Genomic DNA, 100,054 nt, shown 5'->3' on the forward strand with positions numbered 1-100,054 from the left:
CCGCCAGACCGGCCCGAGCGTCGACCCCGTCGCGTTCCGCCCCACCGCCTCCACCGGTAGTACGGTTCCTCTGCCCCTCCCGCCGCTGTCTCCCGATTCCACCGCCAGTCCCGACGACGACGATCACGAAGCGATGCATCGCTACCGCACGATCTGGCTGTCTGACATCCATCTGGGCACGAGCGGCTGTCAGGCGCCGTACCTGCTGGATTTTCTTCGGCACAACGAATCGGAGTACCTGTACCTCGTCGGCGACATCATCGACGGGTGGCAGCTGAAGAAGGGCTGGTACTGGCCGCAGGGGCACAACGACGTCGTGCAGAAGATCCTGCGTAAAGCGCGCAAGGGCACCCAGGTCGTCTACATCCCGGGCAATCACGACGAAGCGGCACGCCAGTTCTGCGACCTCGCGTTCGGCGACATCCATGTGCGCGGCGAAGCGTTCCACACGACGCTCACCGGCAAGCGCCTGTGGATCGTGCACGGCGATCTGTTCGACGGCGTGATCCAGCACGCGAAGTGGCTCGCGTACCTGGGCGATACGCTGTACACGATGATCCTCGTGCTGAACCGCTGGTTCAACCGGATCCGCAGCAGGCTCGGCTTCCAGTACTGGTCGCTGTCGCAGTACCTGAAGCATCAGGTGAAGAACGCGGTGAACTTCATCTCGTCGTTCGAACGCGTGATGACCGACGAAGCGCGCCGCCGCGGCTGCGACGGCGTGGTCTGCGGCCACATCCACAAAGCCGAGATCCGCGAGATCGACGGCGTGCTGTACTGCAACGACGGCGACTGGGTCGAAAGCCTGTCGGCGCTCGTCGAGACCTTCGAAGGCGAACTGAAGGTGATCTACTGGACCGTGATGCGCGCGCCCGGCGCGACCACACAGAAGGCGCGCGCCGCGACCGCCTGAACACCGAGACTCCATGACGACGCAATCCGCAATCACTTCCAGTTCGGAGCAGGCACCGATGAAGATCATGATCGTCACCGACGCGTGGGAACCGCAGGTCAACGGCGTCGTCCGCACGCTGAAGAACACGACCCGCGAATTGAGCGCGCTCGGCCACCAGGTCGAACTGCTGACGCCGCTCGAATTCCGCACGATCCCGTGTCCGACCTACCCCGAGATTCGCCTGTCGCTGTTTCCGAAGAAACGCCTGAACGCGCGCATCGACGCATTCGGCCCCGACGCGCTGCATATCGCGACCGAAGGTCCGCTGGGTCTCGCGGCGCGCGCGTACGCGATACGCCACAAGCTGCCGTTCACGACCGCGTATCACACGCGCTTCCCCGAGTATGTACAGGCGCGCTTCGGCATTCCGCTCTCCGCGACATACAAGTTCCTGCACTGGTTCCACAAGGCGTCGCTCGCGGTGATGGCGCCGACGCCCGTCGTCAAGCACGACCTCGAGAAGTTCGGCTTCACGAACGTCGTGCTGTGGACGCGCGGCGTCGATCTCGACATCTTCCGGCAGATGGAATCGAAAGTGCTCAACACCGCTCGGCCGATCTTCCTGTACGTGGGCCGCGTGGCCGTCGAGAAGAATGTCGAGGCGTTCCTCAAGCTTGACCTGCCCGGTTCGAAGTGGGTGGCGGGCGAAGGTCCGGCGCTCGCCGAGCTGAAGTCGCGCTATCCGCAGGTCAACTATCTCGGCGTGCTGACGCAGCCTGAACTCGCGAAGGTGTACGCGGCCGCGGACGTGTTCGTGTTCCCGAGCCGCACCGACACGTTCGGTCTCGTGCTGCTCGAAGCGCTCGCCTGCGGCACGCCGGTCGCAGCCTACCCGGTGACGGGCCCGATCGACGTGCTCGGCGACGGCGGCGCCGGCGCGATGAACGAAGACCTGCGCGAAGCCTGCCTCGAAGCGCTGAAGATCGATCGCGACCATGCGCGCGCATGGGCCGAACGCTTCTCGTGGGCCGCGGCGTCGCAGCAGTTCGCGTCGCATCTGAAACCGCTGCAACGCCCCTCGTTCAGCGAGGAAAGCGCGGCCGCATGACACGGCCCCAGCCGCGTTTCCTGCGCGAACGTATGCCCGACCAGCAGCATGCAGGCGGCGACGCCCGCGCATCGCATGCCAACGGCGATGACTCAGCGCACGTGGAGCCGTTCGACGACGCGATCGACACGCACGAGCGCGAGCTGCACACGGCCGGCGTGCAGCCGCTGCGTCCGCTTGCGCCACGGCCGGGCGCGACGCAGAATCGCGGCATGTCCGAACCCGCCACCGATGCACCCGCCGCGCCCGTCGATCGCACCGACGACGAGACCGCTCCGCAATCCGGCGAGCCGCTCAGTCCGGACGATCCGTTCGCACCGCTGCCGTTCAATCCGTACAAGGGCAATCGCGGCGTGACGCGCGCGTGGCACGCGATGAAAAATTCGTTCGCGGGCTTTCGCGTCGCAATCCGCGAAGAGAGCGCATTCCGCCAGGAGCTGACGCTCGCAGCGATTCTCGTGCCGTGCGGCGTGCTGGTGCCGGTCGATGCGGTCGCGCGCGTGCTGCTGCTCGGCTCGGTGCTGCTCGTGCTGATCGTCGAGCTGCTCAATTCGAGCGTCGAAGCGGCCATCGACCGCATCTCGCTCGAACGCCACGAACTGTCACGCCGCGCGAAAGACCTCGGCAGTGCCGCCGTGATGGTCGCGCTCGGCATGTGCGTGATGACGTGGGTGCTGATCGTCGGACCGCTCGTCGTGCACTGGATTCGCGGCTGGTTCCAGGCTTAGCCGCTCGCCTCTTCCTCCCAACGCCTCCGCCCTCGGCCCCGCCCAGGGCGGCTCGGCGCGCCCTTCCCGCTGTCTGACCGCATGAACGTCGGTTTATAATCAGACGCCAGTTTGATTTATACCAACCGCACCGGGCTCACGCAGCGGCCACTGTCGCCGCGCGTCAACCGCGCATATTTCAGGGCCGGACGACATGGAAGCGAAACCTCCCCGCCGCACCCGCGAACGGATTCTGGAACTCTCGTTGAAGCTCTTCAACGAGATCGGCGAGCCGAACGTCACCACTACGACGATCGCCGAGGAAATGGAAATCAGTCCAGGCAACCTGTACTACCACTTCCGCAACAAAGACGACATCATCAACAGCATCTTCAGCCAGTTCGAGCAGGACATCGAAAAGCGGCTGCGCTTCCCCGACGATCACCGCGCGACCATCGACGAAATGTGGTCGTACCTGCAGTACATGGTCGACTTCATGTGGCGCTACCGCTTCCTGTATCGCGACCTGAACGATCTGCTCGCGCGCAACCGCACGCTCGAGACGCACTTCAAGCAGATCATCAGCCACAAGGTGCGCTTCGCGAGCCAGTTCTGCGAACAGCTGGTGTCGGACGGCGAGATGGATGCAACGCCGGACGAACTCAACGTGATGGCCACCAACATCGGCCTGATCGGCACGTACTGGCTGTCGTATCAATTCGTGATGAATCCGCGCAAGTACAACGAGCAGGAAGCGATCCGCGCGGAGCTGCATCAGGTAAGCGTGCAGATCGTGTCGCTGATGGCGCCGTATCTGCGCGGCCGCTCGCGTCAGCTGTTCGACGACCTGGTCTCCGGCCGGATGCCGAAGCGCGAATTCCACGACTACCTGCCGCCGCGCGAAGGCGGCGCCGAATCCGAATCGAAGGAAGCGTGACGATGAAGTCCGTGTGTGTGTTCTGCGGCTCGTCGGACGGCGCGCGGCCGGTCTATGCTGACGCCGCGAAGGCGTTCGGACGCGCGCTCGTCGCGGCGGGTCTTACGCTCGTGTATGGCGGCGGCAAGGTCGGCCTGATGGGCGTGATCGCCGATACGGTGATGGCCGAGGGCGGACGCGCGGTCGGCGTGATCCCCGAGCTGCTCGTCGACAAGGAAGTCGGCCACAAGGGCTTGAGCGAGCTGCATGTCGTGCCCGACATGCACCAGCGCAAGAAGATGATGGCGGATCTCGCCGACGCGTTCGTCGCGATGCCCGGCGGCGCCGGCACGCTCGAAGAGCTGTTCGAGGTCTACACGTGGGCGCAGCTCGGTTATCACCACAAGGCGGTCGCGCTGTACAACATCGACGGCTTCTACGATCCGCTGATCGCGCTGCTGCGTCATACCGTGCATGAAGGTTTCATGCGGCAGACCTACTTCGACATCCTGCAGATCGATGCCGATCCCGCGGCGCTGATCGGCAGGCTGCGCGCATACCAGCCGCCTGTTCAGGACAAGTGGGCGCAGAAGCGCGACGAAGTTTGACGAGGTTTGAGGCAGCGCGCCGCATGCGCGATCCCGGCGCGATTTCAAGCGCAATTCCAGCCCGATTCCAACCGCGATTCCAAGCGAGGAGTCTGTGATGTCGAAAGTCGTCCTGATCACGGGAGCCAGCCGCGGCATCGGCCGCGCGACCGCGCTGCTGCTCGGCGCGAAAGGCTGGAGCATCGGCGTCAACTATGCGAGCAACGAAGCCGCCGCGCGCGAGACCGCGGCCGCGGTGGGTCGCGCCGGCGGTCACGCGCGCGTGATACAGGGCGACGTCGCGGATGAAGCATCGGTCGTCGCGATGTTCGATGCGCTCGTGAGCGCGTACGGGCGCATCGACGCACTCGTCAACAACGCAGGCATCGTCGCGGCGGGCATGCCGCTCGCCGATATGAGCTACGAGCGACTCAAGCGCATGTTCGACGTCAACGTGCTCGGCGCGTACCTGTGCGCGCGCGAAGCCGCGCGGCGCATGTCGAAGGACCGCGGAGGCGAAGGCGGCGCGATCGTCAACGTGTCGTCGGCGGCAGCGCGGCTCGGTTCGCCGAACGAATACGTCGACTACGCCGGCTCGAAAGGCGCGATCGATACGATGACGCTCGGCCTCGCGAAAGAGCTCGGACCGCAGGGCGTGCGCGTGAACGCGGTGCGCCCCGGCCTGATCGACACCGAGATTCACGCGAGCGGCGGCAAGCCCGAGCGCGCCGCCGTGCTCGGCGCGCAAACGCCGCTCGGCCGCCCCGGCACCGCGCAGGAAGTGGCGGAGGCGATCGTCTGGCTGCTCGGCGACGAAGCCAGCTACGTGACCGGCGCCCTCTTCGACGTCGCCGGCGGCCGCTAGCCGGTCCTCGAAGCTCCTTCGCCCGATTCCGTCGAAACTGACCGACCAATCCAGCGAAAGCGCTCAAATTTTGGTCGATTGTGCCGAAATTTACCCTTAATACGTAACCCACCGTAACATTCCGGTTTACAATCCGGGACGGTGACCCGCATTCGTCACGCCATCTGGCGTGAGGCGGAGCCAGCCGCAGGTGTCGGACACGCATCTTGCGACGCGCCTTCGGGTCTTTCGAACTCCGCCCCCATGCATTACCACCGCATCGACGCCTGGCATCCCCGCAAGCCTGCGATCACGTTCGCGCCGCGCCGGACCGCGCCCCGGCCATGCTCCGCGACGTCCGCGTCACTGCCCGGACCGCTTTTCAGCGGCAGTTCGCGTGACGGCGGTTGGGTCCCGACCGCCCGATGGCCGAACGCCAGCCTCACCGAACGCCCTACCGCTGCCGCATTTCCCTCCGGCGCCGCCCGCGATCCCGCGAAGCAGCCGTCTCTGCTGGCGCTGCTCGAACGGTCGCGCTGGGCCATGTGGATCGCGTGCATCGCGATCGTGCTCGCGTGGCTCCTGCCCGGCACGCTCGGCCACGACCCGTGGAAGCAGGACGAGACCTACACGTTCGGCATCATCCAGCACATGCTCGAGTCCGGCGACGTGGTCGTGCCGATGAACGCAGGGCAGCCGTTCGTCGAAAAGCCGCCGCTCTACGACTGGGTCGCGGCCGGGCTCGCATGGATGTTCAGCCGCTATCTGCCGCTACACGACGCCGCGCGGCTCGCGAGCGCGCTGTTCGCCGCGCTGACGCTCGCATGCGCCGTCCGCGTCACGCGTCGCGCGACCGGCGCCACAAGCTGGCTCGATCTGCGCGTGCTGGGCGCCGCAGCGCTATTCGCGGGCTCGCTCGTCGTCGTGAAGCACGCGCACGACATGATGACCGACGTCGCGCTGATGGCCGGCGCCGCGCTTGGCTTCTGCGGTCTGTACGAACTCGTCGATGCATCGCTGCGCGCCGATACGCGTGCCGATACGCGTCCGGCCGCGCGTGCAGGCGCGCATTCAGCCGATACCCGCGACGCCGACCTCGCCGCGTTGATGTTCGGCGCGGGCGTCGGCATCGCGCTGATGACGAAGGGGCTGTTCGTGCCGCTGGTGTTCGGCGCGACGACCTGCGCGGTGCTGATTGCCTACCCCGCCTGCCGCAGCCGCGCGTTCGGCCGCTCGCTTGCGCTGGCTGCGCTCGCGTGCGCGCCGTTCGCGCTGATCTGGCCGCTGTGCTTCTTCCTGCGCTCGGAGGCGCTCTTCAAGGTCTGGTTCTGGGACAACAACGTCGGACGCTTCTTCGGTTTCTCGGTGCCCGAACTCGGCTCCGGCAACGACAGCCATCTGTTCGCGGTGCGCTCGCTGATGACGGTCGGTTTTCCGGTGAGCCCGCTCGCGCTCGTCGCGTTGATCGCCGCGCTCGCACCGGCCCGGAGCCGCGCGGACTTCTGGCGCCGGCTCAGCGCGCCGCAGGTCCTGCTGCCCACGCTGTTCGCAGGCATCGGCGTTGCGGTGCTCGAGATGTCGGCGACCGTGCGCGAACTGTACGTACTGCCATTCATCGCGCCGCTCGCCGTGCTGGCGGTACTTGGCGTGCCGCGCCTGCCGCAGCGATTGCACACGGCGTGGGACCTCGTGAGCCGCGTGCTGTTCGGCGTGCTGGTCGTGCTCGCATGGGTAATCTGGGCGACCGTCACCCAGCCCGTGTCGAAACATGCGCCCTTGCATGTGCTCGGGCGCTGGCTGCCGCTCGACTGGGTGATGCCGATCCATCCGGTGCTGATCGTCGCCGCGCTCGCACTGACGATTGGCTGGCTGTGGTTGCTGCCCACGCTGCGTCACGCAGGCATCTGGCGCGGCGCGCTCAGCTGGTGTCTGGGCGCGATCGTCGCGTGGGGCCTTGTCAGCACGCTGCTGCTGCCGTGGCTCGACATCGCGAAGAGCTATCGCTCGGTGTTCGACGATCTCTCGCGCCATCTCGCCGTCGACTGGAACAACGGCGACTGCATGGCCAGCATCGATCTCGGCGAATCCGAAGCGCCGATGCTCTACTACTTCACCGGCGTGCTGCACCAGCCGATCCTGAATGCCGCCGACACCGCGTGCACGTGGCTCATCGTCGGCGGCCGCCGCGACGACGCGAAATCTCCCGGCGATGGCTGGCGGCTGTACTGGTCCGGCGCGCGCCCCGGCGATACGGACGAGCTGCTGCGTGTATTCGTGAGAACGCCTGACGGAACGCCGCCAATGCCGTGAAGGCAAACTGAACCTGAACCGGGCGAGCGCTCAGAATGACGACCACGGCTCCTTCAGAAACGCAATCTCTTCGTCCGTGGACGCGCGACCCAGTACCGCATTGCGATGCGGAAAACGCCCGAAGCGCTCGACGATTTCCGCGTGACGTTCCGCATGACGTGCGTACTCCTGATTGCCCGTTTCGCGCACGAATTCGCGCTGCAGCCGCAACGATTCGCGCTGGTCGTCGACCCGCTCGCTGTGCTCGAACGGCAGATACACGAACGCGCGATGTTGGGCCGTCGGTAGCCGCCGGTCCGCGCCGCTCGCCACCATCCGACGTGCGACCTGCACGGCCTTCCCGTCGCACGCGAACGCCTGTGGCGAGCCGCGGCGACAGTTGCGCGGCAACTGGTCGAGCACGATCACGAGTGCGAGCGCGCCTTCCGGCGTCGCCATCCAGTGATCGAGTTCTCCGCGCGCGGCTTCGTCGATCCACGCGCCGAAGCGCTCGCGCAGATGCGCATCGAACGCATCGTCGCGCTTGAACCAGCGCTTGCGGGCCGTGCCGAATTCCGCCGAACCCGGCACGCCGAACCATTCGTCGAGCACGGCCTGCGCGCGTGGATCGACGGCGCTCGCAGCGGGCGGCGCGTCGTGGCTCATACGAACTCCAGCACCAGGCGCCGCGTGCGCGCGCTCTTCTTCTCGAGCTTCGCGACACGCAGCGCACCGATCTCCCGCGTATTGCGCACATGCGTGCCGCCGCACGGCTGCAGATCGACGCCGTCGATCTTCAGGAGCCGCACGCGGCCCAGCCCCATCGGCGGCTTCACGCTCATCGTGCGGACGAGTTCGGGGCGCGCGCTCATCTCTTCGTCGGTGATCCACTCGGTTGCGACGCCGTGCGCGCCGCCGACGAGTTCCGCGAGTCGCGCCTCCACCCGCTCGCGCTCGATCGGCTCGACGGTTGCGAAATCCAGCCGCGCGTAGTCGACGGTGATGCTGCAGCCGTCGACCGGATACGGCAGCACCGCGCACATCAGATGGCTCGCGGTATGCAGACGCATGTGACGGTAGCGCCGCTCCCAGTCGATCTGCGCGTGCACGCGTTCGCCCACCGCGAGCCGCGCGACGAGCGCATCCTGCCCGGGCGCGGGCACATGCACCGCGTCGTCCGGCGTCGCGCCTTCGAATTTTGCTTTACGGGTGTCGGCGATCACGATGCGCGTGCCGTCGGCAAGCGTCAGCACGCCAGTGTCGCCGGCCTGCCCGCCACCGAGCGGATAGAACACGGTCTGGTCGAGCTGGATGCCGTGTTCGTCGAGCGCGACGATGGTCGCGTCGCAGTGCTGCAGATAAGCATCTTCCCGGAACAGTGCGCGAGTGGTCATCGGGGCTCCTGACGGTTCAGCGAAGGCCCATTATGCCCAGCGCCTGCACGCGCCGGAAGCTGGCCGGACGGCCAACGCGAAAGCGCGCGCACCGGACTGTACCGGCGCAGTTGCCGGGCCAGTGAAGCCCTGACATCGGTGCGGATCAATCAGCCCGGCCGGTTGCGCATCCAGTCCGCGGTATCGAAGAACGAATGCAGCAGCCGTTCGCGTAGCGGCTCGGCAAGGCTCACGTCTTCCATCGCCCATGCCATGCAGCGCAGCCACTGGTCGCGCTCGCTGGAAGCGATCGAAAACGGCAGATGGCGCGCCCGCAGCCGCGGATGTCCGAAGCGGCTGATGTAGTGATCGGGGCCGCCGAGCCAGCCGCACAGGAACCAGAACAGCTTGTCGCGCGAGCCGTCGAGCGTCGGCGGATGCAGCGCGCGGATGCCAGCGAAGTCCGGCTCGAGATCCATCAGATCGTAGAAACGGTCGACGATTTCGCGCACGCGCGCTTCGCCGCCCACCAGTTCGAACGCGGTGGGCTGTTGCGGCGACTCGCCGGTGGGGTCGTCGGAGGAGGAAACGGTTTCGGTTGAATCGGACATACGGATTGGCAGCTTCAGGTTCTACGATATCGGGTTCTACGATTTCGGCGCGCGCATGCTACGCGTCGCGTAACGACTGCAACGCGGGCCGCGCGAGCACATGGCGCAGGCTCAGCCAGCCGCTCACGCCCGCGCATGCAATGCCGGACGCGACGCCCGCCGGCAACAGCCACGGATTGAACGACAGATGGAACTGGAACACATGCACTGCGAGCTGCCAGCCGACCACCTGCGCGCCGATCGCGGCGAGCAGCCCTGACAGCGCGCCGACCGCGACGAACTCAGCGAACTGCACCGCCCGCACCTGCCGGTGCGACGCGCCGAGCGCGCGCAGCAGCGCGGATTCTCGCATACGCTCATCGCGCGTGCCGGCGAGCGCCGCGTACAGCACCAGCACGCCCGCCGCGAGCGTGAACAGGAACAGGAACTGCACCGCGCCGATCACCTGCGAGAGCACCCGCTGGATCTGCGCGAGGATCGGCGCGATATCGATCGCGGTGAGGTTCGGGTAGCGCGCGATCAGCGCGTCGGTGTCCGCATGCTGCGACGGAGAAACGTGGAAGCTCGTGACGAAGGTCGCCGGGAAATCGTGCAGCGCGGCGGGCGGCATCAGCACGAAGAAGTTGACCTTGAACGAGCCCCAGTCGAGCTTGCGCACGCTCGTCACCGGCGCGTCCACCTGCAGGCCCGTGACGTCGAAGCGCAGCGTATCGCCCACCTTCACGTTGATCAGCTTCGCGAGGCCCTGCTCGATCGAGATCTGCGGCTCGGTCGTTTCGCCGAACCACTTGCCTGAGGCGATGCGGTTGTCGTCGGGCAGCTCCGTCGTGTACGACAGGTTGAATTCGCGGTCCACCAGCCTCCGCGCGTCTTCGCTCTTGTAGTCGTCCGGATTGACCGGCTTGCCGTTGATCGCGATCAGGCGCCCACGCACCATCGGCTCCAGCGCGACGTCCGGCTGACCGTGCGTTTTCAGATACTGCATCACGGCATCGTGCTGATCCGGCTGGATGTCGATGATGAACTCGTTCGGCGCATCGGGCGGCGTGGAGCGGCGCCAGCCGTCGATCAGGTCGTTGCGCGTCATCGCGATCAGCAGCAGGCACATCAGCCCGATGCCAAGCGCCGTGATCTGCAATGCGCTCGATCCCGCGCGCCGCTCCAGCGACGCGAACGCGTAACGCCAGCCGATCGTCGCATTCACGCGCTCGCTGCGCGCGACCCCGGCGCCCACCCACAGGCCGAGCCGCGAGATCGCGGCGATCAGCAGCATGCCGCCGCCGAAGCCGCCCGCGACGATGCCGCCCAGCTTCAGCTCGCCCGCCGCCAGAATCAGCAAACCAGCAAACAGCACGATGCCGAGTGCGTACGCGGCCCACGCCGTGCGCCCCGCCTCGCCCCACTCGCGGCGCAGCACGCGCACCGGCGGCACCTGGGTCAGCGGCAACAACGGCGGCAGCGCGAAGCCCAGCAGCAGCACGAGCCCCGCGCCGATGCCCTGCAGCGCCGGCCACACCGTGGGCAGCGGCAATTCGACATCGACGAGACTGCCGAGCCAGCTCAGCAACACGAGATGGCCGCCGAAGCCGAGCACGATCCCGACGAGACCGCCGATCACGCCGAGCGCGACGAATTCCAGCGTGAATAGCGCGCGCAGCGTGCGTTGGCTGACGCCCAGGCACCGCATCGCCGCGCAGCCATCGAGATGTCGCCGCATGTAGCGGTGCGCGCCCATCGCGATCGCGACCGCGGCGAGGAGCGCCGTCAGCAGCGATACCAGCGTCAGGAAATGGTGCGCGCGCTGCAGCGTCTCGCGCACCTGCGGCTGGCCGTCCTGCAGCGACTCCAGCGCCACGCCGCGCATCTTGCCGCCATCCACCTGCGCGTGAGCGAACTGCGCGAACTGCGCGTCCGCCTGATCGGTGCCCGCCACCAGCAGGCGGTACGTGACGCGGCTGCCGTACGTGATGAGCCCGGTCGACGCCATCTCGTCCGCGCGCATCATCAGGCGCGGCGAGAAATTCACGAACGAGAAGCCGCGGTCCAGTTCGCGGGTGATCATCGCGGCGATCCGGAAGGTGCGCGAACCGACCCGCACCTCGTCGCCCACCTTGAGCTTCAGCGCGTCGAGCAGTTCGTCGTCCACCCAGACCGTGCCGGGCGCGGGGATCGCGTCCGCCTGACGATCGGGCGCATTCGGCGCCGACGTAATGCGCAGCGCGCCGCGTAGCGGATAGTCGGATGACACGGCCTTGATCGCCGCCAGCCGCGAGATCGACGGGCCGCCCGCCTGCGTCGCGACCGAGCCCACCATGCTCGGGAAGATCGCGGTGGTCGCCGTGCGCAGGCCAAGCGCTTTCGCCTTGTCGCCGAACACCGGGTCGACCGGATGATCCGCGCGCACGATGAAATCGGCGGCGATCATCTTGCGGCCGTCGCGGTCGAGCCCCTGGTTCATCCGGCTCGCAAGGAAACCCACGCTCGACAGCGCCGCGACCGCGAGCACCAGCGCGAGCAGCAGCATCGTCAGCTCGCCCGCGCGCCAGTCGCGCGCGGTCATCCGCAGCGCCTGGTGCAGCAGGTCATGCAGCGAGAAGTGATGGGTCGCGGTGGCAGCCGGCGCGCGCGTGACGGGCTGCGCCGGCGTGGCGGAGGAAGACGCCGGGCGGCGCGCACCGGCGGAATCGTTCAGACGGGAATCGCTCAATCGTGAGGGCCTCGCGTGAGTGCCTCGTGTCGGAGGGCGCGACGTGACGCAAGCGGCGCGCGGTACGGCGGCTGCGCGCCAGGGCTCGGTCAGTCAGTCGTGCCGGCCCCGCAGCGAACCGAAGCGGGTGACCATATGCGTCGCCATGCCGCGAAAGCCGCCCTGCACGCCGCGCCACAGACGCGGCAACGCCCAGCTCGCGAGCACGAGAAAGCCGACCAGCAGCAGCAGGAACAACACCGGCACAAACAGCGCGAGCAATAAACCGACCACGACGAGGCCATCTTCCGCCGTCGACGTGACCACGTTCGAAACGGGTTCCGGCGACAGGTTGATCAGCGCGCGCGTGCCCGCCTTCGCGAGATGCGCGGTGCCGGCGAGCGTGCCGCCCGCTAGCGCGGCGATCGTCATCAGCGCCGGGTCCGCATGGCCAAGCGCGCCGACGGCGAGCACGGCGCCGGCCGGAATGCGGATGAACGTATGAACGGCGTCCCACAGCGAATCGAACGCGGGGATCTTGTCGGCGAGAAATTCGGTGACGGTGAGGATCGCGGCCGCGCCGATGACCCACGGCGAAGCCAGCACGGACAGCGTATCCGGCAGATGGACGATACCGGCGCGATCGAGCACGCCCGCGAGCAGCACGGTCAGATACAGCCGCAGCCCGCTTCCCCAGGCCAGACCTGCCGCGAGTGAAAGGGGTTCAAGCATGGTCTCCTCCTGGCGCGGCACCTTTGGCGATGCCAGCGCTCGACTCAGCCGTTCCTTCGCAAACGGCTATGCCGCACTGCGAGGGATTCACCCCATTATAGCCACGAAGAATTCGGGGTCGCCGCGCCGCGTGCGCACGCGCCGTGGGCTGTACGCAACGGTTGCGTGCGATCGTTCACACGCGGCCGCGCGCCGGCGCGACGTTCAATGCCCGGACGACAGCTTGAGCCCGATCAGGCCGACGATGATCAGCGCCGCGCTCGCAACCCGCGCCACCGTCACCGCCTCGCCCAGCATCACGATGCCGAACACGAACGCGCCGACGGCGCCGATGCCCGTCCATACCGCGTACGCGGTGCCGAGCGGCAGCTGGCGCATCGCGAGCGCGAGCAGCACGAAACTGCCGAGCGCAGTCACGATGGTGAACGCGGACGGCCAGAAACGGGTGAAGCCTTCGGAAGTCTTGAGGCCCGCGGCCCACGCGACCTCGAGCAGACCAGCGATCAGAAGCAGAATCCAGGACATGACGGCCTCGGATAAGTGGGGTCGTCCCCGGTTCGACGGAATCCGTAAGGTCGTCCTTACAGATCCGTAAATCATATCAAACCGGCTGCTGTGTCCCTGCTTGCCTTGGGCCGCGTCGTGTCAGTGCCGTGTGCCCGCGTCCGCCGTCGGCATCAACCCGTGCCGATCAGCCGGTAGCCCACGCCCGTCTCGGTCAGGATGTGCTCGGGCTGCGCGGGGTCGCGCTCCAGTTTCTGCCGCAGATGCGCCATGTAGATGCGCAGATAGTGGTGACTCTCGACGTGCGACGGCCCCCACACATCGCGCAGCAGTTGCCGGTGCGTGAGCACCCGGCCGGCGTGGCGCACGAGCGTGGCGAGCAGCCGGTATTCGATCGGCGTCAGATGGACGGTCGCGCCTTCGCGCGTGACCTGGCGCAGGCCGAGGTCGACGGTCACCGCGCCGAAGCGCACCACCGCCGATTCGCTCGCGCCGCCCTGATTGCGGCGCCGCAGATGCGCGCGAATCCGCGCGAGCAGCTCCGACACGCCGAATGGCTTGGTCAGGTAGTCGTCCGCGCCGGCGTCGAGCGCGGCAACCTTCTCGCTTTCCTGGGTGCGCGCGGACAGCACGATCACCGGCAGCTCGCTCCAGCCGCGCAGCTCGCGGATCACGTCGAGACCATCGGTATCGGGCAGGCCGAGATCGACGATCACGAGATCGGGCTTGCGGGTGGCGGCTTCGACGAGCCCCTGCTTGCCGGTCTCCGCGTCGTGCACGGTGATGCCCTCGCTTTCCAGCGACGCCCGCACGAAACGCCGGATCTGCTTTTCGTCTTCGATCAGAACGACGGTGACGCCTGGATCACTCATGGCTCGGTTTGGATTCGCTGGTTTCAGGTTCGCCGGATGACGGTGCGGCGGGCACGGACGACGTGCCGGTGCCGGTGGCAATGACGCTCGCTGCCCCCGGCTGTGACGGCACAGGAGCATCGATGTCCGGAGCATCGTCTTCCACTGCCTCGAGCGTGTCGGGAATCGGCGGCGGCGACTCGACCGGTAACGTGAACCAGAAGCGCGCGCCTTCAGTACGGCCGTCCGCCGCAACGCGATTGACGGCGCCGATCGTACCACCATGCGCCTCGACGATCGCCCGGCAGATCGCGAGGCCGAGCCCGATGCCGGGCGTGTTCGACTCCTTCTCGCCGCGCGTGAATTTCTCGAACACGCGCGCCTCCATGCCCGCCGGCAGGCCTGGGCCGTTGTCGTCGACGGCGACGCGCACGAACTGGCCGCCGGCTTCGTCGACCACCTGCGCGCCGATAGTCAGCGCGGAGTCGGCCGGCGTGTACTTCGCCGCGTTTTCAAAAAGGTTCGTGAAGAGCCGCTCCATCAGCACCGCGTCGAGCTGCAGCAGCGGCAGGTCGGCGGGCAGCTTCACGTTGACCGGATGACGCGCCAGCACGCGGCGGCATGCGCGCAGCGAGGTCCCCACCGTCTCCTCGAGCAGCGACCACTGGCGGTTCAGCTGCAGCCCGCCCGCCTGCAGCCGCGCCATGTCGAGCAGGTTCGTGACGATGCCCGTCATGCGCAGCGCTTCCTCGTGGATCGCGTCGACGAGTTCGCCGCGCGCCTCCCGGGCGCCTTCTTCCGCGACGCCTGACGGTTCGAAGCCAGGTTCAGCTTCACGAGCCGCTTCATGAGACTGCGCGAGCATCGACGAGAAGCCGACAATCGCCGTGAGCGGCGTGCGCAGGTCGTGCGAGATCGCGGACAGGAGCGAGTTGCGCAACCGTTCGGACTCCATGTTGACGAGCGCATCGCGCGCGATGTCGACGTAGTGCACCCGCTCCAGCGCAAGCGCGATCTGCGCGGCGAACGCATCCAGCATGCGCTGCTGCTCGGGCACGTTCAGTTCGCGCATGCCGCGTTCGTTGCGCATCGCGACCGCGAGCACGCCGCGCGTACGCATCGGCGCCTTCAGCGGCAGGTACAGCGCGTGCGCCGCGGGCAAGGTATCCGTGCCGCGGCCGGCCGGCTTCTGCTGGTCGTAGACCCATTGCGCGACGTCGATGTCGAGCGCCTCGCCTGCGAGCGTCACGTTGACGTCCGGATCCTCGATCTTCTGCTTCACGCGGTCCGCGCTATCCGGCAGCAGCAGCGCGACGCGCGCGTCGAACACTTCGCTCACGTGCCGGCTGCCGGTGCCGACGATCTGCTCGGTGGTCAGCGCCGCGGCCAGCTCGCGCGCCATCGCGTACATCGCGCCAGTGCGCTGTTCGCGGCGCCGCGCGACGCGCGCTTCGCGGCGCAGCGTCGAGGTCAGATGGCTGATCACGAGCGACGTCAGCAGCATGCCGAGGAAGGTCAGCAGATACTGCGTGTCCGACACCGAGAACGACATGCGCGGCGGCACGAAGAAAAAATCGAACGCCGCGACGCTCAGGAACGACAGCAGCACGCCGGGCCCGCGCCCGAGGCGCGCCGCCGCGAAAATCACGCCAAGCAGATACAGCATCACGAGGTTGGTCAGATCAATACGATCGATCAGCTGGCTCGCGACCAGCGTCACGCCCGCGCAGATCGCGACCGCGACGCCATATGCACGAAGCGGCGAGCGATGCTCACGCACCACGGCGAGCGACGCGCGCCATGCCCGCGCGTTCTCGTCGGACCCGGCGCGGCCGGAAGGAGGCTCGTCGAACGCGCGGATCAGCGTGAGATCGAGATCGCCCGCGCGCTCGGCCAGCTGCTCGCCGAGCGGCCGCCGCAGCCGCCGCTGCCAGCCGGTACGCGGCGACCCGCCCGCGACGAGCTTCGACACGTTGCGCACCCGCGCATAGCCGATCAGTACGGACACCGCATCGTTGCCGGCGAGCGTCGCGGTCTCCGCGCCGAGATCGGCCGCGAGGCGCAGCGCATTCAGCGTGCGTTCGCGCGTCGCTTCGGGCAGCCGCTGGAGCTTCGGCGTCTCGACATACACCGCGAGCCAGTCCGCCTTGAGGCTGGCTGCGAGCCGCGCGGCCGCGCGCACCAGCGTCGGTGCTTCCGGGCCCGGACCGACACACACCAGCAGCCGCTCGCGCGCCTGCCAGATGCGCTGGATCGAGCGGTCCGCGCGGTACTCGCGCATCTGCGCGTCGACGCGATCGGCGGTGCGGCGCAGCGCCAGCTCGCGCAGCGCGATCAGGTTGCCCTTGCGAAAGAAATTGCGTACCGCGCGCTCGGCCTGCGCCGGCATGTAGACCTTGCCGTCGCGCATCCGCGCGAGCAGTTCCTCGGCCGGCAGATCGACGAGCGTGACTTCGTCCGCGCGATCGAACACGCGGTCCGGTACGGTCTCCCAGACGCGGATGCCGGTGATCTGGCCGACCACGTCGTTGAGACTTTCGAGGTGCTGCACGTTGACGGTGGTGTACACGTCGATGCCGGCATCGAGCAGCTCGTACACGTCCTGCCAGCGCTTCATGTGGCGCGCGCCCTGCACGTTCGAATGCGCGAGTTCGTCGACGAGGATCAGTTGCGGCTTGCGCGCGAGCGCCCCGTCCAGATCGAACTCGGCGAGCTTGCGGTTGCGGTACTCGATATGCGCGGGTGGCAACACCTCGAACCCTTCGAGGAGCGCCGCGGTTTCGCTGCGGCCATGCGTTTCCGCGATGCCGACAACGACGTCCACGCCTTCATCGCGGCGCCCTTTCGCCGCCTGCAGCATCGCATAGGTCTTGCCGACGCCCGCGGACGCGCCGAAGAAGATCTTCAGCGCGCCGCGCTGGCGTTTCTCTTCGTCACGCTGCAGACGATCGAGCAGTTCGTCGGGATTGGGTCGGTTCACGTTCGATGGCGCATGGCGTCGTTGACGCGAGAGTGTCTGGATGGTCGCACGTGACGGCCGCGGTCGCAATCCGGCCGAAAGGCCAGTGCCCGTGCCGCGCGTTCAGCCGCTTCAAAACGCGCATGGGCGGCATGCGGGCATGCCGCCCTTGTTGCGCACGATTTCGCTCCGGTGCTTTCCACTGACGCTCAGCGCTCAGCCATGCTGCGCGGCATCCAGCGCGAGATTCAGTTGCAGCACGTTGACGCGTGCCTCGCCGAGCACGCCGAACTGCCGGCCGTTCGTATAGCGGTCGACGAGCGCGGCGACGTCGCTCGGGTTCATCTTGCGCGCCTTCGCGACACGGTCGATCTGATACGCGGCCGCGGCCGGCGAGATCTCCGGATCGAGGCCGCTGCCCGACGACGTGACCAGATCGACCGGCACTGGCTTCGACATATCCGTGCCGGCAGCCTTCAGTGCGTCGAGACGGCCCTTCACCTCGTCGGTGAGCGCGCTGTTGATCGGGCCCAGGTTCGAGCCGCCCGAACCCTGCGCGTTGTACGGCATCGGCGAAGTGGCCGACAGACGGCCCCAGAAGTACTGCGGCGCGTCGAACTGCTGGCCGATCAGCTTCGAGCCGACGACCTTGCCGTTCGCCTCGATCAGGCTGCCGTTCGCCTGATCGTGAAACACCGCCTGGCCGAACGCCGTCAGCACAGCCGGATAGGCGAGCCCGGTGATCGCCGTCAGGACGACGAACAGCACGATCATCGGACGGAGCAAACGAGAAGTGGCTTGCATGATGGTTCCGTATTCCTTTGCTTTGAGTTAGCTGCTTCGTGCAGGCGTGGCAGGTCTGACCGTTGGAGATCAGACCCAGCCGAACGCCGCGAGCACCATGTCGATCAGCTTGATGCCGAAGAACGGCACGACGATGCCGCCGAGACCGTAGACCAGCAGATTGCGGCGCAGCAGGATCGCGGCGCCAAGCGGACGGTATTTCACGCCCTTCAGCGCGAGCGGGATCAGCAGCACGATGATCAGCGCGTTGAAGATCACCGCGGACATGATCGCGGACGCAGGCGTCGCGAGATGCATCACGTTCAGCGCGTTCAGCTGCGGATAGGTGGTTGCGAACGCCGCCGGGATGATCGCAAAGTACTTCGCGACGTCGTTGGCGATCGAGAACGTGGTGAGCGAGCCGCGCGTCATCAGCATCTGCTTGCCGATCTCGACGATCTCGATCAGCTTGGTCGGGTTCGAATCGAGGTCGACCATGTTGCCGGCTTCCTTCGCGGCCTGGGTGCCGGTGTTCATCGCCACCGCGACGTCGGCCTGCGCGAGCGCGGGCGCGTCGTTGGTGCCGTCGCCCGTCATCGCGACGAGCCGGCCTTCGGCCTGGTGCGAACGGATCGTCGCGAGCTTGGTTTCCGGCGTGGCTTCCGCGAGAAAGTCGTCGACGCCCGCTTCAGCCGCGATCGCGGCAGCCGTCAGCCGGTTGTCGCCCGTCACCATCACGGTCTTGATGCCCATCTTGCGCAGCTCGGCGAAGCGCTCCTTGATGCCGCCCTTCACCACGTCTTTCAGCTCGATCACGCCGAGCACGCGCGCCGCGCCCTCGCCGCGTTCCGCGACGACGAGCGGCGTACTGCCGCGCCGCGCGACGTCGTCCACCGCGGTCGACACTTCGTTCGGGAAACGGCCTCCGTTCTCTTCGACGTAGCGCTTCACCGCATCGGCCGCGCCTTTGCGGATTTCGCGACTGGAGAGGTCGACACCGCTCATACGGGTCTGCGCGCTGAACGCGAGGAACACCGGATGCAGCTGCGCCATGTCGCGCTGGCGGATGTTGAAACGCTGCTTTGCGAGCACGACGATGCTGCGGCCTTCCGGCGTCTCGTCGGACAGCGACGCGAGCTGCGCGGCATCCGCGAGCGCTTCTTCATTCACGCCGGGCGCCGGGATGAACGTCGATGCCTGGCGGTTGCCGAGCGTGATCGTGCCGGTCTTGTCGAGCAGCAGCACGTCGACGTCGCCCGCGGCTTCCACCGCACGGCCCGATGTCGCGATCACGTTCGCCTGCATCATGCGGCTCATGCCCGCCACACCGATCGCAGACAGCAAGCCGCCGATCGTCGTCGGAATCAGGCAGACGAGCAGTGCGACGAGCGCGGTGATCGTCACCACGTGCCCGGCTTTCGCGGCTTCTACCGAGAACATCGAGAACGGCAGCAGCGTTGCGGTAGCCAGCAGCAGCACGATGGTCAGCGCGACGAGCAGGATGGTGAGCGCGATCTCGTTCGGCGTCTTCTGGCGCTTCGCGCCTTCGACCATCGCGATCATCCGGTCGAGGAACGCCTCGCCCGGGTTCACGGAAACGCGCACGACGATCCAGTCCGACAGCACGCGCGTGCCGCCCGTCACCGACGAGAAATCGCCGCCGGACTCGCGGATCACCGGTGCCGATTCGCCGGTGATCGCCGATTCGTCGACCGATGCGACGCCTTCGATCACTTCCCCGTCGGCCGGAATCACGTCGCCGGTTTCCACCAGCACCACGTCGCCCTTGCGCAGCTCGGTTGCGGTGGTAATGCGGATCGGTGCCTTCGGATGCGGCTCGTTGAGCTTCTTCGCCATCACGTCGCGCTTCGCCTGACGCAGCGATGCAGCCTGCGCCTTCGAGCGCCCTTCCGCGAGCGCTTCGGCGAAGTTCGCGAACAGCACCGTGAACCACAGCCACAACGTGACCGCGAGAATGAAGCCGGCAGGCGCTTCCGCCTGGCCCGCGAGCGCGGCGATCCACAGGATCGTCGTCAGGATGCTGCCGACGTACACGCAGAACATCACCGGGTTGCGGAACTGCGTGCGCGGCGTGAGCTTCTTGAACGAGTCCACGATCGCCGGGCGTACCAGCACCGGATCGAACATGGACCGGGTTGCTGAATGTTCAGTCATTATCTTCCTCGAATCCTGAAATCAATGGCCCGCGATCATCATCAGATGTTCGACCCCGGGGCCAAGCGCGAGCGCCGGCACATAGGTCAGCGCGCCGACCAGCAGGATCGTGCCGAGCAGCAGCACGACGAAGAGCGGCCCATGCGTCGGCAACGTGCCGCCCGTCACGGCGATGCGCTTCTTCTGCGCAAGCGAACCGGCGATCGCCAGCACAGGCACGATCGTGCCGAAGCGGCCGAACCACATCGCGATGCCGGTCCACCAGTTGTAGAACGGCGTGTTGACGGACAGCCCCGCGAACGCGCTACCGTTGTTGTTCGCAGCCGAGCTGAACGCGTAGAGAATTTCCGAGAAACCGTGCGGCCCGGGATTCGCGATGCCCGCCTTGCCCGCGTCGCACAGCACCGCGACCGAGGTCGCGACGAGCACCAGCAGCGGCGTGAGCAGCACGACGATCGACACCATCTTCATCTCGTAGGCCTCGATCTTCTTGCCGACGTACTCCGGCGTGCGGCCGATCATCAGGCCGGCGACGAACACCGCGAGCAGCGCGAACACCAGCATCCCGTAGAGACCGGAACCGACGCCGCCGAAAATCACTTCGCCGAGTTCGATCAGCAGCAGCGGAACCAGGCCGCCGAGCGGCGTCAGCGAGTCGTGCATGTTGTTCACCGCGCCGCACGACGCCGCCGTCGTCGCAACCGTGAAGATGCCCGACTGCACGATGCCGAAGCGCGTTTCCTTGCCTTCCATGTTGCCGCCCGACTGCAGCGCGTTCGCGGTCTGATCGACGTGCAACGCGCTGACGAGCGGATTGCCGGCCTGTTCGGCACTGACCTCGCCCGCCACGGCGACCGCGAACGCGATCGTCATCACCGCGAGCACCGCGACACCTTGCCTGCGGTCGAGAATCATCTGCCCGAACGTCAGGCAGAGCGCCGCCGGAATCAGCAGCATCGCGATCATCTGCACGAAGTTCGAGAACGGCGTCGGGTTCTCGTACGGGTGCGCGGAGTTCGCGTTGAAGAAGCCGCCGCCGTTGGTGCCGAGCATCTTGATCGCTTCCTGCGACGCGACCGGGCCCATGCCGATGGTCTGCGTCGTCAGCTTCGTATCGACGGTGACGGGGTTGCCCTTCGCGTCCTTGACCGGGTTGCCCTGCGCGTCGAGCTTCGGCGCGGCATACGTGGTGGTCTGCAGCGCCGGTACATCGACGTAGGACCTGAAGTTCTGGATCACGCCCTGGCTCATCAGCAACGCCGCGACGATCGCGGCGAGCGGCACCAGCACGTACAGCGTGACGCGCGTCAGGTCGACCCAGAAGTTGCCGATCGTCTTCGCGGTATGACGCGCAAAGCCGCGGATCAACGCAATGACGACCACGATGCCAGTCGCGGCCGACATGAAGTTCTGCACGGTCAGGCCGAGCATCTGCGCGAGATAGCCGAGCGTCTGTTCCGGCGTGTAGTCCTGCCAGTTGGTGTTCGTCACGAAGCTGACGGCGGTATTGAACGCGCCGTCCACCGTCATTGCGCCGAAGCCTTGCGGATTGCCGGGCAGGAAGCCCTGAACGCGCACCAGCCCATACAGGAACAGCGCGCCGAGTGCATTGAAGCCAATGGTCGCGATCGCGTAGTGCTTCCAGTCCATCTCCGCACCGGCGTCCACACCGGCGATGCGGTAAAGCAGTTTCTCGAACGGTGCGCCGACGCGCAGTACGCGCGACGTGCCGTCCATCACGCGCGCCAGATAGCGTGACACCGGCACCGCCAGCGCAAGCAGCACGACGAGATAGACGGCGATCTGCAGGACATTGTTCGCATTCATTCGATGTCCTCCGCGCGCAGCAGCGCATAGACGAGGTACGCGAACAGCAGCGCGGTCGCCGCGCCCGATAGCCACAGAATCCAGTTCATGGGCGATCCCCCTGGCCACGACGCAGCTCGGCGAGCTTGTCGCAACCGGCGATCAGCCCGAACGTCAGTGCGGCGAACAGCACCACGCCCCCGATGTACAGCACATCCATTTGGTGTTCTCCATAGACGGACTTTGGATGGCTGCAACGTTATGCCGATGCGCGTAAAGGGCGGGTCAAAGATCCGCGGCGGCCTGTAAAAATCCCGTAAACGCTCAGAACGTGACGTTCGCGCCTGCTCCGAGCGCGGCCTGCCCGCCACTCGACAGCGCCACGGGGCCCTTCACGAGCGCGGTCCTGCCGATCGCCGCGGTGCCGCTGCGCGCGGCCGCCAGCCGCCCCGAATACGTGCCCAGGCCGACGCCGAGATTGAAACTGCCTTCGATATGCGGATTGGGCCGGATCTGCGCGCTGGCGATCGCCATCGCGATACCGGTGGATGCGCGCGCATCGACGTCGCCGATGCGCTTGCCAAGGCGGGTCAAACCGTCGCCGGGCGCCATGATCTCGCCGCCCACGCCCGTTACCCGTTCGTTGAGCCGCGACACGCTCTGGTTGGTCGCGTAGAGCTGGGAGCCGTTGACCGCGTCCGTGCTCGTTGCGCTCAGCTCGGCTGGCGCGACGTTTGTGACCTTCACGGGCTGGCCTGTGCCTCCGGCGAGCGACACGCGATTGTGCGTGACCGTGTCGTAGCGCAGCACATCCGCCATCTGGTTGTTCAACAGGTCGATCTGCGCGGTGTACTGGGTGACGACCGGAAACAGGTCCGCGTTCGAACCTCCCTCGCCTGTCGTGCCGTTGTTGCCGCTATTGCCTGTATCGGCGCCTCCGGACGACGGATTGCCGCCCGATCCCTGCGTGTTGACGATGTCCCGCAGGCTGACGATGTCCGCGGCGTTCTGCGTGACCAGCGTGTCGAGCGCGAAGAGTTGCGAGCCGTTCACCGCATCGGTCTGTTCTCGCTGATCAGCCCGGCCGACACGTTGATCAGGCGCCGCGTCGCAAACGATCCGCCGGAGTTGCCCGCGCCGAGCGCGACAGACATCGCGCCATTGGCAAACGCATTGCTGTCGATGCTCACGCGGTCGTTGCCGCTGCCAGGCTGGCCAGCCCACGAGCCCAGCGCAACGGTATCCGAGCCGCTCGAACCGACGCCGGAAAGCCTGCCGATCGATAGCGTCTGATCACCGGCCCGCGCAGGCCGGACTGCACGGGGCACCGCGGACGTGCGGTGAACGTTCCGCCGGTGGGATGGTGGTGGGTGAGCTTGTTCACTCGATCGCATTCCTCAATTCATGGCGAACCCGCCGAGCCGTTGCTCGTGTGTCGAGCGGGCCGGATACGGGACTCACTATGCCGAGGAAACGATCGCGAGATCAGTCGACCGGAAGTTATAGGACGGATGCGCGAGGAACGGCAAAGGTTCCCCGCGCGCGCTGCGGGGCGTTCAGGGCAGCAGAATGGTCGAGCCCGTCGTGCCGCGGCTTTCGAGCGCCGCGTGCGCCTTGCCCACTTCCGCCAGCGGATAGCGCTGGTTGATGCTGGTCTTGACCTTGCCCGACGCGATCACGTCGAACAGTTCCGCCGACATCGCTTCGTAATCGCTGCGCTTCGCCATGTAGGTGAAGAGCGTCGGGCGCGTGAAGAACAGCGAGCCGCGTCCGGCAAACTCCGAAGAATCGATCGGCGGCAACGGGCCGGACGCATTGCCGAAGCTCACGAAGAGGCCAAGCGGCGCGAGGCAGTCGAGCGATGCGGTGAAGGTGTCCTTGCCGATCGAATCGTAGACGACCGGCACGCCTGCGCCGTTGGTGATTTCCTTCACCCGCTTCGTGAAGTTCTCGCGGGTGTAGACGATCGCGTGATCGCAGCCGTGTGCGCGCGCCATCTCGGCTTTTTCGTCGGAACCGACCGTGCCGATCACCGTCGCGCCGAGCGCCTTCGCCCACTGGCAGACCAGCAGACCGACACCGCCCGCGGCCGCCTGGATCAGGATCGTGTCGCCCGGCTTCACGCGATACGTGCGGCGCAGCAGGTACTGCGCCGTGAGCCCTTGCAGCATCGCCGAAGCAGCCTGCTCGTCGCTGATCCCATCGGGCAGCTTCACGACGGCGGCCGCCGGCAGCACGCGCTCCTGCGCATACGCGCCGGGCGGCCGCGCGACGTAGGCCACGCGGTCGCCGAGCTTCAGGCTCGTCACGCCCGCGCCGAGCGCGGTCACCTCGCCGGCGGCTTCCATTCCAAGCCCGCCGGGCAGCGGCAGCGGATAGAGGCCAGTGCGGAAATACACGTCGATGTAGTTCAGCCCGACCGCCGTCTGCCTGAGACGGATCTCGTTCTCGCCGGGTTCGCCGACCTCGACGTCGACCCACTGCATCACGTCCGGGCCACCTGTCTTTTCGAAGCGGATTGCTTTGCTCACGACGCCTCCTTGTTTCTTGTCCTGTCCGGTTGCCAATGTTGCATGATTGCCTGCGTTCGTGCTTGTGGGACCTCGGGCAACCAGGCCCGGTGTCGTCACGTCTGCTGCGACTGCCGGCGCGTCAGCGCGTCGAGAATCATCCGCGCGGTGGAGATGTTCGTCGCGCACGGGATGTTGTGCACGTCGCACGCGCGCACGAGCGCGTTGATGTCCGGTTCGTGCGGCTGCGGCGTCATCGGATCGCGCAGGAAGATCACAATGTCGACCCGGCCCTCCGCGAGTTGCGCGCCGATCTGCAGGTCGCCGCCGTGCGGCCCCGACAGCATCCGTTCGACCGTGAGGCCATGCGCGCTCGCGATGCGCGAGCCGGTCGTGCCGGTCGCGACGATGTCGCAATGCCGCAGCGTGTCGACGTATTCGCCGGCCAGCTTCACGATGTCGTCTTTCTTGTGGTCGTGCGCGATCAGCGCAACGCGAGTGGTCATGACGCGAAACTCCTGGTGCGGGTTGGGTGATTCGCTGTACTGCGTGCGGGTTGGCGTGGCACGTATGCGCCTAGAACGTGCCTGGATAGGTGCCGCCGTCGATCAGCAGGTTCTGTCCGGTGATGTAGCCGGCGTGCACGCTGCAAAGAAACGCGCACGCGCGGCCGAATTCGTCGGGCTGGCCGAAGCGCCCCGCCGGAATCGACTTCATGCGGCGCGCGCGGGCCTCGTCGAGCGACACGTTCTGCGCCTTCGCCTGCGCGGTCACGGTCGCGACGATGCGGTCGGTATCGAAGATGCCGGGCAGCAGGTTGTTGATCGTCACGCCTTGCGGCGCGACCTTGCGCGCCAGCCCCGCGACGAAGCCGGTCAGCCCGGAGCGGGCGCCGTTCGACAGCCCGAGCACGTCGATCGGCGCCTTTACCGCCGAACTCGTGATGTTGACGATCCGGCCGAAGCCACGGCCGATCATCCCGTCCACCGTCGCGCGGATCAGCTCGATCGGCGTCAGCATGTTCGCCTCGAGCGCGCGGATCCAGTCGTCGTGCGTGAACTGGCGGAAGTCGCCCGGCGGCGGCCCGCCCGCGTTGTTCACCAGAATGTCTGGCTGCGGACACGCGGCAAGCGCGGCCGCGCGGCCCTCGGGCGTGGTGATGTCGCACGCCACCGTCTTGACCTCGACGCCCGTCTTCGCGCGAATTCCGGCTGCCGTCGCTTCGAGCGTTTCGGCGGTGCGCGCGCAGATCGTCAGGTTCACGCCTTCCGCGGCGAGCGCTTCCGCGCAGCCCCGCCCGAGCCCTTTGCTCGCGGCGCAAACCAGCGCGGTCCGTCCTGAGATGCCCATGTCCATATCGTCGTCCTCTGTGTGCTGTCGTGCTGGTTCAGCCCCCGATTCTAGAAGAATCCCTGCCGGGCTGCCGCGTCGCGTTCCGCGATCTGCCGTCGCGGCGTCCTGGCCGCGCGCGAGTTTGGGTAAACTTGCGAACGTGACGCATGCGGCCAGCCCCGCGTGCTCCCTCCTCAACGCCCGACGCCTCGTGCCCCAGCCATGACCCAGGACAGCCGCTTCCCCAATCTCTTCATCCTCGACCATCCGCTGATCCAGCACAAGCTGACGCACATGCGCGACAAGGACACGTCGACCCGCACGTTCCGCGATCTGCTGCGCGAAATCACGCTGCTGATGGGCTACGAGATCACCCGCAACCTGCCGATGACGACCCGCCGCGTCACCACGCCGCTGGTCGACATGGACGCACCGGTGATCGCCGGCAAGAAGCTCGCGATCGTGCCGGTGCTGCGCGCGGGCGTCGGTATGTCGGACGGTCTGCTCGAGCTGATTCCGTCTGCCCGCGTCGGTCACATCGGCGTGTACCGCGCGGAAGACCACCGCCCGGTCGAATACCTCGTCCGCCTGCCGCCCGATCTCGCCGAACGTACGTTCATCCTGTGCGATCCGATGGTCGCGACCGGCTACTCGGCGGTCCACGCGGTGGACGTGCTGAAGCGCCGCAAGGTGGCAGGCGAAAACATCATGTTCCTCGCGCTCGTCGCCGCACCCGAAGGCGTCAAGGTGTTCCACGACGCACATCCGGACGTGAAGCTCTTCGTCGCGTCGCTCGATTCGCACCTGAACGACCACGCGTACATTGTGCCCGGCCTCGGCGACGCCGGCGACCGCCTGTTCGGCACCCGGAACTGAGCCGGGTTGTCGCCGGGTTGCCCCATTCGGCGGCGCCCGTCTGCTCCTTCTCTCCCGCTTCACGAGCGCTTGACGAGCGCTTTGCGCGCCGCCACGGCGGCTTCCGCGGGGCGCCGGCGTGATAAAATCTCGGTCTGTCCGTCGCTGGTTCGGGCCCGTCGCGAGGCGGCCGCAAGGCTCGTCTTCCACATTCCGCGCGCGGTCCCCACAGCGTCGCAACGACAACGGCACACTGCGTGCGCCCTCGGGCGCATGCCACGGAGAAAGGTATGGCGGGTCATTCGAAATGGGCCAACATCAAGCACAAGAAAGCGGCAGCCGATGCGAAGCGCGGCAAGGTCTGGACACGCCTCATCAAGGAAATCCAGGTCGCGGCACGCATGGGCGGCGGTGACATCGACTCGAACCCGCGTCTGCGGCTCGCGGTCGACAAGGCGTACGACGCCAACATGCCGAAGGACAACATCAACCGCGCGATCCAGCGCGGCGTGGGCGGCGTCGACGGCGCGAACTACGAGGAAATCCGCTACGAAGGCTACGGCATCGGCGGCGCGGCGATCATCGTCGACACAATGACCGACAACCGCACGCGTACCGTCGCGGAAGTGCGTCACGCATTCTCGAAGTTCGGCGGCAACATGGGCACGGACGGCTCCGTGTCGTTCATGTTCGATCACGTCGGCCAGTTCGTGTTCGCGCCGGGCACCGCGGAAGACAAGCTGATGGACGCCGCGCTCGAAGCGGGCGCCGAAGACGTCGTCACGAACGAGGACGGCAGCATTGAGGTCATCTGCCCCGCGAACGACTTCCCGAAAGTGAAGGGCGCGCTCGAAGCCGCGGGCTTCAAGGCCGAGGTCGCGGAAGTCACGATGAAGCCGCAGACGGAAGTCGAGTTCACCGGCGACGACGCGGCGAAAATGCAGAAGCTGCTCGACGCGCTCGAGAATCTCGACGACGTGCAGGAAGTCTTCACGAACGCCGTCATCGACGAGGCGTAAGCTGCAAACGGAGCCGGTCGCGGCGAGCAGTTCACGGTCGGCTTCAAGGGGCGGCCGTTCACGGTCGGCCTTAGTGGGCGGGCCGTTCCAGTTTTTTAGTCTTCGGGGAATCACATGAAGTTACTCGTCGTCGGCTCCGGCGGCCGCGAACACGCGCTGGCCTGGAAACTTGCGCAGTCGCCGCGCGTGCAGCTCGTCTACGTCGCGCCGGGCAATGGCGGCACCGCGCAGGACGTGCGTCTGCGCAATCTCGCCATCACCGACCTCAACGAGCTCGCCGATTTCGTCGAGAAAGAACAGATCGCGCTCACGCTCGTCGGACCGGAACAGCCGCTCGCGGCCGGCATCGTCAATCTGTTCCGTTCGCGCGGCCTGAAGATTTTCGGGCCGTCGAAGGAAGCGGCGCAGCTCGAGAGCTCGAAGGATTTCGCGAAGGCCTTCATGAAGCGCCACGCGATTCCCACTGCCGAATACGAGACCTTCGCCGACGTCGCCTCCGCGCACGCGTACATCGATTCGAAAGGCGCGCCGATCGTGATCAAGGCCGACGGCCTCGCCGCCGGCAAGGGCGTGGTAGTGGCCACCACGCTCGAAGAGGCGCACCACGCGGTGGACATGATGCTGTCCGACAACAAGCTCGGCGATGCCGGCGCGCGCGTGGTGATCGAGGAATTCCTCGCCGGCGAGGAAGCGAGCTTCATCGTGATGGTCGACGGTATCAACGTGCTGCCGCTCGCGTCGAGCCAGGACCACAAGCGTCTGCTCGACGAAGACCATGGCCCGAACACCGGCGGCATGGGCGCCTATTCGCCCGCGCCGATCGTCACGCCGCAGCTGCATGCGCGCGTGATGCGCGAAATCATCCTGCCGACGGTGCGCGGCATGGAGAAGGAAGGCATCCGTTTCACCGGCTTCCTGTATGCCGGTCTGATGATCGACGCGCACGGCAATCCAAAGACGCTCGAATTCAACTGCCGGATGGGCGACCCCGAGACACAGCCGATCATGGCGCGTCTGAAGGGCGATTTCTCGAAAGTGGTCGAACAGGCGATCGCGGGCACGCTGGATACCGTCGAGCTCGAGTGGGACCGGCGCACGGCGCTGGGCGTCGTGCTCGCCGCGCACAACTATCCGGACGCGCCGCGCAAGGGCGACCTGATCAGCGGCGTGCCGCCCGAAACCGGCGACGCGGTCACGTTCCATGCGGGCACCACGCTCACCGACGACCGGCTGACCACGTCCGGCGGACGCGTGCTGTGCGTCGTCGGGCTGGCGGATTCGGTGCGCAGCGCGCAGTCGGTCGCGTACGAGACGATCAACCATATCTCGTTCGACGGCATGCAATACCGGCGCGACATCGGCTTTCGCGCGGTGAACCGCAAGCACGGCTGAGCGCGGGCGGCACGGGTTGCGGGGGTTGCAGGTTGCGCCACGCGTGGCCGCTGGCTGACCCGACGGTATCGTCGGCAAAACAACAGCGCAAAAGCCCGGGCAGACTATCGCCCGGCATTCGGGCGATACTATCCCCCACCCTTTCACATTGATGCAGCAGCCTGGCGGCCCCGCGCGACGCGGCGGCCGGCTCGGGCACCGAGATTCATGACCGATTCGAGCAACGACACGCAAGCCGTGCGCAGCTGGCTGCAAGGCCTGCAAACCCGCATCGCCGATACGCTCGGCGGCTTCGACGGCACCCCGTTCGCCACTGACTCGTGGCAGCGCCCGCCCGGGGACAAGCTGCGCGGCGGCGGCTGCACCCGCATCCTCGAAGGCGGCCAGTTCTTCGAGCGCGCGGGCATCGGTTTCTCCGACGTCGCGGGCGATACGCTGCCCGGCTCCGCGAGCGCGGCGCGCCCGCAGCTTGCAGGGCGCGGCTTCGAGGCGATGGGTGTGTCGCTGGTGCTGCATCCGCACAATCCGCACTGCCCGACCGTACACATGAACGTGCGTCTGCTGATCGCGACGAAGCCGGACGAAGCGCCGGTGTTCTGGTTCGGCGGCGGCATGGATCTCACGCCGTACTACGGTTACGAAGACGACGCTCGGCATTTCCACCAGGTGTGCCGCGACGCGCTGCAGCCGTTCGGCGCGGACCTGTACCCAAGCTTCAAGCGCTGGTGCGACGAGTACTTCTTCCTCAAGCATCGCAACGAGACGCGCGGCGTCGGCGGGATCTTCTTCGACGACTTCTCCGAGCCCGGCTTCGAGCGCTCGTTCGAGATGGTCAAAAGCGTCGGGGACGCGTTCCTCACTGCGTACATGCCGATCATCGAGAAGCGCTGCGACCAGCCGTTCGCGCGCGCCGAGCGCGAGTTCCAGGCGTACCGGCGCGGCCGCTATGTCGAATTCAACCTCGTCTACGACCGTGGCACACTGTTCGGGCTGCAAAGCGGCGGCCGCACGGAATCGATCCTGATGTCGATGCCGCCCACGGCCAGCTGGCGCTACAACTGGACGCCGGAGGACGGCACGCCCGAAGCGCAGCTCTACAGCGACTTTCTGAAGCCGCGCGACTGGATCTGACGTCATCCGATCACAAAGGAACCCCGTTCTGAACGCGAACGCCGCCCCCGCCCCGCTGCCCCGCCGGATCGGCCTGCTCGGCGGAACCTTCGACCCGATCCACGACGGGCATCTCGCGCTCGCGCGGCGCTTCGCCGAAGTGCTGAACCTGACCGAGCTGGTGCTGCTGCCGGCCGGCCAGCCGTGGCAGAAGACCGATGTGTCGCCGGCGGAGCACCGGCTCGCGATGACGCGCACCGCCGCGCGCTCGCTCACGCTGCCGCACGCCACGGTGCGTGTCGCCACCGACGAGATCGAGCACGACGGTCCGACCTACACCGTCGAGACGCTGCGCCGCTGGCGCGAACGCGAAGGCGGCGACGTGTCGCTGGCGCTCCTGATCGGCGCGGACCAGCTGGTGCGGCTCGACACGTGGCGCGACTGGCGGCAGCTGTTCGCGTTCGCGCATGTGTGCGTGGGGACGCGGCCCGGCTTCGAGCTGGAGTCGGTGCCCGCGGCGGTCGCCCAGGAAATCGCCGCGCGCGCGGCGCCGGCCAGCGTGCTGCAGGCCACGCCCGCGGGCCATCTGCTGATCGATACGACGCTCGCCGAGGACGTGTCCGCCACCGACATCCGCACGCATCTGCGCGAGCGCCTCGCGGCGCAGGCCGCGGCGGGAGAATCGGCGATCGCGCACGCCGAAGACGACGCCGCGGCCGGACACGTGCCCTCCGCTGTGTGGCACTACATTCTTCAACATCATCTGTACCATCGTTAAACCATGGATATTCGCAAACTGCAGCGCACCATCGTCGACGCCCTCGAAGACGTGAAGGCGCAGGACATCAGGGTGTTCAACACCAGCCATCTGACCGAGTTGTTCGATCGCGTGATCGTCGCGAGCGGCACGTCGAACCGGCAGACGCGTTCGCTCGCGTCGAATGTGCGCGAGAAGGTCAAGGAAGCAGGCGGCGACATCATCAGCGTCGAAGGCGACGACATCGGCGAATGGGTGCTGGTGGACTGCGGCGACGCGGTCGTGCACATCCTGCAGCCGGCGCTGCGCCAGTACTACAACCTCGAGGAAATCTGGGGCGACAAGCCAGTGCGGATCAAGCTCGCGAATCCGAGCCCGTTCGGCGGCGCGCGCGTGCTGGCCTCCGCCGAGGATGAAGACGAAGACGACGCCGGCGACGCGCCTGTCGCACGTCCGGCCCGCAAGGCGCCGGCGCGGCGCCGTTGATGTGTCTGACGCGCGGCGCGCGTGCGCCGCGAAGCGCGTCGCACGCTGCCGTGCCTGCTCATGACGCACGAGTGACACAAGCAGCACGGACACCACGATGAAACTGCACATCGTCGCCGTGGGCCACAAGATGCCCGACTGGATCGCCGAAGGCTTCGACGAATACGCGAAGCGCTTGCCGCCCGAGCTGCGCATCGAACTGCGCGAGCTCAAGCCCGAACAGCGCGCGGCCAACCGGCCGGCCGAAGGCGTGATGGCCGCGGAACGCGTGAAGATCGAAGCGGCGCTGCCGAAGAACGCGCGCATCGTCGCGCTGGATGAGCGCGGCAAGGACTGGACCACGATGCAGCTCGCGGAAGCGCTGCCCGCCTGGCAGCAGGATGGGCGCGATGTCGCGTTCCTGATCGGCGGCGCGGATGGGCTCGATCCCGCGCTGAAGTCGCGCGCCGATCTGCTGCTGCGGCTGTCCAGCCTGACGCTGCCGCATGCGATGGTGCGCGTGCTGCTCGCCGAGCAGCTGTATCGCGCGTGGACGATCACGCAGAATCATCCGTACCATCGCGCGTGACGACGCCGAATCCTGCTGAACACGGCTGAAGCGCCGATCGGTTTCGACTCGCCAGCACGCCAGCGCACACCGCCCCATACCCGCACAAGCTCTGCGCCCGATCGCCGCATCGCGGTCGCGCATCCTGTACGCTTGCCGTCATCGTCCGACCGACTTCAACGAGATCCTCCATGCCCGCGCCGTTTGCTGCACCGCATCCATTCGTCTACCTCGCGTCCCAGAGTCCGCGCCGCCAGGAACTGCTGCGCCAGCTCGGCGTGCGTTACGAGCTGCTGCTGCCGCGGCCCGACGAGGACGCCGAAGCGCTCGAAGCGGAATTGCCCGGCGAACGCGCGCACCACTACGTGATGCGGGTGTGCGTCGCGAAGGCCGAAGCGGCGCGCGCGCGGCTCGTCGCGGGCGCCCACATGGTTGCGCCCGTGCTGGTTGCCGATACAACGGTGACGATCGACGATGCGATCCTCGGCAAACCGGCCGACCCCGCCGATGCGCTGGCGATGCTGACGCGGCTTGCCGGCCGCGAGCACGAGGTGCTCACCGCGATCGCCGTCGTCGATGCGGACGGCACGCTGCTGCAGCCGGCGCTGTCGTCGTCGCGGGTCGTGTTCGCGGCGGTTTCGCAGGACGCGCTCGCCCGCTACGTGGCGAGCGGCGAGCCGCTCGGCAAGGCCGGTGCATATGGGATTCAGGGGCGCGCGGCGGAATTCGTCGAACGGATCGACGGGTCCTATTCGGGTATCATGGGTTTGCCGCTTTACGAAACCGCGGCGCTCCTGCGTGCCGCGCGCATCGACTTCTAGAACAACATCATGAACGAAGAAATCCTGATCAATGTTACGCCGCAGGAAACGCGCGTCGCGCTGGTCCAGCAGGGTGCCGTCCAGGAGCTTCATGTCGAACGGACGTTGTCGCGGGGGCGCGTCGGCAACGTGTATCTCGGCAAGGTGGTGCGCGTGCTGCCGGGCATGCAATCCGCGTTCATCGATATCGGCCTCGAGCGCGCCGCGTTCCTGCATGTAGCGGACATCTGGCACCCGCGCATCGCGGGCGAGGCGCAGCAGCCGGTGCATCACCAGCCGATCGAAAAGATCGTGTTCGAAGGTCAGGCGCTGATGGTGCAGGTCGTCAAGGATCCGATCGGCACCAAGGGCGCGCGGCTGTCTACGCAAGTCAGCATCGCCGGCCGCACGCTGGTGTATCTGCCGCAGGAACCGCACATCGGCATCTCGCAGAAGATCGAGAGCGAGGCCGAGCGCGAAGCGGTGCGCGCGCGGCTCACGTCGGTGCTGCCCGCCGACGAGAAAGGCGGCTACATCGTGCGCACCATCGCGGAAGATGCGACGAGCGAGGAACTCGCCGCCGACGTCGCGTACCTGCGCAAAACCTGGCAAACGATCATCGCGCAGGGCCAGCGGATGCCGCCGACGAGCCTGCTCTACCAGGACCTGAACCTTGCGCAGCGCGTGCTGCGCGATTTCGTCAACGACGAGACGACGCGCATTCAGGTCGACTCGCGCGAAACGTTCCAGATGCTGACGGACTTCGCCGCCGAGTTCACGCCGGCGGTGTCGTCCAAGCTGCACCACTACACCGGCGAGCGTCCGCTCTTCGACCTGTACAACATCGAGACGGAGATCCAGCGTGCGCTGTCGCGGCGTGTCGATCTGAAATCCGGCGGCTATCTCGTGATCGACCAGACCGAGGCAATGACGACGATCGACGTCAACACCGGCGGCTACGTGGGCGCGCGCAACTTCGACGATACGATCTTCAAGACCAACCTCGAAGCCGCGCATACGATCGCGCGACAGTTGCGGCTACGCAATCTGGGCGGCGTGATCATCATCGACTTCATCGATATGGAAAACATCGAGCATCGCGACCAGGTACTCGGCGAGCTGAAGAAGGCGTTGTCGAAAGACCGCACGCGCGTCACGGTGAACGGGTTCTCGCAGCTGGGTCTCGTCGAGATGACGCGCAAGCGTACCCGCGAATCGCTCGCGCACGTGCTGTGCGAGCCCTGCCCGGTTTGCCAGGGCAAAGGCCAGGTGAAAACGTCGCGCACGGTGTGCTACGACGTGCTGCGCGAAATTCTGCGCGAGTCGCGGCAGTTCAATCCGCGCGAATTCCGTGTGGTCGCCTCGCAGCAGGTGATCGATCTGTTCCTCGAAGAAGAGTCGCAGCATCTCGCGATGCTGATCGACTTCATCGGCAAGCCGGTTTCGCTGCAGGTGGAGTCGAACCTGAGTCAGGAGCAGTACGATATTGTGCTGATGTAACTTTGAATATCTTTAAATATCAAATACTTAACTAAATTTTTCACAAAATATTCGCGCTGGCTACCCATCCAGCTACCCGAATGCACTGTCATTTAAAAGCGCTGCACGCGGGCGAGCTATAACTGTGCCAACCGGCGGATGCCGCTGTCATAACATCATCCGACTCCGCACCGCTGCGACGGTGTCTTGACGGACAACACGGACGCAAGGCGAGTTAGGCTGCTCAGGTATCTTCTTCGGGGATTGAGATGACTATAGAAAAAATTAAAGAGAAAAAATATAAGTTGCGAGCGACAACGTGCGCACTCCTTTTACTTGCCGAATTTATACTGTTGCATTTTTTCTACTCGGCAATATACGACTGGTCTGAAGTTCGGAACGTCGTCACCGAAGTCGAGTTTGGAGCAACGCTGATCTCTATCGTTCTAGCAGTTGTCGCTATCCTCTATACATTCTGGCAGGGTACGTCACAAACCGATTTTAACGCCACACTAATGGGTCAACTTGGTCGACTGGAGATGGTCGGCGAAAGTTTAGCCATTACAAATCGAAGTCTCCATGAAAACATGACAACTTCGAAGCAAATTTCAGAAGATCTGCTTACGCTCAAGTCCGACGTAAGCAGCGTAAGTTTAAAGCTCTCAAACTTCGACAGCCTGCAGTCTTTGTTTCGTGATAAATTGCCAGCAACCGCAAGTCTGGATGACAAAACGGATGAAGCAGGAAAGTCGGAAAGCGCTAATACGAAGGAGACGAGACTTCAAGATTTGAGCATTCTATTCCGATCCGAAGCGGCGAAATGCAGTATGATTTTTCTACTATCCATCGGAAAATCCGAAGGCATAAAATTCACCAAACATATTGAACACTTCGCCTCCCTGCTCACAAAGAAGCCCGAAGATTTCACCGGAAATGGTCGCCTTGTACTATCAGGGGCATTTACTATTGTGTACGGCGCACTTCGTGCAGCCGGAATTATGATTGAAGGCACCGAAAAATTTTCATTCGATAACGCGGTATCATTCGAGGTAGCAGACGAGTGGAAGCCAGCTGTGCAAATCTACTTGAATGGCCTGAAGGATAAAAGCGCGGAATTTCTACAGAAATTGAACTCTAGCAAAAACTAGGGGGCTTGATAATCGGCCTTGACAATAAGGCCCGCGCAGGATCGTCAACCTACAAAGCTTACCGCGCCTCGCGCTGAAGCTCATGCGCCATCCATCTTGCGAAGAACAATCGATTGCATCAGCAGTAGCCCGCGGAGCATGTCGCTGTGTGCCTTCATCCGCCGCATGCGATGATCACTGCCAAGCCGTCGCGTTGAGCCTGCAGCCGCATCAGCGCCTTCGTGAGTGCTTCGAGGCCGACCAGCTCGCGATCGCATGACCCGAGGCGCTGAAGCAGCAACACGTACTCACGTCGGACTGAGATCACTTCACTGAGCGCCGCGACGGCCCGTTCGACTTCGTGGAGCCGCTGTCGGAGATCGTCCATTGTCATTGTCCGCGTCGTGGCGCCTGCATCGGCTTCGTCGTGTCGATACCGGCCATCTGAAGGGCGGCGTCGATCTTCCGTAGTTCGACTTCGAAATCGAGCGGCCACTCGTCTTCCTCGCACTGCACCCGCAGACCGTTGTGAGTCGTGAGCACGTAGCGCGCAAGGTAAAGCGCGTCGACAAGCTTCGACTCGCGCTGGGCATTGATGATGAACTCTGCAGGCTTCATGGTGCCTCCGTCTGTCAGCCACGCCAGCTCGTGCGCGGTTCGCGCCGACTCATCATCGGCGCCGATCGGACGTACCCAGAACGCACGGCCGCGCTCAGGAATCGCCTGAACGCTGGGACGCCCGGGATCCCGCTCACACGCGGTGCGCGGACCACCCCACGCCAGACCGCCGTAGTGCTCGCAGTCGCGGCAGTGATGATCGGTACCCGCAGAGGACTGGATGGAGATAGGGCTAAATACTGTATGAATGTACAGTATTTAGCCCTATGCGGGAAGAGGGGGGAAGGGCGGCAGCCGTGCAAACGAAAACCCGCCGGAGCAGGTTTGGCACTACTGGTCCAGACCGCTCGCCAGCGTCGGGCGATCTTTCGCGAACTCACGCCACTGCGGGTATCGCCTGAAGAACCGCTCGTCGACGAAGGCTGCATACGGGGTCACGGATGGATCTCTGTCCGATCCCCGATCGGCGATCACCGGATGCGCGTCGATGTGCTTCGCCGCCGACCACATCGAAATGTCAGTGACGAAGTCGATCGCCCGCAGCGCGGGGACATAAAACCATGTGACGGGCATCGCTTGGTCCTCCGGCGTCTTCCGTCGCCAAAGCGGTTGGCGTTCGATGTGCCGGCCAACGTACGATGTCATCGCCGAATTGAAAAGCTACGCGGGGCGGAGCAGCGGGAGCGCGACAACGAATGGATTCGAGGCCGCTTAAGTGCGCAGCGGCTATCGGCGCGCCGGCTAAAATTCGTAACCCGAACATGAAACGTGCCACGATGCACCGTCGGTTACGTCTACATACAGGATTCGCCCTTTTGGAAGGTCAACTTCGCAAGTGCCTTTTGGCCCACGCAGAATTAAAGGGTTGGAATCGCCGTCAAATCGATACAGCTTTGCGGGAGCAGTACCGTTTGTGACCGTATAGTTGAGGATAGCCTTCACCGCGTTTAGAGGGACCGTCACCCCCAAATTCAACATCGTCTTCTGGATCATGTTCTGCAGACCTTAGCGTGAACCTTCCTGCTGCGCCGACGCGGCGAAGTTGACCCGGAGGCGACCCGCTGGCAATTTCTCGCCATCCGCAGTCACAAAAACTTTTAACGTGAAAGCCTCGTCCACCACAAAAGGACTGATGGCCATTTGCAAAATGATCGCCATCCTCGTTATCGGGTCTTCGGGATCTGAGGAGGATCGAAGGTGATTCTGTATCTGTTCGACAGCATCAGCTGGCATTATTTGCTCAGCAAAGAGTCGGTCCTTGGACGCGATCGTCATACTGAGAGTTTTGAAGGGGTTATCGCTGCCAGTCACTACTGTCACGACCACGCACAATTTTGGCAGCACCGTGGGGTTCTGTGGCACAAGGAGTTCCCCATGATAGAGCCCCATCAGGGAAGACTTCCCTCCTACTTCCATACGAATGTCATCGCAAAACAGGGTGTGCGCATACCTGGTCATATTGATTCCGCGATCGGTGGTTCTGCGACTAACTCTTGGACTAACGGCTTTAGCAGATCCAGCGGCACCTCCAATGCTTCCGCCAGCCGCACTGCCGTAGCGAACTGAATCGAGAGTTTGCCTCCCTCGATTTTTGCGAGATGTGGCTGCGTGAGCCCACTCAGTTCGGCTAGGCGCTGTTGAGACAACCCTCGTTCGAGGCGCAGTCGCGCAACGCAATTGCGCACGTCGTTTCCAAGCTCGGGGGCGAGGCGGCGTCGGGCTGCATGCATGCGGTCTCGCATGGCCGGATCCGCACCTTCAACTTGCGCCAGTGAGGCTCCATAAGGAAGTTTGCCCGTTCTGGGAGAACGTCTGACCGCTGGAGTAAGCGTTGCGACGCTAAGCCACGTTGCGCCGCCCGATATCGCCAGCGGCTCACCTTGTCGCGGATACCCGCGGGACTCCAATGGCGTCGTACTCGCCGACGGCTCTGACACTAATAGGATGATTTCGCTCATAGTCGTAATACCTAGCTAAATCGGGTTCACTCTCGTCATGAGGCACCTTTTCGACCACCGCTAACGTATAGATGTCGTCATACTCGTTGTCGTACGCGTACAGAATCCGATACTTGGCCAACGCAGGCATTGGACGAATACGACCGATGTTGTACCCGTCTGCAAGCAGACACTCGATCAGCTTGCTGTTGAACGTCGGCGCCGGATAGGTGCGTTCAGCCCTATGCTTTACGAGTTGCCAGAGCGCATCTTCGCAGCCACCCAACTGTTCCATGAACGCTCTCAGCAAATCGGCGTCGACCAGTCCATTGACAGTAGCTATCCGGTTCAGGTCATCCTCAATCGAGTCGCCCGGGTAAAGGTTCGGCACTATATCACGCAGTATATAAGTTTGGTTGTCGGCAGTTCAACCCTGAACTTGAATCGGCCTTGCAGAAAGGCGCGGCGGCCAAGGGCGCCACGCTCTGCAGCGGTTTTCGGATTATGCCCCTTTCAACCTGCGAATATTGCCTCCGAAACTTGCGCTGAGCGCAACTAAAGTCGTTGCGCCTCGATCTGCCCCGACGTTTCCGATGGCAGTGCTCCAGCAGAACGCGCAGAACCTCGCGGTCGCTGATCTTCGCGAGTGTCATGGCATCGACTGCGCGCCAAATGCGCCACGCCAATGCTTGTGGGCCTCTAGCACGGCGAATTTCACCTGACTCGCCTTGCTGTTGCCGTAATTGCCGCGAGTGGAAAAGAGTGGATCCCGGAAGCAGGCAAACGGGTCGAAAGCCGAAAAATGCACGTCCAGTACAGCAGCGACGGTCGCGGGTGCAGCGCTGGCCTCCGCGGCTCCGGATGGTTCCGGGCCGGGCGGGAGCGTGAGATCACGCAGGAGACGCCGCAGGCACTGATGCTTGCCGGCAGCGAAGTCCGCGCCAGACGACAGCGATTCGGCGGATAGCACGCTGCATTGGCGCATAAGCGGCCTATGGGTGCTGGTCAGTTCGACGGCCGAGGCGACGACGATCCTTTGCCACGCGGCGCGCTGCTCGTCGGAGAATTCCTCGGGCGGCTCGCCGAGCGGCGGCATGGAAATCGGTGTGGCCGGGTTTCGCGCCGCGCCCTTTGACTCCTGGGCCGGTAACCGCGAGAGCTTTCTCGCTTGTTCCGCAGACCAAGCCGCCCAAGCTTCTTTCAGCCATGCCAAGGAGCTCCGCATCTCGGCAGCAAGGCGTTTCGGCCCATTGCCGGCGCGCGGCGCCGCGGCTCTCTCGACTTGCTCAACTCGCTCGATCGCGCGAGCGAATTCGCCGAATTGTTCGATCAGCGGCTTCGGCCCGGCGTCCGTCTCTGGCTCGACCGGCAGGGCAACGAGGCGCCGAACTGTCAGATCGATCAAGATCTGCGTCAACGTGCTATGTCTGATTGCGCCAAAATCGGCACCAGCAACCATCATTTCCGCCTGCAGACAGGCCGCCTGGCCGAGCAGAGGCGCGTGTGCTTCGCTAAGTGGCACCGGGGCTGCCGCCGCGATCTCAAGCCATGCCGCGCGCTGCGCGACATCGAACTCAGGCGGCGGCTCGCCGACGCCGACAAGCGCGCGGGCAATCTTCTGCCTGGATTTCGACGCCGCCGCGACCTTTGTGGCCGGGTTTTGTCGTTCGGACCGCAGTTTCGATTGGACGCGCTTCGATGCCGGCGTGACGGCCGCCGCCGTCTTTGGGGCGACGGACGGCAAGCCAAGCGCGGCGCGCCTTTCCTCCTGCAGGCGCTGCGCGTAGCGCTTCGGATCCTTTCTGTCGGCGCCACTGAGCCGCATCTGCGCCGCCGTCTTCTTCTGTGTCATTTTGGCCTCGAAACACTGCGGAAGGATTGTTAAAAATCAGATATTTAACCCTCTGTTGTCTTACCAATTGATGCGGGTTGTTAACTTTAAAAACCATTTGCCACTGCGGAAGCGAAAAAAGTGGTGCGAACACGGTCTTGCGGCGGTGCGTCGTAGGGATTGAGACCGCCCTCCCCCTACCGGATTGCCGCGCCAGACCGCAAAAGACAGGCCGCCGCGCCGTCGCCGGGACCGTGCATGCGGTCCGCACGCGAGCGCGACCGGCGACCGCATGGCGAGCCCGCTATGACTTGCCAAGCTTGGTGCAGATTGACGCCTCCAAAAGCTCCAACTCGCGCCGCAAAAGGGCAGTATTCCCGCTGCGCAACGGAGCGGCCACGCCCATTCGTGCCGTTCGCTGGCCGCCGTTGCTCGCCGTTTTCTGCAGCCGACTCAGCGCCTCGTCGAAAGTCGCCACGCCGTCAACCATGCCGGCGCGCGCAGCATCGGAAGCGGTCACCATCCGGCCTTGTCCGAATCCATTGCGCACGCTCGCGGCATCGACGGCGCGACCGCGGGCAACATCGCGGGTGAACGATGCGTAATAGCCATCGATACGCGATTGCAGTGCCGCGCGGGCATCCTTTCCGAGCGGTTCGAACGAATTGCCCTCGGTCTTGTACTTGCCGGCGGATACGAGCGTCGTATTGATGCCCTGCTTCGCGAGCGCAGCGCTCATATCGGTGTGTGCGCTGAACACGCCGATCGACCCGACTTCGCCGCTCGGTGTTACATAGAATTCGCTCGCTGCCGTACCGAGCCAGTAAGCGGCGCTTGCCGCGACGCAGTTCGCCACGGCAAACACCGGTTTCTTGCCGCGCGCGGCCATGATTTCGGCGTGGAGCTCCTGAACGCCGTAGACGGATCCACCCGGCGAATCGATGTCGATCAGGATGCCGCCTACAGCGGGATCGCCCAGCATCGTCCGAAACGTCTGCGTGAAGCGATCGAGACTCATGAGACCGGTACCGCTTGCGTCATCCACCGCCGAAGCGCGCTGCGCAATGGTTCCGTACAGCGGAAGCACTGCGATTGAATTGCCGCCTGCGCGCGAGGCTTCGCCGCGGCGTGCGGTAGTTGCCGCGCGATCCGCGTGCGCCGCAGCCATGACGTCATCTCCCGCATGTCCACCGGCCGCCCAGCGAGCGAGCACAGCCGACATGATGGACAGTCGACGCGGTTCGATCGCCCACGGCGTGTTGATGAATTCGGCTATCAGATGGTTCATGGTTTCCTCGCTGCGTTGGATGGCACGGACACCGCGCCGGGTGAATGACTGTTTTCTCTTGAAAAACACGGTTTCTAATGCCCATGCGGATCTGACGGCGGTGCTTCGCCGTCTTTCCGGTTCCCTTCACCACCGCGCGGGTTGCGATTCAGTGTGCGATGTGCTCCATGCGGCGTGTCGAAGCCGAACCGTTTCAGCCATCTTTTGCTGACCCGCGACCGAGAACGCCGGATCGGCTTCGATGTAGCCGAGCGTCGTCGAGTCCTGTTTGTGACGCATGACGCGCTTGATCTCTGGAACCGGAACGCCTGCCTCTGCCTGTGCAGTGGCGTAGGTGCCACGGAGACGGTGCGGCGTGAGTCCCGGCGTGCCCGTCCGTTCGTTGGCGCGGCGGATCGCGCGAGCGGTGAACTGTGCCGGCAACAGCCGGCCATCGGGTCGCGCGATGACGAGACCTTGTGTCTTCAGCAGTGGCCGCAGATGGTCGAGTAGCCACGGCGGGACAGGCAGCGCAACCGCCTCGCGTCCCTTCGTCACGCCAGGCGTATAGGTTCCGCGATCCAGATCCAGCCACTCCCAGCGTGCGGTACGCGTTTCGGCTTCCCGAAGACCGATTCCGAGCATCATGCGCACCGCGATACTCACGGAGCCGCGACCATCGATCTCATCGATCGTTGCGATCCACTTTTGTGCGAGGCTTGGAGACAGACGCGCTCGCGGGCGCCGCTGCACCTTCAGCTTGCTCACGCGAAACGGAATTGCCGTGATCATTCCGCGTCGCACGGCGTAATACATCAAAAGCTTCACGATCTCGAGCCACAGATTTGCACTCGACGGCGCATGGTCGGCGAGAAACCGGCTGCGCGCCTCTTCTATCGCCACTGTGGTGAGCTCGTCGACATGCACGTCGGCGAGCTCGAAAAGGTACAGGCGTCGAGGCATCGCGCAATTTGCGCTCTTGCCGACGAAAGGAACAGCCGGGGTCTGGCGTCGCATTGGAAGATGCGTAACGCCATCCCGGCCGCAATTGAATCAAGTCGAAGCGACTGGAGTCAGATAACGAACGCCGCCCCCTGGCATCGGTTTGTCGCAGGTCAGATCTGCCCTGCCAGCTACGCTGCTTCGACTGAGGGCGCCTGAGCTACGTGATGCATATTCTGCAAAAAGGCCTTCGTTCGATCACGCTTCGGTCGCCCGAAGAGCTCTTCGGGCGGACCCTGCTCGACAATGACGCCACCATCCACGAACACCACATGGGTGCCAACCTGCCGGGCGAACTGCATTTCATGCGTGACCAGAATCATCGTCATGCCCTGCTCGGCGAGCTTGCGCATCACCTGAAGAACTTCACCGACCAATTCTGGGTCGAGTGCGCTGGTCGCCTCGTCGAACAGCATGACCTTCGGATCCATGGCCAGTGCGCGCGCAATCGCGACGCGCTGCTGTTGCCCACCTGAGAGCTCCGCCGGGTAGAAGCCCGCTTTCTCCGACATGCCGACCGTCGCGAGCATCTTCCCGGAAATTGTCCGGGCTTCAGCCTTGGAACGTCCAAGCACATGGACCTGAGCTTCCATGACATTCTGGATAACGGTCTGATGACGAAACAGATTGAAGTGCTGGAACACCATGCCTACGTGCGCACGAACCGCGGCAATCTGCTTCTCGCTGTGGTCTTTCAGCTTTCCGTTGACCTCACTTCGGTAGACCGTCTCGCCGTCGATCCGTACGGTGCCTTTTTCCGGGCGCTCAAGGTGATTGATGCATCGTAGAAGGGTTGACTTTCCGCTGCCCGACGGGCCAATGATGCATACCACTTCGCCCTTTTTCACCGTCAGGTCGATACCCCGCAATACGTCGTGAGGGCCATACGACTTGCACAGTCCGATGAGCTCAACCATGGGACGGAACAGGTTGTTTTCAGTTTTCGCGCTCATCAGTGGGTCCTCCGGGTGAATGCGCGGCGCGAAACGCGATCGACATGTTCGACGAGCCGCGCTGCGGGAAAGCTTACTGCGAAGTACATCAGCGCGACCATCGAGTACAGCGTGAAGTATTGAAAGTTCTGTGCAGCGGACATTTGCGCCTTGAACAAAATTTCCTGCATGCTGATGACCGAGCAAAGCGCGGTGTCCTTGAACAGCGAGATGAAGTAGTTCCCTAGAGACGGAATGACCATTCGAACAGCCTGTGGTACGACGATCCGGCGCATTGCGAGGCCAGGGGTCATGCCTAACGCCGCCGCTGCATCAAACTGTCCACGGGCTACGGCCTGAATCGCACCGCGGTAGACCTCCGAGATAAACGCGGAGTAGTTGAGCGTGAGGGCAATGACCGCGGCCACGAAGGAATTGAGCGTGATGCCGAATTCCGGGAGCACAAAGTAGATGTAGATCAGTTGCAAGAGCAGCGGCGTGCCGCGGATAAGCTCGATGTATGCCTTCACCATCCATCGAAGAGGTATGAATCGCGCACGGCCGGCCAACGCAACCACGAGACCGAATACAAGGCTCAATGACATGACAATGATAGTGAGTTCAACGGTCAACAACAGACCGTGCAGAAGCAACCCAAAATTGTCCGCTGCTACATGAAACTGAAAATCCATCATTTCCTGTCTCCTTATACCTTACGGGCGCAGTGTGAAGGCCACAAGATTGCGGTCCGTCAGTCCGAAGGAATGGAGAATGTTAGATGTGGTGCCGTTTGCAGTCATTTCAGCCAACGCCTGCGTGTAAGCTGCACGCAGCGAACAATCCTCCTTGCGTACCGCGTAGCGTGCGCTGCCGAAGCCTCCCCCATCGATCATGGCTCGCGGAGTGGGCACGCCGAGCAACGCTTCCAGATTGGTGCCGGGATTTTCCTGCTTGAATTTCAGCCACAGCAATTCGTCGTTCATTGCCACATCGATCCGACCTTGCGACAGGCTCTGGATTTTCGAAAGTTGATCCTTGAACGGTTGGGTTTCGACGCCGATGCTCCTGAGGTAGGAGTCACCGGCCTCGCCCGCCGTCACGCCAACTTTCTTGCCCTTCAGATCGGCGTAGCTTTTGATGTTCAGATTCGATCCTTTTTTGACGAGGATCGCCGGGCCATACCAGAATGCCGGGCCCGTGAAGCTGATCACCTTGTCGCGCTCGGGCGTGTGGTGAATGTCGCTCGCAATGACGTCGATGCGCTTCGACAACAGCGACGGCACCGTGCTATCCCAAGGCATCCACTCGACCTTCTTTACTTTCACACCCATCCACGCGAGCGCTGCCTTCTGGATCTCCCAATCGATGCCAGCTGGCTCGTTCTTCTGCTGATCGAGCCAACTTTCCGGGGGCAGCTCAGAGAATCCGAGGACAACGCCATTCTTGCGTGCGTTCTCATAAGACGGGTCGCCACAGCTTTCGAACATGGGCTGCGACTCGTAGTATGGCGCGTTATCGGCAGCGCTAGCCACGCCGGAGTTGAGCGCAATCGAAGAAAGCAAAGCTGCGAAGATACAGGCGCCAATTGATCGTTGTTTCATGGAAGTTTTCCAGGTTGATTTGACACAACAGTAAGGAGAACAGTACGTTCAGGATGCGTATCCCGGAGCGGCGTGATTCAAAAACCGCTTGATGCTTTCGAGGTGCAAACGTGCGCTTTCAGGGTGAGATTCGCGTTCACCCTTGGCAACCGCAGAGGCAATCTCACGTGATACAGGTGCCATCTTTGCGCCAGTGCTCCATGCCTTGACCTGCACTTCCGCTGCACGCTCGACGTAATACAAATCGTCCCATGCTTCCGCGATGGTCAATGCGCCTATGCTGATACCGTGATTGCGCATGAACACCACGCGCGCGTCACCGAGCGATCGAGCGATGCGGTCACCTTCAGTGACGTCCAGCGCGAGTCCGTTGTACTCCTTATCAACCGAAAGGATTCCATAAAAGCGCAGCGACGACTGAATGGACCAGTCGAACGGATCACGGTCAAGCGCACACAATGCAGTCGCGTTCGGCATATGCGAATGAAGCAGAACCCGGATGTTGGGCCTCAGTTTATGCACCCGTGCGTGAATCCAGAACGCACTCGCTTCCGGCTTTCCACGCCCACTGAGTACGTTGCCTTCAAAGTCGCACACCAGCAACGACGACGCCGTCAATTCCGCGAACGAGTAGCCATATGGGTTGATCAGAAACAGATCATCGCGCCCTGGGAGCAGGGCCGAATAGTGATTGTCGACACCCTCGTTGAAACCGTAGTGCGCGCTCATGCGAAACACGGCAGCGAGGTCAACCCGCATCTGCCAGATTTCCTCGCTGTCGAAGTTGACGTCGCTGCGTCTCCGGTTGTTCGTCGGAAGAGTAAGTTCGTAGGCCATCCCTGCTCCCAAAGTCGACGGTCGGCGGCGCCTCTCCGTCATTAAAAGTGCCAAAACACCGCTGCGACTCGAGACGGAATCCGCTATCTCCCATTCGTTCGCAGCATACGTGTATACAATCATGTAAAAATACATTCAACAAGTATCGATTGCGTACCCTGGTGTTAACGCCGACAATTTGCACTGGGGACCGTAGCCAGGATGAGTGACCAATGAACGACTTCTCAATACCTTCGTGGGAACCGGTTCGCGCGCGAACTATGGTCGACGCAGCTGTCGACGCAATCGTGAGCGGTGCGTCCCGCGGGCTCATCCTTCCTGGCGACCGCATCGTCGAGACCGAAATCGCGGAAAAGCTTGGCGTAAGTCGGGTACCGGTGCGCGAAGCGCTTCGCATGCTTGAGAGCCAGGGGATTGTCAGCAGCGTGCCCAACAAGGGCATCCGGTTGGTCCCCGTCTCGCGGGAACGTGTGCACAACCTTCTCGAGGCTCGGCTGGCGCTCGAAATGATCGCAGTCAGGCGCGTCGTGGGGTTAAAGCTGAATCAAGCCCCATCGACGTTGAATCGCCTGCGTCGCCGGGTGGAGGAGATTGAATTGATGGCCCTGCGGCAGGACTACTACGGCCTCGCGCTGGCGGACGTGGCATTCCACCGCGAAGTTGCCGAGATTGGTGGCAATGACGTCGTGTCCAACCTCTGGGAGGGCATTGCCCGACAGCTGACCATTGCGTTGGGCCTGACCACCCAGATGACCAATCTGACGACGATCGTTCAGGAGCATCACGAGCTGCTCGCGGCGCTGGAGAAGGGCAATCTTCGCGAACTCGATAAAACCTGGGCGCACCACGTCAACAGCCAGAGCTGTGATGTCGACTACGAAAAGATCATAGAAGAACGACGTGAACAGCTGCGTGCGGCAATTCAGTCGAAGGAGAAGGTTTGACAGCGCAATGCGTCGGATGAGGGTGCACGAGCGCAAGCTAGATCAATATTCGCGCTGCCGCACGGCAGTCAGCGGCCAGATATCGAAAGTGTTGCGCCGTCGCGGTGATAAGTCGACGATGGCGCAACAGGGCAGGCAGCGGGAATGAGCACACGGGCGGTAATCAAAACGCTCGCATCCCCTTTATTTCTCACCCAACACGGTCAAGGGCGTCCACGTCCCGTTTTCGCACTTATAAACGGTAACGAATGCGTCGCGGCGATCACCATACTTGTCGAACGCGAGATGGTCGCTGGTCACACCCTTCATGTCTGTCTGTTGAAGGGCCGGCAGATAAGTGGCAGGATCCGAAGAGTTGGCCTTGACCATCGCGGTCATCAACGCCTTGGCCGCATCATAGGAAAACGGTGCAATGGTGTCCGGGTCGCTACCGAATTTCGCTCTATAGTTCTTCACGAATGCCACGCCGCCGGGCATCTTTTCCGTCGGGAGACCGCCCACGGACACGATCACGCCATTTGCCGACGGCCCTGCGATCTTGATGAAGCCGTCCGTTTTCGACATGTCGCCGGACGCGATCTGCGCCGGGATGCCCAACGCTCGCGCCTGCTTCACAAGAGGCGCAGACTGCGCGTCCGTTCCGGCGTAGTAGATGAAGTCGGGTTGCTTCCCCTTGAGGTTGGTCAGGATGGAGCGGAAGTCGACAGCCTGATCCGACGTGAACTCATGGTCCACCAGGTTGCCGCCCGCTGCTTTTACCGCCGACTCGAACTGCTCGGCAAGCCCTTCACCGTAAGCGGTGCGATCATCAATGATCGCAATCCGTTTGGCGTGCAGCGTGCGGACCACGTAGTTGCCCATCACGCTACCCAGTTGCACATCGGACGTCATGATCCGAAACGTCGTTTTGAAACCCTGGCGCGTGTACGCAGGGGCCGTGGCGGTCGAAATCTGAGGAATGCCTGCGCGCGAGAAGATCGCGGACGCAGGGATCGCTACGCCGGAGTTAAAGTCGCCAAGCATCCCCTCCACACCGTCGTCGACGAGTTTCTGTGCGACGATCACGCCGGTTTTTGGATCTGCCTGATCGTCGAGCGGCTCGAGAACGAACGTTACCGCTTTGCCTCCGATCTCCGGCCTGGTCGCGTTGAATTCGGCAACGGCCAGTTGTGCGCCCGTTTCGAAATCCTTACCGTAACGCGCCTGTGGCCCGCTTAGCGGAGCGCCCAGACCAATCTTGACTGTTTGCAGGTCTGCCGCACTGGCGGATACGCCAGGCAATAGAGCCAGCAGCGCCGACGTTGCGGCAATAGTTGTGGTGCGCACATCCATACGGTCTCCTTCCCTTCGAAAAAATGGACTGCATCGCCCCGAGTCAGTTCCGGCGTAGTCGGATCGAATGTTGATCCAGGGCGTACTAACGCTACCTTGCTTTGCCCAATCCACTTCCCCGCCATCCGGATGGGCGCAGCTACGCGCTCGCTGGCTACCTGCACCGCCTAACGACCGCTGGTCGGCAATACCCGGCAGATCACCGGTCACGGCGCGTGGCCAGCACTGTCTATTCAATATTTTATACATTATCCGACGATGGTCAACGCGAAAAATAATAGCGCTTCCCCGGAGGAGAAATGGCGCCGGTCCGGGCCTGGCTAAATGGCAATTGCCGGGCATCGGCAAGCGCTGAACACGGAATGAACGCGTAGACGAAGGTGCGCCCGACACGCCGGGCTCAGAAGCCCTGTCACTGGATCGGCCGCCCCTCGCCTGTCGATCTGACTAGCGAGGAAAAAGCGGTCGAACGCCAGGGGACCGGCTCGACGCCATGTCCCGGGCTAGCCATCAGGCGACGATGAAACCCTTTCCGACGACATCACGGCGGTCGAAAGTCCAGCGCGCCGTCCCCAGGATACTGGCGGTTCCCTTGACGGTCGGGCGCACGGCGCGAATACCATTCAAAGTGGTTTCCCCCAGCAGGCACCCCTCGAAGGTGCCACTGCCCAACAGACCCTCAGTCAGAATTGGCTGATGGAAGCCTAGTTGCCCCTTCGACTCCAATAGCGCCATCATTGCGCTCGTGGCCGTACCGCCAGGCGAGCGATCGAGCTGTCCGACGCCGAAGACATGCACGTTCTTGTAGAGCGCGCCCGGCAAGGTGGGTTCATGATAGAAGGTCACGAAACCCATATCGTTGACGTGGCTCATCGACGGATGCTGGATGCGCAGCTTCTCGCGTAGCTGGTCGCGTGCAAGGATGCCGTAGTGGATAAGCGCCTTACCGGTCTCGGGAGCGATGCGGAGAGTTGTGCCCCGCAGGTCGATGGCGGCAAAGTAGTTTCCGCCGTAGATTACGTCCGCATGGAGTGCGCCCAGCTCAGGCAATTCGATCGGAACGTTGGTCGCCGCCACATAGGCTGGCACATTCTCGAAGCGGGTCCACACTGCCTTTTCACCATCGCAACCCACCTCGGCCGTCACCGGGCCCGCCAGGGTTTCGAAACGGATCATCGTATTGCCGGTTTTATTGCGTGGCACCATACCAAGCGACACCATCGCCATGGCGATCGCGATGGTTCCGTGCCCGCACATGTACTGGTACTGGGTTGCATCGATGTAGATCAGACCTGCATCGAATTCAGGCGACGATGGGGGCGTGACGAATACCCCAACCATGTCCTTGTGACCTCGCGGCTCACGCATTAGTCCCAGGCGCAACCAGTCATAGTTCGCTTCGATGAACTGCCGTTTTTCCAGAATGGTCGAATCAGCGGGATATTGAATGCCACTGTGAATGATACAGAGCGGTTCACCCTCCGTATGCGTGTAGATAACGTCGAAGGTGTCTTGGAAGAGCATGAGACGGTTCCTTTTGTCGATCAAAATTCGCTAGTTGGACTTCGGCAGAACATCGAGACCGAAGAGAAGATCAAGGGCGACGATGCACAAGCCTGCACCCAGAATCGACAGGGCCGACACCGCCGCGATGGTCGGGTCAATGGTGTATTGCACGTAGTTGAAGAGCTTGACGGGTATCGTGGTCAACTCGGGCGTTGCATTGAAGATGCTCATCTCGACATTGATCCAGGACGTGATGAACGCCAGCACCGCGCCACTGACGACGCCACCGCGAATCTGCGGCAGCGTGACCAGGAAAAACGTCGCCACCGCACCTGCGCCGAGGTCCCGTGACGCCTCCTCCAGTGAGCGCAGGCCACCCATCAGCTGCGGCAGCACCGAACGCATCACGAAGGGGAAAATGATCACGACGTGGCCAACCAGCAAGGCGGGGAAACTACGCACCATGCCTATCGCACTGCCGTACTGGAGAATCGCAGCGCCCAGCACGAGGTGGGGCAATACAAGCGGCGACATAAGAACCGCCTCGATCAAACCGCGTCCGGGGACTTCATAGCGGGTAAGCGCCAGCGACGCCGACACCGCCATGAACACCGCGATCAACGTCGCTGCCGCTGCGAGCAGCGTCGATGTAACAAAGGCCGACATGTAGCTAGGGTCGCGCATTGCGACTACGTACCAGTGCAGCGTCAGGCCGTGTGGGGGGAACGTCAGGAACTCACTGCTCGTCAAGGATGCGCCGACAACAATCACGAGAGGCAACGCGAGGTACGCGAGTACCAGCCATGCCAGAGTCCGAAGGGCGGCTCGAGCAGTCATGCCGCCCTCCGGATCGCGCCTGCGAGATTCGCCACCGCCACCATGAACAGGGTCAATACCAGCAAAGTGCAGCTCAACGCGCCACCGTAGTGAAAGTCGAAAACCGAGCTGTATTGCTGGAATATGAGCATGGAAAACATCGTGATTTTTCCGCCTCCGAGCAGCGCCGGCGTGACGTACGCACTCACGGACAAGGTGAAGACCATGATCGCGCCGGCCACCAGACCAGGCAGGCACAACGGAAACGTGATGGTGAAAAACGTAACAGCCTTTCCAGCGCCCAGATCTCGCGCGGCGTTCTCCAGCGTTCCATCCAGCTTACCGATTGCATTGCCAACGGTTAGGACTATGAATGGCAGGTGGATGTAGGCGAGTCCGATCAATATTCCGGTTTCTGTACCGAGCAGCCGCATCGGCGCGTCGATCACGCCGGTCGTGAGAAGCACTTCGTTGATCAGACCTTTTCGACCGAGCAGCACGATCCAGCCAAACGATCGGACAATGTTGCTCGTGAACAGCGGGAGGATCAGCAGGACAACGAAAGTGCGCCGGAACAACGGGCGGTCGACGGTACGCACGAGGTAGTAGGCCAGTGGATAGCCAAGCAAGGTGCACAGCACTGTCGTCAGGAAGGCAAGCTTGAATGTCAGGATCAGCACGCGCCAGTGATACTGATCGAGCAAGATACGCTCGTAGTTCGCGAGACTCACGCCATCGTTGCCCCCCTTGATGCTCGATAGCGCGACAACCAGCATCGGTGCGAGAAAGAACGCTACAAAGAACACTAACGGCGGTCCCAACAGCAAAGCGGCGGGTAACAGTGGCTTTTTCATGTCGGCCTATTCCTCGACCACATGGAGGTCGCCAAGCCGGAACCCCAGTCGGACAGAATCGCCGCGTGCTGGGCAGATACCGTCGTTGATGCGCCGGCATGTAATCACCTGCTCCCCGACGGTCACTCGCACCATGGAGAGCATGCCGATATCGGCCACATCCTCAACGACGCCAGATGCAATCGAGAAACCAGGCTGCTCGTCGGTCACCAGGCTGACATGTTCAGGGCGTAGCACAGCCGTATATCGCGCTGCACCTGGTCTGACTGAATACCTGATGTCTTTCGAACCTACGGAGGGGCGGATCCATTCATCGCCCACGGGCGAGCAAGACAGGAAGTTGGCGTCGCCGATGAAGTCGGCAACGAATCGCGTCTGAGGCCTGCGGTAAATTTCGCTGCCAGAGCCAACCTGTTCGATGTGACCGTTGTTCATGACGATGATCCGGTCCGCCATGGCCATCGCTTCCTCCTGATCGTGCGTGACGAACACAAACGCAATGCCGAGTTTCGCCTGCAACTGCTTGAGTTCAATCTGCATGCGCTTACGCAACTTGAGATCGAGTGCACTCAGCGGTTCGTCGAGTAACAGAAGCTTCGGACGATTGACCAACGCTCGCGCCAGCGCGACGCGCTGTTGCTGCCCGCCGGACATCTGATACGGAAAGCGTTCCCGGTGGTCTGCCAATCCCACCATCGCCAAGGCCTCAAGCGCACGATCTCGCGCCTCTGTTTTCGACGCCCCCGCTCTGCGCGGTCCATATGCGACGTTATCGAGTACGTGCATGTGGGGGAACAGCGCGTAGTTCTGGAACACTGTGTTCAACGGCCGCTGGTTTGGTGGGAACCGGGTAATGTCGACTCCCCGAATCGAAATCGTCCCCGAGTCCGGTGTCGCGAATCCCGCGATGCATCTGAGCAACGTGGTCTTGCCGCAACCACTCGGTCCAAGCATGGCGACGAACTCGCCGCAATGAACGTCGACCGAGATGTCCGTAAGCGCTCTACTCTGACCGAAAGCCTTATTCAGGCTTTTTACAGAAAGGAGAATGTCGTTCATTTTCCGAGGCCGGTTATTTATTGGCGATTTCGCGGTTCCACCGGTCCACGAGCGCTGCGCGCTGCTTGTTGATCTCCCACCAGTCGAGGAACTTGAGATCCTTGACGGAGCCGTTTTCTCCCCAGGGCAGTTTGCGCGCCACCTCCGGGCTGACCGTCACGCCCTTCACCGACGGTCCAAGGTAGAGCTTCTTCGCGAGACACGCCGACGCCTCGGGCGTAATCGCAGCATTGATGAATTTCTCCGCTGCAGCCTTGTTGCGGGCCCCTTTGACCAGATGCAGCCGCACGTCGCCACCCCACGCGCCTTCCTTGGGTGCGACAAAGGCTAGCGGCAAACCGCGATCGGCCAGATCCCAGGTCGGCGCACTGTTGTACACCGCCGCCACCACATCTCCGCTCTGCAGTGCGTTCGCCGCGGCACCTGAACTGTCATAGAACGCCGACACCTTGAGCTTCTTGAGCTTCGCGAAGGTAACGTCCATGTCAGCAGGCGGCTTGTTGATCGAGTTCAGGAAGAAGACTGTCGGTACGCCCAAGGCATTCGCTGGCGAAGGAAACGTCAGCTCATTGGCCATATCGGCGCGCCACAGGTCGTTCCAGGACGTCGGCGGGACCTTCAACTCCTTCGTGTTGTATGCGATCCCGACGGCGTAGAAGCCGGTGCTCACCGCGAACACGGTGCCGTCATGCCGATAAACGCCCTCCGGCACGACGTTGCTCAGGTTAGGAATCTCCGCTGGGTTGAGCGAGTCAATAACGCCAGCCGCCGTGGCAAGTTCGCTTACACCACTGTCCATCCACACGGCGTCAATAGCGGGCGCGGAGCGCTGCTGCTCGAGCTTTGACAGATTGACCGTCGAGGTGCCGATTTCAGGAATCACGTTGATACCCGTGGCCCTGGTGAACGGTTGCGCCACGCATTGATTGAACGCGTCGCCCCAGTTTCCACCGAACCAGCCAACGGTGACCGACTCCGCCGAGGCGTCCACCGCAAAAGCACCTGCGAAGACCACCCCTACCACCAGCATCCGCCTTAACGATTTCATCTTGCTCTCCAGTGTCTGTCTTTGAGTCGCATAGTGCTGCCGCAGCGATTTATGAAACAAGAAGTGGACGGACAGAAACTTGAACATTTCCGCCATCGCGTTTACCCGGAATGGCAGCCCATGGAACGTGGACCAGAATTAATTTGATTGATGGATCAGCGTGCACGATTCGCGCAGAATGTATCCCAACTGCACATGGATGATTGCTACGGGGGCATGCAAGCGTCCCACGAAGTGCGTCCGTAACGCGGTACGCTGGCGAGCGTTGTTGCACTCATCGATACCATTGCCATGACGAATCGAACATCCGCACTGCGCTTGGGCTTTGTCCTGCTTGACCAATTCACGCTCGCAGGTTTCGCGGGTCTTATCGATGCACTCCGACTTGCAGCAGACCATGGCGGCAGGAGCCGACAGATCCATGCCTCGTGGACGATCATGAGCTCGGACGGGGAACCGCGTCAGGCGAGCTGCGGCGCCGTCATTACTGCCAACGCTGCGTTGATCGATCCGCTCCAGTTCGACTACATCGCGGTATGCGGCGGCAACGACTATCTCAGGTCAGCGGCATCGCCACCCTTACTGGCGGACTACCTCCGCCAGGCTGCAGCGGCGAAGGTGAGGTTGATTGGCGTGTGCACGGGCACGTTCGCAATCGCGCGTGCAGGTTTGGTGGGCCACAGAAAGGTCTGCGTGAACTGGAACGTCTTCGACATTTTCCGTGCGGCGTTCCCCTCCATCTCGGCATCCACGGATCACCTGTTCCTCGATGAAGGAGACCTGCTGACCTGTGCCGGTTCAACGGCGGCCATCGATCTTGGGCTGTATCTGATCGCCAGGCACTGTGGCCGCGACAAGGCGCGTCAGGCCGCGCGACACATGATTCTCCAGGACATCCGGCCCGCGCGCCTGCCTCAGCCGCATTTCTGCGCTGCACTAAATGGAATTTCCGATACCCGCATTCATGCGGCTGCGCATTTCATGGAGCAACGTCTCGACACACCACCCTCGATCGAGGCGACGGCGCGCTACGTGGGCGTGAGCCCACGGCAACTCGAACGCATCTTTCATACGTCACTCAGAACGTCCCCGGCAGCATTCCAGCGCCGCCTGCGTCTCGAGTACGGAAAATGGTTGCTGGAGAATGGGACGACGAGTGTCACCCAGGTCGCATTCGACTGTGGATTCGCCGACACCGCGCACTTTTCACGCGAATTCAAGCTCCTCTTCCAGCTTCGACCCAGCGATGTCCGAAAGCAGGTCGGCATCGTTGCCAAGGCGCCCCTTTCTGCTTCGACCTCGACGACACCGGCTGCTGTCAGCAACAAACGAACGTCGCGTCAACTCGCCGTCCGGTAGTGTGCCGACACCGCCGGTCAGCGGCGCGATTTGATCAGTTGATCGTCGATACGCTCGAGCCAGGTATCGGGCAATGTGAACCCGACCTGGAACGGATCGGTCGGATCGACGCCCAATTGTGAAACCGACGAAATCCATGCCTGACCAGCAATGGTCGGAACCACCGCCGGTATGCCGGCAAGATCGGTCGTCGACACGATGCTACCGTCAAAAACAGATCCGATGATCGACTCGTGCATGAACCTGTCGCCAACCGAGATCTGCCCTTTGGCATGCATGACAGCCAGCCGTGCGGATGTGCCGGTGCCGCACGGAGAGCGATCGCATCGCCCTGGCGAGATCACCACCGTGTTACGCGAGCGGACGACACTACCTTCCCGTCTACACGGCCCGGCAAACAGCGTTTGCGTAATGCCCTTGACCAAGGGGTTGAGCGGGTGCGGCGAAGGCAACTGCTCCGCTGCAGCGGCCTTGATCGTCTGACCCAACGCACAGAGGTCCCGGGCTTCATCCGCAGCGATCGAAAATCCGAGCGGTGCGGCGTCAACGATCACATAGGTCATCCCGCCATACCCTACATCGACCTTGAGCGTACCGATGCCCGGCACTTCGATATGACGGTCGAGATGATTGGCGAAAGCCGGCTGGTTGGTGAACTCAACCCTCGTCACCTTGCCAGATGCACATTGGCAACGAAGACTGATCAAGCCCGCCGGCGACTCGAGCATCAATTCCGTGACGGGCTCGGTCATCGGCAGGATCCCCGTTTCGAGCAACACAGTGGCTACGCAGATCGTGTTCGAACCTGACATCACGGGATACTCGGTCGACTCCGCGATGATGTAGCCCATCTGAGCCCGTGCGTCGCGGCTGGGAACGATGAAGTTAATGCTCTGATTAACTGCGCCCCGCGGCTCGAAAATGCACAGCTTGCGCAGATCATCCAGATGCTCCTCCATATGGACCATTTTTTCGAGCACCGAATCCCCCAGCACGTCGAACACACCACCCGTCACCACATTCCCGACCTCTCCTCCGGCATGACATCCGACGACGGTCAGCATTTTCTTCCACTGCATGGCAACCCCGCATAGACAGGACAGATTTCAATCAACGGAAAGGCAGTTGCAACTCGACGTCATGCTGGCAACCGAACGGGCACTCGCTCGCAGGCTTGACCGCGACCGTCGAGGCGGCGCCCCCACATGTTTTCGATCGACACGGCCAGTTTCAGCTCCTCAAGAAGATCGCAGACTTTCACGACGTTTGTCAGCCCACCAAGCTTGCCAAACTTCAGATTGACCGATACCGGCTAAAACTGGTTGATGCATGCTTCAGGTCGTCGGCGGATAGCGTCTGCCATGGACTCCGGCGCGCCCAGGTGAACGGCTTCATCGATCGAAAATCGCTCGTTGATCACGCCGCCGATCTGGGCAGAGATTGAACGGTTCACCGACTTCCCAACGATGCAGGTACCGCGGGCGTAGCCGGCGACATATGAATAGACGTCGATCCCAACAATTTTCATATGTTTCTCCAGTCGTTTAACGCTGGTCGGTCGAGCTCAGGGAAGAGAACGAAGGAATCCTGCCTACAGCGCCAGGATGTCGTCGTAGAGCGACCGGTCGAGCGTTACACCCTCCCGGGTCGTTCGCGCACGGGCAGCGAAGCGCCGCTGCGAAGGCAACCGCGCGCCCTGATCGACGATCGCATCGAACAGCATCTCGGCGCGCTCGAAGTTCGATCCCGCGTCGCCTCTGTCACTGCCCAACCGTTCCGGACTGAAGGCCAGGATCAGTTCACCGTGGTGCGGCGTGATCGACGCACCATCGTCCAATGCCAGGGACTCGAAGCTCATCAGGTCTCCGATCAACGGGCCAGCGAGCAGCTCAATCATGGCCGACAGTGCAGAGCCCTTGTATGAACCAAATGTGAGCATCGCTCCCCTTAGCCCGTTGGCAGGATCCGTGGTCGGCTGCCCTTCGTCGTCGATCGCCCACCCCAAGGGGATCTGCTCCTGCTTCCGTGCGGCCAGTTCGATCTCACCACGAGCCACCATACTGGTCGCGAAATCGAAGACAAACGGAAAATCGCCCGGTCGCGGCCAGCCGAATGCGAATGGGTTGGTACCGAAAAGCGGCCTCTTGCCCCCAGCAGGCGCAACACACGAGTGGCTCGGCGTCATCGCCATCGCCGCGACCCCCTGTTCGGCTAACGCTTCTACCTCCTGCCAAAGCGCAGAGAAATGGAAGCAGTTGTTGATTGCTAGCGCAGCGATTCCGACTTCTTTCGCTTTTCGGACGAGATGGCCACTTGCAGCTTCGAACGCCACCTGTGAAAAGCCGGCATGTGCATCGACGCGGGTGATCGCGGGACTCACATCGAAGATCTCCGGAACCGCATCGCCGCTCACCCTGCCCGACTTGAGTCCTTTCACGCAGACAAGTAGCCGGTACATGCCATGAGAATGGCACTCGTCGCGCTGACCGGCTACGACCGATCTGGCCACGGCGTCGGCGTGCCGATCATTCATCCCATGTTGCGCCAGGATGTCGCGCGACAGCGTGTAAGCCTCATTGAGGGAAAGCAGCACGAATGGAGATGAGGTCGTCATGGGTTGGCAGCGAAATTGAATTGAGCGCGAGGGAACGACCTTCAGCCAGAAGGAGTTGAAGTCGGGTCCAGCCTGACTGTGCCGTGAAGCTCGGTTGGCAGCCGTATTGATCAGTTCAGGCTTCGAACTTGGCTAGATAATTTTATACAATATCCATATCAAGTCAATCTCCTTCCCTGCCAATCCGCGTCGGACCACCCCGAATCTGCGCCCAGGAAGCCCTACATCAGGACAGAACAGGGTAAACGACGATCGGCGGCAATTTTCATTGACTCTTTTTTTTATACAATCTACTTTATCTTATCGACGACGAAGGCATCCTTGTTCCGAAGATCTGCCATCCCAAGTGCGGCGTGCACGCCTTCGGACACCGCGGTCGACCCCTTACTTTCATGCACCTCTATTTGCATCGACACCCCAAGGAGAGCGGGAATGAGCAAGCACTACCCAGCAGTTGCATACAACTGCGCCACGCAGCGTCCACAAGCGACGATGGGTCAACATGAAACCATCCGTTCGTTTTTCAGCAAGTTCGCCGCCGGTGTCACCTTGTGTCTCGCCGCGATCGGCGCGATCGGTACCGCACACGCTGCCGATGTCGATCCCGGCACGCCCCTGAAGGTAGTCATCACCGACCTGCCCCCTTACGTTCACAAGAACTCGAACGGACAACTGGACGGCATCGATGGCAAGCTCTTCGACCAGGCAGCGCGTCAGCTCGGATTCAAATACACCGTCACGGTAACGAACTGGGACGGCATGCTGGCAGCCGTGCAATCAGGGCGGGCCGACCTCGCTGTGTCCGACGTCGCATGGACCGATGCACGGGCGAAAACAGGACTGTTCAGTGATCCTGCGTACTACCTGCCTCAATTGATCGCCGAACGGGATGGCGTGAACATCCACACCGTCGGCGATCTGTCGGGACACAGCGTCGGTGTCATCAATGGACAGTCGTACGTCGACGCCCTCACCAATGTCGAGGGAGTGAAGATGCGCCTCTATCCCGACACCGTCGCACTTCTCTCCGACATTGCGGCCGGCCGGATCGATGTCGCGTTCATGGATCCGCTGGTCATGGTCTACCAGAAGAAGGTGCGGCCTGATCTGCATTTCAACGTCGTGCCGCTGACCGCGCCGACGATGGGCGACGTCGCCGCGCATCCGAAATGGGCCCTGTTCGGTCCGCAAATGATCGGTTGGTATGTCCGCCCAGGTGCCCAGCAACTGGTCGACAAGTTGAATGGCGAAATCCATCAAGCGTGGGCTCAAGGCAACAATGCCGCGCAGATCAAGGCAGTCGGAGTGACGGATGTAACGCCGTTCCTGAGCCCTGGCGCAGAGTGGCTGCAAACCTACGAAAAGCAGCGTCGTGGCGTCGATCGCCCTGCGGATTGGACGCCGCCGAGCAGCGACTCGGCCGTCGCAAAGAAGTAAACGCTTGATCCTCGCGACGACTGCTGTATTACCGCGGGACGGTGCGATCGCACCCCCTGCGGAGTTTTCTGGCCTGACCGGGCTCGCGCCCGTGGATCAGGATTCGCGGGCTCCAGGTTTTAGCAATATCGAGGTACGAGTGTATGAATACGCCAGGTAGTTTCTTCAAGGTTCCATGGGATAGCTACTGGACCGATCTCCTTCAAGGCATTGGCGTCACAATCGAATATACGGTTGCAGGTTTCGTCGGCGCCATCGCATTGGGTGTAATGCTGGCGCTGCTCCGAAGCAAGGACAAGTCGCTGATTGCCCGGGCAACCCGGTCGTTTGTCGAGGTGTGGAAAAACGTTCCGCTGATTACCGAAATCTTCATCATCTATTTCGGGCTCTCCTCGATCGGCATCAACCTCAGCGCCTTCGCCGCTGGGTCCCTCGCACTCATCGGCCACTATGGTGCGTATCTCTCGGAGATTTTCCGCGCCGGGATGAAGTCAGTAGACAAAGGACAACAAGAGGCAGGTCAGGCGCTTGGAATGACAACGTTCGGCATCTTTCGAAAGATCCTCGCGCCGCAGGCGATTCTCGTTGCTCTGCCTGGTACCGGAACGATGCTCGTCGACCTTCTGAAAAGTACCTCTTTGATGGTGACGATCGGTGGTGCAGACTTGATGACTCAAGGGCAGATCGTTACATCGGCAACATTCCGGGCGCTGGAAGTCTATATTGTTATCGGTGCAATTTATTTCGCGTTGTGCTTCCCGCTTTCGTCCTGCCTGCTGTATATCGAGCGACGCCTGGCTGACGGTCATCCATTCTCCCTGCGCCGACTCGGGCTGCTGCGTGCCGCCAGGGCTGCAGTAGGTTCGCGCGCCGGGATGGACCAGGTTGCTGCCGAGGAGCGCGCATGATGGAGACTCTTGCTGTGGAAAATCCCGCAACCGTGGCGTGCCAGACCACGTCCATCATAAAGGCCGATGGCGTGTCACTGTCCTTTGCGGACATCAAGGCGCTTGAGGACGTCAGCATCGACGTCCGCCAGAGTGAAGTGGTGACGATTGTCGGACCGAGCGGAGCAGGGAAAAGCACGTTTCTTCGCTGTCTGAATCTTCTTACCAGACCCGATCGTGGTCACATCGCCATTGAGGGAAAGTTGATTTTCAACGATACCCTCACTTTGAACAAGCGGGACCTGCGTGATGTTCGACGCAAACTGGGAATGGTGTTCCAGCGCTTCCATCTCTTTCCTCATCTGACCGCACTCGAGAACGTGACGCTGGCGATGCTTGATGCTGGCATCGCTACCCGGGACGAAGCGGTTGAAACCGCCACGCGTCTCCTTGACCGGGTGGGCTTGCTCAAACGTGCGCTCTCTCCTGCTCCTCGATTGTCTGGAGGTGAGCAGCAACGGGTGGCCATCGCGCGCGCACTGGCAATGAAACCCAAAGCCTTGCTGTTTGATGAACCGACGTCGGCACTGGACCCCGAAGCCAGCCGCGAAGTCCTTTCGGTCATGAAGGAACTCGCGCAGCAAGGAACGACGATGGTGGTCGTGACGCATGAAATGAAATTCGCACTCAATGTCAGCGACCGCATCCTGTTCATGGAAGGTGGCAAGGCAATTGAGAGCGGTGCGTCCGAGGACATGTTCTATCGCGCGAAGTCACCGAGAGCCCGGGCATTTTTCGCTCAGGCGCTGGACCACATGGAAACCTGACCGAATCGCGGGACGTCAATCGACGCTCCCCGCTTTGCTTCGGCACTTGTTGAGGAAATGCTGGATGAAAATCCAAAAAATCGACGTTTTCAATTTCGATCTGACCTACATCCACGGCGTGTATACGATGTCCGGCGGACGGGATATCACCTCGCTGCCATCCACGCTCGTGCGCGTGACAAGCGACTCCGGCCACGAGGGCTGGGGCGAGGTCTGCCCTCTCGGCTCGGCTTACCTGCCGCAACACGCGGGCGGCGCCCGCGCTGCATTGGAGCTTCTCGCGCCCACCCTGATCGGACTTGATCCGACCAATCTGGCCTCGGTGTATGACAGGATGGACGCTGTCCTGATGGGGCATGCGTATGCGAAAAGCCCGATCGACGTGGCGTGTTGGGATCTGACGGGAAAGGCATGGGGCGCCAGCGTAGCTGACATGCTCGGCGGCGTGCGGCAAGAACGCTTCCCGCTCTATTTTGCGGTTCCGCTCGGCTCGCCCGAGGAAATGGTCGCATATGTGCAGGCCCGGCGGGAGGAAGGCATCCATCGCTTCCAGCTGAAAATCGGTGGCGATCCGACGCTCGATGGCATTCGCGCCCAGCACATCATCGACTCGACAGGTCCGGAAGACCTGATTGTCGGCGACGCCAACTGCGGATGGCGAGTCAACGACGCGATCATTGCAGCCCGAGCCATGGAGCATCTCCCGCGGTTTTACTTCGAGCAGCCGTGCCCGACCATGGAGGAATGCATCGAGGTCCGCAGACACACCACGCTTCCGATGGTCTACGACGAAGTCGTCAATGACCCGACCACCCTCATTCGTGCAGTGCGAGAGGGCGGCGCCGGAGCGTTCAATCTGAAGGTGTCGAAGGTTGGCGGATTGACGAAAGCAAAGTTGATGCGTGACCTCGGCCAGGAACTCGGCCTGCAAATGACTATTGAAGATACCTGGGGCGGCGACGTTGTGTCGGCCGCCTCGGCGCATCTCGCCGCGTCGACGAAAGAACGTTCGTTGCTCAGCGTATCTTTCATGAATGACTGGACCAACGAACACGTTGCCGGTTACCAGCCCCGCAGTGTCAACGGCTTCGGTGCCGCTCCATCTGCGCCGGGCCTGGGTATCGAGATCGACGCCGCCGCGCTTGGCAAGCCGCTATTCTCGTTTGGCTAATGCGGCACCACCCGCGCATGTGGCGGTGCTGCCGTCCACATGCGCAGCATGAACCGCCGATGCCATCAGGCGCATGGGTTGCCTCAGCACTTTGCATGAAAGTGCGCGCATCGATGCGGATCGGCGCTTCTGTCAACGTGGATCGCAGTTCACTTTCGTCGGCACATCATTGTGCTCGAGTCGTCCATATTGTATAAAATATCCATATGAGTTAGCATGAAAACATGGCGGGAAGCAGACCAGATTTGCCGCCGTCGAAATTTTCAGCAGCCGGATCGAGTTCCCTATCCGCCCCGTGCCGCAGCAACCTGAGGCCGCGCAATTACAGTTGAAGGAAATGCAATGAGCGACAACATCTTTACCGGTACCATCCCAGCCCTCATGACGCCATGTACGGTTGATCGCACGCCCGACTACGACGCGTTGGTCGCAAAGGGGCGTGAACTGATCGGCCTTGGCATGAACGCGGTCGTCTATTGTGGTTCGATGGGCGACTGGCCCCTGCTGACCGAAGCTCAACGTCAGGAAGGTGTTGCCCGTCTGGTTGCTGCGGGCGTGCCCACGATCGTCGGCACTGGCGCTGTCAATTCGAAGGAGGCCGTTTCTCACGCTGCTCATGCCGCCAAAGTTGGCGCTCACGGGCTGATGGTCATCCCGCGCGTGCTGTCGCGCGGTTCGTCGCCGGCTGCACAGAAGGCTCACTTCGCGGCAATTCTCGAGGCCGCTCCCGCATTGCCGGCCGTCATTTACAACAGCCCGTACTATGGCTTCGCCACGCGCGCCGATCTGTTCTTCGAACTGCGGGCCAAGTACCCGAACCTCATTGGTTTCAAGGAGTTCGGAGGCGCAGCCGACATGCGATACGCGGCCGAGCACATCACGTCCCAGGATGAGAACGTCACGCTGATGGCCGGCGTTGATACGCACGTCTTGCACGGCTTCGTGAACTGCGGTGCGACTGGCGCCATCACCGGAATCGGCAATGCGCTGCCGCGTGAGGTACTGCATCTTGTTGCCCTGTGCAACAAGGCGCGCAAAGGCGATGTCGTCGCGCGACGTCAGGCGAAGGAACTCGAGGCCGCACTCAGCGTGCTTTCCTCGTTCGACGAAGGCACGGACCTCGTGCTGTACTACAAGTATCTGATGGTGCTGAACGGCGACAAGGAATACACGCTCCACTTCAATGAGACCGACGTCCTCAGCGATTCGCAGCGTCGCTATGCCGAAGAGCAGTACGCGCTGTTCCGCGCGTGGTACGCAGGCTGGAGCAAGGAAAGCAATGCGTAACGCCTGAATGCCAGACGGCGAGATGCTGCATCCAGGGCGACGGTCTGCCGCGCAGCAGACCGTCGTACCTTATGTCAATGCCACTCGCCCGCCTTGATCCTGCTCAAGCCCGACCAGGCGTGAGGCCGCTCGCTCGACAGCGATCAGAATCGCCGGTCAGATAGCTGGTCGGCGCGTCTTCCGCCAACCATATCGAAATGCGGATGCGTCTAGCAACGCAATCCCATGCGTGGTCGCATGCGCGAGACGAACCAACCAAAGGACGAGACACCATGCTACCTACAGGAAAACTGCTCATCGGCGGGCAGGCGGTGGACGGATCAAACGGCGTAATCCGCGCAATCAATGCGTCGACTGGAGCCGTAGTCGAACCCGGTTTTGGTGGTGCGACTCTGGCTGATCTCGACCGCGCATGCTCGCTCGCGTGGAGCGCATTCGATTTCTATCGCGAAACTTCGCCAGAAAAGCGCGCCCAGTTTCTGGAAACGATCGCGAACTACATACTCGACATCGGCGACCCTCTGATTGAGCGCTGCATGATCGAAACCGGCCTGCCGCAAGGCCGCCTGCTAGGTGAGCGTGGCCGTACCATCGGTCAATTGCGCATGTTCGCAGATGTCGTGCGCAATGGCGATTACATCGGCGCTCGCATCGACCCAGCGCAACCCGAGCGCAAGCCGCTGCCTCGCGCGGATCTGCGACTACGCCATATCGGCGTCGGTCCTGTCGCTGTCTTCGGTGCGAGCAATTTCCCGCTGGCGTTTTCCGTCGCGGGCGGCGATACGGCCTCTGCGCTTGCTGCCGGATGCCCGGTGATCGTCAAGGTACATTCTGCACACCCAGGCACCTCGGAACTCGTCGGTCGCGCGGTGCAGCGGGCGGTGCAGGATTGTGGCTTGCCTGAAGGCACGTTCTCGCTCTTGTTCGACAGCGGGCGCGAGATCGGCCAGGGACTCGTCAAGGATCATCGCATCAAGGCGGCTGGATTTACCGGCTCCCGCGGTGGCGGAACGGCGCTAATGAAACTCGCAGCGGCCCGCCCGGAGCCGATTCCCGTCTACGCAGAAATGAGCAGCATTAACCCGGTGTTGCTATTCCCGGGCGCGCTCAAAAATCGTGCGGAAGGCGTGGCAAGCATGTTCGTCCAATCGCTCGCACTCGGTGCAGGGCAATTCTGCACCAATCCAGGCCTCGTACTTGGCGTAGACGGCCCCGATCTGGACCGGTTCATTGCGGCTGCGTCGGTCGCGCTTGGAGAGACGCCGGCGCAGACCATGCTAACTCCAGGTATCCATAAGGTCTACAAAGACTCGATCGAAAGAACCGTATCACACCCGGAAGTGAAAACCGTCGCGCGGGGTGTCGAACCGGAGACCCCAGGTCAAGCGAGAGCGGCGTTGTTCGTGACAACTGCCGAAGCGTTCCGTAACCACCCCGACCTCCAGGAAGAGATCTTTGGCGCGTCGTCGCTCGTCGTGCGTTGTCCGGATCTGACATCCGTGCTCGATCTCATCGAAACGCTGGAGGGTCAGTTGACTGCCGCCCTGCACCTCGATGACTCCGATCACGACGAGGCGAGGCGATTTCTACCCGCGTTGGAGCGCCGCGTCGGCCGCATCCTGGTCAACGGTTTTGGCACCGGTGTCGAGGTCGGGCACGCGATGGTGCACGGTGGTCCGTTTCCATCGACGGCCGACGGCCGGTCTACGTCTGTTGGCAGTCTCGCGATCGAGCGCTTCCTGCGACCGGTGAGCTATCAGGATCTGCCCGAAGCGCTTCTGCCTGACGCGCTGAAAAGTGCGAATCCATTCGGTTTGACGCGCCGCATCGACGGGAAACTGCAATTGGGAATTGCCGTTGCGAGGGAGAACCCGGGCCTTTGAACGCCCACTCGGGCGGAGATCCGCGCGAGCGCCGGCCTAGCGGGCAAGCTGTCCGCGCCACGCCCGATTCCGTGTTCGATCGCCGCAGCGCGTTGGAAGCGAGTCAGATATAGTTATAATGTATACACTCGCCTCAGCAAGCTCGAATGAAAGCGCACCCGCCATGAACTCCACCGTCACCAGCTCGCGGCTACAGGCCACGACCGTCGCAGAACAGGCAGCCGATGCGCTGCGTCGCAAGATCATCTCGGGCGAGTTTCCCGAGGGGTATCAGCTTCGACAGGACGCGCTCGCCGCAGAGTTCGGTGTCAGTCGCATCCCGGTGCGTGAGGCGCTCGTACAACTCGAAGGAGAAGGACTCGTCCGGATCGTGCCTCACAAGGGCGCTGTCGTATCGGAGTTGTCCATTGCTGAAATCAGCGAGCTGTTCATGCTGCGTGGGCTGCTCGAACCAATGCTTCTAAGGAAGTCCGCCCCACGACTCACGCAGGCCGATTTTGCCGAACTCGACGCCATCCTCGCTGTATACAAGGAAGAACTGCACGCGCAGCACCTTGCCCGTTGGGGCGAACTGAACACGCGGTTACACGCTCTGCTGATGTCGCGTGCGGAGCAGCCTCGGACGCTGGCCATTGTCACGAGCCTGCTTCAGCAAACCGACCGCTACACGCGATTGCAGCTTTCGTTAAGCGCGGAGAGTTGTGCACGTGCCGAGGAAGAACACGGCGAGCTGGTGCGCCTTTGCCGAACTGGCGATATACGTGCTGCCGCCGCGCTTCTCAAGCGCCACATCGATCACGCGTGCGAAGAGCTCGAAGCTTTTATCCTGTCGCGCAGGCGGCTCTAAGCTGAAGTTTCACGCGGATGCACGTTTAAAGCAGCCGGCGCTGGAATCGATGCCGGCGGTGCAACCTCGGCCGCTGGTGCATCAATCTTTGCGGGCGGAAGACCCACCGGATCATATTCGCCAGCGCGCGGCGCCATTTGAACACCAGGTTCGTGTTCAGCCCATGCTCCATCGCCAAGCGTGCGACCGAAACCCAAGGCTCGCTCGCCACCCTGCTTAACAACACCCAGAAAAATTCGATGCCCTTGCCCTAGGGCTCGGCGGTTCCCGGGATTCGATGATTGCTTCGAATCCTGTCCAGTCCGTTGTTCTTCTAAACCCTGGAGCGACGTGACGAGGGATTCTCTGTTTGCTCATGTGTTCTCCCTACAGTGCCAAAGCCCTGCAAATTCAAACAGATGTTTGCAAATAGAACGCCTGACAATGACAGGTTGTGGCACACATGAGGATTGGAGAGATCGACTGCGTGCAGAAATTCCATTTGCTACGCTGCCAGCTCACCGGTCAACTCAGGATGCCGGGTAATCAAGCGCAGCAGACACAGCACAGCACCCGAGGGAGCAAAGCGGCCCTGCTCCCAGTCACGCAATGTCGCAACAGGCGTGTCAATCCGCTCAGCAAACGCAGGCTGAGTCATGCCAGCAGCCGTGCGTGCCTGGCGTACGAGCATCTGCTCGGGTGTGGTCACACGGCCAACGCGCACCTTGGCTTCCTGAAGCGCCTGGCGCAAATCCGGCAGCGATTCACCGGCATCGGCCTCGATAGCCTTGGCGATTTTCTCGATGTCCATCACAGCACCTTTCGGATGTCCTTGGGAAGCATGTTCTCGCGCTCGGCCTTGGCATAGACCGCTACGAGCAACACGATTTCCTCATCGGTCAGATTGAAGTAGGTTACGCGCGCGCCACCGGACTTCCCCGTACCTGCACGCTTCCAACGGACTTTACGAGCGCCATCAGCACCGGGGATCACGTCCCCTGCATCCGGATTCGCGGCAATCTATGCAATAAAGTCGAGACGTTCGGCGTCAGACCAAATTCGCTCGGCTTGCTTCGGGAAGGTCGGGGTTTCGATCACGGTCCGCATGCACATATTATACGGGATTCCCGTATCACATCAGTCCCGTGCCTGGGAGCCTTCTACCGCCACTCCAACGGGTAGTCAAATGTATAGCTAGACGGAAGATTTTTGGCGAAAATCACCCGTCAAGGGCTTACCCATAAAGGAATCCTCTTGGAATATAGGGACGGTACGATATCGTGCTGATGCGAGCGACGGGCGCGATCACGCCGTATTCCCCGTCGCATCCCGTGCGCGCAGCCATTCGCGCAGCGCGTTGTTCATGCGGGTCTGCCAGCCGTCGCCCGTGGCCTTGAACGCGTCGATGATGTCCGCGTCGTAGCGTACCGTCAGCAGCACCTTCGGTCGGTCGAGCTTCGGCCGGCCGCGTACCCCGGTGCGCTTCATTTCGGTGAAGGCTTCGGCCGGCACCTCGAAGGTGTCGGGATCTTCCGCGATGCCGCGCTGGACAGCCGCTTCTTCATCGGGCGTATTGCGGATGAGTCTGGATGGTTCGTTCATAGCAAGCCGTTTCCTTGTTGCTGGCCCTACGCAGGCTGACGATCCGAAATTGCCGGGGGCACTGCGTGAACACCACGCAGAAGAGCCGCCTGCCGATCGACGCAAAACCGATCTCGCGCAGTGCGCCATAGTCTTTCCTCGTATCCGGTGCACTCCATATGCACGACCAGTCGATCATGCGGGCGAGCATCAGCGATACGCCATGCTTCCGCCGGTTTGCCTCGCTCTCCTCCAGATCGAACGAGATGAACAACGGATGATTAAATGTAGTGACAGCAAAGACTTTTGGCAAGATATTTTCGTCCCTACGGATAATCGGAAAACTCAGAATCTGCGCCGTGGCTTTCGAAAAACCCGGGGGCAGCGATCGCCCGAAGCGAAGACCATCGTAAGTGCGAGGGAAAGCGGTGTCGCCCTGGCCAATCGGCCAACAAATGTGCGCCGCGCCACGCGACAGCGCATATGCTTTGCATAGACAGACGCGGCCTGCTCTACCATGTCTCGCCACGCGAAGCGCAATGCTTCGCAGGCACCGGTGAAGCGGACGAACGGCCCCAGCAGGCGGCCGTCCGCATGCACCGGAACGCAGGACAACCGCATTTCCCGCCCAGCCGCGCATTCACGGGCGCAGGAAATCGCCAGCTCGAACCCTGACCGGAGCGGAGAGGCGTATGGCGATCAACGAGTACATGCTGTCGCACAAGGACCTGGTCAAAGCGATCATCGTGCACAAGAACATCCACGAGGGTTTCTGGTGCCTGAACATCAACTTCAACATCGCGGCGAGCCATGGCGTCGAGTCGCCGAACCCGTCGGTCGCGCTGTCGATCATGAGCATCGGCGTCACCCGGTCGCCGGAAGCCAACGATCTGACCATCGACGCCGCGGTCGTGAACCCGTGGGTGCCCAGAAAGGCGGCCGAGGAGTTGGCCCTGGCTACACCGCCCGCTCCGCCTGAGCCGGCCGCACCTAAGCCGGCTGCACCGATCATCGCCAGCAACGCGGAGTTGCTCGCGAGCCTGCCGTCGCGCTTCGGTCGCAACATCTACGGCAACGTCGCCGTCAGCTTCAGGCCGCAGGCGGCGCAGCAGGGCCGCAATGGCGATAGCGCCGCGACGAACGGGATCGCCGCGAATGGCGTGAACGGCGTCAGCGGCATGAGCATGGGCCGGCCCGACGCGAATGGCGTCGCTGCGAACAGCGTCGCCCAGCCGAACGGCCTTTCCGCCGATACCGAAGCCACCCCCGTCATCTCGATCGCGCCGCAGCCTCCTCACGGCAACCGCGGCAACGCCTGAAGGCAGCGCCAGCCCGTTCGCTCTGGATCACCTAGACTTTCGATATCCAGGCGAACACGGATGGAGGCTGCCATGGCTGAATCGATGGTCAGCGTCGTCGTCGCGTTGATAGCAATCGTCCTTGCGACGGTGCTGCTCGCGTCGAGAACGCATCGCGAGCATCTGCGCGAGCGGCTTACGAGCCGCCTCGACGGGCACCGGATCTGGCACCGGATGCGTCACCGTCACTGAGCGCAACACACGAACGGCTTGCGGCGCGAACGGAGGAACGATCATGTCCGACCCACAGGATGTGTGGCAGCAGGTGGATTACGAAGGATTCGAGATTCACGTATCGACGCGCCCGCGCGATCCGGAGCATCCGGCACGCTTCACCTACGTCGGCTACGTCTGCCATCCGGGTGCGGCGGCGAGCATGCCGGGCCATTCGGTGCCGTTTCACGCGGACGGCGAAGAATCGTTTCGCAGTGGCGACGATGCGCGGGACGAGGCGCTGCACGTAGGACGCAGCATCGTCGACGGCACGCATCCGGACCTGTCGGTGTTGTCGCTCGTGACGAGCGGCGTCTGAGCCGGCGATCGCCCGCCTCGTATGTCGTACCGCGTGCCTGACTGACGCCCGGTATCAGCGCGCGATCTGCGACGCGAGTGCGAGCAGCGCGTCGACGTGGCCGTCGATGCCGGCGTCGTAGCGCACCGGGTTCGGGTGGTGCGCAGCATTCGAGTCCGATGAACGCTCACTGCTCGCGGCGATGGCCCGCTCCACCGCGGCGCGCAATCCGGCCGCGTCGCCCGGTGCGAACGTGTGGCGCATCGAAGGATCGATCGCGTCACAGCAGCCGATGTTCGACGCGAAGATCACTGGCGTGCCGCACATCACCGATTCGATGCCCACCAGTCCGAACGGCTCGTACAGCGACGCGAGAATCGTAAAGTCCGCCGCGCGGTAGCAGTCTTCGATGTCCTTCACGTAGCCGACGTATCGCACCCGTTGCGACGTGCGATCCGGCGCGCGGCCCGCCACCGCGACGACGACCGGCAGATCGATCGTGGCAAGCGCCGCTTCGATCAGCGGCAGACCCTTGCGCTCATGGCTGCTCGATGGAAACAGCAGCACGATCTCGTTCTCACCGAAGCCGAAGCGCTCGCGCAGCGCGACGCGCGCCGCCGCATCGGCCGGCGCGAAACGCGTGCCGTCGACGGGCGGATACAGCACGCGGATCTTGTCCTCGGGCACGTCGTACAGCTCGCGCAGCTCGTCATGCATCAGCTGCGAATGCGCGACGACCACGCGCGACGTTTCGTACTGCCGCGCTTCGAGCTCGATCTGCCGGAGATCGGACTGCTTCGGTTTTCTGCCCATCGCGCGCAGAAAGCCGCGATGCGTGCCGCCGCAAATCGCGATTTCCGAACCGACCACGCGATTGCAGCCGATCAGCACGTCGACCCGCTGCGCACGCCGCGCCGCGGCAAGCCGCCACGAGAACCACATGTCGCGCAGCTTGCCCGGCAGAAACGACACGTTGATCCTGTGCGCGTCCACCATCCGGCTTTCAGGCAGCGACGGGTCGAAGCGCCGCGCGAACACCGCCGGCCGATGGCCGCGCGCGACGAGGCCGCGCACCAGATCCATCGCGTAGCGCTCAAGGCCGCCGCTGTACTTCAGCGCGTTGCAGGACAGTCCGATTTTCATTGTCGTCGTGGACGCTGGTGTGCCCGGCAACGCTCAGGCCGCGTTTTGCTGGAACTGGATCCGGTGCAGATGCGCGTAGAGGCCACCGTGCTGCAGCAGCTCGCGATGGCTGCCGCGCTCGACGATGCGTCCCGCTTCGAGCACGAGGATGCGATCCGCGCGTTCGATCGTCGACAGCCGGTGCGCGATCACGAGCGTGGTGCGCCCTTCCATCAGCGTTTCGAGCGCGGCCTGCACGTGGCGCTCGGATTCCGAATCGAGCGCGGACGTGGCTTCGTCGAGAATCAGGATCGGCGCATCCTTGTAGATTGCGCGCGCGATCGCGAGACGCTGCCGCTGCCCGCCCGACAGCCGCATGCCGTTGTCGCCGACGAGGGTATCGATGCCTTCGGGCATCGCGAGCACCGTATCCCACAGGTTGGCCGCCCTGAGCGCCGACTCGACCCGGCTGCGTTCAGGCGTCATGCCGTACGCGACGTTGTTCGCGATCGTGTCGTTGAACAGCACGACGTCCTGGCTCACCATCGCGATCTGCCCGCGCAGATCGTGCAGATCGAACTCGCGGATCGGCACGCCATCGATCAGAATGTCGCCGCCCGACGGGTCGAAGAAGCGCGGCAGCAGGTTCACGAGCGTGGTCTTGCCGCTGCCCGACGGGCCCGCGAGCGCCACCATCTCGCCGCGCGCGACCTTGAACGACACGTGGTCGAGCGTCTGGCGACGCGCGTCGTCGGTCGGGCCATACGCGAATGACACGTCGCGGAATTCGAGATCGCCGGTGGCGCGTTCGAGCTTGCGGCCGCCGCCCGGCGGCTCGGGCGGCTCGTCGATCAGCCCGAAAATCAGTTCGGCCGCGGTCATGCCGCGCTGGATCGGCTGGTTCACGTCCATCAGATGCTTGAGCGGCGAGATGATCAGCAGCATCGACGTGACGAACGCGACGAAGCCGCCCACCGTGGTCTGGTCATGCGCGGACTGCACGACCGCGATGGTCAGCACGGCCGCGAGCGCGATCGATGCGAGGAACTGCGTGAGCGGCTGCGCGAGCCCGCCCGACACCGTCATCCGCATCGAGTAGCCGCGCAGACGCCGGCTCAGGTTGTTGAAGCGGTTGATCTCGTACGACTCGCCGTTGTGCACCTTGACGACCTTGTAGCCGCCCACCGTCTCTTCGACGATGTACGACAGTTCGTTGGTGAGCAGCTGGTACTCGCGGTTCAGACGCCGCAGACGCCGGTTGATCTTGCCGACCAGCCAGCCGATCGCGGGCAGCAGCACCGCGACGATCAGCGTGAGACGCCAGTTCAGAAAGAACAGGTAGCCAAGCAGAAACACGACCGTCAGCGAATCGCGCACGAGCGTGACCAGCACGCTGATCAGCACGTTCAGGATCTGATTGACCTCGAACACGATCGCGTTGATGATCGTGCTCGCGGTTTCGCGCTGGAAGAACGCGACGCCCGTGTGGATCATGCGGTCGAACATCCTGATCCGCAGATCGAGCAGGATCCGGTTCGACACGTACTGCAGCAGATAGCCCGACGTGTACTGCGAGACCGCGCGCACGAGCGCGAGCCCGACCACCGCGACCGGCACGATCCAGCGCGACGCCTGGCTGCCCTTCGTGCCGAAGCCGTGGTCGAGCAGCGGCTTGAGCAGCATCGGGATGCCCGCTTCAGTCGCGGCAACGACGCCCATCGCCGCGATGCCGCCGATCATCACCCACAGCAGCGGCTGAAGATACGGCCACAGGCGCTTCATCACGACGCGCGGCGACGACGCGTCTCCTTCGCCCATGGTTTTGCTTAAGGTTGGCTTCGCGCTCAAGAAGTCCTCTGGAATTGCTGACAGGCTGCCGCCGCAACGGCCGGCGGACGAAAACCGCTATTGTAGACGGGCGGCCGGGGTGAGTATCGATCGGCATCGGGGGCCAGGTATACTTGCGCGACGCGTTTCGCTTACCCGCCCTTCTACACTCATGAACCAGACCACGCTCGGCGTCGCCGTCATCACCCGAAACGCCGCGTCGCGCCTCGACGAATGTCTTGCCGCCGTGGCATTTGCCGACGCGATCGTCGTGGTCGACAGCGGCAGCACGGACCACACAGTGGAGATCGCGCGGGCGCATGGCGCCCGTGTGCTGTCGCATCCGGACTGGCCAGGCTTCGGCCCGCAGAAAAACCGCGCGCTCGACGCGCTGGGTACCGACTGGATTCTCTCGATCGACGCCGACGAAATCGTTTCGGCGGAACTGGCCTCGGCCATCCGCGCAACACTTGCTGCGCCGGCCGCCGACGTCTATGCACTCGATCGTCTGTCGTATTTCTGCGGCCACCAGGTGCGTCACAGCGGCTGGTACCCGGACTGGATTCCGCGCCTCTTCCGGCGCGGCGCCGCGCGTTTCTCCGACGATCTGGTGCACGAGCGGCTGGTGTTCGAAGGACCGGTTCAACGGCTCGCCGGCAAGCTGCTGCACTACTCGTACGAAGACTTCGAAACCGTATTGCGCAAGCTCGACGCGTATTCGACCGCGGGCGCGCGGCAGCGGCATGCGGCCGGCGGGCACGGCAGCTTCGGCAAGGCGCTGGCGCGCGGCGCCTGGGCGTTCGTGCGCACGTACCTGCTGCGGCGGGGTTTTCTCGACGGACGCGCGGGCTTCATGATCGCCGTGTTCAACGCGGAGACGGTGTACTACCGTTTCCTGAAGCTGGCCCACATGGAAACGGCGCGTGCCGATACGGCGGTTCCGGCCAGCGACACGCCACGCTAGCTATTCGAAGCCGGCGCGGCGCCTCACGTCCCTCACCTCAGTAGAGGATCTCGATCGAGCTGCCCGCGAACTCGCCGCGCAGCGCGGCGAGCAGATCGTCGGTGGGCTTGACGCGCCACGCGTCGCCGAGGCGCACCTCGCCTTCCGCGTGTTCGCTGCGATAGACGATCTGCACCGCGAGCCCGTTCGGAATCACGACCCGCTCTCGCTGGCGGCCACCATCACCGCCACGGCCATAGCCGCCACCGCCACCGCCACCGTTGCCGCCACGCGGCGCCGGCGCAGCCACCGGAGCGGCGGCTGTCCCGGCATCGGGCTTCGCGCAATAGGCTTCGAGCACCCGGCGCAATACGCCCGCATCGGCGTTGCCGTTCATCTGCACTTTCACGGCCTGCGCATAGCGGCTGCGCGCGCGTTCGAGATCCATCACGGTATCCACGGTGAAACGGATGCCGCCGGTGAACGCGTCGTTACGCGCCTGTCCCTGCACGACGAGCAGCTCGTCTTCCTTGAAAAGCTGCTTGTGCGCTTCGAACTGCTCGTTGAACACGGTCACTTCGCACTGGCCGGTACCGTCGTCGAGCAGCGCGATCAGCATCTTGCCGCGCTGGGTCATCTGCGTACGCAGCGACGCGATCACGCCAGCCACCAGCTTGTCGCGCCCTTCCTTCAGCTCGCCGATCTTCGTGCGCACGAAGCGGCGGATCTCGTCCTTGTACGCATCGAACAGGTGACCGGACAGATAGAAGCCGAGCGCCGCCTTCTCTTCCTGCAGCTTGCGCTTCTCGGGCCACGCGGGTTCGTCGACGAGTTCGTGGCCTTGCGACGGCGCATCGCCCATGTCGAACAGGCCCGCCTGCATCGCGTTCGCGCTGGCCTGCTCGGCCGCTTCCATCGCGAGCGACACCGACGCGATCAGCTGCGCGCGGTTCTCGTGCAAGGTATCGAACGCGCCGGCGCGGATCAGCGCCTCGACCGTGCGTCGATTCACGATGCGGCGATCGATGCGGTTGCAGAAGTCGAACAGATCGATGAACGGACCGTCGGCTTCGCGCGCGCGCAGGATTTCTTCGATCGCGTTCTGGCCGCTGCCCTTCACCGCGCCGAGACCGTAGCGGATCGTGCGCGAACGCTTGCTCGGATCGGCTTCGGCCACCGGCTCGAAGCGATATGCGGACAGATTGATGTCGGGCGGCAGCACGGCCATCTTGTTCGTCAGGCAATCTTCGAACAGGATCTTGACCTTGTCCGTGTCGTCCATGGCGAGCGACATATTGGCGGCCATGAACTCGGCGGGATGATGCGCCTTCAGCCACGCGGTGTGGTACGCGAGCAGCGCATACGCGGCCGCGTGCGACTTGTTGAAGCCGTAGCCCGCGAACTTCTCCATCAGGTCGAAGGTTTCGTCTGCCTTCGCGCGCGTGAGGCCGTTCTTCGCGGCGCCTTCCGCGAAGATCTCGCGATGCTTCGCCATTTCCTCGGGCTTCTTCTTGCCCATCGCGCGGCGCAGCAGGTCGGCGCCGCCCAGCGAGTAGCCGCCGATGATCTGCGCCATCTGCATCACCTGCTCCTGATAGACCATGATGCCGTAGGTCTCTTTCAGGACGGGCTCGACGCGCGGATCCGGATACTCGACCACCTCGCGGCCGTGCTTGCGCGCGCAGAAGCTCGGGATCAGATCCATCGGACCCGGACGGTACAGCGCGACGAGCGCGATGATGTCCTCGAAGCGGTCGGGCTGCGCGTCTTTCAGCATGCCCTGCATGCCGCGGCTTTCCAGCTGGAACACGGCGACCGTATTCGCTTTCTTCAGGATCGAGAACGACGCCGGGTCGTCCAGCGGCACCTGCGTGAGATTCCAGTCCGCCTTCGCCGGATCGAGGCGCCGGATATAGCGCTCCGCCCAGTCGAGGATGGTCAGCGTGGTGAGACCCAGAAAGTCGAACTTCACGAGGCCGACGGCTTCCACGTCGTCCTTGTCGTACTGGCTCACGACGCCGCCGTCGTCGCCCTGCGTGTAGAGCGGGCAGAAATCGGTCAGCTTGCCGGGCGCGATCAGTACGCCGCCCGCGTGCATGCCGACGTTGCGCGTCAAGCCTTCCACGCGCTGCGCGAGTTCGAGCAGCTGGTGCACTTCGTCTTCGTTGTCGAAGCGCTCCTGCAGCAGCGGCTCTTCCTTCATCGCGTCCGCGATCGTGACGTGCTTGCCCGGCTTGAACGGGATCAGCTTCGCGACGCCATCGGTGAAGTTGTAGCCGAGATCGAGCACGCGGCCGATGTCGCGCACGGCCGCTTTCGCGGCCATCGTGCCGAAGGTTGCGATCTGCGAGACCGCGTCCGCGCCGTACTTGCCCTTCACGTACTGGATCACGCGGTCGCGCCCTTCCTGGCAGAAGTCGATGTCGAAGTCAGGCATCGACACCCGTTCCGGATTCAGGAAGCGTTCGAACAGCAGGTTGTAGCGAAGCGGATCGAGATCGGTAATGCCGAGCGCGTAGGCGACCAGCGAACCCGCGCCGGAACCGCGGCCCGGTCCGACCGGCACGCCGTTGCTTTTCGCCCAGTTGATGAAGTCCGCCACGATCAGGAAGTAGCCGGGAAAGCCCATCTTCACGATCGTGCCGCACTCGAAATCGAGGCGCTGGTAATAGGTCTCGCGCTGTTTGTCGCGTTCGGCGCTATCCGGGTACAGCTGTTCGAGCCGCTTTTCGAGACCTTCCTTCGAGAGCTGGACCAGGTAGTCGTCGAGCGACATGCCGTCCGGCGTCGGGAACAGCGGCAGCTTCGGCTTGCCGAGTTCGAGCGTGAGGTTGCAGCGCTTCGCGATCTCGACGGTATTCGCAACCGCCGACGGTAAGTCCGCGTAGAGCGCCGCCATCTCGTCCTGGCTGCGGAAATACTGCTCGGTCGAGAAGCGCTTCTGCCGGCGAGGATTCGCGAGAATGTCGCCTTCCGAGATACACACACGCGCTTCGTGCGCGGTGAAGTCGTCCGGTGTCATGTACTGCAGCGGATGCGTGGCGACCACCGGCAGCTTCAGTTCCGCCGCGATCGCAACCGCCTGCTGCACGTACGCTTCCGCGCCCGGCTGCCCGCAACGCTGCAGCTCGATGTAGAAGCCGTTCGGAAAACGCTGCGCCCAACGCTGCGCGTTGCGCTTCGCCGCTTCCACATTGCCCGCCGCGAGCGCGAGACCGATATCGCCCTGCTGCGCGCCGGAGAGCGCGAGCAGCCCTTCGCCGAGACCGCTTTCGAGCCACGCGGCGTCCACTTCGGCGCGGCCGCGATACTGGTTCGTGAGCCACGCCTTCGTGAGCAGCTCGCAGAGATTCAGGTAGCCGCGCGCGTCTTTGACGAGCAGCAGCAGGCGCGAGGGTTTCTCGCGGTCGTCCGGATTCGCGATCCAGACGTCGCAGCCGGCGATGGGTTTGACCCCTTTGCCGCGCGCTTCCTTGTAGAAACGGACGAGGCCGAATGCATTGCCGAGATCGGTCAGCGCGAGCGCGCCCTGGCCGTCTTTGGCCGCGGCTTCGACGACGTCGTCGAGGCGCACGATGCCATCGGCAATCGAGAATTCGGAGTGAACGCGAAGATGAACGAAGCGGGGTTCTGACATGGGCGACATTGTACAACCGCCACCCTCGTTCTGAAGGTCGAAAACGACTCGCGGATGTCACATTGGCCGATCGGCCAAGGCTGCGGCGTATGAGCGATAATAGCGCTTTCGTCCAGCGTTACCGCGGCGCGCACCCGTACTACTGGCCAGCAACGCACAGCCAGGGTCACGGCCACGCCCGCCCAGAAACACCATGAGCATCGTCAATCTCGCCGCATACCATTTCGTCACGATCGAATCGACCGCCGCATGGCGCCCGCCCGTCACCGAACGCTGCAACGCGCTCGGGCTGCGCGGCACCATCCTGCTCGCGCCGGAAGGCATCAACCTGTTCGTCGCCGGCACCCGCGAAGCCGCGGACGCGTTCATCCACTACATCCGTCACGATCCGCTCTTCGAAGGCAAGTTCGCGCATCTCCAGTTCAAGGAGAGCGTGTCCGACACACAGCCGTTCCGCCGGATGCTCGTCAAGCTGAAGCGCGAAATCATCACGATGAAGAAGCCGGCCATCCGCCCCGAACTGGGCCGCGCGCCGTCCGTCGACGCGCCCACGCTGAAGGCCTGGCTCGATCGCGGTCACGACGATGCAGGCCGTCCGGTCGTGATGCTCGATACGCGTAATGCGTTCGAGGTGGACGTCGGTACGTTCGACCAGGCGCTCGATTACCGCATCGCGAAATTCAGCGAGTTTCCGCAGGTGATCGAAGATCACCGCGCGGACCTCGAAGGCAAGACTGTCGTGTCGTTCTGCACCGGCGGCATCCGCTGCGAAAAAGCGGCGATCCACATGAAGGAAGCGGGCATCGAGCATGTGTATCAGCTCGAAGGCGGCATCCTCAAGTACTTCGAGGAAGTGGGCGGCGCGCACTATCACGGCGACTGCTTCGTGTTCGACTATCGCACCGCGCTCAATCCGAACCTCGATCCCACCGAAACCGTGCAATGCTTCGGCTGCCGCGCCGTGGTGACGCCGCAGGAACAGCAATCGCCGCTCTACAAGGCCGGCGAGACCTGCCCGGCGTGCCATCCGGATAGCGAGCGCAACGCCGCTGCAGCCGCGGCGCACGCTGCCTGAACCAGACACGGCTGCACGGTCAGATGACCTACCGCGGCCGCTTCGCGCCCTCACCCACCGGTCCACTGCATTTCGGCTCGCTCGTCAGCGCGCTCGCGAGCTGGCTCGATGCGCGCGCTCACGGCGGCGCGTGGCTCGTGCGAGTCGAGGACGTCGATGCGCCGCGCACTGTGCCCGGCGCCGCTGAAGACATTCTCGATACGCTAGACCGCTTCGGCATGCGCGCCGACGAACCGCCGGTCTGGCAAAGCCAGCGCAGCGCGGCCTATCAGCAAGCGTTCGACGCGTTGCGCACCACCACCGGTCTCGTCTATCCCTGCGGCTGCACGCGCAAGGAAATCGCCGACTCGCTGCTGCACGTCCACGCGCGTCACACCACGCTCGCCTATCCCGGCACCTGCCGTCACGGCCTCAACGGCAAGCCCGCGCGCGCGTGGCGTCTGCGCGTGCCCGACGGCGCGGCGGCCGTGATCCGCTTCGACGACCGCTGGCAGGGTCCGCAAGCGCAGGATCTCGCCACCGAGGTCGGCGACTTCGTGCTGCGCCGGGCGGACGACCAATGGGCGTATCAGCTCGCGGTGGTCGTCGACGATGCGGAGGCCGGCATCACGCACGTGGTTCGCGGCGCGGATCTGCTCGATTCGACCGCGCGGCAGATCTATCTGCAGCAGTGCCTCGGCGTGCCGACACCGAGCTATCTGCACGTGCCGGTCGTGACCAACGACGCGGGAGAAAAACTCAGCAAGCAGACCGGCGCGACCGCACTGGACGTGCGCAATCCGCTGGCCGCGCTGCACGCGGCCGCCGATCATCTGGGTCTGCAGCTGGAAGAAAAGAGATACGCGTCGCTGGACGCGTTTTATGCCGCCGCGACGCGCGCGTGGATGCGGCGTCTAACGCAATTGCGCGGCGGGTAGTACCTGATGAGCGTTCGAAGGAGAACGCTCAATCCTTGCGAACCATCCCCGAACCGCCGAGCAGCGCAGCCAGCGGCCGCTTGCCGGACGATGAAGACGGCGCCGGCGCGGCGGCGTGCTGCGCGGCCTCGCCGTTTTCGGATGAGCGCGACGATGGCGACGGCTCGTAGGGCTTCGAGAAGAAATCGTCGACCGGCGCCGACGTGTGGCGGCCGTGATGCACGCGCTCGAACGAGCCCGCGGTACGGCGGCGCCCCGCGCGTTCGTCGCGGCCATCGCGCTCGCGCCGGTTGCCGCCGCCGCGTTCGTCGTGATGACGCACCGGCGAATCGACCACCAGCCGTTCCACCGTCAGCGGCTTCTTGATCAGCTTCTCGATGTCGGCGAGCTGCTTGCGCTCGTTCGCGCTGAAGAGCGACAACGCGTCGCCCGACGCGCCCGCGCGGCCCGTCCGGCCGATCCGGTGCACGTAGTCTTCCGCGTTGAACGGCAGATCGAAGTTGATCACCGCCGGCAGCTCGACGATGTCGAGACCGCGCGCGGCCACGTCCGTCGCGACGAGCGCCTCGATCTCGCCGCGCTTGAATGCGTCGAGCGCCTGCATCCGCTCCGCCTGGGTCTTGTCGCCGTGAATCGCCGACGCGACCACGCCGTCGCGCTCCAGCTGACGCGCAAGCCGGCTCGCGCCGATCTTGCTGTTGCAGAACACGATCACCTGCTTCAGGTTGCGCTCGCGGATCAGCTGCACGACGGCGCCCGTCTTGTCGCCTTCGGCGACTTCGTAGACGACCTGCGTGACGTTCGCGGCCGTCGAGTTGCTGCGCGCCACTTCGATGGTCTGCGGGTTGCGCAGATAGGTGGACGCGAGCTTCTTGATTTCCGGCGAGAACGTGGCGGAGAACAGCAGCGTCTGCCGCTCTTTGGGCAACAGGTTCAGGATGCGCTGCAGGTCCGGCAGGAAGCCCATGTCGAGCATGCGATCAGCTTCGTCGAGCACGAGGATCTGCACCTGGCCCAACTGCGCCGTCTTCTGCTGCACGTGGTCGAGCAGGCGGCCCGGCGTGGCGATCAGCACCTCGACGCCGCGGCGCAGCTCCGCGGATTGCGGATTCATGTCGACGCCGCCGAACACCACGGCGCTGCGCAGCGGCGTGTGCTTCGCGTATGACTGCACGTTCGCGGCGACCTGGTCGGCGAGTTCGCGGGTGGGCGTGAGAATCAGCGCGCGGACCGGGTGGCGCGCCGGCGACGCGCTGGTGCTGGCGAGCGGCAGCAGCCGCTGGATGATCGGCAGCGAGAAGCTCGCGGTCTTGCCGGTGCCGGTTTGCGCGGCGCCCATCACGTCGCGCCCGGTCAGCACGACCGGGATCGCTTGCGCCTGGATCGGCGTGGGCGTCGTGTAGCCCTGTTCGGCGATGGCCTTCAGCACGTCCGGCGCGAGGCCGAAGTGGTCGAAGGTGACGGCTTCTACAGCAGCCGGTGTCGCGGAATCAGGTTTGACGTCGGTGTCGGACATGGTGGCGTTGGCTTTCGCTAAAAATGCGCCTGCGCGGCGGCGGACGGAGTCGCCAGGGGCGTCAGGATGAAGGCGGAGCCACGGCGTTCCGCACGGGATCCGAGTCGACTGAAAAAAGAAGCGGCTCTGCCAGACAGGCGGCGGCCGGTGGATGTGGCCACCGCAAAGGGCGGTATTGTAGCACTTCAGCAAAAATCCCCATTGCACTGGGCAACGGAAGCTGCTTTCGCCGTCCGCCGGCGCCTGCTGATGATGCCTCGGCACGGCGATCCGCGACCGATCCGCAACCGGTTCGCAACGATCGCGCCGCCCTGGTGGATTCGCCAAGGGCACTGCCGAACTTGCGCCAGAGCGTGCCAGCGCTGTGCGACACGCGCGTGACGCTCGCCGCGCCGCGCGTGCCGCGTCGCTTGCTCACCACGTCTCGCGCATCACCATCAGCCGGATCTCGGTCATGTCGTCGATCGCGTAACGGATTCCCTCGCGGCCGAGGCCCGAATCCTTGACGCCGCCGTACGGCATGTTGTCGACGCGGAACGAGGGCACGTCGTTGATCACCACGCCGCCCACTTCCAGCCGGTCCCACGCGAGGTGCGTATGCGCGAGCGAATCGGTGAACACGCCCGCCTGCAGGCCGAAATCGCTGTCGTTGACGACGGCGAGCGCTTCGTCGAAGCGCTCGAACTGCTCGATGATCGCGACCGGCCCGAACGCTTCCCTGCGATACAGGTCCTCGCCGCGCGGCACGTTTTCGAGCAGCGTCGCCTCGAACATCGCGCCGTCCACCTTGCCGCCCGCGACGATCTTCGCGCCCGCCTTCACCGCCGCTTCCATCCAGCCGGCCAGGCGGTTCGATTCCGATTCGGAGATCATCGGCCCGACGAAGGTCTTTTCGTCCTTCGGGTTGCCCATCTTCAGCGACTTCGTCTTCGCGATCAGCCTGTCGCGCAGCGCGTCGTACAGCGACGCATGGATCAGGATGCGCTGCACGCCGATGCAGCTCTGCCCGGACTGATAGAACGCGCCGAACGCGAGCCGGTCGGTCACGTAGTCGAGCTTGTCGCACTGGTCGGCATCGACGATTGCCGCCGCGTTGCCGCCCAGTTCGAGAATCACCTTCTTCTTGCCCGCTTTCGCCTTCAGCGCCCAGCCGACCGCCGGCGAACCGGTGAACGACAGCAGCTTGAAGCGCTCGTCGGTCGTGAACAGGTCCGCGCCGTCGCGATGCGCGGGCAGCACGGAGAACGCGCCCTTCGGCAGATCCGTTTCCGCGAGCACTTCGCCGATGATCAGCGCGCCGACCGGCGTGCGGCTCGCCGGCTTCAGCACGAACGGACAGCCGGCGGCGATCGCCGGCGCGACCTTGTGCGCGGTGAGGTTCAGCGGAAAGTTGAACGGCGAGATGAACGAGCACGGGCCGATCGGCACGCGTTTCGTGTACGCGTGATAGCCCTTCGCGCGCGGCGAAATCTCCAGATTGACGATTTCGCCGTCGATCCGCACGGACTCTTCGGCGGCCACCTTGAAGGTGTCGATCAGGCGCGTGACCTCGCCTTTCGAATCGTTGATCGGCTTGCCCGCTTCGATGCACAGCGCTTCCGCCAGTTCGTCGTAACGCTCGCGAAAGCGCGACACGCAGTGTTCGAGCACCGCCTGGCGCTTGAACGGCGGAAACGCGCGCAGTTCGTCCTGCGCTTTCACCGCCGCGGCGATCGCCTTGTCGATCGCGGCCGCATCGGCGAGCGCGACGCGCGTCGCGACTTCGCCGCTGAACTTGTCGGTCACTTCAAGATCGGTGTTCGCGGCGACCGGCTCATTCGCGAGGTAGTACGGATAGGTCTTTTTCAGCATGACGCGTTCTCCTTGTCACGGCGCCGCGCCCGCCGCCGCGGGCCGGCATCGATGGAGGCCCAGCACGATGTGTGCCGTGGATGGCCGCGGTGAACTCACAGTTGTGCCGAGAGCCGCTTGATCTCGCGGTTCAGCACGCGCTCGTTGTCCGAGTAGTCGATCGGCAGGTCGATCACGTGCACGCCCGGCGTCGCGAAGCAGTCGCGCAGCAGCGGTCCGAATTCGGCCGCCGCATTCACGCGATGACCCTGCGCGCCGTAGCTCTTCGCGTAGTCGACGAAATCGGGGTTGCGCAGCGTCATCCCGTAGTCGGGGAAGTTCATGTTCTCCTGCTTCCAGCGGATCATCCCGAACGCGTCGTCGCGCAAGATCAGCACGACGAGATCGAGCTTCAGGCGCACCGCGGTCTCGATCTCCTGCGAGTTCATCATGAAGCCGCCGTCGCCGCACACCGCGATCACCTTGCGGTCCGGATGCACGATCTTCGTCGCGATCGCCGACGGCAGGCCCGCGCCCATCGACGCGAGCGCGTTGTCGAGCAGCAGCGAATTCGGCTCGTGCGCGCGGTAGTAGCGCGCGAACCAGATCTTGTACATGCCGTTGTCGAGACACAAAATGCCGTCCGCGGGCATCGCTTCATACACGTCGTTGACGATCCGCACCGGGTACATCGGAAAACGGTCGTCGTGCTGGCCCTTCACGAGATGCTCCTCGAAATGCTGCTTGATCTCGGTGAAGCGCGCGAAGTCCCAGTGCTCGCGGCAATCCTTGAGACTCTCTTTCAGCTGCCACACCGCGTTCGCGATGTCGCCGACCACCTCGATCTGCGGGAAGTACACGGTGTCCACTTCCGCGCCGAGGAAGTTCACGTGAATCACGGTCTTTTCGCCCGCATCGCCGCTGCGCATGAAGAACGGCGGCTTCTCGATCACGTCGTGGCCGACGTTGATGATGCAGTCGGCGTGATCGATCGCGCGATGCACGAAATCGCCGTCGGACAAGGTCGCGTTGCCGAGCCACAGCGGGTGCGATTCGTCGATCACGCCCTTGCCCATCTGCGTCGTGAAGAACGGAATGCCGATCTGGTCGACGAACTCGCGCAGCATCTTGCGCGTCGTCTTGCGATTGCCGCCCGCGCCGATCATCAGGAGCGGATGCCGCGCGCTCGTGATCGCCTCGACCGCGCGCGCCACCGCTTTTTCTTCGGCCACCGGCCGGCGGCTGAAGCTCTTCGGAATCGGCTTGCCGTCGCCCTCTTCATGCGCGACGTCTTCCGGCAGTTCCAGATGCACGGCGCCCGGCCGCTCTTCCTCGGCGCGGCGGAACGCCTCGCGCACGGACGCGGGAATATTGCCGATCGACACGATCTGCCGCGTGTACTTGGTGAGCGGCTCCATCATCCGCACCACGTCGACGATCTGGAAGTGGCCCTGCTTGCTCGACTTGATCGGCTTTTGTCCGGTGACCATCAGCATCGGCATGCCGCCTAGCTGCGCGTACGCGGCCGCGGTCACGAAGTTGGTCGCGCCGGGGCCAAGGGTGGCGAGACACACGCCCGTGCGGCCGGTCAGCCTTCCGTAGGTGGCGGCCATGAAGCCCGCGGCCTGTTCGTGGCGCGTGAGGATCAGACGGATTTTCGAGCGGCGCAGCGATTCGAGGAGATCGAGATTTTCTTCACCGGGGATGCCGAACACGTGATCGACACCTTCGGCTTCCAGCGACTTCACGAACAGATCCGATGCTTTCATGGACGGTCTCGCTTGATGAACGTGCACGGGGCATCACGCCCGCGCAACGGGTTCCAGGAACGGACGATCGACGACGGCGAATGGCGTCGCGCATGACACGCGGGGAGGTGATGAAGAGGCAGAAAGGCCCGCACGAGTGCGCGGACCGCCCGGTGCGCGACGACAGCGCCCAGCTTACTCCTCGAATGCGAAGGCTGCCTGCGTGCGGCCTGGTCAGCGGGCGCCTGGCGGGCGATCAGCGAGGAATCAGCGGACGACCGTCACGCAGTCGGAGAGCATGGGCGGCGCATCGGCGCCGGCGGTGGCGTCGTAGAGGTCCGCGCGCGGCCCCTTGGTCCACCAGGTGTAGCTGCCGGCCTGATACTTCGCGCCGGAGCCTGAAAGCGTGTTGACGAAGAGCATCGGCTGCCCTTTGATCGGCACGAGCGCGAAACTCTGGCCATTGACCGCGTTCCAGTAGCTGACCTGCAGGATGCGGCCGGTCGCGCACGTGTATTTCGCGGTGACGCGCCCTTTCGTCTGGATTTCGGCGAGACGCAGCGGCGCGGCCAGTGCGGCGCCGTGGATGGCGATCAGTGTGACGGCGATCGCACTTGCTGACACAACCGGGAATCGTGGCTTCATGATCAGGGGTCGATTACGTCGGCACAGGCGTCGGTCGGCGTGGCCGCCACGTGACCGACCACCGGAATGATCTTGAGCCCGGCCGACGCCACGCGGCACGGCGCCGCCGCCAGCCCGCAGCCGCCGAGCGCCGCGCACAGCGCCAGCAACGCGGCGCCGCGCGCGATGCCTGCACGCCGGGCGTTGCGATGCTGCCGGCCCGCCGTGTCAGTTGTACCGGCTGTGCCCATGTGCGGCAAGGTGCTTAACTGCTGCACGATGCCAATGCTTACCTGCTTCGAGTCCATCCCTGCCACTCCTGAAACGCACCGCCGACGGCGACGCGTCATGCCGCCATGACCACCTTAACGCGCGAGCTCAACGTTTGGACGACACCGGCCGCACCGCCGCGGCCGCCGCTTTCGCGCGTGCACGGGCTTCGTCGGTATCGGCGCCGGTTGCGAGCGCAACGCCCATACGACGCTTCGTGAAGCTTTCCGGCTTGCCGAACAGACGCAGGTCCGCGTCCGGCACGGCGAGCGCCTCTGCGACACCCTCGAATGCGATGCCCGCTTCGTCGAGCCCGCCGTAGATCACGGCGGACGCGCCCGGCGCGCGCAGCGTGGTGTCGACCGGCAGGCCGAGAATGGCGCGCGCATGCAGTTCGAACTCGGACAGACGCTGCGTGCACAGCGTGACGAGGCCGGTGTCGTGCGGACGCGGGCTCACTTCCGAGAACCAGACGTCGTCGCCGCGCACGAACAGCTCGACGCCGAACAGGCCCCGGCCGCCGAGCGCCTCGGTGACCTTGTGCGCGACCTCGCGCGAACGTTCGAGCGCCTTCGCGCTCATCGGCTGCGGCTGCCACGATTCGACGTAGTCGCCCGCCACCTGCACGTGGCCGACCGGATCGCAATAGTAGGTACGCGTGGCGTTCGTGGCGGGATCGATCGCGCGGACAGTGAGCTGCGTGATCTCGTAATCGAAGTCGATGAAACCTTCGACGATCACGCGGCCGTGATTCACGCGGCCGCCCGCCATCGCGTACTGCCACGCGGGTTCGACGTCCGCATCGCTCTTCAGCACCGACTGGCCCTTGCCTGACGACGACATCACCGGCTTCACGACGCACGGATAGCCAACCTTCGCGATGCCGGCCTTCAGCTCGTCGAGCGAATCGGCGAACGCATAGGGCGAGGTCGGCAGGCCGAGTTCTTCCGCCGCGAGCCGGCGGATGCCTTCGCGGTTCATTGTCAGCTGCGTGGCGCGCGCGGTGGGGATCACTTCGGCGATGCCGTCGGCTTCGATCGCGGCGAGGGCATCGGTGGCGATCGCCTCGATCTCGGGCACGATCAGATGCGGCCGCTCGCGTTCGACGAGCGCGCGCAGCGCCGCGTGGTCGGTCATGTCGATTACGTGCGCGCGGTGCGCGACCTGATGCCCCGGCGCGTTCGGGTAGCGGTCGACCGCGATCACTTCGACGCCGAGCCGTTGCAGCGCAATGATCACTTCCTTGCCGAGTTCGCCCGCGCCGAGCAGCATGACGCGGGTGGCCGAGTCGGAAAGCGGGGTGCCGATGCGTTGGCCGATCTGCATGGAATCTCCGGAAAACGAGGGCGAAGCGGGAGTGGAAGGATAGAGCGCGATGTTAACACGCGGCCCTCCCCGCGCACCGCTGCGGCTCGCCTTCGCGCACCGCCGCCGGCCAGCTTCCGTGGAACCTTTCCGCGCGTCTGTCAAGCTCGCGCGACGGGCGCGTCGTGCGTTACCCTTACGCCTTCGCCAGTCTGGATTGATAGGGAACGACGTTATGCACCAGCCGTCTTCCGCGCGACACGTTGCGCGTCTTACCGCCGCCGCACCGGCTGCGGCTGTGTCCACAGCCGCGGTCACAACGCGTCGCCTCGATGCGCGCCGCGGCGGCCTCGCGCTCGCGTCGCTGATCCTGTGCGCGGCGCTCACGGCCTGCGCGATACCGAAGCATCCGGACGCCACCGCCGAAGCGCCCGATCCGTTCAATCCCGCCGCGGTGCAGCTGCTCGACAACACCAGCTGGACGCTCGCGAGCTGGCGGCAGGCCGGCGGCGCGGCGCGCGAGATTCCGCACGGCACCGACGCAAAGCCGATCACGCTGACGCTCTCCACCGCCGACGGCCGCCGCCGCGCGAGCGGCTTTTCCGGCTGCAACCGCTACATGGGCACCTACGACCTGAAAGACGGCGGCCTCGGCTTCGGCGCGCTCGCAGGTACGAAGATGGCGTGCGCGACGCCGGGTGGCGAACTCGAATCCGCGTATCTCGACGCGCTCGCGCACATCAGCCGCACCGGTGTGCAGATGAAGCCGCCGCAGCAGCTGGAACTCGTGCTCCAGGACGGCGACACGCTGATCTTCGATCGCGCCGATCAGGGTTCGTGAGGACATCTCGTGCTGTGTCGTCGCGACGCTGCGTCGCCGTGGTTTGCGCCGCGCGTGTCGTATGACGTCGCTGCCGAAGTCGCTGGGTCTCGCGCGTCAGCGCGGTCAGCTTCGAGGCGTGATCCTGGGCGCAAGCGCGGTTGCTTCGAACGCATCGGAAGTCTGCCATCTCACCGGTTTAAACTCGCCGGGTTGCGCATCGCGCGCCCTGGCTTTCGTTGATGTCTAGCATGCACACGGTCGTTTCCGGCTGGTTCGGCGTCTCCGCCGTCTGGCTCCTCCCTCTTCTGGTACGGCTCGTCCTAACCGCGCTGCCCGGTGGCGCCGGATTGCGCGGGCCCGGCACGATCCGGCTATGGCTCGGCTTCGTGTGCGTGCTGCTCGCGAGCTGCACGCTGGAAGCGTCCGTGAATGCGAACGGCGATGCATTCGGCCACGCGCTCGCCACGCTGCTCGGCCATCTGGCGGGACACATCGGCACGCCGCTGATCGCGCTCGCGCTGCTGCTCGTGAGCCTGCCGTGGCTGTGCGGTTTTCGCTGGAGCGCGTTCCTCGCGTGGGCCGATGGCGCGTTCGGTCTCGGCTTCGGGCTCGCAGGTCGTATCGGTCGCGCTGGACGCGCCGACGATTCGCGCGAATCACGTGAAACGCGAGCGCAACGCAAGCGTGAGGGTCGGCGCGAACAACGCGAACGGCGCGACGAACGCGCGCGGCGCGGCGCCGATGACGCGGCGCCGCTGCAGACGCTGTCGTCGGTCAATCCAATGGCGCCGAAGACGAACGGCCGCTATTCCCGCCCCACCGTGTGGACGCCTCCGCCGCCGCGACGGGCGCAGCCGTCTTCCGCGGCGACAAGCCGGCCGGGTCATGTCGAGGCCGCCGTTGCACCATCGCGTCATGATGATCGCGCGGCGCCCTGGGCGCGGACCGAGCCCGCGACGAATGGCGACTGGCTGAAATCTGGCCAACCTTCGAATGCGAACGCAAATGCGCCGCGTGACGGGCAAGGTGAGCGTAATCGCGATCGGCCGGTAGTTTCGGCTGCTTCGGTCGGCGTGCGCGCTGGCGTGGGCGCAGGTGCAGTAGCGGCGGCTCGTGGAGTGGCCGCTTCGTCCGCGGCTTCCGCAGCTGGATCTGCCGTGCCGCCGGTGTCTGCGGTGCCGCCGGTGAAACCCGTCGCGCCGGTCGCGCCGCCACGGCCGGCCGTCACATCGCGGCCGCAGACCTTCTCGCGTGCGCCGCAAAACCCTGGTCGCGCTGCGACGAGTGGCGCATCTTCGGTGACGTCTCCGTCAGCAGCGCCCTCGTCTTTGCCTGCATCGACGACGCCAGCGGCACCGGTCGCCCCGCCCGCCAACCCGGCGAGCGTGCAGGCCACGCTGCGCAGCATCGAAGCGAGCGCGGCAAGCTGGATGCAACTGGCTGGCGTCAATCCGGCACAGCCGGGCGGCGCGCAGAGCGGAGAGCCGCCCGCGGATGCCACAAAGCCCGACGAGGCCCCCGGCGTCGACCGTGCGCACACGCAGCCTGCACGTGGAAACGTTGTATCGACCTCCGTGGCTACGGAAGGTCAAAATCGACCGGCCGCGCCCGCGCCGACTCCGGCTCCGATCCCGACGGCGAACGTCGAACCACCGCAGGCGGTCTCCACTGCTGCGAAGGTTCACGAAGAGCCGAACGTGCTGGATACACGTCAACACGATGTGCCGGCCGCTGGACCAGTATCGCAGGCAGCCGATGCGTCGCCAACCGCAGCATCGCCGCACGCGATAGCCAGTCCGTCGATTGCACAACCTGCTCCAACGCCGAGCGGTAAAGACGATGCGATACCGCCATGGGAATCGCCCGCAACGCCAGCGGTCAACGCCAACGATGCAGCGGATGCACCGGCTGCGCAGTCCACGCGGTCCGCAGCAGCGGCGCGTCCGGCACAAGGCGGCCAACCGGCGCAACCCGCATCGCCAATCCGCGAGCCGGATCCGGCCGCTCCGCTCCCGCGCGCCGACACGCGAGCGCTGCACGCGGTCGTGACGCCACCCGCCGCAGCGGTCGAAATTGTCGAACTGGTCGAAGCAACACGCCAGGCGCGCGAGGTCGAAGCCGCGCCCCGGTCCGCTTCGAACGTCGTGCGTTTTCCGGGCACGCCTGTCGCGACCGCGCATCCGGTGCGCGCGGCGTCCGCGCTGCCCACGCATGGCGCGGTCGCGCTGCAGGCCGACGACATGCCGGACGATGCCGACGCGCTGCTTGCCACGCCGAACGAGCAGATCGAAGAACCATCGCCGGCTGCGCTTCCGTTGCACACCCCTGCGGGTGTCGACGAATCCGCCACCGTGCCTGCAGCAGCAGAAGCAATGCAGCAACCCACACCCGCCAGCACACCGGCGGTCGCGCCATCCGCCGTCACGCCCACTAGCGCGCCGGACGCAACGCAGGACGCAACGCAGCGCGCCCCGTTACGCGGCTATGCGCCCACCGGTTTCGAGTTCCACGCGCCGGCCGCATCGGCCGTCGATCTGCCGTCGCTCGACCTGCTCGAACGTGTGTCGGACGACGTCGAACCGATCCCCGAAGAGCGGCTCGCCGAGACCGCCCAGCTGATCGAGCAGCGCCTGCAGGAGTTCAAGGTGCCGGTCACCGTGGTCGGCGCATCGGCGGGGCCGGTCATCACGCGTTTCGAAATCGAGCCGGCGCTCGGCGTGCGCGGCAGCCAGATCGTCGGGCTGATGAAGGACCTGTCGCGCGGCCTCGGCCTCACGTCGATCCGCGTCGTCGAGACGATTCCGGGCAAGACCTGCATGGGCCTCGAACTGCCGAACGCGAAGCGCCAGACCATTCGGCTCTCCGAGATTCTCGAAGCGGACGTGTATCAGCGTTCGTCGTCGAAGCTCACGCTCGCGATGGGCAAGGACATCGTCGGCCATCCGGTCGTCACGGATCTCGCGAAGGCGCCGCACATGCTCGTCGCGGGCACGACCGGCTCGGGCAAGTCGGTCGCGATCAACGCGATGATCGTTTCGCTGCTGTACAAGGCGACGCCCGAAGACGTGCGCCTCATCATGATCGACCCGAAGATGCTCGAGCTCTCCGTGTACGAGGGCATTCCGCATCTGCTCGCACCGGTCGTCACCGACATGAAGCTCGCCGCGAACGCGCTCAACTGGTGCGTCGGCGAAATGGAGAAGCGCTACCGGCTGATGTCCGCGGTCGGTGTGCGCAATCTCGCGGGCTTCAATCAGAAAATTCGCGACGCCGAAGCGCGGGAAAAGAAGATCGGCAATCCGTTCTCGCTGACGCCCGATGCTCCCGAGCCGCTGTCGACGCTGCCGCTGATCGTCGTCGTGATCGACGAACTGGCGGACCTGATGATGGTTGCGGGCAAGAAGATCGAAGAGCTGATCGCGCGGCTCGCGCAGAAGGCGCGTGCGGCCGGGATCCATCTGATTCTCGCGACGCAGCGTCCGTCCGTCGACGTGATTACGGGCCTCATCAAGGCGAATATTCCGACGCGCGTCGCGTTCCAGGTGTCGTCGAAAATCGACTCTCGCACGATTCTCGACCAGATGGGCGCCGAGTCGCTGCTCGGCCAGGGCGACATGCTGTTCCTGCCGCCCGGCACCGGCTATCCGCAGCGCGTGCACGGCGCGTTCGTCGCGGACGAGGAAGTGCACCGCATCGTCGAGCATCTGAAGCAGTTCGGCGAGCCGGAGTACGTCGAAGGCATTCTGGACGGCCCGGCGACGGACGGCGCGCCGCAGGATCTGTTCGGCGATGCGCCCGATGCCGAAGCCGATCCGCTCTACGACGAGGCGGTCGCGTTCGTCGTGCGTACGCGCCGGGCGTCGATCTCATCCGTGCAGCGGCAACTGCGCATCGGCTACAACCGCGCGGCGCGGCTCGTCGAGCAGATGGAGGCGGCCGGGCTGGTTTCAGCGATGGGGATCAACGGCAGCCGCGAGGTGCTCGCGCCGGGCCCGGCGGAGTGAGGCGCGCGCGCATGTGGTGAAGCAGGTCGTGAAGCGCCGGCGCGCTAGCGGGCTAGCGTCAACGTATCGGCGCTTCAGAACTCGTAGCGCCCCCTGAAGAACGCGACGTCGCCCTGATTCACACCGGGAATGCGCGGGATGATCGTGCCCATCAGCGATGCGTTGCGATAACGGACCGACGCCACCGGCTACGCGAGCGGCAACGGTACGTAATGCAGCATATCGTTATGCGCGGTGAACCCCGCGAAATAGCCGCCACCTACCGACAATCCACTCAGCGCGGAACTCGTGTACCACTGCCTCGCCCGGCCGGCGATCGGTTCGGGGCTGCCGTGCGAATCGAGAAAGACGAACGCGAACAGGATGTCTTCGTTGCCGTTCGCATCGGTGTGGTGCTTGCCGACGCCCCCGCCCCATGAGTCCGCGTTCAACGTCGCGCGATGCTCGGCCGTGTAGCCGTCGATGTGCCAGCCGTAACCGGTCAGATACAGATCCCACGTGCCATCGTCGATCTCGCGGTCGATCCGCCCGCACGCCGCCGCGGCCCACTGCACACCGTTGGACGTGCATTGCCCGCGAGCCGGCAACGGCAACAGCAGCCCCACCAGCCAGGCGATTATTGCAAGGACTGCTATCGATTTTGCTCGCATCTGCACGGTCCGCAACACTAGCGCCGCCCGCGGACATAGCCGCGGGCCGCACCACGTATACGGCCGCGCTGTCCGGTTACGTCAGGACGGCGAAACCAGCTTGAAGTCGACCGGCGAGCCGACCTCGAGCCGCTTCGGATCGGGACCGAGCAGGCCGGTCGCCGGATCGCGTTTGAACACGTAGACGGTATCGCTCAGCTGATTGCCGACGATCAGCCAGTGGCCGGTCGGATCGATCGCGAACTCGCGCGGCGACTCGCCGAGACTCGACTGCCGGCCGACGCGCTTCAGCAACCCGCTCGTTGCATCGATCGAAAAGATCGAGATGTCGTTCGCGTCTCCGCGATTCGATGCGTACAGGAACCGGCCGTCGGGCGACAGATGGATCGCGGCGGCGCCAACCTTGCCCTTGAAACCGGGCTCCGCGAGCGGCACGATCTGGCGTTCGGCGAGCTTGCCGTCTTCATACGAAAAGACCGTCACGGTGCCAGCAAGTTCGCTCGTCAGATACGCATATTTGCCGTTCGGCGCGAAGATCAGGTGACGCGGGCCGGTGCCCGGCTTCATCTGCGTATAGCGCACGTCGGTCGGGCCGAACAGGCCGCGGCTGCCGTCGGGCGTGTAGCGGTACGTGTAGAGCTTGTCGGTGCCGAGATCCTGCGCGAACAGATAGTGGCCATCGGGCGAGAACACCGTCGAATGCACGTGCGCGTTATCCTGTCGCCCCTTCACCGGGCCGCCGCCGTCGTGATGCACGGTCAGCACCGCGCGGCCGACCTTGCCGTCCGCCTGCAGCGGAAACACCGCGAAGCTGCCGCCTGGATCCGACGCGACCGAATAGTTCGCGGTGGTCAGGTAGCGGCCATCCGGCGAGATGGCGAGATAACACGGATCGTTACCCTCCGACGACACGCGGTCGAGCAGCGAGAGCTGGCCGCTTTGCCGGTCGAAGCGAAACGCGCTGATGTCGCCGCGCGTGGTGGCGGGACCGTGGTCGCCCGGTAGTTCGTTGACCGCGTACACATACTGCCGGTCGCGGCTCACGACGAGAAACGACGGGTTCACCGTTTGCGCGACCGATAGCGGTGTCGCGTTGCCGGTCTTCGAATCGAAACGATAGACGTAGATCCCTTCGCTCTTGCCGCCGATGTACGTGCCGATCAGCAGATCGTAGACGCCGTCGGCGGGAGCGGGCTGGGCGGTCGCGGCGTCGAGCGACATCTGCGCGAACGCCTGCGAGGCAACCATCGATGCCATCAGCGCGAACCCCTTGATGAGCGAACTGAGCGGGCGTGGCGCGATCGCCGCGTTGATGCGCCGCTGCTGCGGCGTGCGGTACGATGAAGCGGGCATGACATGTGCTGGTACGCGGTCACGGTGGAACATGACGACCTCCCTTCTACGTTGTCGGTCTGTTGCAGGGAACGAGGGGTCTGGTCTGCCACGCGGCCACCGTCGCATTGCGCGAAGACGTTTTCGTGCCAATGCGTGCTGCGCAGCAGTCGCCATGCCACGCGCTTGCGCCGGTCATCGTTGTGCGAGCAAGTATAGAACCCACTCACGGAGCCATCATGAACGTCACGCTCAGTCTCGGCCCGGTCGTCTCGCTGATCGCCGGCATCCTGATTCTCATCATGCCGCGCCTGTTGAACTACATCGTCGCGCTCTACCTGATCATCATCGGGCTGATCCAGATGTTCGGCTATGGACGCATGCACTTCTGACGGATGATCTGACGAATCGCGAACTGCGCCGCCACGTTACGCTGTACAAGCAGCGCGAGCAGCGCGCGGACGCGACGCAGCACCGACGCCGCCGCGACGCGCAAACGGGTCGCGGCGGCGTCGGTGTCACGCGAATCGAACGGATGCAGCAGGCGGACCGAGCCTCGAAGCAGGCCGCCGCGCCGGCGCGCGGATCAGCCGGTAGTGAGCTGGTCGAGCCGCAGGCGGCCCTGCAGCGACAGTCCACCGACCGCATAATGGCCGGAGTCGGAGCGATAGGTCTTGAAGCAGTCGCGTTCGATCAGGAACGACGCGGCGGTCTGCATGCCGTTGCGCGACAGGCCGAGCCGCGCATGCTCAAGCGGCAGCATCGAGTTGTCGGTCAGGTTAGCGGCGGCGGAGAGAATCGTGATGCAATCGGATTTCGACGGGTTCAGCATGGCTTTCGTCCTCGAAAAGCGGCGTTGCACGAGTAGGGAATTCGGAACGACCTGGCCGGACGGCAAAAGTGCCCAGCGATGAACGGCACGATGCATGGCGGATTCATTGCATGCCCATCGCGCACCCATCGCAAACCGCGCATCGGTCGGATTTAACATTTTCCGGTGTGATTGTAAGCAGGCAAATTAGGGGCTGCCAAGTCCTCCGGATGCTTTTTGTGCGATGAACCATCCGGCATCGCAACGGTCCGGTAAGAAGCGCTCCATGCTTTGTCGCGCGCTGCGCCGAAGCGCATTTTTTTCCAGTCTCTCAACGCGTTTGCCATGCCCTCTCCCATTGAAGACTACGCATTGATCGGCGACGGCCACACGGCCGCGCTGGTGTCCCGCTCCGGCTCGGTCGACTGGCTGTGCTGGCCCCGCTTCGATTCCGGCGCGTGCTTCGCCGCGCTGCTCGGCAACGAAGACAACGGCCGCTGGCAGATCGAGCCCGTATCCGAGCAGCCGCCGCGGATCACGCGCCGCTATCGCGGCGAAACGCTGATCCTCGAGACCGATTTCGAAACCGCGGAAGGCGCGGTCACGCTGATCGACTTCATGCCGCCCGGCAACGGCTGGTCGGAGATGGTCCGCATCGTGGTCGGCAGGCGCGGCACCGTGAACATGCGGATGGCGCTCAGCCTGCGTTTCGATTACGGCTTCTCGATTCCCTGGGTCAGCCGCCTGAAGCACGACAGCGGCATCAAGGCGATCGCGGGTCCCGATACGGTCGTGCTGCGCACGCCAGTCGACCTGCGCGGCGAGAACATGCACACGGTCGCGGAGTTCACGGTCTCGGAAGGCGAGCGCGTGCCGTTCTCGCTCGCCTACGCGGCGTCGCATCTGCGCGTGCCGCCCGCGCGCGATCCGCACACCGCGCTCGCCCGTACCGAGAACCACTGGCTCGAATGGGCCGCGCGCGGCACGATCGAAGGACGCTGGGCCGAGCCGATCCGCCGCTCGCTGATCACGCTCCGGGCGCTCGCGTACGAACCGACGGGCGGCGTGGTCGCCGCGCCCACCACGTCGCTGCCGGAGCAGCTGGGCGGCAGCCGCAACTGGGATTACCGCTATTGCTGGCTGCGCGACGCGACCATCACGCTGCTCGCGCTGATGCGCGGCGGCTACTACGACGAGGCGCGCAAATGGCGCGGGTGGCTGGGCCGGGTGATGGCCGGCTCGCCGCGTCAGCTGCAGATCATGTACGGCATCGCGGGCGAACGCCGGCTGCCCGAGTCCGAACTCAGCTGGCTGTCCGGCTACGAAGGCGCCAAACCTGTGCGGATCGGCAACAACGCGGTCGATCAACTCCAGCTCGACGTGTACGGCGAAGTGATGAATGCGCTGCACCTCGCGCGCGTCGGCGGATTGCAGGCGGACGACACCGCGTGGGCCGTGCAGTGCGAGATGCTGGAGCACCTCGAAACGATCTGGGAAGACCCGGACGAAGGTATCTGGGAAACCCGCGGCGGACGCCAGCACTTCACGTTCTCGAAGGTGATGGCGTGGGTCGCGTTCGACCGCGCGGTGCGGTCCGCGGAAAAATTCCAGCTCAAGGGGCCGGTCGATCACTGGCGCGAACTGCGCGACAAGATTCACGCGGACGTCTGCGCGAAAGCGTGGAACCCGTCGCTGAACGCGTTCACGCAGGTCTATGGCGGCGATCAGCTCGATGCCGCGACGCTGCTGATTCCGCTGCTCGGCTTCCTGCCGCCATCCGACGCCCGCGTGGCCGGCACCCTCGCCGCGATCGAGAAATATCTGCTGCACGACGGCTTCGTGTTGCGCTACCGGACGACGGAAGTCGACGACGGCCTGCCGCCCGGCGAGGGTACATTCCTTGCGTGCAGCTTCTGGTACGTGGATAACCTCGCGCTGCAGGGCCGGGTGGACGAAGCGCATGCGATGTTCGAGCGGCTGCTCGGCCTCGCCAACGACGTCGGCCTGCTGGCAGAGGAATATGACCCGACGGCGAAACGGCTCGTGGGTAATTTCCCACAGGCGTTTACCCATGTGGCCCTGGTTCACACGGGACTCAACCTGATCAAGCACGAGCAGGAGATGGCGCAGGCCACCGGTCAGCCGCCGCACGACGGTCAAGAGTCTGACGAATTCTTGCAGGACCCTACGTAGGGAGGTCACGCAACGCCGGTACGATGCAGCCTGATTCAGGGAAAGCCCAAGGAAAACCCGTACTCCGGTAGCTGCACCGCAACGCCGTCAACCAGACGTGGCGAGCCTTCCGGGGCGCGACCGTTGCCGTATACGGGTTTTCCGCAGCGCATTGTTGCTTTGCACAAAATTCACACATCCGCTATGATTTTCGGCAGACTATTCACTTGTCCGACAACCGGGTCGGCAACATTTACGGCCAACCGCCGGTTTCAGCGCCCCCACTGAGCCGCCGGATCTTCACCTTCAGCCGGAGCGCCTATGCTCTACCAACTGCATGAATTCCAGCGCGCGATGTTGAGCCCGCTGACCGCGTGGGCCCAGGCCGCGTCAAAATCGTTCGCCAATCCGGCGAGCCCCCTTGCCTATGTACCGGGCGCCACGAGGCTGTCCGCCGCCTACGAGCTGCTCTATCGCCTCGGCAAGGACTACGAGAAGCCCGAGTTCAACCTGCACCAGATTGTCAAGGACGGCCGCAACATCCCGATCGTCGAGCAGACGATCGTCGAGAAGCCGTTCTGCCGCCTGCTGCGCTTCAAGCGCTACGCGGACGACAGCGATGCGGTCACGCAACTGAAGGACGAACCGGTCGTGCTCGTGTGCGCGCCGCTGTCGGGCCACCACTCCACGCTCCTGCGCGACACCGTGCGCACGCTGCTGCAGGACCACAAGGTGTACATCACCGACTGGATCGACGCGCGGATGGTGCCGTTCGAGGAAGGCACGTTCGACCTCTCCGACTACGTCGCGTACATCCAGGACTTCATCCGCCACATCGGTGCGCGCAATCTGCACGTGATCTCGGTCTGCCAGCCGACGGTGCCGGTGCTCGCGGCGATCTCGCTGCTGGCGAGCCGCGGCGAGGACACGCCGCTCACAATGACGATGATGGGTGGCCCGATCGACGCCCGCAAGAGCCCGACGTCGGTCAACTCGCTGGCCACGCAGCACTCGTACGAGTGGTTCGAGAACAACGTGATCTACACCGTGCCGGCGAACTACCCCGGCGTCGGCCGCAAGGTCTATCCGGGCTTCCTGCAGCACACGGGCTTCGTCGCGATGAATCCGGAGCGTCACGCCGCGTCGCACTGGGACTACTACCAGAGCCTCCTGCGCGGCGACGAGGAAGACGCCGAGGCGCACCGCCGTTTCTATGACGAATACAACGCGGTGCTGGACATGGCCGCGGAGTACTACCTGGAAACCATCCAGGTCGTGTTCCAGGAATTCCGTCTCGCGGAAGGCACGTGGAAGATCGACGGCCAGCTGGTGCGGCCGCAGGACATCAAGGCCACCGCGCTGTTCACGATCGAAGGCGAGCTCGACGACATCTCCGGCAGCGGCCAGACGGCTGCCGCGCACGAGCTGTGCACCGGCATCCCGGAGCAGGACCGCAAGCACTTCACCGCCGAGAAGTGCGGCCACTACGGCATCTTCTCGGGCCGCCGCTGGCGCACCATCATCTACCCGCAGCTGCGCGAGTTCATTCTCGCGCACAACAAGCGGCCGACCGTCGCGAAGAAGGAGCACGTGGAGGCCTGATGGCCCGATGACCCGATGGGTCCGATAACGCGTACGGCGGAATCGGTCCCACGGTTCGGGCAGCACGAAAAAAGACGGCGCCGGAATGCATCCGGCGCCGTCTTTTTTTTCAGTCATCCAGTGGCCGGTGGCGCGTCAGCGCCGCAGCAGATACGCGAGCAGCACCTCGGTGTTCATCTGCACGATCTCGGCACGCTCCCCCGCCGCGCTGAAGTCGCGGCCGAGCGTCGCATTCAGCGTGAAGCGGTTCGACACGATGTAGTAGCCGAGCCCCGAGAGGGTCACGTAGAAGCGCAACGGGTCGACGTTGGTCCGGAACAGGCCCGCGCGTTGGCCGCGCTCGAGAATGCTGCCAAGCGTCGCGACGATCGGCGAGATCATTTCGCGGATCCGCGTCGACTTCTGCATGTACCGTGCCTCATGCAGATTTTCGTTGTTGATGAGCCGAAGCAGATCCGGATGATCGCGGTAGTAGTCCCACACGAAATGCGCGAGACGCGTGATAGCTTCGACCGGCGCGATACCGCCGAGATCGAGCGTGCGCTCCGCTTCGGTGAGCGCGCTGAACGCGTGTTCGAGTACCGCGGTGAAAAGCTGTTCCTTGCTGCCGAAGTAGTAGTAGAGCATCCGCTCATTCGTTTCGGCGCGGCGGGCGATCTGGTCGACGCGCGCGCCGAATAAACCACCATTCGCAAATTCCTCCGCCGCCGCGAGCAGAATGCGACGACGCGTGCCTTCAGGATCTCTTTTGATTTTCGGCTGATTCATGGTGGCAGAGTGCTTCGTGAGCCGCGTTATCCAGATCGCGCCGCCGGCGTCTCCTCGCTTCCACCGACAGCGCTGAACGGGCGCGCCAGGTTGAGGGACACGCTCCTTTCTACGGTCTTTCCAAAAGCGCTTCGATTATGGCACACGGTTAGCCATTAGCAATCGGGGAAATCGGCGATAATGCATTCTTTGGCAACGCCGATCAAAAGCGCGGTGAGCCGCGGGATTGCGGCGGCGAGCGTTGTCGTCCTGCGAACCGCGCCGGCCCGTTCTGACGTCGTGACCGTGACCGATCCGAAATCACTCGCAGATCGCATCGAAGATCTGCTTCCCCAGACTCAATGCACGAAGTGCGGCTTTGACGGCTGCCGTCCCTACGCCGAAGCGATCGCGCGTGGCGATGCGAACTACAACCAGTGCCCGCCCGGCGGCGCCGAAGGCGTCGTGAGGCTCGCGTCGCTGCTCGGCAAGCCGGTGATCCCGATCAATCCCGACAACGGCGTCGAACGGCCGCGTCCACTCGCCGTGATCGACGAAACGCTCTGCATCGGCTGTACCTTGTGCATGCAGGCGTGTCCCGTCGACGCAATCGTTGGGGCACCGAAACAGATGCACACTGTCGTCGAAAAGCTGTGCACGGGCTGCGATCTGTGTGTCGCGCCCTGCCCGGTCGACTGCATCGCGATGGTCCCCGTCACCGGCAATCACACGGGCTGGGACGCATGGACGCAGCAGCAGGCCGACGAGGCGCGCGAGCGTCATGACCGGCGTCTTGTGCGGCTCAAGCTCGAACGCGAGGCGGCGGAGGCGCGTGCCGCGGCGCGACACGCGGGCGGCGGCAACGCGCCGAGCGAGCCTGCGCCGGCACCTGCGGGCGCAGCAAGCGGCGCCGCCACGACGCCCGCAACGGACGACGCCGAAGCGAAGAAACGCGCGATCATCCAGGCCGCGCTCGAACGCGCACGAAAGAAGAAGGAAGAGAGCGCGGCACTGGGCGCCGGACCGCGCAATACCGAGCACGTGAGCGCCGACGTGCAGGCGCAGATCGACGCGGCCGAAGCGCGGCGTAAGCGTCTCGGCATTGCCGCACAGCAAGGCGACCGGAACGACGTGTCGCAGCAGGACAAGGACAGCGACAAAAACAACGGCACCCAAACCGACGAAGCGAAACCGCCGCACCGCAAATAACGGCTACGACTCCATGAACGCAACCAAACGTCGCGCGATCTTCGAAGCGTTGCGCGAGCTCAATCCCGAGCCGAAGACCGAACTCGAATACACGACGCCGTTCGAACTCCTGATCGCCGTGATGCTGTCGGCGCAGGCGACGGACGTGTCCGTCAACAAGGCGATGCGCAAGATGTTCCCGGTCGCGAACACGCCGCAGGCCGTCTTCGATCTGGGCGAAACCGGCGTGACCGAATACATCAAGACGATCGGTCTTTACCGCACGAAAGCGAAGAACGTGATCGCCGCGAGCCGCATCCTGCTCGATCAATACGACGGCGAAGTGCCCGACGATCGCGCGGCGCTCGAGGCGCTGCCGGGCGTGGGCCGCAAGACCGCGAACGTCGTGCTGAACATCGCGTTCGGCGAGCCGACCATCGCCGTCGACACCCACATCTTCCGCGTCGCGAATCGCACCGGTCTCGCGCCCGGCAAGGACGTGCGCGCGGTCGAAAGCGCGCTCGAAAAATTCACGCCGAAAGACTTCGTGCAGCACGCGCACCACTGGCTGATCCTGCATGGGCGCTATGTCTGCAAGGCGCGCCGGCCGGAATGCTGGCACTGCGTGATCGAGCCGCTCTGCGAATTCAGGCCGAAAACGCCGGCGCCGGACCTCTAGGCGCTGCTCGGCACGCTGTCGCGTCGCGGCGTAAAATGCAGCGCTATCCGTTTTCGATTCATGGCCGCGCGGCCACCTGCATACCACGATGTTCAATCCCACCCGCGACGAAGTCCGACAGTTCTTCACCGAAACCTGGCGCAAGCAGCGCGCCGGCGAGATCCTGACGCCGCTCGAAGCGATCGCCGCCGACTGGATCGTCGAGCATCCCGAGTATCACGACGCGCTCGCCGATGCCGGCGCCGCTTCCAGCGACTACTCGCCGGAAGCCGGCCGGACCAATCCGTTCCTGCACCTGTCGATGCATCTGGCCATCAGCGAACAACTGTCGATCGATCAGCCGCCCGGCATCCGTGCCGCGCACGAACGGCTCGTCGCGCGGCTCGGCTCGACGCACGACGCGCAGCACGCGATCATGGATTGCCTCGGCGAGACGATCTGGGAAGCGCAGCGCAACAACACGCCGCCCGACACCGACGCGTACCTCGCGCGCATCGAGCGGCGCGCGTCGCGGGATTGAGCGGCTCCTCGTCGAGCGCGTACGCTCGGCTCACGCATAGCCCACATTTCGCAGATCGAGTAGGGTGAGGGGTTACCCCCTCAGCCCTCTCACACCACCGTACGTGCGGTTCCGCATACGGCGGTTCAGTTCATGCTCTGGAGGCGA

97 protein-coding genes (1 of these 97 cut by a window edge) are annotated in these 100,054 nt (G+C 64.0%); 40 read left to right on the forward strand and 57 right to left on the reverse strand.

Annotated features, from left to right (window positions below; all coding sequences use genetic code 11):
- From DVS29_RS19175 to DVS29_RS19205, 7 genes are all read left to right on the forward strand, one after another.
- Nucleotides 1–913, forward strand: partial view of a UDP-2,3-diacylglucosamine diphosphatase gene (locus DVS29_RS19175; RefSeq protein ID WP_118182071.1) — the 3' portion only. Its footprint begins 32 nt before the window's first position; the window shows 913 of its 945 coding nt (coding positions 33–945); the start codon falls outside the window, past its left edge; its stop codon occupies nucleotides 911–913.
- A 58-nt stretch (nucleotides 914–971) separates the two neighbouring features.
- A complete protein-coding gene (locus DVS29_RS19180; protein ID WP_118182154.1) occupies nucleotides 972–2,003 on the forward strand; it encodes a glycosyltransferase family 4 protein in 1,032 nt (343 codons plus the stop codon).
- A complete protein-coding gene (locus tag DVS29_RS37865) occupies nucleotides 2,000–2,731 on the forward strand; it encodes a diacylglycerol kinase (protein WP_420816129.1) in 732 nt (243 codons plus the stop codon). Before DVS29_RS19180 ends, DVS29_RS37865 begins: the two co-directional genes overlap by 4 nt.
- 193 nt (nucleotides 2,732–2,924) lie before the next feature.
- Nucleotides 2,925–3,647: a TetR/AcrR family transcriptional regulator gene (locus tag DVS29_RS19190; RefSeq protein WP_118182072.1), complete on the forward strand. Its 723-nt coding sequence runs from the start codon at nucleotides 2,925–2,927 to the stop codon at nucleotides 3,645–3,647.
- A 2-nt stretch (nucleotides 3,648–3,649) separates the two neighbouring features.
- Entirely contained in the window at nucleotides 3,650–4,234 is a 585-nt protein-coding gene (locus DVS29_RS19195) for an LOG family protein (protein WP_118182073.1), read from the forward strand.
- A 97-nt stretch (nucleotides 4,235–4,331) separates the two neighbouring features.
- The gene (locus DVS29_RS19200) at nucleotides 4,332–5,078 is read left to right on the forward strand and encodes an SDR family oxidoreductase (RefSeq protein WP_118182074.1); all 747 of its coding nucleotides are present in this window, start codon (nucleotides 4,332–4,334) and stop codon (nucleotides 5,076–5,078) included.
- A gap of 243 nt (nucleotides 5,079–5,321) precedes the next feature.
- Nucleotides 5,322–7,367 carry an ArnT family glycosyltransferase gene (locus DVS29_RS19205; RefSeq protein WP_240655685.1) on the forward strand — a complete coding sequence of 682 codons (2,046 nt, stop codon included), beginning with the start codon at nucleotides 5,322–5,324 and terminating at the stop codon, nucleotides 7,365–7,367.
- A 30-nt stretch (nucleotides 7,368–7,397) separates the two neighbouring features.
- Here the strand turns inward: DVS29_RS19205 and DVS29_RS19210 are convergent, their stop codons facing one another.
- From DVS29_RS19210 to DVS29_RS19295, 18 genes are all read right to left on the reverse strand, one after another.
- The gene (locus tag DVS29_RS19210; protein ID WP_118182075.1) at nucleotides 7,398–8,012 is read right to left on the reverse strand and encodes a DUF924 family protein; all 615 of its coding nucleotides are present in this window, start codon (nucleotides 8,010–8,012) and stop codon (nucleotides 7,398–7,400) included.
- Nucleotides 8,009–8,740 carry an alanyl-tRNA editing protein gene (locus DVS29_RS19215; RefSeq protein ID WP_118182076.1) on the reverse strand — a complete coding sequence of 244 codons (732 nt, stop codon included), beginning with the start codon at nucleotides 8,738–8,740 and terminating at the stop codon, nucleotides 8,009–8,011. Before DVS29_RS19215 ends, DVS29_RS19210 begins: the two co-directional genes overlap by 4 nt.
- Nucleotides 8,741–8,889: 149 nt before the next feature.
- Entirely contained in the window at nucleotides 8,890–9,330 is a 441-nt protein-coding gene (locus DVS29_RS19220; protein WP_118182077.1) for a group II truncated hemoglobin, read from the reverse strand.
- Between the two features lie 58 nt (nucleotides 9,331–9,388).
- The gene (locus DVS29_RS19225; RefSeq protein ID WP_118182156.1) at nucleotides 9,389–11,890 is read right to left on the reverse strand and encodes an ABC transporter permease; all 2,502 of its coding nucleotides are present in this window, start codon (nucleotides 11,888–11,890) and stop codon (nucleotides 9,389–9,391) included.
- Nucleotides 11,891–12,130: 240 nt separating this feature from the next.
- On the reverse strand, nucleotides 12,131–12,748 hold the full coding sequence (locus tag DVS29_RS19230) for a DUF4126 domain-containing protein (RefSeq protein WP_118182078.1): 618 nt from the start codon (nucleotides 12,746–12,748) through the stop codon (nucleotides 12,131–12,133).
- Between the two features lie 204 nt (nucleotides 12,749–12,952).
- Nucleotides 12,953–13,273, reverse strand: a complete 321-nt coding sequence (gene sugE / locus DVS29_RS19235) for a quaternary ammonium compound efflux SMR transporter SugE (protein WP_118182079.1) — start codon at nucleotides 13,271–13,273, stop codon at nucleotides 12,953–12,955.
- Nucleotides 13,274–13,425: 152 nt separating this feature from the next.
- On the reverse strand, nucleotides 13,426–14,124 hold the full coding sequence (gene kdpE, locus DVS29_RS19240) for a two-component system response regulator KdpE (protein WP_118182080.1): 699 nt from the start codon (nucleotides 14,122–14,124) through the stop codon (nucleotides 13,426–13,428).
- A complete protein-coding gene (locus tag DVS29_RS19245; RefSeq protein ID WP_118182081.1) occupies nucleotides 14,117–17,083 on the reverse strand; it encodes a DUF4118 domain-containing protein in 2,967 nt (988 codons plus the stop codon). Before DVS29_RS19245 ends, kdpE begins: the two co-directional genes overlap by 8 nt.
- A 195-nt stretch (nucleotides 17,084–17,278) precedes the next feature.
- Nucleotides 17,279–17,866, reverse strand: a complete 588-nt coding sequence (kdpC, locus tag DVS29_RS19250; RefSeq protein WP_118182082.1) for a potassium-transporting ATPase subunit KdpC — start codon at nucleotides 17,864–17,866, stop codon at nucleotides 17,279–17,281.
- Nucleotides 17,867–17,935: 69 nt separating this feature from the next.
- Nucleotides 17,936–20,020, reverse strand: a complete 2,085-nt coding sequence (gene kdpB / locus DVS29_RS19255) for a potassium-transporting ATPase subunit KdpB (RefSeq protein WP_118182083.1) — start codon at nucleotides 20,018–20,020, stop codon at nucleotides 17,936–17,938.
- A 21-nt stretch (nucleotides 20,021–20,041) separates the two neighbouring features.
- Complete coding sequence (gene kdpA, locus DVS29_RS19260; RefSeq protein ID WP_118182084.1) at nucleotides 20,042–21,847, reverse strand: potassium-transporting ATPase subunit KdpA; 1,806 nt, start codon at nucleotides 21,845–21,847, stop codon at nucleotides 20,042–20,044.
- Nucleotides 21,844–21,936: a K(+)-transporting ATPase subunit F gene (gene kdpF, locus DVS29_RS19265; RefSeq protein ID WP_007583461.1), complete on the reverse strand. Its 93-nt coding sequence runs from the start codon at nucleotides 21,934–21,936 to the stop codon at nucleotides 21,844–21,846. Before kdpF ends, kdpA begins: the two co-directional genes overlap by 4 nt.
- Nucleotides 21,933–22,046: a potassium ABC transporter ATPase gene (locus DVS29_RS19270; protein ID WP_118182085.1), complete on the reverse strand. Its 114-nt coding sequence runs from the start codon at nucleotides 22,044–22,046 to the stop codon at nucleotides 21,933–21,935. The genes kdpF and DVS29_RS19270 overlap by 4 nt, the downstream gene beginning before the upstream one ends.
- Before the next feature lie 104 nt (nucleotides 22,047–22,150).
- Nucleotides 22,151–22,879 carry a YadA-like family protein gene (locus tag DVS29_RS19275; protein WP_118182086.1) on the reverse strand — a complete coding sequence of 243 codons (729 nt, stop codon included), beginning with the start codon at nucleotides 22,877–22,879 and terminating at the stop codon, nucleotides 22,151–22,153.
- Complete coding sequence (locus tag DVS29_RS37350) at nucleotides 22,876–23,016, reverse strand: hypothetical protein (protein WP_164707943.1); 141 nt, start codon at nucleotides 23,014–23,016, stop codon at nucleotides 22,876–22,878. Before DVS29_RS37350 ends, DVS29_RS19275 begins: the two co-directional genes overlap by 4 nt.
- Nucleotides 23,017–23,382: 366 nt before the next feature.
- On the reverse strand, nucleotides 23,383–24,357 hold the full coding sequence (locus tag DVS29_RS19285) for a quinone oxidoreductase family protein (RefSeq protein ID WP_118182157.1): 975 nt from the start codon (nucleotides 24,355–24,357) through the stop codon (nucleotides 23,383–23,385).
- Between the two features lie 95 nt (nucleotides 24,358–24,452).
- Entirely contained in the window at nucleotides 24,453–24,842 is a 390-nt protein-coding gene (locus tag DVS29_RS19290) for a methylglyoxal synthase (protein WP_118182088.1), read from the reverse strand.
- A 70-nt stretch (nucleotides 24,843–24,912) separates the two neighbouring features.
- Nucleotides 24,913–25,692, reverse strand: coding sequence for an SDR family oxidoreductase (locus tag DVS29_RS19295; RefSeq protein WP_118182089.1), 780 nt, complete (start codon nucleotides 25,690–25,692; stop codon nucleotides 24,913–24,915).
- 198 nt (nucleotides 25,693–25,890) lie between these two features.
- Here DVS29_RS19295 and upp point away from each other — a divergent pair, with 198 nt between their 5' ends.
- The 10 genes from upp to DVS29_RS19345 all read left to right on the forward strand — a co-directional run bounded on the left by upp (nucleotide 25,891) and on the right by DVS29_RS19345 (nucleotide 35,261).
- Complete coding sequence (gene upp, locus DVS29_RS19300; RefSeq protein ID WP_118182090.1) at nucleotides 25,891–26,544, forward strand: uracil phosphoribosyltransferase; 654 nt, start codon at nucleotides 25,891–25,893, stop codon at nucleotides 26,542–26,544.
- A 269-nt stretch (nucleotides 26,545–26,813) separates the two neighbouring features.
- A complete protein-coding gene (locus DVS29_RS19305) occupies nucleotides 26,814–27,542 on the forward strand; it encodes a YebC/PmpR family DNA-binding transcriptional regulator (protein WP_118182091.1) in 729 nt (242 codons plus the stop codon).
- 114 nt (nucleotides 27,543–27,656) lie between these two features.
- Nucleotides 27,657–28,934, forward strand: coding sequence for a phosphoribosylamine--glycine ligase (purD, locus tag DVS29_RS19310; RefSeq protein ID WP_118182092.1), 1,278 nt, complete (start codon nucleotides 27,657–27,659; stop codon nucleotides 28,932–28,934).
- A 207-nt stretch (nucleotides 28,935–29,141) separates the two neighbouring features.
- Nucleotides 29,142–30,065 (forward strand): oxygen-dependent coproporphyrinogen oxidase, encoded by a 924-nt coding sequence (gene hemF, locus DVS29_RS19315; RefSeq protein WP_118182093.1) that lies wholly within the window; start codon nucleotides 29,142–29,144, stop codon nucleotides 30,063–30,065.
- Between the two features lie 55 nt (nucleotides 30,066–30,120).
- Nucleotides 30,121–30,822 carry a nicotinate-nucleotide adenylyltransferase gene (locus DVS29_RS19320; protein WP_240655695.1) on the forward strand — a complete coding sequence of 234 codons (702 nt, stop codon included), beginning with the start codon at nucleotides 30,121–30,123 and terminating at the stop codon, nucleotides 30,820–30,822.
- A 3-nt stretch (nucleotides 30,823–30,825) separates the two neighbouring features.
- Nucleotides 30,826–31,287: a ribosome silencing factor gene (rsfS, locus tag DVS29_RS19325; RefSeq protein ID WP_118182095.1), complete on the forward strand. Its 462-nt coding sequence runs from the start codon at nucleotides 30,826–30,828 to the stop codon at nucleotides 31,285–31,287.
- A 97-nt stretch (nucleotides 31,288–31,384) separates the two neighbouring features.
- A complete protein-coding gene (rlmH, locus tag DVS29_RS19330) occupies nucleotides 31,385–31,855 on the forward strand; it encodes a 23S rRNA (pseudouridine(1915)-N(3))-methyltransferase RlmH (protein WP_118182096.1) in 471 nt (156 codons plus the stop codon).
- Between the two features lie 170 nt (nucleotides 31,856–32,025).
- On the forward strand, nucleotides 32,026–32,655 hold the full coding sequence (locus DVS29_RS19335; RefSeq protein ID WP_118182097.1) for a Maf family protein: 630 nt from the start codon (nucleotides 32,026–32,028) through the stop codon (nucleotides 32,653–32,655).
- 9 nt (nucleotides 32,656–32,664) lie between these two features.
- Nucleotides 32,665–34,134, forward strand: a complete 1,470-nt coding sequence (gene rng / locus DVS29_RS19340) for a ribonuclease G (RefSeq protein ID WP_118182098.1) — start codon at nucleotides 32,665–32,667, stop codon at nucleotides 34,132–34,134.
- Between the two features lie 248 nt (nucleotides 34,135–34,382).
- Entirely contained in the window at nucleotides 34,383–35,261 is an 879-nt protein-coding gene (locus tag DVS29_RS19345) for a hypothetical protein (RefSeq protein ID WP_118182099.1), read from the forward strand.
- 154 nt (nucleotides 35,262–35,415) lie between these two features.
- On the opposite strand, the gene DVS29_RS19350 is transcribed toward DVS29_RS19345, so the two are convergent.
- The 13 genes from DVS29_RS19350 to DVS29_RS19410 all read right to left on the reverse strand — a co-directional run bounded on the left by DVS29_RS19350 (nucleotide 35,416) and on the right by DVS29_RS19410 (nucleotide 45,265).
- Nucleotides 35,416–35,628, reverse strand: a complete 213-nt coding sequence (locus DVS29_RS19350; RefSeq protein ID WP_118182100.1) for a hypothetical protein — start codon at nucleotides 35,626–35,628, stop codon at nucleotides 35,416–35,418.
- A gap of 2 nt (nucleotides 35,629–35,630) precedes the next feature.
- The gene (locus tag DVS29_RS19355; protein WP_118182101.1) at nucleotides 35,631–35,858 is read right to left on the reverse strand and encodes a hypothetical protein; all 228 of its coding nucleotides are present in this window, start codon (nucleotides 35,856–35,858) and stop codon (nucleotides 35,631–35,633) included.
- Nucleotides 35,859–36,188: 330 nt separating this feature from the next.
- Nucleotides 36,189–36,431, reverse strand: coding sequence for a hypothetical protein (locus DVS29_RS19360; RefSeq protein WP_118182102.1), 243 nt, complete (start codon nucleotides 36,429–36,431; stop codon nucleotides 36,189–36,191).
- A 432-nt stretch (nucleotides 36,432–36,863) separates the two neighbouring features.
- Nucleotides 36,864–37,316, reverse strand: coding sequence for a DUF6941 family protein (locus tag DVS29_RS19365; RefSeq protein ID WP_118182103.1), 453 nt, complete (start codon nucleotides 37,314–37,316; stop codon nucleotides 36,864–36,866).
- Complete coding sequence (locus tag DVS29_RS38345; protein ID WP_420816130.1) at nucleotides 37,313–37,816, reverse strand: helix-turn-helix domain-containing protein; 504 nt, start codon at nucleotides 37,814–37,816, stop codon at nucleotides 37,313–37,315. The genes DVS29_RS19365 and DVS29_RS38345 overlap by 4 nt, the downstream gene beginning before the upstream one ends.
- Nucleotides 37,734–38,186 (reverse strand): hypothetical protein, encoded by a 453-nt coding sequence (locus DVS29_RS19375; protein ID WP_118182104.1) that lies wholly within the window; start codon nucleotides 38,184–38,186, stop codon nucleotides 37,734–37,736. The genes DVS29_RS38345 and DVS29_RS19375 overlap by 83 nt, the downstream gene beginning before the upstream one ends.
- A 258-nt stretch (nucleotides 38,187–38,444) precedes the next feature.
- Nucleotides 38,445–39,647, reverse strand: a complete 1,203-nt coding sequence (locus DVS29_RS19380) for a hypothetical protein (RefSeq protein ID WP_118182105.1) — start codon at nucleotides 39,645–39,647, stop codon at nucleotides 38,445–38,447.
- 283 nt (nucleotides 39,648–39,930) lie between these two features.
- On the reverse strand, nucleotides 39,931–40,914 hold the full coding sequence (locus DVS29_RS19385; RefSeq protein WP_118182106.1) for a S49 family peptidase: 984 nt from the start codon (nucleotides 40,912–40,914) through the stop codon (nucleotides 39,931–39,933).
- A gap of 126 nt (nucleotides 40,915–41,040) precedes the next feature.
- Nucleotides 41,041–41,910, reverse strand: coding sequence for a tyrosine-type recombinase/integrase (locus DVS29_RS19390; RefSeq protein WP_240655686.1), 870 nt, complete (start codon nucleotides 41,908–41,910; stop codon nucleotides 41,041–41,043).
- Nucleotides 41,911–42,026: 116 nt separating this feature from the next.
- On the reverse strand, nucleotides 42,027–42,812 hold the full coding sequence (locus DVS29_RS19395; protein ID WP_118182159.1) for an amino acid ABC transporter ATP-binding protein: 786 nt from the start codon (nucleotides 42,810–42,812) through the stop codon (nucleotides 42,027–42,029).
- A gap of 35 nt (nucleotides 42,813–42,847) precedes the next feature.
- Complete coding sequence (locus DVS29_RS19400) at nucleotides 42,848–43,522, reverse strand: amino acid ABC transporter permease (RefSeq protein ID WP_118182108.1); 675 nt, start codon at nucleotides 43,520–43,522, stop codon at nucleotides 42,848–42,850.
- An 18-nt stretch (nucleotides 43,523–43,540) separates the two neighbouring features.
- Nucleotides 43,541–44,428 carry a substrate-binding periplasmic protein gene (locus tag DVS29_RS19405; RefSeq protein ID WP_118182109.1) on the reverse strand — a complete coding sequence of 296 codons (888 nt, stop codon included), beginning with the start codon at nucleotides 44,426–44,428 and terminating at the stop codon, nucleotides 43,541–43,543.
- Between the two features lie 48 nt (nucleotides 44,429–44,476).
- Nucleotides 44,477–45,265: an aldolase gene (locus DVS29_RS19410; RefSeq protein ID WP_118182160.1), complete on the reverse strand. Its 789-nt coding sequence runs from the start codon at nucleotides 45,263–45,265 to the stop codon at nucleotides 44,477–44,479.
- Nucleotides 45,266–45,477: 212 nt separating this feature from the next.
- On the opposite strand from DVS29_RS19410, the gene DVS29_RS19415 reads away from it, so the two are divergent.
- The gene (locus DVS29_RS19415; protein WP_118182110.1) at nucleotides 45,478–46,209 is read left to right on the forward strand and encodes a GntR family transcriptional regulator; all 732 of its coding nucleotides are present in this window, start codon (nucleotides 45,478–45,480) and stop codon (nucleotides 46,207–46,209) included.
- A 183-nt stretch (nucleotides 46,210–46,392) separates the two neighbouring features.
- Here DVS29_RS19415 and DVS29_RS19420 read toward each other — a convergent pair whose 3' ends face one another.
- The 6 genes from DVS29_RS19420 to DVS29_RS19445 form a co-directional block, all read right to left on the reverse strand.
- Nucleotides 46,393–47,541, reverse strand: coding sequence for a branched-chain amino acid ABC transporter substrate-binding protein (locus DVS29_RS19420; protein WP_118182111.1), 1,149 nt, complete (start codon nucleotides 47,539–47,541; stop codon nucleotides 46,393–46,395).
- A 510-nt stretch (nucleotides 47,542–48,051) separates the two neighbouring features.
- A complete protein-coding gene (locus DVS29_RS19425; protein WP_118182112.1) occupies nucleotides 48,052–49,065 on the reverse strand; it encodes a proline racemase family protein in 1,014 nt (337 codons plus the stop codon).
- 30 nt (nucleotides 49,066–49,095) lie between these two features.
- Nucleotides 49,096–49,884 carry an ABC transporter permease gene (locus DVS29_RS19430; protein ID WP_118182113.1) on the reverse strand — a complete coding sequence of 263 codons (789 nt, stop codon included), beginning with the start codon at nucleotides 49,882–49,884 and terminating at the stop codon, nucleotides 49,096–49,098.
- Entirely contained in the window at nucleotides 49,881–50,717 is an 837-nt protein-coding gene (locus DVS29_RS19435) for an ABC transporter permease (protein ID WP_118182114.1), read from the reverse strand. The genes DVS29_RS19430 and DVS29_RS19435 overlap by 4 nt, the downstream gene beginning before the upstream one ends.
- A 6-nt stretch (nucleotides 50,718–50,723) precedes the next feature.
- On the reverse strand, nucleotides 50,724–51,776 hold the full coding sequence (locus tag DVS29_RS19440) for an ABC transporter ATP-binding protein (RefSeq protein ID WP_118182115.1): 1,053 nt from the start codon (nucleotides 51,774–51,776) through the stop codon (nucleotides 50,724–50,726).
- 13 nt (nucleotides 51,777–51,789) lie between these two features.
- Nucleotides 51,790–52,911: an ABC transporter substrate-binding protein gene (locus tag DVS29_RS19445; RefSeq protein WP_240655687.1), complete on the reverse strand. Its 1,122-nt coding sequence runs from the start codon at nucleotides 52,909–52,911 to the stop codon at nucleotides 51,790–51,792.
- 204 nt (nucleotides 52,912–53,115) lie between these two features.
- On the opposite strand from DVS29_RS19445, the gene DVS29_RS19450 reads away from it, so the two are divergent.
- The gene (locus tag DVS29_RS19450) at nucleotides 53,116–54,183 is read left to right on the forward strand and encodes a GlxA family transcriptional regulator (protein WP_118182116.1); all 1,068 of its coding nucleotides are present in this window, start codon (nucleotides 53,116–53,118) and stop codon (nucleotides 54,181–54,183) included.
- Between the two features lie 17 nt (nucleotides 54,184–54,200).
- On the opposite strand, the gene DVS29_RS19455 is transcribed toward DVS29_RS19450, so the two are convergent.
- From DVS29_RS19455 to DVS29_RS19465, 3 genes are all read right to left on the reverse strand, one after another.
- Nucleotides 54,201–55,247 (reverse strand): proline racemase family protein, encoded by a 1,047-nt coding sequence (locus tag DVS29_RS19455; RefSeq protein WP_240655688.1) that lies wholly within the window; start codon nucleotides 55,245–55,247, stop codon nucleotides 54,201–54,203.
- A 248-nt stretch (nucleotides 55,248–55,495) separates the two neighbouring features.
- Nucleotides 55,496–55,711 (reverse strand): hypothetical protein, encoded by a 216-nt coding sequence (locus DVS29_RS19460; protein WP_118182118.1) that lies wholly within the window; start codon nucleotides 55,709–55,711, stop codon nucleotides 55,496–55,498.
- Nucleotides 55,712–55,774: 63 nt separating this feature from the next.
- Nucleotides 55,775–56,797, reverse strand: a complete 1,023-nt coding sequence (locus DVS29_RS19465; protein WP_118182119.1) for an Ldh family oxidoreductase — start codon at nucleotides 56,795–56,797, stop codon at nucleotides 55,775–55,777.
- A 432-nt stretch (nucleotides 56,798–57,229) separates the two neighbouring features.
- Between DVS29_RS19465 and DVS29_RS19470 the strand changes: the two genes are divergently transcribed.
- The 7 genes from DVS29_RS19470 (at nucleotide 57,230) to DVS29_RS19500 (ending at nucleotide 65,136) form a co-directional block, all read left to right on the forward strand.
- A complete protein-coding gene (locus DVS29_RS19470; protein ID WP_118182120.1) occupies nucleotides 57,230–58,234 on the forward strand; it encodes a substrate-binding periplasmic protein in 1,005 nt (334 codons plus the stop codon).
- 143 nt (nucleotides 58,235–58,377) lie between these two features.
- On the forward strand, nucleotides 58,378–59,142 hold the full coding sequence (locus tag DVS29_RS19475) for an amino acid ABC transporter permease (protein ID WP_118182121.1): 765 nt from the start codon (nucleotides 58,378–58,380) through the stop codon (nucleotides 59,140–59,142).
- On the forward strand, nucleotides 59,139–59,948 hold the full coding sequence (locus tag DVS29_RS19480; RefSeq protein WP_240655689.1) for an amino acid ABC transporter ATP-binding protein: 810 nt from the start codon (nucleotides 59,139–59,141) through the stop codon (nucleotides 59,946–59,948). The genes DVS29_RS19475 and DVS29_RS19480 overlap by 4 nt, the downstream gene beginning before the upstream one ends.
- A 64-nt stretch (nucleotides 59,949–60,012) precedes the next feature.
- Complete coding sequence (locus tag DVS29_RS19485) at nucleotides 60,013–61,119, forward strand: mandelate racemase/muconate lactonizing enzyme family protein (RefSeq protein WP_118182122.1); 1,107 nt, start codon at nucleotides 60,013–60,015, stop codon at nucleotides 61,117–61,119.
- 342 nt (nucleotides 61,120–61,461) lie between these two features.
- A complete protein-coding gene (locus tag DVS29_RS19490) occupies nucleotides 61,462–62,406 on the forward strand; it encodes a dihydrodipicolinate synthase family protein (RefSeq protein WP_118182123.1) in 945 nt (314 codons plus the stop codon).
- A 272-nt stretch (nucleotides 62,407–62,678) separates the two neighbouring features.
- Complete coding sequence (locus tag DVS29_RS19495; protein ID WP_118182124.1) at nucleotides 62,679–64,289, forward strand: aldehyde dehydrogenase (NADP(+)); 1,611 nt, start codon at nucleotides 62,679–62,681, stop codon at nucleotides 64,287–64,289.
- A gap of 163 nt (nucleotides 64,290–64,452) precedes the next feature.
- A complete protein-coding gene (locus DVS29_RS19500; protein WP_118182125.1) occupies nucleotides 64,453–65,136 on the forward strand; it encodes a GntR family transcriptional regulator in 684 nt (227 codons plus the stop codon).
- Between the two features lie 484 nt (nucleotides 65,137–65,620).
- Here DVS29_RS19500 and DVS29_RS19510 read toward each other — a convergent pair whose 3' ends face one another.
- From DVS29_RS19510 to DVS29_RS19525, 4 genes are all read right to left on the reverse strand, one after another.
- Complete coding sequence (locus DVS29_RS19510; protein WP_118182127.1) at nucleotides 65,621–65,926, reverse strand: helix-turn-helix domain-containing protein; 306 nt, start codon at nucleotides 65,924–65,926, stop codon at nucleotides 65,621–65,623.
- A complete protein-coding gene (locus tag DVS29_RS38350; RefSeq protein ID WP_420816131.1) occupies nucleotides 65,926–66,108 on the reverse strand; it encodes a hypothetical protein in 183 nt (60 codons plus the stop codon). The genes DVS29_RS19510 and DVS29_RS38350 overlap by 1 nt, the downstream gene beginning before the upstream one ends.
- A 312-nt stretch (nucleotides 66,109–66,420) precedes the next feature.
- Complete coding sequence (locus DVS29_RS19520; RefSeq protein WP_118182128.1) at nucleotides 66,421–66,717, reverse strand: BrnA antitoxin family protein; 297 nt, start codon at nucleotides 66,715–66,717, stop codon at nucleotides 66,421–66,423.
- Complete coding sequence (locus DVS29_RS19525) at nucleotides 66,677–67,009, reverse strand: BrnT family toxin (RefSeq protein ID WP_240655690.1); 333 nt, start codon at nucleotides 67,007–67,009, stop codon at nucleotides 66,677–66,679. The genes DVS29_RS19520 and DVS29_RS19525 overlap by 41 nt, the downstream gene beginning before the upstream one ends.
- A gap of 379 nt (nucleotides 67,010–67,388) precedes the next feature.
- Here DVS29_RS19525 and DVS29_RS19530 point away from each other — a divergent pair, with 379 nt between their 5' ends.
- The 3 genes from DVS29_RS19530 to DVS29_RS19535 all read left to right on the forward strand — a co-directional run bounded on the left by DVS29_RS19530 (nucleotide 67,389) and on the right by DVS29_RS19535 (nucleotide 68,586).
- On the forward strand, nucleotides 67,389–68,015 hold the full coding sequence (locus DVS29_RS19530) for a hypothetical protein (protein WP_118182129.1): 627 nt from the start codon (nucleotides 67,389–67,391) through the stop codon (nucleotides 68,013–68,015).
- A 72-nt stretch (nucleotides 68,016–68,087) separates the two neighbouring features.
- Nucleotides 68,088–68,246: a hypothetical protein gene (locus DVS29_RS37355; RefSeq protein ID WP_164707944.1), complete on the forward strand. Its 159-nt coding sequence runs from the start codon at nucleotides 68,088–68,090 to the stop codon at nucleotides 68,244–68,246.
- A gap of 43 nt (nucleotides 68,247–68,289) precedes the next feature.
- Entirely contained in the window at nucleotides 68,290–68,586 is a 297-nt protein-coding gene (locus DVS29_RS19535) for a hypothetical protein (RefSeq protein ID WP_118182130.1), read from the forward strand.
- Between the two features lie 54 nt (nucleotides 68,587–68,640).
- Here DVS29_RS19535 and DVS29_RS19540 read toward each other — a convergent pair whose 3' ends face one another.
- Nucleotides 68,641–69,708, reverse strand: coding sequence for a glycosyltransferase family 4 protein (locus DVS29_RS19540; protein WP_118182131.1), 1,068 nt, complete (start codon nucleotides 69,706–69,708; stop codon nucleotides 68,641–68,643).
- A 33-nt stretch (nucleotides 69,709–69,741) separates the two neighbouring features.
- Nucleotides 69,742–71,535: a lipid A export permease/ATP-binding protein MsbA gene (msbA, locus tag DVS29_RS19545; RefSeq protein WP_118182132.1), complete on the reverse strand. Its 1,794-nt coding sequence runs from the start codon at nucleotides 71,533–71,535 to the stop codon at nucleotides 69,742–69,744.
- Nucleotides 71,536–71,686: 151 nt separating this feature from the next.
- On the opposite strand from msbA, the gene DVS29_RS19550 reads away from it, so the two are divergent.
- Complete coding sequence (locus tag DVS29_RS19550) at nucleotides 71,687–72,478, forward strand: glycosyltransferase family 2 protein (protein WP_118182133.1); 792 nt, start codon at nucleotides 71,687–71,689, stop codon at nucleotides 72,476–72,478.
- Between the two features lie 37 nt (nucleotides 72,479–72,515).
- Here the strand turns inward: DVS29_RS19550 and dnaE are convergent, their stop codons facing one another.
- Nucleotides 72,516–76,103, reverse strand: a complete 3,588-nt coding sequence (gene dnaE / locus DVS29_RS19555) for a DNA polymerase III subunit alpha (protein ID WP_118182134.1) — start codon at nucleotides 76,101–76,103, stop codon at nucleotides 72,516–72,518.
- Between the two features lie 184 nt (nucleotides 76,104–76,287).
- Between dnaE and DVS29_RS19560 the strand changes: the two genes are divergently transcribed.
- The gene (locus DVS29_RS19560) at nucleotides 76,288–77,169 is read left to right on the forward strand and encodes a sulfurtransferase (protein ID WP_118182135.1); all 882 of its coding nucleotides are present in this window, start codon (nucleotides 76,288–76,290) and stop codon (nucleotides 77,167–77,169) included.
- 23 nt (nucleotides 77,170–77,192) lie between these two features.
- Nucleotides 77,193–78,086 (forward strand): tRNA glutamyl-Q(34) synthetase GluQRS, encoded by an 894-nt coding sequence (gene gluQRS, locus DVS29_RS19565; protein WP_118182136.1) that lies wholly within the window; start codon nucleotides 77,193–77,195, stop codon nucleotides 78,084–78,086.
- A gap of 28 nt (nucleotides 78,087–78,114) precedes the next feature.
- Here gluQRS and DVS29_RS19570 read toward each other — a convergent pair whose 3' ends face one another.
- The 6 genes from DVS29_RS19570 to purT all read right to left on the reverse strand — a co-directional run bounded on the left by DVS29_RS19570 (nucleotide 78,115) and on the right by purT (nucleotide 85,400).
- Nucleotides 78,115–79,602, reverse strand: a complete 1,488-nt coding sequence (locus DVS29_RS19570; RefSeq protein ID WP_118182137.1) for a DEAD/DEAH box helicase — start codon at nucleotides 79,600–79,602, stop codon at nucleotides 78,115–78,117.
- A 414-nt stretch (nucleotides 79,603–80,016) separates the two neighbouring features.
- Entirely contained in the window at nucleotides 80,017–81,453 is a 1,437-nt protein-coding gene (locus tag DVS29_RS19575) for an aldehyde dehydrogenase family protein (RefSeq protein WP_118182138.1), read from the reverse strand.
- Between the two features lie 95 nt (nucleotides 81,454–81,548).
- Nucleotides 81,549–83,201, reverse strand: coding sequence for an acetolactate synthase large subunit (locus DVS29_RS19580; protein WP_118182139.1), 1,653 nt, complete (start codon nucleotides 83,199–83,201; stop codon nucleotides 81,549–81,551).
- Nucleotides 83,202–83,447: 246 nt separating this feature from the next.
- Nucleotides 83,448–83,825: an MliC family protein gene (locus tag DVS29_RS19585; protein WP_118182140.1), complete on the reverse strand. Its 378-nt coding sequence runs from the start codon at nucleotides 83,823–83,825 to the stop codon at nucleotides 83,448–83,450.
- A 2-nt stretch (nucleotides 83,826–83,827) separates the two neighbouring features.
- Entirely contained in the window at nucleotides 83,828–84,055 is a 228-nt protein-coding gene (locus DVS29_RS19590; RefSeq protein ID WP_240655696.1) for a DUF6726 family protein, read from the reverse strand.
- A gap of 127 nt (nucleotides 84,056–84,182) precedes the next feature.
- Nucleotides 84,183–85,400, reverse strand: coding sequence for a formate-dependent phosphoribosylglycinamide formyltransferase (purT, locus tag DVS29_RS19595; protein ID WP_118182142.1), 1,218 nt, complete (start codon nucleotides 85,398–85,400; stop codon nucleotides 84,183–84,185).
- A 214-nt stretch (nucleotides 85,401–85,614) separates the two neighbouring features.
- Between purT and DVS29_RS19600 the strand changes: the two genes are divergently transcribed.
- The gene (locus DVS29_RS19600) at nucleotides 85,615–86,220 is read left to right on the forward strand and encodes an META domain-containing protein (RefSeq protein WP_118182143.1); all 606 of its coding nucleotides are present in this window, start codon (nucleotides 85,615–85,617) and stop codon (nucleotides 86,218–86,220) included.
- 230 nt (nucleotides 86,221–86,450) lie between these two features.
- On the forward strand, nucleotides 86,451–90,206 hold the full coding sequence (locus tag DVS29_RS19605) for an FtsK/SpoIIIE family DNA translocase (protein ID WP_118182144.1): 3,756 nt from the start codon (nucleotides 86,451–86,453) through the stop codon (nucleotides 90,204–90,206).
- Between the two features lie 188 nt (nucleotides 90,207–90,394).
- On the opposite strand, the gene DVS29_RS19610 is transcribed toward DVS29_RS19605, so the two are convergent.
- Both DVS29_RS19610 and DVS29_RS19615 read right to left on the reverse strand, forming a co-directional pair.
- A complete protein-coding gene (locus tag DVS29_RS19610) occupies nucleotides 90,395–90,856 on the reverse strand; it encodes an antimicrobial peptide resistance and lipid A acylation PagP (RefSeq protein ID WP_240655691.1) in 462 nt (153 codons plus the stop codon).
- An 81-nt stretch (nucleotides 90,857–90,937) separates the two neighbouring features.
- Complete coding sequence (locus tag DVS29_RS19615) at nucleotides 90,938–92,242, reverse strand: lactonase family protein (RefSeq protein WP_420816132.1); 1,305 nt, start codon at nucleotides 92,240–92,242, stop codon at nucleotides 90,938–90,940.
- 185 nt (nucleotides 92,243–92,427) lie between these two features.
- Between DVS29_RS19615 and DVS29_RS19620 the strand changes: the two genes are divergently transcribed.
- Nucleotides 92,428–92,580 (forward strand): DUF3096 domain-containing protein, encoded by a 153-nt coding sequence (locus DVS29_RS19620; protein WP_118182145.1) that lies wholly within the window; start codon nucleotides 92,428–92,430, stop codon nucleotides 92,578–92,580.
- A 194-nt stretch (nucleotides 92,581–92,774) separates the two neighbouring features.
- Here the strand turns inward: DVS29_RS19620 and DVS29_RS19625 are convergent, their stop codons facing one another.
- On the reverse strand, nucleotides 92,775–93,020 hold the full coding sequence (locus DVS29_RS19625; RefSeq protein ID WP_118182146.1) for a hypothetical protein: 246 nt from the start codon (nucleotides 93,018–93,020) through the stop codon (nucleotides 92,775–92,777).
- A gap of 324 nt (nucleotides 93,021–93,344) precedes the next feature.
- Here DVS29_RS19625 and DVS29_RS19630 point away from each other — a divergent pair, with 324 nt between their 5' ends.
- Complete coding sequence (locus DVS29_RS19630) at nucleotides 93,345–95,192, forward strand: glycoside hydrolase family 15 protein (protein ID WP_118182165.1); 1,848 nt, start codon at nucleotides 93,345–93,347, stop codon at nucleotides 95,190–95,192.
- A gap of 300 nt (nucleotides 95,193–95,492) precedes the next feature.
- On the forward strand, nucleotides 95,493–96,773 hold the full coding sequence (locus DVS29_RS19635) for a polyhydroxyalkanoate depolymerase (protein ID WP_118182147.1): 1,281 nt from the start codon (nucleotides 95,493–95,495) through the stop codon (nucleotides 96,771–96,773).
- Nucleotides 96,774–96,908: 135 nt separating this feature from the next.
- Here DVS29_RS19635 and DVS29_RS19640 read toward each other — a convergent pair whose 3' ends face one another.
- Nucleotides 96,909–97,541, reverse strand: coding sequence for a TetR/AcrR family transcriptional regulator (locus DVS29_RS19640; RefSeq protein WP_118182148.1), 633 nt, complete (start codon nucleotides 97,539–97,541; stop codon nucleotides 96,909–96,911).
- 285 nt (nucleotides 97,542–97,826) lie between these two features.
- Between DVS29_RS19640 and rsxB the strand changes: the two genes are divergently transcribed.
- The 3 genes from rsxB to DVS29_RS19655 all read left to right on the forward strand — a co-directional run bounded on the left by rsxB (nucleotide 97,827) and on the right by DVS29_RS19655 (nucleotide 99,907).
- On the forward strand, nucleotides 97,827–98,729 hold the full coding sequence (gene rsxB / locus DVS29_RS19645) for an electron transport complex subunit RsxB (protein WP_240655692.1): 903 nt from the start codon (nucleotides 97,827–97,829) through the stop codon (nucleotides 98,727–98,729).
- A gap of 13 nt (nucleotides 98,730–98,742) precedes the next feature.
- Nucleotides 98,743–99,387 carry an endonuclease III gene (gene nth / locus DVS29_RS19650; RefSeq protein WP_118182150.1) on the forward strand — a complete coding sequence of 215 codons (645 nt, stop codon included), beginning with the start codon at nucleotides 98,743–98,745 and terminating at the stop codon, nucleotides 99,385–99,387.
- Between the two features lie 88 nt (nucleotides 99,388–99,475).
- Entirely contained in the window at nucleotides 99,476–99,907 is a 432-nt protein-coding gene (locus tag DVS29_RS19655; RefSeq protein WP_118182151.1) for a DUF1841 family protein, read from the forward strand.
- Nucleotides 99,908–100,054 lie beyond the last annotated feature (147 nt).

The sequence above is a fragment of the Paraburkholderia phosphatilytica genome, from assembly GCF_003443895.1.
In the GTDB taxonomy this organism is placed as follows: domain Bacteria; phylum Pseudomonadota; class Gammaproteobacteria; order Burkholderiales; family Burkholderiaceae; genus Paraburkholderia; species Paraburkholderia phosphatilytica.

Excerpts from the sequence above, each read along its gene's own strand:
- DVS29_RS19410 (WP_118182160.1), bottom strand. The coding sequence starts at position 45,265 with ATGGCCTACGAACTTACTCTTCCGACGAACAACCGGAGACGCAGCGAC.
- DVS29_RS19420 (WP_118182111.1), bottom strand. The coding sequence starts at position 47,541 with ATGGATGTGCGCACCACAACTATTGCCGCAACGTCGGCGCTGCTGGCT.
- DVS29_RS19215 (WP_118182076.1), bottom strand. The coding sequence starts at position 8,740 with ATGACCACTCGCGCACTGTTCCGGGAAGATGCTTATCTGCAGCACTGC.
- DVS29_RS19640 (WP_118182148.1), bottom strand. The coding sequence starts at position 97,541 with ATGAATCAGCCGAAAATCAAAAGAGATCCTGAAGGCACGCGTCGTCGC.
- DVS29_RS19620 (WP_118182145.1), top strand. The coding sequence starts at position 92,428 with ATGAACGTCACGCTCAGTCTCGGCCCGGTCGTCTCGCTGATCGCCGGC.
- DVS29_RS19470 (WP_118182120.1), top strand. The coding sequence starts at position 57,230 with ATGAGCAAGCACTACCCAGCAGTTGCATACAACTGCGCCACGCAGCGT.
- upp (WP_118182090.1), top strand. The coding sequence starts at position 25,891 with ATGACCCAGGACAGCCGCTTCCCCAATCTCTTCATCCTCGACCATCCG.
- DVS29_RS19630 (WP_118182165.1), top strand. The coding sequence starts at position 93,345 with ATGCCCTCTCCCATTGAAGACTACGCATTGATCGGCGACGGCCACACG.
- DVS29_RS19350 (WP_118182100.1), bottom strand. The coding sequence starts at position 35,628 with ATGGACGATCTCCGACAGCGGCTCCACGAAGTCGAACGGGCCGTCGCG.
- DVS29_RS19500 (WP_118182125.1), top strand. The coding sequence starts at position 64,453 with ATGAACTCCACCGTCACCAGCTCGCGGCTACAGGCCACGACCGTCGCA.
- DVS29_RS19550 (WP_118182133.1), top strand. The coding sequence starts at position 71,687 with ATGAACCAGACCACGCTCGGCGTCGCCGTCATCACCCGAAACGCCGCG.
- DVS29_RS19625 (WP_118182146.1), bottom strand. The coding sequence starts at position 93,020 with ATGCTGAACCCGTCGAAATCCGATTGCATCACGATTCTCTCCGCCGCC.
- sugE (WP_118182079.1), bottom strand. The coding sequence starts at position 13,273 with ATGTCCTGGATTCTGCTTCTGATCGCTGGTCTGCTCGAGGTCGCGTGG.
- DVS29_RS19390 (WP_240655686.1), bottom strand. The coding sequence starts at position 41,910 with ATGCGACGCCAGACCCCGGCTGTTCCTTTCGTCGGCAAGAGCGCAAAT.
- DVS29_RS19270 (WP_118182085.1), bottom strand. The coding sequence starts at position 22,046 with ATGGATGTGCTGTACATCGGGGGCGTGGTGCTGTTCGCCGCACTGACG.
- DVS29_RS19365 (WP_118182103.1), bottom strand. The coding sequence starts at position 37,316 with ATGACCAGGTATGCGCACACCCTGTTTTGCGATGACATTCGTATGGAA.
- DVS29_RS19520 (WP_118182128.1), bottom strand. The coding sequence starts at position 66,717 with ATGAACGAACCATCCAGACTCATCCGCAATACGCCCGATGAAGAAGCG.
- kdpA (WP_118182084.1), bottom strand. The coding sequence starts at position 21,847 with ATGAATGCGAACAATGTCCTGCAGATCGCCGTCTATCTCGTCGTGCTG.
- DVS29_RS19475 (WP_118182121.1), top strand. The coding sequence starts at position 58,378 with ATGAATACGCCAGGTAGTTTCTTCAAGGTTCCATGGGATAGCTACTGG.
- rlmH (WP_118182096.1), top strand. The coding sequence starts at position 31,385 with ATGAAACTGCACATCGTCGCCGTGGGCCACAAGATGCCCGACTGGATC.
- DVS29_RS19195 (WP_118182073.1), top strand. The coding sequence starts at position 3,650 with ATGAAGTCCGTGTGTGTGTTCTGCGGCTCGTCGGACGGCGCGCGGCCG.
- DVS29_RS19395 (WP_118182159.1), bottom strand. The coding sequence starts at position 42,812 with ATGGTTGAGCTCATCGGACTGTGCAAGTCGTATGGCCCTCACGACGTA.
- DVS29_RS19415 (WP_118182110.1), top strand. The coding sequence starts at position 45,478 with ATGAACGACTTCTCAATACCTTCGTGGGAACCGGTTCGCGCGCGAACT.
- DVS29_RS19435 (WP_118182114.1), bottom strand. The coding sequence starts at position 50,717 with ATGAAAAAGCCACTGTTACCCGCCGCTTTGCTGTTGGGACCGCCGTTA.
- DVS29_RS19560 (WP_118182135.1), top strand. The coding sequence starts at position 76,288 with ATGAGCATCGTCAATCTCGCCGCATACCATTTCGTCACGATCGAATCG.
- DVS29_RS19535 (WP_118182130.1), top strand. The coding sequence starts at position 68,290 with ATGTCCGACCCACAGGATGTGTGGCAGCAGGTGGATTACGAAGGATTC.
- DVS29_RS19615 (WP_420816132.1), bottom strand. The coding sequence starts at position 92,242 with ATGTTCCACCGTGACCGCGTACCAGCACATGTCATGCCCGCTTCATCG.
- DVS29_RS19590 (WP_240655696.1), bottom strand. The coding sequence starts at position 84,055 with ATGGGCACAGCCGGTACAACTGACACGGCGGGCCGGCAGCATCGCAAC.
- DVS29_RS19575 (WP_118182138.1), bottom strand. The coding sequence starts at position 81,453 with ATGCTGAAAAAGACCTATCCGTACTACCTCGCGAATGAGCCGGTCGCC.
- DVS29_RS19480 (WP_240655689.1), top strand. The coding sequence starts at position 59,139 with ATGATGGAGACTCTTGCTGTGGAAAATCCCGCAACCGTGGCGTGCCAG.
- DVS29_RS19455 (WP_240655688.1), bottom strand. The coding sequence starts at position 55,247 with ATGCTGACCGTCGTCGGATGTCATGCCGGAGGAGAGGTCGGGAATGTG.
- purD (WP_118182092.1), top strand. The coding sequence starts at position 27,657 with ATGAAGTTACTCGTCGTCGGCTCCGGCGGCCGCGAACACGCGCTGGCC.
- DVS29_RS19580 (WP_118182139.1), bottom strand. The coding sequence starts at position 83,201 with ATGAAAGCATCGGATCTGTTCGTGAAGTCGCTGGAAGCCGAAGGTGTC.
- DVS29_RS19225 (WP_118182156.1), bottom strand. The coding sequence starts at position 11,890 with ATGACCGCGCGCGACTGGCGCGCGGGCGAGCTGACGATGCTGCTGCTC.
- DVS29_RS19180 (WP_118182154.1), top strand. The coding sequence starts at position 972 with ATGAAGATCATGATCGTCACCGACGCGTGGGAACCGCAGGTCAACGGC.
- DVS29_RS19200 (WP_118182074.1), top strand. The coding sequence starts at position 4,332 with ATGTCGAAAGTCGTCCTGATCACGGGAGCCAGCCGCGGCATCGGCCGC.
- DVS29_RS19380 (WP_118182105.1), bottom strand. The coding sequence starts at position 39,647 with ATGACACAGAAGAAGACGGCGGCGCAGATGCGGCTCAGTGGCGCCGAC.
- DVS29_RS38345 (WP_420816130.1), bottom strand. The coding sequence starts at position 37,816 with ATGAGCGAAATCATCCTATTAGTGTCAGAGCCGTCGGCGAGTACGACG.
- DVS29_RS19570 (WP_118182137.1), bottom strand. The coding sequence starts at position 79,602 with ATGTCCGACACCGACGTCAAACCTGATTCCGCGACACCGGCTGCTGTA.
- DVS29_RS19540 (WP_118182131.1), bottom strand. The coding sequence starts at position 69,708 with ATGAAAATCGGACTGTCCTGCAACGCGCTGAAGTACAGCGGCGGCCTT.
- DVS29_RS19585 (WP_118182140.1), bottom strand. The coding sequence starts at position 83,825 with ATGAAGCCACGATTCCCGGTTGTGTCAGCAAGTGCGATCGCCGTCACA.
- DVS29_RS19425 (WP_118182112.1), bottom strand. The coding sequence starts at position 49,065 with ATGCTCTTCCAAGACACCTTCGACGTTATCTACACGCATACGGAGGGT.
- DVS29_RS37355 (WP_164707944.1), top strand. The coding sequence starts at position 68,088 with ATGGCTGAATCGATGGTCAGCGTCGTCGTCGCGTTGATAGCAATCGTC.
- DVS29_RS19655 (WP_118182151.1), top strand. The coding sequence starts at position 99,476 with ATGTTCAATCCCACCCGCGACGAAGTCCGACAGTTCTTCACCGAAACC.
- DVS29_RS19605 (WP_118182144.1), top strand. The coding sequence starts at position 86,451 with ATGCACACGGTCGTTTCCGGCTGGTTCGGCGTCTCCGCCGTCTGGCTC.
- DVS29_RS19295 (WP_118182089.1), bottom strand. The coding sequence starts at position 25,692 with ATGGACATGGGCATCTCAGGACGGACCGCGCTGGTTTGCGCCGCGAGC.
- DVS29_RS19635 (WP_118182147.1), top strand. The coding sequence starts at position 95,493 with ATGCTCTACCAACTGCATGAATTCCAGCGCGCGATGTTGAGCCCGCTG.
- DVS29_RS19290 (WP_118182088.1), bottom strand. The coding sequence starts at position 24,842 with ATGACCACTCGCGTTGCGCTGATCGCGCACGACCACAAGAAAGACGAC.
- DVS29_RS19445 (WP_240655687.1), bottom strand. The coding sequence starts at position 52,911 with ATGTTCAAGTTTCTGTCCGTCCACTTCTTGTTTCATAAATCGCTGCGG.
- DVS29_RS19460 (WP_118182118.1), bottom strand. The coding sequence starts at position 55,711 with ATGAAAATTGTTGGGATCGACGTCTATTCATATGTCGCCGGCTACGCC.
- DVS29_RS19465 (WP_118182119.1), bottom strand. The coding sequence starts at position 56,797 with ATGACGACCTCATCTCCATTCGTGCTGCTTTCCCTCAATGAGGCTTAC.
- kdpB (WP_118182083.1), bottom strand. The coding sequence starts at position 20,020 with ATGACTGAACATTCAGCAACCCGGTCCATGTTCGATCCGGTGCTGGTA.
- DVS29_RS19230 (WP_118182078.1), bottom strand. The coding sequence starts at position 12,748 with ATGCTTGAACCCCTTTCACTCGCGGCAGGTCTGGCCTGGGGAAGCGGG.
- DVS29_RS19205 (WP_240655685.1), top strand. The coding sequence starts at position 5,322 with ATGCATTACCACCGCATCGACGCCTGGCATCCCCGCAAGCCTGCGATC.
- DVS29_RS19485 (WP_118182122.1), top strand. The coding sequence starts at position 60,013 with ATGAAAATCCAAAAAATCGACGTTTTCAATTTCGATCTGACCTACATC.
- DVS29_RS19430 (WP_118182113.1), bottom strand. The coding sequence starts at position 49,884 with ATGACTGCTCGAGCCGCCCTTCGGACTCTGGCATGGCTGGTACTCGCG.
- hemF (WP_118182093.1), top strand. The coding sequence starts at position 29,142 with ATGACCGATTCGAGCAACGACACGCAAGCCGTGCGCAGCTGGCTGCAA.
- DVS29_RS19400 (WP_118182108.1), bottom strand. The coding sequence starts at position 43,522 with ATGATGGATTTTCAGTTTCATGTAGCAGCGGACAATTTTGGGTTGCTT.
- DVS29_RS19450 (WP_118182116.1), top strand. The coding sequence starts at position 53,116 with ATGACGAATCGAACATCCGCACTGCGCTTGGGCTTTGTCCTGCTTGAC.
- DVS29_RS19305 (WP_118182091.1), top strand. The coding sequence starts at position 26,814 with ATGGCGGGTCATTCGAAATGGGCCAACATCAAGCACAAGAAAGCGGCA.
- rsfS (WP_118182095.1), top strand. The coding sequence starts at position 30,826 with ATGGATATTCGCAAACTGCAGCGCACCATCGTCGACGCCCTCGAAGAC.
- gluQRS (WP_118182136.1), top strand. The coding sequence starts at position 77,193 with ATGACCTACCGCGGCCGCTTCGCGCCCTCACCCACCGGTCCACTGCAT.
- DVS29_RS19210 (WP_118182075.1), bottom strand. The coding sequence starts at position 8,012 with ATGAGCCACGACGCGCCGCCCGCTGCGAGCGCCGTCGATCCACGCGCG.
- kdpC (WP_118182082.1), bottom strand. The coding sequence starts at position 17,866 with ATGCAAGCCACTTCTCGTTTGCTCCGTCCGATGATCGTGCTGTTCGTC.
- DVS29_RS19335 (WP_118182097.1), top strand. The coding sequence starts at position 32,026 with ATGCCCGCGCCGTTTGCTGCACCGCATCCATTCGTCTACCTCGCGTCC.
- nth (WP_118182150.1), top strand. The coding sequence starts at position 98,743 with ATGAACGCAACCAAACGTCGCGCGATCTTCGAAGCGTTGCGCGAGCTC.
- DVS29_RS19530 (WP_118182129.1), top strand. The coding sequence starts at position 67,389 with ATGGCGATCAACGAGTACATGCTGTCGCACAAGGACCTGGTCAAAGCG.
- DVS29_RS19220 (WP_118182077.1), bottom strand. The coding sequence starts at position 9,330 with ATGTCCGATTCAACCGAAACCGTTTCCTCCTCCGACGACCCCACCGGC.
- DVS29_RS19600 (WP_118182143.1), top strand. The coding sequence starts at position 85,615 with ATGCACCAGCCGTCTTCCGCGCGACACGTTGCGCGTCTTACCGCCGCC.
- DVS29_RS19405 (WP_118182109.1), bottom strand. The coding sequence starts at position 44,428 with ATGAAACAACGATCAATTGGCGCCTGTATCTTCGCAGCTTTGCTTTCT.
- DVS29_RS19495 (WP_118182124.1), top strand. The coding sequence starts at position 62,679 with ATGCTACCTACAGGAAAACTGCTCATCGGCGGGCAGGCGGTGGACGGA.
- DVS29_RS37865 (WP_420816129.1), top strand. The coding sequence starts at position 2,000 with ATGACACGGCCCCAGCCGCGTTTCCTGCGCGAACGTATGCCCGACCAG.
- DVS29_RS19510 (WP_118182127.1), bottom strand. The coding sequence starts at position 65,926 with ATGGACATCGAGAAAATCGCCAAGGCTATCGAGGCCGATGCCGGTGAA.
- DVS29_RS19360 (WP_118182102.1), bottom strand. The coding sequence starts at position 36,431 with ATGCCCGTCACATGGTTTTATGTCCCCGCGCTGCGGGCGATCGACTTC.
- dnaE (WP_118182134.1), bottom strand. The coding sequence starts at position 76,103 with ATGTCGCCCATGTCAGAACCCCGCTTCGTTCATCTTCGCGTTCACTCC.
- DVS29_RS19610 (WP_240655691.1), bottom strand. The coding sequence starts at position 90,856 with ATGCGAGCAAAATCGATAGCAGTCCTTGCAATAATCGCCTGGCTGGTG.
- rng (WP_118182098.1), top strand. The coding sequence starts at position 32,665 with ATGAACGAAGAAATCCTGATCAATGTTACGCCGCAGGAAACGCGCGTC.
- kdpF (WP_007583461.1), bottom strand. The coding sequence starts at position 21,936 with ATGAACTGGATTCTGTGGCTATCGGGCGCGGCGACCGCGCTGCTGTTC.
- DVS29_RS19355 (WP_118182101.1), bottom strand. The coding sequence starts at position 35,858 with ATGAAGCCTGCAGAGTTCATCATCAATGCCCAGCGCGAGTCGAAGCTT.
- DVS29_RS19440 (WP_118182115.1), bottom strand. The coding sequence starts at position 51,776 with ATGAACGACATTCTCCTTTCTGTAAAAAGCCTGAATAAGGCTTTCGGT.
- kdpE (WP_118182080.1), bottom strand. The coding sequence starts at position 14,124 with ATGAGTGATCCAGGCGTCACCGTCGTTCTGATCGAAGACGAAAAGCAG.
- purT (WP_118182142.1), bottom strand. The coding sequence starts at position 85,400 with ATGCAGATCGGCCAACGCATCGGCACCCCGCTTTCCGACTCGGCCACC.
- DVS29_RS19490 (WP_118182123.1), top strand. The coding sequence starts at position 61,462 with ATGAGCGACAACATCTTTACCGGTACCATCCCAGCCCTCATGACGCCA.
- DVS29_RS19345 (WP_118182099.1), top strand. The coding sequence starts at position 34,383 with ATGACTATAGAAAAAATTAAAGAGAAAAAATATAAGTTGCGAGCGACA.
- DVS29_RS19385 (WP_118182106.1), bottom strand. The coding sequence starts at position 40,914 with ATGAACCATCTGATAGCCGAATTCATCAACACGCCGTGGGCGATCGAA.
- DVS29_RS19190 (WP_118182072.1), top strand. The coding sequence starts at position 2,925 with ATGGAAGCGAAACCTCCCCGCCGCACCCGCGAACGGATTCTGGAACTC.